Raw genomic sequence first — 115,343 nt, 5'->3', positions numbered from 1 at the left:
GCACCACGACCCGGGCTTCGCGGTCGGGGACGAACTGGTCATAGCCGACTTCGCGTGGTTCTCGGAGAACAAGGGCGACGTGTGGCTCAACTTGGTGAGGCCGAGCGTCGACACCTCGTCCGCTCCGAAGCCAAATTGCACCCACGACTCGTTCGGCGATGACCCCGCCAACCACCAGTGGTGCTGCAAGCCCCATGAGGCTTCCGAGGCCGAGTTGTCCGATATTTTCGCTGGACGTCGCGCTCGCGGCGAATTGAACCCGCAGGTGTGGCCACCGGTGGTCGACTTCGACGGCTTTGACGTCAACGCGGCCGACGAGACCCTTCCCGACCCGGCCGACCGTCCCGCGGAGCAGCCGCCCGGGGACCTGACGATGGACGATTTGGAGTGACCATGACGCTCCTGTTCGTACCCCCGTCCGTCGTCGCAACCGACGCCTACCACCACTCTCGAGCAGCTTCCCAGAACGAGGCTTCCGCCAAGTTCGCAAAGGGTCAATTGCTCGACGCGCTCAACGGCAGTTCCGACGTCCAGCGCATCCTGCTGAAGGCCGCCGCCGGTGCAGGCAAATCGTTCCTGCTGCGCGGCCTAGTCAGCGACGCCATCGCACAGCCACAGTGCCTGCGAGTCGCGGTGACTGCCTTCCAGAACCGCCAATTGTGGCCGCTTGCCGCATCGCTGGGCGACGAGCTCGGCAAGGCCAGCGTCTACCTGTGGGCATCCAAGCGCGTCTTTCCCGACGTGCCGGAGTGGGTCAAGAGCTCGGCGACGGTCGTCGACTCGGTGAAGTCGATCCCGCAGGACGTGCCCGTCGTGCTGACGACGACCCACATGTTTGGGATGGCCCGGCGGCATGTAGCTAACCACTTCGGATCTGCCTTTCACGGCGACCACCGATTCGACGTCCTGTTTGTCGACGAGGCCTGGCAACTCCCGCACCACCTCTTCGACAAGATCACCTACACCGCGCCGATCCACGTCGGCGTCGGTGACGTCGGCCAGTTGCCGCCGCTGGAGATCGCGGAGAACCCGTGGCGCGGCGACCCGGGCTTCAACCCGTACCGTGCTTGGCCGACCGCGTACGAAGGTGACGACGCGAGGACCTGGGCGACCGAGTTACCTGCGGTGTGGCGCCCGACTGGTGAGCAGCTCGGCCTCTGGCGAGCCTTCTACCCCGAGTGGGACTCGCTCAACTGCGTCGCCGCCCCCGGCGACCGCGCGATCGAGCTCGGCAATCTCTCCGGCCTCGCCAAGTCAGTCTGGGAGTCCGTGGCGACCGGCATCCCCACGCTCCTCGAAGTGGACGGGCTGCCTGACGCCGAAGCCGCCGACGTCGACGTCCCGCTCGTCGAGTTTGTGGAGGGCCTTCTCGACGAACTGTTCACGGCCGGCTTCACGCTGTCCGAGCAGGTTTACAACGCGGACGGGACGCCGAGCGGAAAGACGAACGTCGATCGGCCCGGCTCTGACCCCGACAACCCGCTCGTCGCCATCCTTGCCACTCGTAACCAAGCGGTTGAAGACGCCGCCGACGCCGTCGCTCGCCTGAGCATCACCCACGGCCTGACGGAGTCCGACATGGTCGCGTCGACCGTTGACTCCTGGCAGGGCCAGACGAACGGCATCACCATCGCCATCCATCCGCTGACTGGCGCCTCGGAACTGGACGAGTTCAACTCGGCGTTCGGGCGCCTAGCGGTCACTTGCACCCGCGCAACCCATGGGCTGCTTATGGTGTCGCGTCCCGGCCTGGACAAGCTGTTGCAGCAAGCGCCTGCACGGCCCGGCACACCGTTCGGCGAGCCAGGAAACCGCCACCTGCCACGCCAGACTCACCAGCGCATCCTCGCAGCCTTTGCTCGGGGGGCGGTCACCGTCACCCACACGCCACAAGCAGGACTCGACACGTGTCACGAATGATCGACCTCATCCGCCAGATCGCCAACAAGGACCCGCAGCTGGCGAAGGACCTTCAGCGCGAAACTGACGCGCTTGCGGACCGTCGCGCGTTCGGACTGAACTTCGAGCGGCACACACCTGAGGCTGTGGAACTCCTGGGACGCCCAGTGCGCAAGAATGACAAGGTTCGCATCCTCCCGGACCGAGGCGGCCGAGAATCTTAAGAAGGAGAACGAGCGCCTCTTCAGGGTGACCAAGCTCAGCAAGGTCGGCGATGTGATGAAGAAACTGAACCTCAAGGACGTCGCCGTGCGCGCTGGAATCATGGCAGGCACTCAGACGGTCGACTGGTTCTATAACTCCGACCTCGCCATCAACTACTACGCCGAGGAGACGGTGGAAGCTGATGTCCCACTTGAGTGCCACTAACTTGCCCTTAGAGAAGGTCTTCTCCAAGGAGTACGTGTTCACGATTCCCCGTTATCAACGGCCGTACGCATGGGAGGTCGAGCACGCACTTCAGCTGCTGGACGATCTGACGGACGCGCTCGCACGGACCGACGAAGAGGCGTACTTCCTCGGCTCGATCGTCCTCGTGAAGCCGGATCCGCACAAACCTGACGCCGACGTGATCGACGGGCAACAGCGACTGACCACACTCACGATTCTTCTTGCTGTGCTTCGCGACCTTGCCAAGGATGAACTGCTCGCCAAGGACCTTCACGAGCTGATCACCGAAGAGAAGAAGGCGTGGTCGAATGTTCTGGGCACGCGTCCACGGCTCACGCCACGGCCGCAGGACATCACCTTCTTCCGTGAGCACGTCCAGGAGCAGGGCGCCACCACGGGCCTCGCTACGCTGACGGACGCCGTCGCTGACACCGACCCCCGTCGAGCCGTACGTAACAACGGTAAGGCTCTGTACGCCGCGCTGGCTAAGCGGTCCGATGTCGAACGGCTGGCGCTGTTGAAGCTGCTGCTGAGCGACACCGAACTGGTGGTCGTGACGACGCCGAACGAGTCGAGCGCGCATCGGATCTTCGGTGTGATGAACGCGCGTGGCCTGGAACTATCGCCAACCGACATATTCAAGTCGGCGGTGATCGGCAGCCTCAGCGCTGCCGACGAGGACTTGTACGCAGATAAGTGGGACTCTGCCGAGGATGCGGTAGGCCGGGAGAACTTCGCAGACCTGTTCCGCGACATCCGGTTCGTGTTTACAGCCGAGCGGGCTCGCGTCGAACTGCTCAAGGAGTTCCCAAAGCAAGTTCTTGACGACTACGTCGAGTCCGGGCGTGCCGCCGAGTTCGTCGACGACGTCCTCGACAAGTACGCGACGGCATTCACTCGGACGGTGACGCCGTATTTCGGACCGGCCGACGAGTGGCGGGCCGTGAACCGCTGGCTGAGTTGGCTCGAACAGGTCGACAACAAGGATTGGCGTCCGCTTGCACTGTGGGCACTCGGAGAGAGGCCCGACGACCCGGCGTTCTTGGATGCTTTCCTCGGCAGGCTCGAACGACTAGCGGCCTCGCTCATGATCCGCGGCATCAACACCACCGATCGCTTGCAGCGCTACACGGACCTCTTGAGGAGACTGAAGGTTGCCGACCACCCGCTGACGGTCTCCGAGCTCGACCTGACGGAGGAGGAGAAGTCGGCGTCTCGCGACCGACTGGGAGGGCCGCTCTACCAGACGTTCCAGTCGAAGCGCCTTCGCTACATCCTTACCCGCCTAGACGCGATTCTTGCCAACGGTCCTGGGGTTGCCTACACCCACTCCCTGATCAGCGTTGAGCACGTGTTGCCTCAGACGCCGAAGGACGACAGCCGTTGGAAACAGCTCTTCGACGACGAGCAGCGTGAGAAGTGGACACACCGACTGGGCAACCTGCTCCTCCTCAACAAGCGGAAGAACAGTGAGGCGAACCGCAAGGAGTTCGCTGAGAAGAAGTCGACGTACTTCCTCAGCTCCAGCGGCACGGTGACGTTCGCGCTGACGTCGCAGGCCCTATCGGAGCCGGACTGGACCGTCGCGGTCGTCGAGAGTCGCCAGGCCAAACTCTTGAAGCTGCTCGTACGCGAGTGGTCCCTCGAAGCGGCGGCCGCTGGCGACGGCGGATCGGCCACGGAGACGAGCGCATTAATGCTGCCTGCAGTCGAGGTGCCCGCTCCGGCACCGGAGTCCACCTCTACGGACGGCGCCCCGGACGCGCCTAAGTCATTCGACATGGCGATGCGGGACGTGTATGTGAAGGCGAAGAAGGAAGCCGGCTACAACGCTACGTACTTCTTCGAGATGCTTCACCAGCACGGAGGTTTGGAGACGGCCCGCCGGTTGCTCGCGAGCGGAGGTGTCTCTGTCGGCTTCACTTCTTTGTGGGAGAGGCAGCGTCTGGACCTCACCGTCGAGAGCGTCGTTCTCCAGCCGGAGTTCCAGGCGCTGTTCAGCGACGACGAACTCGACACTGCCCGGCGTCGCCTCCAGGACCATGGCTTCGAGCCGGGGACTTGACGTCTCGTGCGTGGGCAGACCGGCGTCGTCTGGACGATTGGTACGAGGTGTCTGGGTCTGGCGTCGCTCTAGCTCTCGTCGGAGACGGTGCCGCTCGCCGCGAAGACGGCCGTTCTCGAGGAATAGCGCTTGGACCTCCGACTGATGCCGCTGATCGCCGCGCGACCATCTTCGATCTGTGCGCGGAGTTCCTCTTCTACCAGCGCACATCGAGCCTGGCCTGCGCTCACGCCTCAAGCCGCGGACAGTCGCAAACGGTGTCAACGACTTCCTGACCTGTGCCCACAGCCGGCTTAGGCCGAGTCGGGGCTAGATAACTCGGGGTGAGCGACTGCACGCGGTGATCCCGGACGTCACAGCGCAGCACTGGTCGGTCACATCCCAAGTACTTGGTTCGCGCGACCACGCTGGACTACCTCGTCGGGCTCGACACGCTGACCCCGCACGCAGCCGCTTTCCTACATGCATCGGTCCGCGTCGGCCTCAACGTGCTCGTCTCCGGCGGCACCCAGGCGGGCAACCGGACAAGTTGCGAAAGCACCGCCACACATGGATGACGCAGGGCAACTCGGGCACGATCCGAGGCGGCGCGGCCTCCCTGACGGCGGTCGCCGACGCCTCTTGAGGCTACGCGCGGTACAGCAAATTCCGTGGGCGGTGGCGTCTGAGGGCGCGGAAGTTGCGGCCCCGCCCGATCGCCGATGGCTCACAACTCTGCGTCTGGGTCGAGTTCGGCGAGTCGAGATGCGAACCTGGCGCGCAGTCGGCTGGATTCCTCGTGGTCTCCGCGGGCGTCTGCGGCATCGATGGCGTCTCGTTGCAGGAGGGTCGAGAGGGGTTCGGCTAGTAGGCCGTGCGTGGCGACTTGGATCGCCTCGGCGTACCGCCCGGCCTCGTGGTGGATACGGGCGAGGAGGTGGGCGGTGTCTGCGATGGCGCTGACCATCACCTGGATGTCGTTCTCGGCCCAGCCGTAGTGTGCGTCGTCGATCCCGAGGAAGGGGCGGCCACGCACGAGCTCCATCGCTGCGGTGAGATTTTCCAGTCGTTCGTCGTCGGTTGCCAGTGCTGCGGCAGTCAGTTCTTGGAAGATGGCCCAGTCCGTTAGGACATCGTCGGTCACCCGCAGGGGTTCACCGCGGCGGATGGTCGGCAACGCGTCGTCGCCGACGAGTTGGCGCGTGCGGTAGACGAAGGTGTTGCGGGTGCCTGTGACATCGCGTTTGCCCGGCCAGAAGACTTCGTCGAGCTCGTGTCCTGTCGCGGTACGGCGCAGCGCCAGGTAGACGAGCAGCTCGGTGGCCCGCGGCGGTGGTGTCGACTCTGGTTTGGCGAGTCCGTCGATCTGGATGGGTCCCAGGAGGTTGACGCGGATCCTTCCTTCTAGTCGCTGTGTGGCCATCGCGTGGGCGCTGGACGCCTCCCGCATGGCCTGAACGGTGTCCCGGGCGTCGGGCGAGTATGTGCCGCGGCCTTCCGGTCGCTGGGATGTGCCGAGGCCGGCGACGACGGGAGGTTGTGCGGTCAGGAGCAGGGACGTCACGTGCTTGAGGTCGGCTGCGCTGAGGCGCTGTGCGTACAGCGTGATGCTCAGGGGGTCGAGGACCGCTGTGCCGTCGGAGTGGACGGTGAGCGTCCAGCCGTCGGTGGGTGCGCGTGTGACCAGGACGGACCCGGTCCATGGCTCGTTCGTCAGCAACGGGCTCGGTGTCTGTTCCAGGTAGATGACGGGTAGCCAGGTGTCTTCGAGGATCCGGTCCGAGCGAGCTTCGAGGGTGTCGGCGAGGCCGCTGTGGTCCAGGGCAGCCGCGATGGCCTCGGCGCGGGCTCGTCGTGTTCGGGTGTGGTCGGGCGTGCTGTGCATGCGCGCGGGTTCGAACGCCCCTGCCAGCTCGGCGAGGGACTCGTCGGTGACCAGTGCGATGCGCCCGGTCAGGTCGCTCGTGATGATCTCGACGGCGAGTGCTCGCAGGACATCGTCTGCCGCCTGGTTGTCGCCGATGATGCTCAGGGTCCCCGCGGCTTCGAGGTTGAGGAGCACCGTCGCGTCATCGGTGTGACCGAGAGGGACGAGCGCGGGGTAAGGCTCGGAGCGGTGAGCGTCCTCGATCGGCGGATCGTCAACGATCTCACTGGTCGCGGCGGTCCACCGGCTGCCGGCGGCGCTGAACGGTGGGACGGGCTCGGGGTCGTCGCCTTGCAGGTGGAGTGTCATGGTGTGCTCGTCGAGGCTGATCGCGGTGATCCGGGGCAGGTCACGCTCGGCGGTGTAGCAGCGGGTGTCGATGTTCTGCAGAGCCACTTTGAGCTGGACCAGGGTGACTGGGGTGCTCGCATGGCGCAGGGTCTGCTCCACGGCTGCCGGCTCGCTGTCGGTCGGGGGCATGGGGATGGATTCGCCGACGCGTCGCGCGCGGTGCTGCAGGTGGCGTCGACGGCTGAGCTCGCCGACGACGCCCGCGGCGGCCAGCGCGGTCAGGCCGACAAACAGCGGCGCCCGGCTGCTGGCGTCGATTGAGTCACCGCTCGGCCGTTCGCCGGTGTCCGTGACGGACTTAGGCGCAGCTGTTGGCGTGGGGCTCGCCGTTGGCGACAGGGCCTTCGCGGCAGGCGCGGTCGGTGGGGCTGCGCTCGGTGTGCGGCGTTCCGCAGTGGGCGCCTCGACTGGGTCGGCCGCTGGCGGCGCGCCGGCGGGGTTTGATGTGTCGTCGACTGGGAGGTCGAGTAGCCAGCCGGGCTCGATCAGGTTCGGGTGGGTCAGGGCGCCGCCATCCGGTTGGGGCTTGCCGGCGTTGGCGGCGTAGATCTCGGTGTAGCGATCGCCGTTGCCGAGGTGCTCTTCGGCGAGCTTCCAGAGGCTGTCGCCGGTTTCGACGACGACCTCGCTCGGCGTCGGCTGGATCGGTGCGGCGGGTTCGACGGGTGGTGACGGGTTCAGCCCTTCCGCGTCTGCCGGGAGCAGGAGTGTCCAGCCGGGGTAGATCCAGTGCGAGTCGCTCAGGGCGGCGCCATCGGCCTGGGGGCGGCCGAGGTTCAGGTCCTGGATCTCGGTGAACCGGGCGCCGTCGCCGAGGTGCCTTTCGGCGATGTCCCACAAGGTGTCCCCGCGCTGGACGATGACGGTCGGAAGGCCCCCGCCACGGTTCGGTTGCTCGGCCGGGGCGGGTGCGGGCTCCGCACCGTGCAGGGGTGCTGGAGTTGGTGGGTCGAGCGTTGGCCGGTCATCGACGGCCCGGGGAGCGGTGACTGTTGCGGCGGACGCGAGGGTCGGACTGGTGACGGTCGACGTGAGCGCGAGCAGGACGGCGGCGGAGGCGACCAGCCGGGATGCTGCCCATTGCGCTGATCCGAGCAGGGGGATCGAGGGTGTTGCGACTCGTCGCAGGCCGGCGAGGATCTCGGCGGCGACGCTGACCGCGAAGGCTGCCCACGCCACCCATCCGATCAACGCCAGGACCGCGAAGAGAAGGGTGCCGTCGTCGGGGGAGGTTAGTGCGTGGCCGAGCTGGGCGAGAGTCGGAACCGTCTGCGGCAGGTAGATGGGTGCGAGCGCGATCAGCGCGATCGGAGCTCCGACGAGGAACAACAGGAGCAGCGCCGTCGCGCCAAGGGCGCGCAGGATTTCGGGACCGCGGTGGGTAGGGGTGAGGGTCGCGGTCATGTGCCACCTCCGGTGATGCCGTCGACGAGTGAGGCTTCGGCGTGCCCGGTCACGGTCAGGGTGCTGATGCCGATGAGGTTGAGGAACGCGGTGGGGGCCGTGTCGGTGACGGTGACGAGCAGGCGGGTGCGGTCGTCGCTGACCGTGACGGTGCCGTCGTGTCCTGCCTGGTGCAGGTAGGTGGTCGCGGCGGCGACGGCGATGCTTCGGTCCACGCGTGTGCCGGATCCGGAGATGGCGTTGGGGATGTCGAGGGCCTGTCCGCCGGCGCGAGCTGCTTCGGCCGCGGTGGCGTCGGCGCGTTGGGTCGCGCGCAGTTTCGCGCCGCCGTCGGCGACCAGGCCGAGCAGCAGGAGGAGCCCGAGCATGCTGATGGCCACGAACACGGTGACTGAGCCGGCCTCGTGGTCGGGTCCGGTTGCGGCGTGCAGGCGGCGAGCGAGGGTCGTCATCGGGTGCGGTACCTGTCGAGGGGCGAGGTCGCTTGCGCGGTCATCGTGCGTGCGCCGGGCAGGCCGGGGACAGCGAGGTCGGCGACGCTCACGGTGCAACTGACCGTCGCGGTCACGACGGCGTCCTGACCGATGCGCGTAGCGAACCCGGAGGTGTCCACGGCGACAGCAGTGGCCACGCACGACGTGCTGGCGAGCTCGCGGGCGGCCGCGGCTGTCGCGGCTGCGCGGGCGCCGTCCTGGGTTCGGGCCAGGGAGGCGTCCCGGGCGGCGGATCGGGCTGCTTGCTCGATCGCGCTGGCGGTGGTCTCGACGCGGCCGAGTAGCACGAGGGCGCCGAGGAGCAGGATCAGGGCGGGGGTCAGGATCGCGAGTTCGACGCTGATCGAGCCGTTCTCGCGGTCGCGGGAGTGCGGGTGGTTCATGGTGTGTTCGCCGTGGTGAAGCGTTCGACGGGGCCGTCGGCGGACTGGTTGATCTCGATCCCCGGTGTGCCAGGGATCACCGAGAGTGATCGTCCGGTCACGGCGACCTGCACGTGCCCGGGCCCGGGTGTGGAGGCGATCGCGGTGGCGTCGGTGAGGGTGTCCGCACCGTGGTCGCGCACAAATTCGAGGGCTGTGTCTCGCCCGGCCTGCGGCGTCGAGCCGTAGGTGCGGGCGATGGCAACGCCTTCCTGGGCGGCAGCCAGTGCCAGCGAGCGGGCGTGGAACCAGAGGGCGTACTGGATCATCGCGGTCACCAGGAGCAGCAGGGCGGGGAACAGGATGACCAGCTCGATGCTGGCCGACCCGGTGTCCCGACGGTCGCGCATGGTCAGGTGATCTGGTTGACGCGGCGCTGTACTGCGGCAGTGATGGCCACGACGAGCGTGCCGGCTACGGCGATCAATCCCAGGATGATGATGACGAGCTCCAGGGTGGATGCGCCGGTGTCGTCGCCGGCGCGGTCGCGGATCCGGTGCCGGGCAGCGGACACGTAGCCGTTGAGGAAGATCAGCATCACGAGCGTGTCCATGTCGTTCTCCGTTCGTTCCAGGGTGTGGTTCAGCTCAGGAGGATGCGCACGAAGGCGGGGTAGCCGAGCAGGGCCATGAAGCACAGGCCGAGCAAGGAGACGGGCACGACCATGTGCTCGGAGGCGGCGTTGGCCTTCGCGGTCGCGGTGGTGAGCAGCTGGGTCCGTAGTGAGGCGGCACGGGCGCGCAGGGTTGCGTAGATGGCGGCGCCGTCCTGGCCGGCGATGCGCATGATGTCGGCCACGTCGCCGAGTTCGGTGACACCGGTGCTCTCTGCGAGGTGAGTCAGCCCGGTCCAGGACGGATCGCCCGCCAGTTCGGCACGGAGCAGTGCGTCGCGGATGCGGGCGAACTCGACGGAGCCGCCGATGGCCGCGGCCCGGTCGAGAGCTTCGGTGGGTCCGGCGTCGGCGATCCGCTCCATCGCCACCAGCTCGAGGAACACACATGTCGCTGCCCGCATGGAAGCCCGGGCCTTGGCCGCTTCGGTGCGAAGCGTGACGTCCGGCAGCATGAAGAACACGCCACCCAGTGCCAGGCCCGTGACGGCAGGGACGATGAATGGCAGGTCGACGCCGGTGGCGCGCATGAGGGTGGACATCAGGGCGGGGAAGAGCAGGCCGATGAGTCCGTACCCGATCTTGCGGGAGGCGAGGTCCTCGGGCTGCTGGTTGAGCATGTGCAGGTCGGCGGCGTAGCGGCGCAGCCCGAAGGTCTGGACTGCCTGCGGCAGGACCACCCGCCGCACCGAGCCGAGCGGTCCAGGCGTTCCGATCGGGGATACCGCGGTGACGTGACCGCGTGCTGGTAAGAGGCGTTCGACGGCGGTCACGAGGTCGGGTCGGGCAGGGGAGAGGCCCGCCACGGTGACGACGATTCCGCCGCCGACCAGGGCACCGGCGAGGAGCACGATCCACAGCGTCATGACCCACCCCTGGTGTCGTGCCCGGTCAGGAAGCGCGGTTCGGGTGGGGTCAGGGTCAGTGCCCGGATCCACAGCAGGCACCCGGCGAAGGCGGCAGCGATCGCGGCCAGCACGAGCTGTCCCAACCCGTCGCTGTAGGGCTGCAGGTAGGTGCCGTTGAGCATCAGGAGCCCCGCGACACCGAGGGTGATCAGGGTGACGAGCCGCGCGGTGGAGCGGGGCCGAGCGCGTTCAGCTTCGACCCTGCGCCGCACTGCCACTTCGTCCGAAACGGACCCGGCCACCGCGGTGAGCACTCCCGACAGGCCGGGCCCTCGGCGCCTGGAGGCCAGCAGGAGCGAGGCGACGACGAAGTCGCCGGCGGCGTCGTTCAGATCGTCGGCGAACGCTCGCAACGCCTGATCGGTCGGCCACCGTGCGGAGATCCGCGCCACCAGTGCGCCCACGTCGCGGGACAGAGGCGGCGGGGCGGTCGTGGCGGACGCGAGAATCCCCTGCTCGAGACCGACCCCCGTGGCCAGCACATCGGCCAGGCGGCGGGTCCATTCCTCGATGGCCTCAACACGATCGATCGCACGGGCGGCCACCTTCGCCGACCCGAGCAGGTACGGCAGCCCGATCACGGCCGCCATGACGATGAGAGCGGCGACAGGCCAGCGGGTGATGGCCCATGCCAGGAGTCCGGCTCCGGCCGCCATGGCCCACCGCCAGCGAGCCCACCAGCCGTCCGCGGGGCGCCGGGTCGGGCGGCGTCGCGGTCGCGCCGGCGCGGGTTCGGTGCGTCGCAGCCCGATCGCAGCGAGCTGTGCCCCTGCCACGAGAACGGCACCGCTGAGAGCGGCGAGCAGAGGTGTCATGACCGTCCTCCACCAAGGGGATTCGTCCACGTGCCATTGCGTTGGTCGAGCACGGACGGGTCGAACCCGACGCGCACGAGGTCAGCCAGGCACTGCGGGCGGTGCAGCGGGACGGCGCGACCGTCGGCGCCCGGTCCAAAGACGGTGGTCGTGGCCGGGCGGTTCGTCTCGCCGAGGCCGACGATCTCGACCACCTGCGACACGAACCGGTGTCGGCGACCCCCGGTCGCGGTGTCATCCAGGAGCTCGATGTGCACGAACAGGTCGACCGACCCAGCCAGGAGCCGGTAAGCGAAGGTGTCCGTCATCGAGACCCCCGCGGACAGGCACAGGGTCACGATCCGGTCGACCGCGTGCTGCGCGGACCGGGAGTGCAGCGTGCACAAGGACCCGTCGCCGGTGGACATCGCCTCGAGCATCGGCAGCACCTCGGGGCCGCGGACCTCACCGACGATGATCCGGCGCAGATTCAGCCGCAGCGCATCGACCACCAGGTCGGACAGCGTGATCTCCCCGGCCCGTCGACCACTCCCGTCCTTCTCGGCGGAGCCCTCCCGAGCCTCCAAGGCCACGACCCGGGGATGACGATGGGGCAAGTCGTGCAGGTGGAGCTCGTACTCCTTCTCGATCGTGGCGAACCGCTCCATCGGAGCGAACTCGTTGGCCAACGCCCGGATCAAGGTCGTCTTGCCCGCGTTCTGCAACCCCGTGACCACGATGTTCTTGCCCGCCCGCACGGCCGCCCGCAAGAACTGCGCCAGCACGGTGTCCAGAGTGCCGAGACGGATCAGGTCGTCGAGGTCGACATCACGCACCCGGTGCCGGCGGATCACGACATGCGGCTTCGGTGTCGTCCAGGCCACCGCTGCAAGCCGTGAGCCATCCTCTAGACGCAGGTGCAAGGCGGGATGAGCTGAGGAGAAGGTCCGCTCGGCGTTGCCCGTGCGCGCAGCGAGCAGCTGCAGGATCTCGATGAGCTCGGCATCGGAGTCCGCGATCGGCGGGACGCGCTCATCTCGTCCATCGGCGTAGGACACCCACACGGTGTCGTGCCCGTCGACCTCGATGTTCTCCACCGCCGGGTCCTCGATCAGCGGCTGCAGCCGACCCAACCCGAACAACGCCGCCATCACCGCACGTGAGGTCGCCATCTCCAGATCGATCGGCCACGAGTCCTCGCCACGTCGCACCCGTTCGCGACCACGCTCGGACAGCTCGGCCGCGACCAAGGAGCGGGCGAGCTCACGGCGGGCACCAGGGGACTCGACGTGCTGGGTCTGCAGCCGCTCGGCCAACCGATCCGCCACGGCTCGGCGCACCTCACGCACGACCGACATGTCCGGGGCCGGCAGGACCGGGCCGGCCGCGGTCGCCAGGTGAGTGGCTGTCGGGCCGAACCCGTTCGAGGGCGGTCCGGGTCGGGTGGTCTCGTCCAGCCCGGTCACGACGACACCGCCAGGGACGGGGCCAGATCGGCGACCCGCTCGACGACGCCGCGGGCCGACCGGAGCAACGGCGACCGCTCGAACCGCCAACCCTGCGCACTCCCAGTGGCTAACGCGGTCGCCGCCCACGCATCTCGCGCGACCACCACAGCCTTGCCGGTGCCCAGAGCGGTGCCGATCTCCGAGGGGGAGTAGCCCTCGCCAATCACCAGCGCCAGCGGGGCGACGCGGCCGGCTCGTGCCTCCTGCAGCGTCCGGACGGCCGCGGCGGACGGGACCACGGAGGCCACCTCTGGTCGCACGATGATCGCGACGACATCCGCGCCGTCCAGCAGCGGCGTGGGCTCGTACCGGTGACCCAACCGACCGACGTCGACCACCACGTCGACCCCGACCGAGCCCAGGTCGCGCGCCGCACCGATGAGCGCACTCCACGTCGCACCGAGCAGGCGGGCCTGCCGGGGATCGGTGACACCGGCCAAGACCATGCGCATGGAGTCCTCATCGATAGCTACCGCGCACTCGACGACCTGTTCGACCGACAGCGGACCGCGGGTCGCCGCCAGCGCCAGGACACCAGCCATGTCAGGTAGCTCCGCCTGAAGGAACCCCGTCAGGAGGCCGGAGCCAGCCGAGTCAGCGTCCACCAGCAGAACACGGCGGTCCGGATGCATGAGCGGCCACACCCACGTCAGCGCGAGCGCCGTCGTCGTCACCCCGGGGGCGCCGTGCGCGGAGCACACGGCCACGACGCTCACTTCGCACCCTGCACTGGGAGCACCACAAGCGCGAAGCGGCCCGTCGCCGCCCGCATGGCCAACGCCGGCCCGTCCTGCGCGTCCGTGACCACGTCGGCGATCACCAGACCGTTGATGTCCGGTGCCCCGACCCGAACGACCGTCGCCGAGAAGGAGATCGGTTCACCTGGCACCGCGTCGGCGCCCTGCGGGGGCGCATCGACGACCAGGATGTCCTCGCCGGCCGCGAGGCCGCCGGCGGGCACCTTCTCGACCGTCAACGGCAGCGGCACGAGCACCTGATCGGGTGCCACCACCCCCGACACAGTCACCTCGGACGGGGCGAGCAGCGATCCCTTCGCCAGCGACGTTGCGGCGACCTGCCCGACGATCTGGTTGACGTCCTTGGCGGGGACGGTCGCGACAGTCGCATCGACCGAGACGGCGGCTGTCGTCAGGTCGTCGCGACTGATGGTCGCCCCGTACGGCACGTCCCGGGCCAGGACGAGCACGTCGACCCGCTGCCCCGAACTCGACACCAACCACACCGCGGCCAGCGCCCCGATCACGATCATCGCGACGCCCGCGACCACGAACACCGGTCTGCGGCGCCCTCGCGGGGCTACGACGCTCGGTGCGCGAACGGTGACACCGCCCGGCGTCCCGTTCAGCGTGGTCTTCTCACTCGTTGCCGTCATAGCAACCTCCCCTGCAGGCGGGCGTGCCGCCGGTGGCTACTCCTGGGTGATGAGCACCTGCATCTCACCGATGCGCACGCTCGCCGTGGACTGCCGCGTGACCGTCAGCGCGCCTGACGCGCCACCACCGGTCCACGTCACGTCCCACGTCGTCGTCGCGGTGACCGGGAACGCCTCGTTGGCCTGCCCGGCGGAGGACTGCTCGTAGATGTGCTGGCACGTCGGCGACGTGACACCACCGGTGTAGTACGGCGTGCCCGGGTTCTTGCACGTCTCGGAGCGCCCATCGCCCATCTCCCAGACGACCTGGCGAGCTTGCGCCGTGGCCGTGACGGAAAGCCCCGGGACCGCAGCGGTTGCCGAGTTCGGACCCCACGTCGTCGGGCCCACCTCGGTCCACAGCCACACCGGAAGTCCGACCAAGCCGTGCTCGTCGCCCTCGATCGTCATTCGGATCGCGGGGCCAGTGAGTGCTAATTGCGCCAGAGCTTGCTGCGCCAACTGTGCGGGCGTCACGCCCGTCCCGCCGTAGCCGGGAGGGTCTGCAGCGGCCCAGACCCAGCCGTCGACGCCATTGGGATGCGTTGCTGCGCACGAGACCGAGTAGACCGCCCCAGCGGGATGGTGACCTTGCCAGATCGAGTCGGTAGCCGGTGGAGGAGGTTCGACTCGCCGCCAGTAGCAGTCGTCGCCATCGTTGAACCAGCCGAAGTGGTCGCTCGAGCACGGGACGCTCACACCGGTCGAGGACACGACACACGTGCGAGGTCCGGCTCCGACGTCGCCGGGTTGGCTCGGCTGACCAGGGTTGCCAGGCTGCTCGACCTCAATCAGGCAGAACTGCTTCCCGGGGTCGCACGTCACGCCGCCCGCGGTTGCGATGCCCGTGAGAAGGCCGCTCGCAGCGAGCGCCACCAGAACGGCGGTCAGCATGGCGTGTTCCGATCGACAACGGACGTGCGGATCGTCCATCGCCCGTCGTAGAAGTACGCCGATGAGTTCGTGAGCACTCTGGGGTTCTGGCTCGGCGCGAGGGCCGACTCGCCAGTGGCGGTGAATATCGGCGTCCACGTCGAGACATCGACGCAGTCCACAATCGCCGCCGTCCCTGCTTCGCCCGGAACGACGTCGGAGACGTGCGGATCGAGGATCGGGGTCCCAGTGACTGCGATTCCGTCCTGTCGAAACTGCAGAACCGATGTCTGCACGTCAGTGAGCGCGGTATCGACTGCATAGGTCAGGAGCTCAGGCCCTGGGTCTCGCATCGGGTCAGCCCAAGCGGCAACCTTCGCCGCCCAGTAGCCCTGGTACGCCTCGAGGATCGCGGCCTCGGCTTGCGCAACCGTCGGGTCCACCGATGGTGTCGGGCTGGGCGTGGGTGTCGGAGCGGGGGGCGAGATCACCGGTGTGGGCGAAGGGGTGGGCTCGGAATCGGGATCCGTGCACGCGCCGAGTAGAGCCGCGACGACGATCAGCGCTGTGGCGGTCGCGGCCCCCTTGGTGATCTGTCGATTTCTCATCGGCAAACACCCGCCCCTGTACGGCGCCCGCTCGCACGGAAGCCGCTCGACGACAGCGTCGAAGCGCCCATTCCATACCCAAACGGGTGAAGTGCGCGAGTCGGAACGGTCAGTCGACACGTGACTGGATGCGTCTCCATGCCGATAGGTGTGCCACAGATTGCGCAACACGCGAGCCGCGCGCCTGGAATCCGTGGACGGGGCTCAGCTCGCACGGCGCTGTGGAAGAGCGTCGACCAGTGCTTCCTCGGCGCGACGCGCTGCCAGGACCGGGGATCGGTCGGAGTGTCGTCGGGTCGCCATCAGAGCCGTGCGGACGATGGGTGACTCGACCACGGCGGGCCCCTCGGCGACGATCCGCGCCAGCACCCCGGGCCAGTCACTCGTGCCGCGCAGGGCGATCATGAGGCGACGGGCCTGCCAGGCCGGAATGCCCAGGGTGGTCGCCATGGCTCGCCAGCCCGGGAACTGGGTGCGGTCGTCGACTCGGGTCGTCGGCGCATCGAGCACGGTCGCGAGGATCGACCTCGCCTGCTGTTCACTCCACCCGACGAGCATGAGCGCGCGCTGTGCCGCGTCGGTCAGCCCCGCCGCTTCCAGTGGGTCGCGGTCGCCCACATCTGGGTCGTCGGTGGCCGGCTCCCAGCCGGCCTCGAGCAGGAGGTCGAGGCTCACGGCTGGGCCGACGGCGCCGTCACGGGATGCGACCTCCAGCTTCCAGGCGCGGCGGTCGTTCGTCGCGAACCGCGCGGCGACGATCTCGCCGAGCAGCTGCCGCCGCGCGACCTGCCCGAGGATGCCCCACGGCGAGGTGGCGCGCCGCAGCGCCGGCTTGGTGAGCTCCACCCACAGCGCCTGCCACGCCGTGGACTCGGCCTGGGACGCGGCGGCGCCTCGCAGGCCGACGCTGATCGCCAAGGGCCGGACGACACGCTCGCGCAGGTAGTTCAGCAGGGTTGTCCCGGTGGGGCCGTCCCAACCCTCGTCGTCGATCGCGTCAAGCATCCGCAGGAGCGATGCGCGGTCGCGAATCACTGCGCCGTCGTGCTCAGGTGCGGGATGCGGTGTCGTCGTCATGCTCGCCTCCGGTGTCGTGGGTGAACGGCACCGAGGTTTCTCAGAGGCGATAGACAGATCGATCACGGCGTTAGTGATCGTGCGATGTGATCCGTTTGTCTATCGATGACGCCGATGGATCACACGGCGCAGCTGCGTCGATCACATGCCGATTGACCTGCGACGTCGCAAACGCCGGGCGCGGGGCTGGACATGTGACTCAACTACTCCATGTCACCGCCGAGATCCGGACGAAATCCTCGCGGCCACGGGCATCGAGGTCGCGCACGTTGACCGCGCGGCTCGTCCACCCGACCGCAAGACCTTCAACCTCGAGGTTTTGCCCCTTGCCGTGGACGATCCAGGCGCGAACCGGGAGCGGACGGACGGCGCGGAGGACGGCTACGGCGCCGATCGATGCCGGCAGATCTCGAGCGGCGTCCCGGAGCGGGACTCGCTCAGTCGGTACAGGACTACGATTCGAACGTGCGTTCTAGTCGCGGCATCGAACGGGTGCCAACCCACGAGCAGCCCGTCGATGCGCCCGCCGAGGCTCGCACCGGCGAACGCATGGTGCAGCCCGAGACGCCGCTGCCGGTCGTCGTGTGGGTGACGAGCGGGCGCGGCAAGTCGTTCGCGGCAGACGGGCACGCCGTCGCCTGGACAACGTCTCAAGTGCGGGTGCGCTACCTCGACCCGGGCGGGCGCGAAGGGTTCGCGTGGGTGTGGGCATCGGCCGGGGCGAGGCGGTTCACTTACTGAGTGTGTCCCTAATCGGGCTCACACGGGCTCCCCTTGACCTGACACCCGCGAGGCGGGCGGTGCTTGGTCGCCACCCGGCGCCCAGCCGTGGCTGGACTGGTGCCGGTTCCGACCCAGGGCCCCGGGAACTGCACCCGCTGCACTAAACCTCCGGCACGCCAGGGACGTCGCGACCCCGCGTCCAGGTCAAGCGCTGGTAGACAGTCAGTGGGAGCGGGCGACCAGCGGACCTGGTTCCGCAGCTCATCCGATCTGAGGGTGTAGGTGGCGTCTCTGAGAAGTCCCGCTGCACCTCCTACCAGCTTCGAGATGAGAGACCGCCATGGACATCAGTAAGCAGATTGACGAGTTCGGGATGGGCTCGCGGCACGCAGCCGCACTTCGTGCCGTGCTCGAGCAGTACACACCCCTCGTCGACGTCAAACCCGGGTACATCAGCGTGCGCCCGGAAGGTCGGCGTATCGCCGCGTATTTCAACAAGACGTTCACCGACGTCGTTGTTGACCCGCTGCAGGTGGACACCGTCGCGGTGCAGAACCCCGGCACAAACGCGCAGCCGAAGCGGACCTCCACAACCGCCTATCTCCGTGTGCCTGGGTCGGCCGTGTCGAGCACTCGTCTCGTGGAGTTGGTCCTGACCGCACTGGCACGGCAGGAGGCGGGGACGCGCTGGGGAGGCGAGTCGAGTCGCTCCGAAGTGGCCGCCGATCTCGCAGGACAGCAGTGCCAGACATGCTGGACCGAGCTCTCGGTCAGCGGTGCGTGCTTGTGTGACGACTGAAGTCGCCTGGACCCGCACCGCACCGCCGTCATAAGCCACCTGGCAAAGGTCCGGACCGGGCCGCCGACCATGCTTCCCGGGCCGGCTCAGGACGGGCTCGAGCAGCGACCACTGCTCGTCGGCCAGGTCACTCGAGTACGCCACGACCTGCGAGATCGGCGTGACCAGCGCAGACGTTCGGATTCCGCCCGGCGAATAGGGACACATCCTGTTAGTCCGCTGCCGCGGGCCGCGGCCGATGGGCCGACGGAACCGCTCAACCCGAGATACGAGTCGGGCTGATGTGATCGGTCGGTCTACCGATGCCGCGGATCGTCTTGGAGGTCACGCGCTATCGGCTGCCGTCCTGTAGCGGCCGCATCACGACGACGAAGGGAGCCGCGACATGTCCCTTGACCAGAGCACCCTGACACCCGAAGAGGTTGCACAGATGCTCGGAGCCTCCCCTTGGTGGGTGCGCGAGCAGGCTCGGCGCGGCCGAGTCCCACATCTTCGACTGGGTCGCGGCAGGATCCGCTTTCTGCCCGAGCATTTCGATGCGCTGGTGAAGATGGTGACGGTCCAGGTGAACGGAATAGCGAACGAGCCGCCAGCCTCACAGCCCGTCGACCTTCGGGCACTTGGGGCGACCTCAAAGTCCATCCGCGCGCATCAGAATCGACCGCATGTGCAGGGCGACGTGCGTTGAGACTCGGCGGTCCTTCGGGGTGGCCGCTGGAGCCGTGCCGATCGAGTCGGTACCTCCCCGCGGCAAGCACCTCCGGGCGGACGACCAGCCGCGCTCCCCGCCCGCCCGGCATCCCCTGGCGAGTGGGTGGCTCGACTCACCGACGACGCTCGACCGGTGCGTCGGTCACTCGGGTCCGGGTACCGGCGATGGACCGGACGCAGCAGGAGGCGATCGCGGACCTGTTCGGACTGGCCGCACGTCCCGCACCGGGCACCTCTTTCCGGCTCGCCGACGTCAACCTGGCGGTACGCGAGCTCACCGGGCGCCCCCTCGAGGTCGTGCTCGTGGAGCTGTTCGGGCCGATCGGTGACGCGCGAGCGGCCCGCGCGTCGGCGGCCGACGAACGCGCTGCGCTGTGGGCGTGGTTCTCGGCGCATCCCGTGGTGCGCGCCCGAGAACTCGAGGACTGGATCGCTGACGTGCGCGCCGCTGGTATCCGCGGATCCGCCGAGGCCACGCTACGAGAAGACCTCGTCGCATCTCAACGGGGATCCGCCGGTCCGCCGGGGTCGGCTCTGGCCGACGGCTTGTCGGGAGGTCTCTAGAGGTCCGAGCCCCGCTGAACCGCGACTGGCATCTGGCGACGTCCGATGCTTGCGAGAGCGAGCGCAATCGAGCCGAGCCTTCAGCTGCTCCGGCTTGGGTCAGGCACGATGGCTGAGCCCCCAAGCATCTGCGGGTCTCGGTGCCCCTGCCCGGGCGACCGAGGCTCGCTGGTCCGTCGCCCGCATCGAACCTGTGTGCACTGACGGGATCCCCGTTCACGAGCAGGCCATAGGCGCTCGCTCAATGGCCCCCGAGCACGTGAAAGCCACGGCGGCGAAGGACTTCAGCGAGCCACCGCTCTGCGTAGAGCGATACCGCGCCAAAGAGGGGCGGGAAGTCTGGCACGAGGTCGGGCCGTAGGCCGCCAATCACTAGACCGGGTCTGTTGAGGGCAGCTGCGCGCATGTCGCCGTCGATGTGCTTCTGCCGACGGACGGGGGGTTGGTGCCAACTTTCGCCCACGTACACGGCGTTCGCGAGTCCTGGTCCGGTGACGTCAAAGACGTAAACCTGGCGCAGACTTTCGGAACGGGCACAAGCGAGTCCCGTGTCCAGGTCGCGGCGAGTCGCAAGAAGGATGTCCGACGCCGGCAGTCGGATCGGTCCATGCGCGGCGCACAGGACGAACGCTGTGTGGCGGCGTGCAACGGCGTCGGCATGCTGCCAGTCAAACCACTCGAGCGGGCGATTGCACTGCGGGCAAGCCGCCCCGAGTTCTCCGCCCTTTACCCAACCGCTCTCTTGAGCGCTGGCCCATGTAGGCGTGACCGACGCGTCGACCCCGTTGTGCCCAAGCACCTCGGCCAGGCGGCGGCCGCCGACTATCGAACCGTCCGGTTTGCGCTCGGGCAGACCGCTGCGGTCCGACGTCATAACTTCGACGCCACGCGTTGTCGACATCCACGAGGCACCGAGATTCTCGTTGTGCACGGCCGCCCAGGCGCTCTTGCGAGTCATACCGAGTACCGCAATCGCCGCGAACGTCGACCCGTTGATTGCTAGGCGGGCCTCAGTTGTGAGGCTGCCATCCGCGAGTTCGGCGAGGAGTGAGTCGCTGAGTCCCTGCCGCTCCACAAAAACTGCATCCCGCGGCAATACCGTCGTGCGTTGTCCAAGATCGGCCTGGTTGACCCACGTGCGCGACTGACGCACCTCGACGCGGGCACCATCGAGGGCCAGTCGTTCGGGCATGGTGAGAGGTGCGGGAGGAGGGTTGCGCTTCGGCATGGCGGGCCTTTCGTCTTGGCAGTCTGATCGGCGGCACCAGCTTCGGTCTTGAGATGGTGAGGCCGTGCTGGGCTGGGCAGACGCCTCGCTTAACGCGACGTACGGTCGTTGTGCGGCCGATGAATCTATGGATCGGTAGAGCTGACTCCTCGGTGTCACACGACGAGGAACGCTCCGATGGCCGTGGGTCTCCCGCGGCGGCGTCTGGCGGCCCGTCGACAGTGGGGAGTCAGATTCCCCACACGCACGACGAAGCACCCCCCACTCGCTGGGCGGCCTGGCTCTGCGCGAGTCCCAACGTTCCGCCTGCGTCGAGCAGCTCCGCCGGGATGGTCGCCCGGCGGAGCCACACGGGAGTGCTCGGTTTGGTCAGCGCTCGGAGGACGGATCGGTGGCACTTCCATCGATCTCCCCGCCCTGTTTCCGGCCCGCGTACCTGGACTTGCGGGCGTGGTCGGCGTTGAGGCGTTTGCTCGTGTACTGGGCTCCGCGGCGGTCGAGCGTGTCGCGGGTGGTGCCGAGCCAGGTCAGCTCGTCGAGCTCACGGTCGGACAGGGACTCGGGCGGCGCGTCGGCAAACGCACCCATCGCGTCGTCGAGCATGGTCCGGGCACTGGCCAGGTCACCGCGGTTGAGCGCCTCCTCGGCGTCCTTCTTCGCGCGCTGCGTGGCCAGGAACAACTTCTCCCGTTCGACGACCGGTGCGGGCACGCGTCCCTTGGCGACGTCCGCGGGAACCACGTTCACCGAGATCGGGATGGTGACGGTGTGCTCCTCGAGGGTCGGGATCTCCACCCAGGTGAGCGTGACGGTGGCGACCTGCGCGAGGCCGAGCGCCGCCATCGCCGGGACGGCGAAGGTCAGGACGACCCGGCGGGTCTCGGCGGCGTAGAAGTCGCCCAGCTCGACCAGGACACCGTCCTCGACCGCGGTCGAGGGCAGGTCGTTCAGCACGGTGACGGACCGGACGTCCGCGGTGGGGGCGACGTGCAGGCTCGCGGCCTGCGCGGTCTTGGACAGCAGGCCGTCGATCTCGGCGGCGACTGCGGCGGCGGCGGAGTCGGCGTGCTCGGCGAAGGCGTGGTTGCCCGACCCGCCGCGGGCGACGGCGGCGAGCAGCCGCTGGTCGTAGCCCAGGCCGATGCCGATGGTCGAGGTGGTGATGGCCTGCTGGGCCGCCTTGCGCGCGACCCCGCCCAGTGCGTCAGGGTCGGTGACGCCGGCGTTGGCGTGGCCGTCGGAGAGCAGCACGATCGTGGCGCCCGTCTCGGTGCACACGCGTCGGGCCTCCTGCAGGCCGCGCAGGTAGCCCGACGACAGGTCGGTCGAGCCTCCGGTGTCGAGGGCGGTGATGCGGTGGCGGATCTCGTCGCGCCCGGCGGCGCTGACGGTCCCGGCCGGCACCACGACCTGCGCCTGGTCGTCGAACGCGACCAGGCCGAACCGGTCGGTGTCGGCGAGCCGGTCCACGAGACGCAGCAGCGCGCCCTGGGCGTGCTCGAGGCGGCCGCCGCCCATGGAGCCGGAGCGGTCCAGGACGACGACGACGGTGTGCTCGGCGCGGGCGGCGTCGGTCGCGGGGGCCGGTGCGACGAGCTCGAGCAGGACGGTGACGGTGTCGTCGGCCTCGAGGGCGACGACATCCACATCGAGATGGGCGGACAGATGCATGGGTGCTCCTGGGGAGTGCGAGGTGGCTGGGGATGACGTGCGTGGCGCGGGGCGTGCGGGGCGGGGCCTGTCAGCCGGGGACCACGTCCGACGCGAGCGCGGCCGGTGCACGGTCGACCAGCCAGTCGACGAAGTCCGGGTTGAACAGCGCGTACGCCGAGCGGTGCTCGCGGACCAGGCGGATCGCGTCGTGCGCGGTGCGGCCGGAGAGCATCAGGACGAGGACCGTGACCAGTCCGGAGCGGTTGAGACCGGCCTGGCACCGGATCAGGACGCGGTCTCCCGCCGACCAGCGCTCGTGCGCCCACCGGGCTGCGGCGACGACCCGGGTCATGTCGGCCAGGTCGGGGTGGGCGTCGGGGAAGCCGTAGCGCAGCTCCTCGACTCCCCAGCTGCACGGCAGCGCCCAGGCGAACAGCGTGACGACGGCGTCGAAATCGCTCGTGTCGTCGCGGTCGCGCCGTGTGGTCGCCGCGCCGAGCCAGGCGTCGTCGGCGGTGCCGCCCTGGTAGAGACCCGGGGCGATCATCGTGACGAGCTCGGTGGGCAGCAGGCTCTTGTCCACCCAGGACGGGGCGTAGAGCGCGGTGTCGGTCATGTCGTTCTCCTCTCGCGGGCGACCGTTCGGTCGCTCACATGGAGTTCGACGTGGCCGGGGCCAAACCATGAACACCGCTGCGAAACTGGTGTGATGGTCGGGCACAGAACAATTTACCGGCGACCACTGACACGACCGGGCATGGGAGTCTGCCGCCGTGACCAGACCCGACGACGCCATGCTGCGCGAGGCCGCAACGATCGCGACCCGCGTCGCTGGGCGCTACCTGATGACCGATCGGCGCGGGGAGGCGGTGACGCCGGACGACGTCGCGCAGGACGTGATGATCGTCTTCCTGCGCCAGGACATCGACTCCCTGGAGAACTGGCGAGCCTGGGTGAACCGCGCGGCACGCAACCGGTCGATCGACGTCGTCCGAGCGGGCTGGGACGCGAGAGGACTGCCCGACGACGGGACCTCCGCGCCACCGGTGGGGATGCGCGACGTCGGCCCCAGTGCCGTCGGCATCTGGGACTCGGTCGAGCGGACGCTCCTGGCGACGCTCTCCGACCGGGATCGACAGCTGCTGCTCGCGCACGTCGACGGCGCCTCCCACGCCGAGCTCGCGCGCGACTTCGGGCTGGCCGACGCCGCGTCCGTCGCGACGACGCTCACCAGGATCCGGCGAAAGGTGCGAGACGCCTTCCCCGACCGGGCGGGCGTCCTCGAGCTGCTGGGGCCTCCGCCGCGGGTCTACGACGTCGACAACCGTGGGCGCCGCGAGTAGCACGCTCGTGTCGGTGCTCGGCCGTAGCGTCGCGACTGCGATCCACGACGGACGGAGCAGGGCGCCATGATGCAGTGCACGCACCTCGACATCGCCTACGAGAAGTCCGAGCGTATCGCTCGGCCCTACCGATTCAGCCTCCACACGTTCCGCTGCGCGGTCTGTGACGTCGAAGCGGCCGTCGTGGATCGAGAGAAGATTCCCGCCCAGGCCCGCCGACGGGCGCCCGAGAGCTGAGACGCCTACGCGCGACTCGACAGCAGCTCGTCGGCCGCATCGCGAAGTAACGGCTGGGGGCCGACCCGGGCAAGGCCGCCTCGATGTCGGCCCACGCGCGGGCACGGGCAACCCCGCGGTACGCGGCGCCGGGCAGCGTCGCGACGGCCGCCGTCCGGGAAACGGCGATTACATGTCCATGTAGACCTTGCGCGCTTGAGCGTGATCTGGCGTGGACACGTATGCCTGCCCGACGCCGAGCTGCTCAAGTGCTTGCGAGATGTCTTGACCACCGCGAGCACGAAGAAGGCCGGCAACCTGCCGGGAGTCTGGAAAATTTGTTCGGAAGACAACCTTGGTTCCGGCCGTGCCCAAGACATCACTGTGAAAATCAGCGATGCCTTGGCTGGCAACGATGACGCCGATGCCGTACTTTCGCCCTTCCTTCATGAGCTTGGGTAACGTGACGTCCTTCGCGACGCGGTGTGCTTCGTCCAGGACTATCGCGAGGCGCATACGGTCGGCCTGTCCCCAACGGAACATGTCTCGGTAAACCTTGCGCAGGATGAACGCACTGGCTGCGAGCTGTACTTCTTCGAGACCAAGGTTGTGCAGGTCTACGACCAGACCACCATGCAGGTGGTCATCGAGGCGCCATCCTGCTTCCGGGCGGAAGAGAGCGAAGTCGGTCAAGGGCCGAAGCCGGGCGACAGTGTTGCGGGCTCTGCCAGCTTGCTCGCGGGCGTCCGCAGCGGCGGCGAACTCCTCAATCGTGGGTAGGCGTACGGGCCCCGTTTCGCTTCCAAAGCCCTGTGCTTGGTAGGCGTCATTGAGTGCTTCGTATACAAGGTTCCTCTGGATGTCCCCGAGTCGGCATACGTAGCCGATGACCTCGGACAACTCCCACGCGGACTGCTTGTAACGCGCGTGATCGTCAAGGGTTGGCTCCAACGGCGAGAACGGGAGGCCCAGGGCAGCGTCGAGGACCTGCGATCCCGGAGGCGGGCTCGCAGCCATGTCGCCGTGAAAGTCGAGGACGAGGCTTGGCAATTCCTGTTCGGAGAAGGTTCGGAGAATCCGGCGAGTCGTGACGGACTTGCCCTGCCCGGGGATTCCGAGAATGAACAGATGCGGGCTGCCCTTCGTGCTGACCCTCCAGGTCACGGCGCCGCCTGATCCGTCCTGACCCAGGGCGACGACGATTTCGGTAGCGGCCGGCTTTCCGTTGGCTTCGGGGGGAGCCGCAGCGAGCTGCTTCTCGGTGGGCTCTGTCGGGTCTGGAGGCCGCTCGTCACCCCGCTCGACCGGTTGGATTGCCTTGGTGGTGGCGACCACCGGCTCGATCTTGGTGGCCGCAGCGCGACTCATCACGGCCGGTGTGTGTGTGGGCGACCTGGCTGGTTCGGTGGCCGGTGCCGCCAGGTTTTCGTCGATGGGTAACGGCAGGGCGTCGCTACCGTCGGTCGCCGGGCGAAGTGAGAGTGTCCGCGTCTCGATCTCGTGCACCGTCGTGAAGCCGGCTGCACCCAGATCTGCCGCCGTAAGTACGGCCATCGGCACGCCTCGGTGATTGTCGGGGAACCCTTCGTTGCCATCGAGGGCGATGACGTATCCCTGGCGCGTGATCTCGACGTTGACTTTGCCGTCCTCGAGTTCGGCTCGGTCCTCGAGTCGGTCCAGGTAGCGCTCAATCTCCGTGAGGCGCTCGGCGTCTATCAGACCGTTGAGCGCAGACCTCTGCGCGTAGTAGCTGAGGACGCCCGCAAGTCGTGCGCGCTGGAGCGTGGCATCCAGACGTGGAGGGTCTGTGCGGAAGAACCGGTCGACAAGGAGGTCTCTGGTTGCGTCCAGCTGTTCGACAATTCGATCGGCTAGGGCGTCGGGCAGCGCCGCGTCACGCCTGGACTTAACCTCGACGCACTCGATCTTCAGTGACTTATTGGTGACTCGCACGAGGAGCAGATCGCATCGTCGGGCGGATGCATCGCCAGTTCGGGCAGCGACCCCGAAGATCTCAGGATGTGCGTCGACAGGCACGATGATGACGTTCTCGAGTTTTCCTCGGCGACGGAGGTGCGCGACAAGTGCCGCGAGGCTGACGGCTTCGCGAGCTAGTGAGGTGTTGCCAAGTAGTCGAAGGGCGAGTCGCCCGGAGACGATGGCGAGGTGGTGGAGGATGTCGCCGACCGACTGCTCGACCGCTGCGAGCCCGAGGTTGGCCATGGCGTCGGCGAGAATGCGGGCGACCTCGTCGCGATGCTGGGTCGTGACCGTCACGTGGTGCGACAGTCCCTCTAGAAGACCCGGGGCGTAATCGAGGACGTACCGATCGGCGCCAAGACCCGAGCCGCTGGGGTCGTCGTACAGGTCGATACCCATGAAGCGGTCCAGCGTGACTACCCAGTCCGATCTCTGGTGGACGGCCCTGATCAGTGCGAGATCGTCCGGCTCGAGGTCAGTGCGGACGGCCATGTGCGTGCCGGAACCGCCGAGAAGCCCAGCAGTTGCCTCTTGGTGCGCACGGTGAGCGTCGACGACATCGGCGGCGTTGCCCTTGCCTCTCGACTGCAAAGCTGGTTGCGTCCACCAAGTGGCACGTACGCCGTCGTGAGTCCTCACCGTGTTCGTGGGTGTGAGCAGATTCCCGAAGGCAGTTTGACGGCTCGTTTCTGTACGGGACGTAACGATGGAACCACTGGAGACGTCGCTGAGGAACGCAAGGTGATGCGACTCGAGGTCGTCGCGGATCCGGATGGTGGGCCGTGCGATTACGCGTAGTGGCGGTGTCAGATGCGACTGCCTGCCAGGAACTTGTAGAGCCACGATCCGCTGCTGGACGGCACGCAAGGCAGGAAGCGGATCGGTGAACGACGGTTGAAGACTATAGGCGGTGACCTCGACGCGAGGGGGGATCTCGTGACGGTCCGGCCCGTCCGCCTCTGCTTCGTTGGGGATCGTCACGCGTTCCACGGCTTCAGCGATGAGTTCGCCGGAGCCTGGGTTCAGGGCGAGAAGACGGAGCGCCCCGAGTCCCGGGTGTGCGTCTCGGTATGCCTGCAGACGCTCGACGAGGAGGTGGGCTGAGGTCTCCCATGTTGTACCGGCCCAATCGGCGCCGAGCACCGAGAGCAGCGTGTCAGCGGCCGCGGCCGGTTCGGGCTCGGTGGCGTCGATGAACAAGCCCGTGCCAAAAGACACCTCCTGGCAGTAGACGTACGGGCGGTCGTCGGCATCGATCGCGGTGTACGGCATGTTGGCCGGCGTGACCCTTCGCGCGAGGTCGATGTCGAGGAGCTCGCGCCTCTGAGCCTTCGGAGTTGCCTCAGCGACGATGTCCGATGCCCAGGCTCCGAATCCCTGTGCATGACTAGCAAGCCATCCCAGGCGAAGCGGATGAAAGGGCAAGACGACCACGCCGGCCACTGGTCCAGTTGCAGTCGTTGCGGTCAACGCCACGGTGTCCATCGTGAGCAGAGCCCGCCGGGCAGCGGACTCGGTGGTCGCGTCCAGTGCTCGGCGGTAGCTCTGTACGTAGCCGATTGCGTCGCTGATGAGCTGGTCGTCCCACTCGAGGGACTCAACGGCGTCGCGGGGCGCACGTTGTGATAGCGCTTCGAGCAGCTTGCGTCGACGCTCGAGCAGCGCCGCGACTGGTACGGCGGCGGTGATGTCGACCCGCGCGATGTCCTCAAGTGCTGCGGGTTGCCCACGCCGTCCAGTGAGAGAGAAAGCGAATGCACGGCTGGGCTCGTTCTGGGCTATCCGTTGGGTGGCAAGCAGGACCCTGCTGATCCTGACCTGGACGTTTCGCTTAGCGCCGAGCCGCACGGAGTAGGTCTGGCTGCTTGCGTCCCAGCTGGGCACGTCTTCGGTCAGGTCATTGAATCCATCCAAGGCAGCCTGGAGGCGGGCGAGGGGTAGTGAGGGCGCCATGCGACGCCTCCCCTTTTCTTGGACTGTGGCGTCTGAGAACCGGACTTCAAACTGCTGGCTCTCCGCAGCCGCGTCCTCACCTCCGCGCAGCAAGAGCGGGTTGCCGTCGGAGTCGAGGGGTGTGACTCGAACGACGAAGAGGGCGCTAGCCTCGACATCGTCTTCTGCGATGTCCAGGTGCACGGTCGCGCGCCTTCGCGTGCCGCTGACTCGAGCGGTGGCAATGGCGGTATCGTCGGGCGAGCGAAGGTCGTCGGGCGCAACTACTTCAACCAGCCAGCGGTCGACGGATTCCGAAGCACTGGGACGCGTTTTCCAAGTAACAACGACGTCACCCGGGTCGTCTTCCATGACCAGTGCGAAGGGCAGATCGCCGGGCCGGTCTTGGCGGAGCTTTGTCGCCTTGATCAGCACGCCGTCGGGGCGGACGAACGGGTCGACATTGACGTCTTCGAGCTCCGCTTCTTGGCTTTCGATCAACGGCCATTGTTCGAAGGAAACCTGGCCCGCGTAGGGCGGCTCGCTGATCTTCTTCGCCCAGGCGGGAACGTCGGCGAGGAGCGCGGCTTCGACGTCGAAGAAACGTACGAGGTCCCGGTGGGTTCCGCCGACCTGGATTTTTCGGGTGCCGAGCCGATCGCTAATCGTGGCCGTCGGTCGTGCTGGTCGGGCTAGCGCTGAGACGCATGCTGCGTTCTCGGCGAGCCGGTCGACGAAGGTCGCGCCGTGCAGATCGGGGATCAGGCCGACTTGCCATAGATCAGCCCCGGCGGTCTCAAGGGTTGGTGTTGCGGCTACAGTCGCTACGTAGCGGGCCCAACCATCGGCTGACCGGCCGGCGCCGAGCCGCCGCCGCACGGCCGCCACGGCATTTCGCACGAGGACGGGCTCGATCTCGTTCTCGATTCGGTCCGTCGCTTCGCTGAGCAGATGAAGTCCGGGGATTGGCTCGAACGAGTTGTCAAGTGAGCTGGCCGCGTGCCCTGCTCCGGAGGGTACGAGGAGTACGAGCGCGCACTCTTTGCGGTTGCGGATTTCGATCGCCCGTTCAGCGGGTACCTCAAGTCCAGCATCCGCGACGCTGTCGACGAGAACGTGCACCTCGACTGCGCGCCCACTGAGATCCGCGCGAAGGGTTGTTGCGATCGATCGGGAGTCCTCAAAAGTGAGCTCGTCGATCCGAACGCAGTGACCAGCCGGGCGTTGAGCGACCTGCGACAGGATGAGATCGGCAATCCTGGATCGGATGAGCTCAGGCAGCGGCGTCACAGCGAACGCTCCAGCGGGTGTCGGACGGACTGGGCGGAGAAGTCATCGGAGAGGCTGTCGAAACAGCCAAGCAGCTGAAGCCGCCGTTTGAACGCCTCGAGGTTCGACGTGGCGGCAGCGCGAGTGTCGGCGCCGTCGAGGTACGTCGGCGGGCGTGCGATCAGGATGCCGAACCTCTCCTCGAGGCCGGCCAGGACGTCCGCGAGTGGCATCGTGCTTCGGTGGCGTAGGCCGTCGCCGTCCACGAATAGCACGAGCAGGAGCGCGGTCAGCAGCTCATCTGAGAGGACGTATCGCCAGGACCGGCGACTCTTGAGAGTGCCATCGAGAATCCCGTACGTCTTCTGTATCCCGCCGGTACTCCAGAACCACTTGACCTGGTTCTCGATGCCTCGGCTTCGCAGCGACTCAACTAATGCCGCTGTTGCCTGTTCTAGGTAGCTTGCGCCTGATGCACGGCCATGCTCGATGAAGTCTCGATCGCCCTCCGACGCCCGGTCGGCCGCCTGCGTCTCGTTCTCAATCTGCGTAAGGACGATTCCGGCGAACATCTGGACCTGCGGGTCACTGCGCTTTGCGACCATCTCCTCGAACATGAGCGGCGCCGGCCTCTTTTTGAGTGCAACGCCTTCGGGCCCGGCGACATCGAGGGACCGCTCCAAGAGGAGGAGCTGGAGGCGATCCGGAAATGAGGCTCGAAGGCGTTCGAGATCGCGTTCTACGCACCGCCGCGCGAGTGTGTCGCTTCCCCCGTTGCGCTCTCGGGTGAAGTCGACGTACAGCTCCGTCGGCGCTGAAGTTGGCCCCGTGGTCATATCCGGCGGGAGCACTCCGGATTTCAACAGCTCGTGGGTCGCGATAGTGAGTCGCAGGGTGTAGCTGAAAAGGTGAAAGGAGAGCATTGCCGACAGGTAGCGGGTGAAGGCCGTGGCGGGCATCTTGCCGCCATAGGCTCGAAGATAGTCGATGAGGTCGCGGCCGATCGCGGTCGTCACGGCTGGGATCGGACTGTCGACCGGTTCCCACTTGGTGTCCTTGGCGCTCGATTGCTCGAAGCCATCCAAGAAGTAGAGACTGAGCAGGCCCGTGATATCAATCGCGGTCGCACCGTCGTAGTGCGCGTCCCACATGGGGGCGCTGCCTTCGACGACGCCGTGGCCGACAGCACGCTTGACAAGATCGCGCAGGTCGCTCTGTGGGTTCGTTGAACCCTTGAGCTCCAGGGCAGCGAGCATGAGGCGGTAGGCGAGTTCGTCCACCCCACGATGACGAGCGCGTGTCTTCGGAAGACCCGCACGATAGGCCGCCAGCGTCAGGGGAGCGACGTATTGCATTTGCTCTTCGCGGCGAGCTAGGCCACGGCGTCCGATCTTTACAACTGAGCTTGTCAACCAGTTGTCGACGACCCGGCGACCCTCGTCGTCATCGAAGCCGTGTACTTGGGGATGCGCAACGAGCCGGTCTCGGTATCTCTCGTATGCCTGGGCATCGGTCAGGGAACGTGAGCTTCTTCCGCCCTTTACCGTGAACTCGAACAGGTGCGGCATGAGCCGGTCGATATCGACGTCGTTAAACTCGACGAGCGTAAGCCGACGGTAGACGAGCTTTCGGTAGTCGGGGGGAACGATGATGGTCATTTGCTCTCCCGGACGATTCGGGCGCCGTCGCGCACCACGCGTGTGGAGCGCCCAGTTGTATCGACAATTCGAACCGCGGTCGACGGGGACAAGAGGAGGTCATTGCCGAACCCGAATATCTCCTGTTGAACGCCCGCGGATGCGGAGTCACCGAGAATTTCGCCGTCGGCAACACGAAACAGGAGCTCGGCTGTGTCGAGCGTGATGGCGAGGGCCGATCCGCTTGTGTGCTTCAGCTGGAGTGCATCTGGGAATGACTCCACGTAAGGGATCTCGCTGCCGATTGGGCGGAGCTCGAATTCGTTGGCGGGGAGTTCCTTGACCACCGCGCTCCCCGTGGATATCCGTTCATCGAATGCTCGGTCGCGGACTGCGAGACCCGTGCCTACGTACCCAGGCATTCCCAGCACCCGGCTTAGGCCGAGCAGGAGGTGGCCCAGGCTTTGCTCGTCGGCGTCGCGCAGGGCCGATGAATATTCGGCTAGGTAGCGATACGTTCTGACGTCTGACCGCGTCACGTCAGGAGTCGACCATCCACCAAAGAACAGTCTTCGTTGCAGCTCTGCGACGGCCTTGCCGTCGAACAGCCCGAGGTCAGGCACTAGGTCCTGTCGCGTACGTGCTTCACGCTCGACCGATGGCGCTGCCACGATGGCGGGATCGATCTCGGTCCACTCGCGCACGAGGTAGTCGTCGGCGGCCATGTCGAAAGCGAGGTCGTGGAGCACCCGTCCGTTCCCCTCGCGCGGGTCAAGGCCCGCCTCGCGCTCGACGTGTACGTCCTGGCAGCTTCGGTCACCAGTGATGAGCCAGGCCAGCGCGGATCGAACGTCGCGGACCGTTGCGCGCCGCCGCCGCCGCAGGTGACTTATGAGCACGAGTTCGTTGACGGCTTCGCGAGCTGGTTGCTCGCGAAGCGCCTCGGCGTTGCTACGCATCGGGCACACCGTGTACGAGGCGCAGCCTTCGCAGGCAGACCATCGGTCCTGGCCGACGAGTAGCTCAAGGATGCGCCCGCCGAGCCCGTCCGGCTGGGCCATCTGCGGCGACGCAAGGCTGCGACGTTTCAGGTCGACGATGCCAATTCGCGGGTTCTTGGGCGGCCGACCATCTCTTTGACGTCGCAACTCCGCCCAGACCTCGCCGTAGAGATCCTGGTTGTCCTCGAAGAACTGCATCAAGCGGCCGTCGTTCGCGGCAATGAGGATGGTTCGCAGGGCCGGATCGTCGCCCTCGCCGATATCCAGGGCACGGCGAAGCAGGCCATCGGCACTCAGACTCCCGTGCGATTCACTCGCGTCGTAGACGGCGGCGTAGGTTCGCCCGTCCTGCCTCTTGCGCCATCCAGCCGCGTCCGTCTCGAGAGTTTCGGCGCCTGCGCGGTCAAGCGCGTCTCCGACTTGGGCGAGGAAGGAAGTCTTGCCGTCGCCCGGATTGCCTGTGAGCACTACTAGATCTAGGGCGCCGGCGACGACGGCCGGTAGAAGAGCGCTGTCGAGTTGCGTGGACGCGTAGGTCTCGCGGGCAAAGGCGTCGTCAAGGCCACGATTTCCGGCGTTACCAATCGTGCTGGCGCGGTAGAGGCTGCGCACCATGTCGACGGTGGGGTTGATCTTCGCTTCGCCCGACGGTTCGGAGACCTCGGCCACCACGCGGGTCAGGTCGTCGCGCATCGAGCGAGCACTGCCGGGACGCTCCGAAGCGTCGTAGTGGACCGCATTAAAGAGCACATCAAGAAACGGTCTACCCCACGCGTCGGCCTCGTCCGGTGTAGGTGGAACGATGACCCGCTTGTTGAGCTGCCCCCCAGCGGAGACCTGATAGGGAAGTCGCCCGAGAATCGAGCGTATGAGCGAGACGCCGAGGCTGTATATGTCGGCTGTGTATGACCACCGGCCACTCTGATCGACCTCAGGCGCCGTATACGCAGGGGTGCCTACGCGGGTTCGGGCCATCGCGTTCGGGGTGACGAGGCCGAAGTCGATGAGGACGCCACGGTCGTTGTCTCTCTTGACCAAGATATTCGATGGGCTCAGGTCTCGGTGCAGGAGTGCGAGATCGTGGGCTGCGGCGAGGCCATCGAGGACGTCGATGGCGACAGTGCGGAAGTCTTGCATTGTGTGGTTGGGTTCGCGGCCGTAGTCGGCGAGGTCTCGCCCGTCGATGTACTCCACGAGCAACCGGCCCGGTTTAGGATTTGGCCAGTACTGATACACCCGTGCGCAACGCGCATTCACTAAGGCATCCTGAGCGTCAAATTCTCGGCGGATATCCTCGGCGCTGAGGACGCCTTCCTTGAACTGCTTGAGGCAGAAGTGGCGGTCGAGTTCCTTGTCGTGCACTAGCAACGAGATCGCCGTCGCGCCCTCTCCGAGTTGTCGCACCGTGGTATATCGCTCGTCGGGCTCAACATTTTGCATTGTCCCAACAATATTTCGGGGAGCGGGGCGCTCCGGCGCTGTCCTCTGAGCGGCCTGGGACGGCGACGGTCTCCTGAGTGCGTCAGGATCTAGGCACTCGGCGAGAACCGGGCCGAGGGTTGGGTAGCCCGCGATGCGAGCTCGGATCCCGTCATGGTCGGGCTCCCGGCTCGCCTCTCCGAGAAGCCAGCACGACAACGCAAGTGCGAGGGAGTACGTATCTGACGCTTCCATCGCCGTGGCGATGCTCTCCCGGCACTCAGGTGCGCGGAACGGCGCACCCAGGTCGGGGCTGGGCTCGGCAAGGGCGGGCGCGATGGTCTGGCCCTCAACGATCCGGGCAAGGAAGAAATCTCGAAAGCGGACTCGATAGTCGGTCGTGAACTCAACCCGGTCCGGATGAAGCCCGCGGTGCAGCAAGCCTGTGGCGTGCACCTCAGCGAGTGCCGCGAACGCATCTGAGACCAGTGCCTCTGCCGCAGCTTCTGCGACTCGGCCGTCAGGCGTCCGGGCTGGGAGAGCCTTCCGGATGGACATCGTCAAACTGGACGTCGGGGCAGGGATTATCGGCACGACGATCGTGTCGTCGTTCCAGGTGAAGTAGGGATCGACCCGCCAGACACGCCCGGAGTCAGCCAGGCGCCTTAGAGCGTCGTATTCGCGGAGGATTGCACGGCGCGCCGAGTCCGGGTCGGCCCAGCCCGTGGTCGGTGAGCATCGGAGCACGACGAGTTCGTTGCCGCCTTCATGTCGGGCGGCATAGGTGGTCGCGATGCCCGCGCGGCCCATGGATTGGAGGATCTTGTACGGGCCGATCTGGCTGGGAATCCCCTCCCGCTTGCTCAGCCCGAGGAGGTAGGCCAGGACGTTCTCGCGCATCGGCGCGAGGACCTCGGGCAGTTCGGCGTCCGCGGCGATCAGCTCGTGGGGAGCGTCGAAGAGGCGGACGACCGCGCCGTCCGGTAGCCACTCGCCTCCGCTCAGGCGCAGGGACTCGTGGGACAGCAAGACCTTCTCGGAGACTATGTGTATGTTCCGACGCCCTTCGCGCCGGGCATCGGCGAATCCGGGTATCCGCTTGTCAAGGGTGCTGGCCAGGACGCGCGCGACGTGCGCCACTCGACTGAGTGGATTGGGCCGTCGTTCTCCGTTGACGGACCAGTAGACGTCGTCGAGATCCACTTGGGGACCCCAGGCCTTCTCTTCGCATAGGTACAGGCCTCGTTCGCCCACGACAAGAAGGTCCATGTCGTCGTGGCCGCGTGGCGTGATGAGTTGGCGGCCAACGATGACATGCCATTGTGCGGGGAGCTCGGCGGCTAGGTACTCGGCGGACCGCTGTTCTCCTGGGCCGTGGTAATCGCCGAGTAGGTGAATGTGTGCCATGAGTCGTCTCACACCTCATAGTCGTCGGGCCATGTCCATCGGTGGACTGCGTCGCCTGCCGCCTCAAGGCGTTCAAGGAAGGGGTTGTGCCTCGTGTAGGTGATCAGCAGCTGATCCTGGGCCCGCGTCATCCCGACGAATGCGACGCGAGCGCGCCGGTGCTGGGCTTCGTCCTCGACATGGGAGTCTGGGAGGGCCTCGAGGCCAAACAAGATGACCACGGGAAATTCGTGCCCCTTGGCGGAGTGAACGGTGACGATCTTGACCGTCGCCGTCGTTGGGTCGAACGAATCGGAGTTGGTCCTGTCGATCACTTCGAACGGAATTGCCTGGGCGTTAAGCGCATCGGATAGGCGCCGCACGGTGCCGGCGATCTGCGTGACGAGGATCGCGATGTGGCCTGGCCGGCGTTTGCCTGTATCGATCATCTGACGGATCTCCCAGGCCGCACACCGGGCCTGCTCGTTCCAGCTGGCCGCCCAGACGAGGTCGACAGGCTCCCCGTCGGGCGCGGTCCCGGCGCCCTCGACTGCGAACCGTGAGTCGAGGGACCCCACTGCGGCCAGCATTTGCGAAGTGCTCCGGTATGGCCGGTCAAGTGCGAGCATGCTCACTTGTCGCCCACGCATGATGCGGGCCGTGTCCGCGTCGCGGTAGAGGGCCTGTGCTGCATCGCCCGTGAGCACCGCGCCACCACGGCCCGGGCGCACCGTGCGCAGCGCAAAGTCGAGCCAGGCTGGCATGAAGTCCTGATATTCGTCGATAAGCAGGGCGTCGGTGACGTGTGGGATGCCCTTGCGGATGGCGGAGTCGAGCTCTCGGTCAGCTGCGCCCTCATCGGAGAGGGAGACTCGGTGGCCGAGCGCAGCCGTGAATTTCCCAAAGGTTGATACGTCAATGGCCGGATGTGTGACGACAAGGGATCGCAGGTACGGCACGAGTGCCTTGTTGTAGCAGAGGATCTGGATACGCCAGTCAGGGTTGTTCTTCGCGAGCCACTTGGCGCGGGCTGCGAGAACGAGCGTCTTGCCGCTCCCCGCTGGCCCGGTCACGACGAGGACCTCGTCCACGGGCACGAGAGCTGCGTTGGTCTGCGCCGCGTCGAGGCGGATGCGGGATGTGTGACGCTCGTCGGCGCCGTCGTCCGTCGCACCAGTTCGTCGTGGCGCGAACACAAGAGAGGGGGCGAGGCGGTCGACGAGGCTGTCCCACGCTTCATCGGTCACGAGGTTGTCAGCGGTGTCTACGGCGGTGAGAAATCGCCCGGTGTCGACGTCGCTGGTGCTGATGACTCTCCGCCGCTCAGCGCCCGGCGTTCCGAGGAGCGCTTCGGTCATCTCGGGGTATGCAACGAATCCCGTGACAGGTACATCTCCAGCACCGTTGGCGGCGTCGTTCAGCTCGTCAAGCTTCCGGTTGAGGGCGACTGAAGGCGTTCGGTCTGCGGTAATGGGTCCGAACGCAACGTCGAAACCGAGCAGACCGTAATCACGATCGATGACCATGAGCTGCGGCAGCGAGGTCCCCGGGTTTGGCACGACGAGCGCTCGGTCTCCGCGCAACTCGCGGATTCGGGCGGCGAGTGCGGTGATATGCACTGACAGATCCCTGGTCGCCGGATCCTCGGCATCCCGGCCCGTCACGCCTGTGTTGTCTCGATCAGCGGCCCAGGCACATGCAGCTCCCTTGTGGTCCTTGTCATCGCACCGTCAACCTACGCCTGGGGCCGTCTCGTAGTCGCCCCGACAGTCAACCTAGCTCTCACGATTTCGGCACGGGATGGGCAGCCGCCGGTTCATTCCCAGCACTTCCAGCGCTCGGCAGACCTGCGCACCCGCGGAGCAACTCGCAAGTCCCTGAGGCTCCTGTTTGACGACCTCACCTAGACCTGGTCCTCGAAGAGCTGGCATCAGCGGGTTCGACGCGATGGTCTACGCCGCAACTCCAACGAAGACTGGCTCACTCGGTCGATCCGAGCCCCTTCGCTGGCCGCTGCTGCTGAAGTCCTCCGGACGCGTCACTTCACAGGATCATTGGGAAGGAGTGCGACCCCGGCTGACGGCCTCGATGGCTGACGGAACCGTTTCAGTCGGAATGCCCGCCTGACCCGCGCCGATCAAAGACGAACCGCTTCGGCGCCAAGTTGCTCCGGTCGCGACTGCCGTGGGAGCGACCTTCGGTGCGCGGTGGCCGGAGTCAAACAGGTGTGGCGAGGTGCTTCTGGCGGTGGTCTGGCCCCGACCGGTTCACCCGCCCCAAGGCAAAGGTTGCTGCCTGTGCCCGGTGACCGCGCCCTACGATCGATGCGGCAGGCAATCGACCCATGGGGGAGCTCAACGGTGCCTACTACAGAGACAAGGCGAGAGCTCGCCCGCGGATCGGCGGTGGTCGTCCGGGATGAGGTGGGTCGCGCCCGATCGACCGACGAGGCTGCCGGCCGAGGGCGAGCAGGTCCAGGAGCTGCTGCGCCAACAACTGCTCGTGTGACTTGCTGCGGCGGGGCGCGTGACAAGCCTGTCTCGCCACCGCACGGGACAGCCTGGTACCAGGCGTGCGTCGAGGCTTGAGACAACACCGGACGGTTATCGTCCGGCATCACGAGAGGAAACCTTCTCCCGATGTTTGAGGATGACCTTCGCTATTGGCCAATTTCGGAGCGCCTCGAATTCGACGTCCGCGATGAGCTGCTTACCGTTCTCGTCCTAGGAGAACCCAACGAATCGCAGCGGTCCCAACTCGAAAGTCTCGCGGCCGAAGTCCGCGAGTCGGCACTGACGCTTGAAGACCAGTCGCTCCACGACGGCTGCTACTCCGTCTACCGTCGAGGGCGATGGCACGGTCTCGTAGTGATCGGCGCCCAGCCCGCGCAGGAGGCGGTCAGCGCGCGCCATCGATTTACCGATGACGGGTCCCGGCTTCACCTGGCTCTCGCGCGCCTCGCGCTTGCAGAAGGCTGGGATGGTGCCCGCCCGCTACTGGGGACGTCGTCGTTTGCCGTGGACGACATGGTGCGGATCATCGGAACAGAAACGCCGGGTCGCGTCCGAAGGGTGTCTGCGACTCCAGGGGGCCATCGCATCGAAGTCGCGGTCGACGGTGAGATCCGCTACTTCGGAGAAGCCTCTCTCCAGAAGATCGACGGAGATCCGAGGGACGCGAGATTCTGGCTGCAACAAGGGCCAGCGTCGGCTGATGACATCGCCTTGACGCTGACATGGACGAAGTTGCGCACGCCATTGAGCAACGTGCTTTACTCGTTCCAGGCATCGAAAACGATCTTTCGAGCCTACCAGTTCATTCCCGCCCTTAAGATGCTCACGTCGCCGACCGGCCGTCTTCTCATCGCGGACGAGGTTGGTTTGGGAAAGACGATCGAAGCCGGAATCGTGTGGTGCGAGCTTGAACAGCGATCGCCGCTTCGACGGACGCTTGTCGTTGTCCCATCGTCGCTCACCCTCAAGTGGCAACGCGAGATGCGGCGCCGATTCGATCGACAACTCGACGTCATCAAGCCACGAGAGCTCGACAGGCTTGCGGACCAACTGCTCGACGGCGGCGACCCCGAATTCCATGCCATCGTTTCGCTTGAGTCGCTTCGGACTGCGACCGACACTCTCGAGCGGCTCACAAAGGTGCCCCCTCGCTTTGACCTTGTTATCGTAGACGAAGCGCACGCCCTTGGGAATATCGGGACGAGATCGAATCTTCTTGGCGGCCTGTTGTCCGATTGGGCCGACAACCTGCTCTTTCTTTCTGCGACTCCCATCAACCTGCGGTCCGACGACCTCTACAATCTCCTCACGCTCCTCGACGACGGGATGTTTCCGGACGTCGATGTGTTCCGCCAACAGCTCGAACCGAACCAGCACCTCAATGCGATATCCCGCTTTATCGCGCAGCGTGGAGAGGTCGCGTCCGCACGCGCGCAACTTGATGCGGTTGCGCGGACCCGATTCGGGAGGACCATCGCGTCACGGCCCGACTTTGCGAGGCTGAAGGCCTTGCTGAACGGGAGCGATGACCTTGACGACGTCGAGCGGAGCGAGGTCAAGGGGCTCGTCTCCGAGCTCAACACGCTCAGCGGCGTGCTGTCTCGGACGCGGAAAGTCGACGTCCCCGATGCCAAAGCAGTTCGGGAAGTCCACGACGTTCGTGTCGCCTGGTCCGGGTCAGAGAAGGACTACTACGACTCAGTGGTGGGCTACTACATGTCCAGGGCGACGTCCTCCGGAACGCCTCCAGGCTTCGCGATGCAGATGCCACTTCGTCAGGCGGCGAGCTGTTTGCACGCGAGCCAGGAGACGCTCCGAAGTCGAGACGCCAGCCTGTTCCGTGCGTCTATCGATGACGCGGACGAGGATCCAGAAGTAATCACGGTCGATGACCTGGCGCAAATGCCAGTCCTGGCCCGCCCTCTCGGCTCCGACTCGAAGTACGAGGCGCTGCATTCGAAGCTCCACGACCTTCGTCGCCAAGGCGTACGGCAGGCCATGATCTTCTCGACGTTCCGCGGGACAATCTCATACCTGACCGCGCGGCTTAGCACAGACTTCACGGTGCGCGCGATGCACGGCGGAGTGAAGATGGAGGAAAGACAGCCGATCATCGATGATTTTCGCGCCGGCGCCTTCGAGATTCTCGTCGTTAGCGAAGTTGGATCCGAAGGACTCGACTTCGAGTTCTGCAATGTGTTGGTTAACTACGACCTCCCCTGGAATCCGATGCGTGTCGAGCAGCGCATTGGTCGGCTCGACCGTTTCGGGCAGGAGCACGAAAAGATCCTGATCATCAACATGCACGTGCCCGGCACGATCGAGTCAGACATCATTGCCCGACTGTATACGCGGATCGGAATCTTCAAGGACTCTATCGGGGACCTTGAACCAATTCTCCGGGACGAATTTCGCGACGCAGCTACCCGTCTGCTGGACCCGAAGCTCACGTCGGAGCAACGAGCTCGCCGCGCGGACGAGATCGCGCTGGCAATCGAAACGCGAAGTTCCCAGATCAAGCGGCTCGAGACGGAGCGCGCGACTCTCACCACGATCGACCAGCTCAAAGTCGACGGCATGACCGACTCTGGGCCTGCCGACGGCCGCTACGTGGGGGCTAGCGAGATTCGCGCGATCATGGAGCGCCTCGTCACGTCGACGGGAGCGACGCTGGGGCCGGCACGGCGAAAGGGCGTGCACGTCCTTCGAGGAAACGCTGATCTCGCCGAGCGCTTCTTCCAAGTACGTCGACGCGAGCGCAAAGCGGACCGAGGAAGCAAGTACCCCGTCGCGACGCTCGAGGCGAAGCTTCGAGCCGGCGAGCCCCTCGAGGTGACGTTTGACGCCGAAATCGCTAGTCGACACGATGTCGAACTCCTTTCCGCTCGTCACCCACTGGTCGACGTGGCATTGGCGTCGATTGAGACCGATGACCTGCACTTGCGCCGATACGGCCAGGTTTCGGTGCCCGGCCTGAGTTCGGGGCGGCAATTCGCTGTTCGCATCGATCTCGTTGCGACGACTGGCATACGGCCCTCTCGCGAACTCGTGGCGACGGCGCTGGACCTGGCGACCGGCGAGGTGGCAGATGATGTCGGCTCGGCAGTGCTGACTGCGCTCGCTGGGGGCGCCCTCACGGACGCTCCGCCGGGCATGCGACCAGGTGTTAGGGATGTCTATCAGCAACTTGAGAACGCTGCCTGGTCACGGCTGGCTCCAGAAGAGGATCGGCGTCGCCTCGACAACGAGGCGTTGGTCGCCGGACGAGCACAATCTCGGAGCGAATCTCTGCGGATCAAGGAATCGAAGGCAATCCGCAGCCTCGACAAAGTCCGCGAAGACGACCGGGACCCGCGAGTCATTCGAATGCATGAAGGTCGCCTTCGAAATATTCGCGCCGAGATCGACGCGCTGAGGTCAACTGTGGCGGCGGACCGCGAGATGTCCATGTCCGTGCAGACCGTCGCGCTGCTTGACGTCGTCGGTGTCTAGGTCTATTTGGTGTCCCAGGATCGGCGATTATCTGGAACCCAGCGCGACTCTTCGACCCTGACCGAGAGCTTTCCGTGACCCGAGCGCAACGCCGGCCACCGCTCGATTCGGAGCTTCTGGTCGTGCCCGCGACCATCGACGAACGTCATGGTTCCATCGGGTGCCAGCGTGAACCGCGGCTGGTTGAAACCGAAATTGATGCGGAGTCCATCGGTCTCAACGTCGTTCGCGCCTCGCATGGCGACGACCGATCCGTCGAGCGCGACGACCCGGAGCGTGGCAAAACCCGCTTCGGGTAGCTCACGCACGGCCGATGGTTCGTGCGCTGTGTTGCCGTCGGGCCACGTGTAGGAGAGCTGATGCCTGCTCTGCGCTTCCCACCACCGGTAGAAGGGCGTGTGGGCCCGATAGAGCGTCACGGGAGCCCGACCGGGAATGTCAAGCACGAAGTCGAAGCCCGGGAGGTGGAGGTTGACCTGTTCATACGAAACCGGCTCCGCGAGCCCGGCGGCGATTGCCTCCTGCGGTGCGTCCCCGCTGAAGACATGGACGCGGGCCGACGGAAGGCGCTCCATGAGGAAATGAGCTACTCCGGGGAGGCGGGACATTCCTCCGACGAGGACGGCGTGATCAACCGTCTCAATTAGCTCCTCAACCGGTAGCCTCCTGAGGCCATCCGTCGTCCGAAGGTCCTTACGTGCGAACCGGCGTTCGTGGGTGAGCATCGCCGCGCGAAGCGTTGACTCGACTAGGTTCCAGGCGCGATCCATCTGCGGTCGCAGACAGTCGTTCAACTGGCCGACCGTGTACACCAGGTCAGGAAGCTGTGCGTCACGGTAACCGAAGTGAACGTCCGTAGAGTCTGTGCTCGTCAGCGCGATCTTTGCCTCCGTCGCTGCCCGCCCGACATATGCGCGGATCAGCGCAACATTTGGAAGCGCCGAGAGATCGACTCCTTGGTCATTCAGGAGTCGCTCGAGGTCTTGGGCGACCTCCTCATCAAGTCGATCACCGGCTTCGTCGACGCCATTGGAAGCAAGCACGTAGATCTCGGGGTCGCGCCCCGGTCCGGTCGTGACGTCGAGAATCGCGACGTCGAGTGTGCCACCGCCCATGTCGAAGATCAGCACCCGGTCGTTGTCGAGGAAGCTGCGCTGCCGCTGCATCTCGTTGATCCACATCAGGCCGGCGGCGATGGGTTCATCGATCAGCGTCGAGGCGCCGACCGCAAAGCCTGCGGCTTGGGCGAGCGACAGGAGCTTGTGCCGCCGATCTGCATCCCACATGGCCGGACAGCCGAGTCGCACGGCGCCATCGGCACCGATGTCGAGCCCGTTGTCACGCGCCCGACGCGCCAACTCGAGGAGGATCGCGCTGACAACGTCGTCGGTCTTCGCGGTAACTGTGCCATCCGGACTCGAGACGTAGTCGTGGCCCCGCGTGATCGCACGCTTGACCGAGCGAATCACGCTCCCAGGGCTGAATGCCTCGGCCGCCTCACCAACGACGAGGTCGGTGTCCGGGCCGGCTGTCGCAATCGACGCGAGCCAAGGCTGGGTCCAGCCGATTGGTACCACCGTGGCGCTTCCTACGGCGTGGCCCTCCGCGATGAGCGTGGTGCTCGTCCCGAAGTCCATGCCAATGCTGTACGACGGTGATGCCATGACCGATCTCCTTAGCTCGCCCGTTCAACCTGCGCGCGGGCGAGCACGATCTCGCCGTCGGGTCCAGCCCATGTGTAGCCGGAGTGTCTGACAACGACGTCGATACCGGCTGGCGCTGCTGGTCCGACTAGGTCGTGCTTGTCCGGTTCGTAGGATGCGGTCGTGCCGATTTCACCCAGGGGCGTAAGTCCCTGTCGCGATGCCATCGCTCGGACGCGTGCCGCGACGCGATCGGCAGGTTGTACCCCGACCGACTTCTCTACGTACCCCGCAAGCGCTGCAAGGCTTCGCATGGCATCAATTTGAGCTTGTCGCAGGTGGGAGTCGCGAATCTTGTCGGTCGCGGCTCCGGCAGTGCTGAGTCGCTCCTCCAGGAGGTGTACGCGCTCGTCGGAGCGCTGTGCGCGCTCGTGAGCAACCTGGACTTCGTGCACAGCGCGATCCCGCTCAGTCCGTGCGGCCGAGGCGTCCTGCTCGAGCGCATGGCGTCCTTGTTCATCGCGGATCTCAGCCATCCACGTTCGGAGGATGTCATCACCGGCAGACGCGGCCGCCAGCGCACGCCCGACGATCGCGTTCGAGGCAGTGCGCGCGACGACGACCGGAGCTCCGAGAAGCTGCATCACGCGTCGGCGAGTCGTTGCAGCTTCGAGCGCCGCGACATACGCCGGGCGTGTGATCGACGCCTCGATGTTGGGTTCAGCGAGGAGGGTTCCCATTGTGCCCACCGCCGCAGCCATCAGGTCATCGATCGTCGCGCCTAGCCACCAGGAGCCGTCTTCTAAACTTGCGCGGTCTACTGAGTTGAGCGCGACCAGAAATCGAGCACGTGGCCCGGCCACCGTGAGTGGGACGTCGGCTACGCGCCGCGCAAGTGAGGATCGGTCCGACGCCGAGAGGCGTCGCCAGCCTTCAACCCCCGCGTACTGAACCATCTGCGCGAAGGCCGAAACGACGGCCTCGAGTCGAGCGTCGTCCATGGGGATCACATCGGAAGTGGTCGCTCGGATGAGCGCGCCGAGATCCAAGTGGCGAACGTTTGGGCTTCGGACGATGCGGTCGAGCAACCATCCAGAGGCGCGGAGGTCATCCTTGAGGTTCGCCCGTTTCGCCTTCCGCGCCTCGTTCGAGCCGCGCTCAAGTAAGGCCGCCGCTCCCTCGGGACCGAGCAGGTCAACGATGTCCATGTTGTCGATCAGCTTGTTCTTGCGCGGAGTCCCAAGGACGAAGGCGCTGTCTGGACCGGCGAGACGCGGCCATGCCGCGATCAGGACCTCGTCCGAAAGCTTTGCGATCGTGGCGCCGCTTGCCAGGACGCGAAGACTTGCGGCCGCGGCCGGCCGCGTGACATCGCCATCAGTGAACACGGCGAAGAGAGCCTGAATGGCCGGTGACTGGCCCAGAAGTGCAGAGCGCAACTCAGCGGGTTCGGCGTCCAGCGATTGGCCGCGAGCAAGCTGCAGCAGGTCAGCGGCCAAGTTGCGCGGTTCTGGCCGCACATCCTCAGGCGGGGTGGCATCGTCAGGATCGGATCGTTCGATGATCACTGCATCCGATTCTGGATCGGACTGCTGGAGTTCTAGGTCGGACTCGTCTGCAAGTGGTCCAACCTTCTCCGTGGTTGACTCCGCCACCGCGTCATCCCCGGTAGCCGATGAATCGGGTGCCAGCCATCGGAACGTGCGGCGAGAACCCTCGCCCACGACGTTCACATCGACGCGAGACTCCAACGAAGGGCGGGCCTTGGACCAGGCGGCCCTCACCGCACCGGCTTCGAACTGATTTCCGATCAGTGCGTCGATGAGCTGCCGCGATGACATCGGCCGGTCTTGGCGCTGCAACACCAGGACGAAGACCTCGGGAGGATCGGTATCCAGCATGCGCTCGATTCCGGCGCGATCCAGGAGGAGTCGGTGCTGGAGGCCGTTCGCAACCATGCCCATGTATCGGCCGCCCTTGGCGGCAGCTGATCCAAGGCGCACCGACTCTTGGGTTCCGTCGGGCCACTCAACCAGCCAAAGGGCGCCGGTCTCGCCGACGACTCGGCCCTCCCGCCGCAGCACCTGGTCCGGGCCTAGCTCGACCATGACACGCTCGCGATTCACAGCCGGACTCTACCGAGTCGGGTCAGCCCGTCCGCGCGAGGGTCGTCGTCGACAGCGCTGACTTGGTGCCGATGCGCAGCCGGTACTCGGACGAGTTGCTCTGCCAGGGCGGCGTGCGCAGACATGGTCCGGTTGGAGCGTGACCGGGAAGCATGCGCGGACACCCGCAAGGATGCGGGTGTCCACGACCGGCGTGAGGTGAGCGCTACGCGGCGGCAGGCATCGAGCCGTCGTCGGGGCGTCGCCAGTTGCTGAAGTCCGCAACGTCTGCCTCGGCGCCCAGATTCACGGCGACGTCGTCCCAGGTCTGGACAGCGGGACCGCAGAAGACGTGGGCCCCCTTGATGACGCTCGCTCCGAGCGCTGCGTTGCCGCCGGCACCAAGGACAGCGCCAATACCGGCCGGGAGTGCCTTTCCGAGCACGAGAATGCCTTGGCGGGTTCCGTAGCGAGTCACGAAGTTCCGGCCGAGGACCTTGTTGATGGCGCGGATGGTCTCCAGGGGAATCGCCTTGGCCGCCTTGGCGCCCAGGTGCGTGCCCGTCCTCTTGGTCGCCTCGCGGATCACGTCATGGGCGCCCTTTCCGACGAGGGCGGCGAGTGCGAGCGTCCGGAGGCGTTCCTGGTCGTCGAGCGGGTCGCCGGCGAGCGCTGCTTCGATCAGGACGAGTCGAACGCTCAGCCCGATGAAGCCGATCGCGTCGAGAACCGCCGCGCCGACGCCCGCCGCGACGGGCGCGATTGCGATCGCTCCTGCGGCAGCGCCGCTGGTTGTCACGGTCGCCATGTAGCGCCGCTCAACCAGCCTGCGCACGTCGTCGGGCGACAGGTTCGGGTGCCGGTCGTGCAGTGACGCGCAGACCTCGACTGCGTGCGTCCCGCCCGTCGTGAGGGCCGTGTCCACCGCTCGCATGAGCTGTGCCTGAATCTTCTCGGATGCACCTTGTGCCATCATTGTCCTGATCCTGTCCTGTGAGCGATTAACGTTGTCCAAACTGCGTCTTGGACAGGACCTTTGCGCTCGTTGGACACGGTTGTCAAGCCGCGTGCCGGGAGATCACCCGCTCATGGGTGCGCATGGTACTGTCCAACCATGTCAGGACAGAATTCAGACAACTCGGCCTTGTCCAGGGCGCGCTATCGGGAGCTTGGCGCACTCGTCTCAGAGCGCCGTGCCGTGAACTTCCCGACGGTGGCCGAGTTCGTCGAGATGCTCAAGCTGTACGGCGTGGACTACACCGAGGCGATGGTCAGGAAGATCGAGCACGGCGACCGGCCGATCAACCCGAAGCATGTGGGTGTGTTCGCCCAGCTGCTGTTCGGCCCGAAGCTCAAGGACAGCGGCCAACGCAGGCTGGAACAGGCTGACGCGATGGGTCGCGACCGGAAGTCCGCGCCCGCGTTCGTTGCAGCTGGCTCGGTAATGCGCTCAAACGCCGAGCGGCTGAAGAAGGTCAACGAGCAGAACAAGGCACTGGAAGAGCTCCTTCGTGGTGCGCTGAGCAAGATGGAAAGCAACGCCAAGCGCGGCGCAGCGCTGATGGACTCGATCACCACCGAGATCGCCAAGGGCAACGGGCTCGGTGCGGCACGGGCGCTCGACGAGATCGCGCGAGAAAAGGACCGTGCACCGGCATCGTCGGAGGCCGAGGCCGCGTTGCGCGGCTATCGGTCTGGGCTCGCGAAGGACTTGTCGGGGTTGCTGGGCGGTCTGGGCGCGGGGGGAGTCGGCGGCGCTGTCGCCGGTGGCGGTGTCGCGGCCCTAACGTTCGCGTCAGTCTCTGCCCTTGCGACGGCGTCGACTGGGGCGGCGATCTCTACCCTGTCGGGTGCCGCGGCGACGTCCGCAACGCTCGCATGGCTTGGGGGCGGCACCCTTGCAGGTGGCGCAGCGGGCATGGCCGGCGGTATCGCGGTGCTCACGGGCATCGTGGGAATCGTGGCGGCCGCTGGAGTCGCAGTGGTCCTGGTCGGGACGGGGCCGCGGATGCTGAGCAAGCAACGAGAACAGGCCGCCGAACTCGAACGCATCGAGCGCAACCACACCAGGAACGCCGACGTGATCGCTCGCTTCGTGAATCGCGCCTCGATCGTCGACGGCATCGTCACTGTCGGCGAGATCCGGGTCGACACCATCAAGAACCTCGATGGTGACTCGAAGTACGAAGCGCTGGCCAAGATCCTCGTTGCCCTCGCCACGGTGATGGCACTTCCGCTGACGCCGATCAAGAACCCTGATGCCGAGGGCGAGCTGTTTGACGGAAAGCCGGCGGACGCACAGTTTGTCGACCTCGCACTGAGTCAAGCTCGGCGGGAAATTTCGCTCGCGCGGCCCTGATCAACGCGTACGGGTGCCTGAACCGGCGTCGCGGCGAGCCTCTCCCGTGGGGCGTTGTCGCTGCCGCGCGTGCGAGCGCTCCTTAGTCGGGCCCGGAGCGGCGGGTCTGGCAGTGCGCGTCCGCTGTGCTCGCGAGCTCGTTCCTGCAGGCTCGAACTACACCCAGAGCCGCGACACGCGGGCAGGAGAACGCAGTCACCTCCGTCGGCGTCGAGCGGGTGGGCTCATGCACCTTCGGTTGGCACTCCAAGAACGGCACCTATTCCCGCGGGTAGAGCCGCTGGAGCCAACCCACCTGCTGCGCGACGGCATTCGGCTCTGCGGTCCGCGACTCGGCGCCTCCGATGGTGGTGGTGAAGTTGACGTCCTGCGCGTGAGACGTACGGCTCGCCCTGCGACGGTGTGAGCCGCCGCTCGCTGATGAGTACCGGGAGGCGGCGTGATCGGATCGGCGCCCCCGCGTGAGCGCTGCAGCGTGGCGGCGCCAGGGCTCAGCGGCACGGTCTCGGCTGGCAGTGTCGCGCGTACCTGGTCGTCAGTGGTGCTCAAGCCAACGGCAGGTGTCTTCGAGGCTCGCGGCGATCTCTTCCCAGGGTTGGTTGAGATTGAGGGTCCGGGCACCGATGCGGTTGCCGTGTACGACGACGTCGAGGTCTGGCTGCGGGGCGGCGTCGCCGGTGTGCGCGTAGAGGAGCAGACCGCTGACGGAGCCGTCGTGGTTCCGGTCTGCGTTCGTGACGTAGGCGAGCACCTGGTAGAGGTTCCCGGAGATGACGGTGTCCTTGGAGCCCCACCAACTGGCCTGCATGTTCTGTCCGTAGTACTTCGCGTCGATGATGAGGGTCCGGTCGCCCTGGCGGAGCGTGACGTCACTGCGCATCGCGGGAAGCTGGTCACGTCGGGGGCTGCGCTCAATGTCGAGGTTCCACTCGATTGCTGACGCCTTCGGCGCAAGCTCGGGGTGGTGGGCGGCGAAGTACTCACGCAGGAATCGTTCGTACAGGGCGCTCATCTGGTCGTCGGGGAGCCAGGTCGCGAGCCGGGTGTCGCCGGTCTTCTCGGTGGGGAGAAGTCCGCGGACGATGAGTTCGCAGACGCCGAGGATGAGTCGGTAGGACGCGGTGGAGCGATGGTAGGTGAGCGTGTCCCAGCGGATCGCGGCGGGGGCGATCGGTGTGACGGCGTCGAGGTAAGGCAGCAGGCGCCGCAGTGCGGCCTTGCGTTCGGCGGTTACGTCGCCGTGCCGGATGAGGAGCGTGATGACCGCTTTGACGGCGCGGTTGTGGGGCGTGTCGGTCACGTACTCGTCGAAGTCGCAGATCAGGCGTCCGCGGGTCATCGTTTGCGCGGCGATGGTGCGGGTGATGTCGATGCGTCCGCGCACCGTGGCGAGCGCGTCGCTCTCGGTCAGGTAGTCGTGATGGAGGCCGCGCTTGACCTGGGCGCCGACGCCGCGCACGAGGATCTCGGCGAGGAGATCGTGGAGATGGTCGAACTGCTCGGCGGCGACGCGGTCCGTGCCGGTGGCCCTGATCGCTCGAAACGCGTACGCGAGCATCGTGTACACGTTGCGGATGATGATCGTGCGGTCGATCACCCGAGAGCGCCCCGCAGCTTGCCAGCCCACTGTGCGGCGGTATCCGGTTCGTCGAACCAGTACTCGTCGAGGAGGGGGATGAGTTCGTCCTCGACGACGGAGTGCAGCCAGATGTCATCGATGTCACCGCCCGGCGGCCTGCACAGGAAGCTGTGGCCGATGGCGAAGCCGGCGCCGAGCGCCGGATCGCCACTGATGGCCGTGTTGAGTTCGACGACGACGGCGACGAGGGCGTCAAGGCTGGGGCTGTCGGCGGCCTGGAGCCAACTTGTGAAGCCCGTCGAGTCGAAGCCGGGCGGCATCTCGAAGAACCCGAAGCGGCGGCGAAGTGCGTAGTCGAGGACCGCGAGGCTCCGGTCGGCCGTGTTCATCATGCCGATGAGGTGGACGTTGGCGGGGACGGTGAACGTCTCGTTCTTGTAGAGGAGTCGGAGTTCCTGGCCGCGCTTGTCGGCCTCGATGAGCATGAGTAGTTCGCCGAAGATCTTCGAGATGTTGCCTCGGTTGATCTCGTCGATGATGAAGAAGTACGGCCTGTCCGCGTCGTCCTTCCGTGCCTCCTCGCAGAATCGGTAGAAGGGTCCCTCGACGAGGGAGAACCCGCCGGACTCGGTGGGCCGGTAGCCCATCAGGAAGTCCTCGTAGGAGTAGCTCTGGTGGAACTGGACCATGGCCACTCGCGTGCGGTCTTTCGCGCCCATGATCGAGTAGGCGAGACGCTTGGCCGCGAACGTCTTGCCGACGCCGGGAGGGCCGGCGAGGATGACGTTCTTCTTCCGCCGGGTGAGGGCGCGTAGCCGTTCGTATCGCTCCTCAGGCAGGTACACCTCGTCGAGGAACTGTTCGCGCGTGTACGGGGGTGCGGGGGCGACCAGGTCTGGGGCGACGTCGACGTCGTCTCGGTCGGCGTCATCGCCGCCGAAGGTGGCTTCGAGCTGTGCGACGTAGTCGTGATACCGGGTGATGTCGGTGAGCGTCTTCGTTGCCGCGTTCCCGGGGTGCATCCAGCTGCCGTCGTGGGTCCACCTGACTTCCCGGACGTGCTGGTACTCGGCCCGGTCCGGCCGGTATTGCGGTTCACCAACGATCTCCCCGCGGCCGACGAGCTCGGACCGACCCCGCTTCGCGTAGACGACGTCGCCGACAGCGATCTCGTGCTGGAACTCCCACAGGCATAGCACCGTGTTCTTCAGCGACGAACCAGAGTCGTCGTGTTCGGCCAGCGCGACCCGGAGTGCTTCACGGTTCGGGTAGTCGGCAAGGTCACCGAGCTCGTCCCAGGAGATCGCCATGATGCCGTCTGCGGAGAACTCGGCCCACTCCGACGCCTGGGGACCCGGCGAGAACAGCCAGTAGTGGCGGGCTCGCGGTTCAGCGAGAGCCTCCGCGTCGCGTGCCGGGGAGTCCGCAGCGGCCTGGGTCCCGGGGACGTCCCACTGCTCGCGGATGCCCGGGGACCAGAAGTGGAACGCCTCGGGCAGCTCATCCGCAAGGACCCCTCGGATCGCGAGCAGGTCCCGGTCGATCGCCTGAGGTCCGTCGCCACTTGGGCCGCCAATGCGGCCCGCGAGACCGTCCCGAATCTGCGCCTTCATCGAGGCCGACGAGATCGGCTCGAAGGCTTCGGGTCGCGCGAGGAACTGGAGCGCATTTCGGATGTCGGAGCGGTCCGCGCCCGAGTCGAGCATGGCGCTCTGGAGCAGCCACGGATCGCTGCGGGCGACGCTGCGCTTGTCCTCGGGCAGAGCGTGCCACTCACGCACGAAGGTCGCGCACCAGATGAGGTGCCTCCACAGTGCCCCGTTGAACCACGAGCCCGGCTCGAAGCCGGCCGTCCCCGCCGGTCGGGACAGGCACACCTCCAACCACTCTGGAATCACCGCGGGCTCATCGCAGAGGGCCAGCACGCGGGTGACGTGTGCCCGTCGGGTCTCCGGCAGCGCGCTCCGAATCGGATGCTCACGAAGGAAGACAAGCTCGGCAGCGAGCAGCACGACGGGGCGGGGGGCGTCGGCGAGCTGCTGGTCGAGCTTTGTCCACTGGGTCTGATCACCCCCGAAGATCGGGTTGTCCTCGATCCGGCGCCTCAGCTCCTCGGCAACATCGACCGTCCAGACCTTCACGGTTGGATCGATGACCGACATGCCGTCGCCGAGCATGTGCTCGAAGATCGCTGCAACCGACAGCGCAGCCTCCACGTCAGGGGCGGGCCGAGACGCCCACAGCTTCTCGTCGTCGTTCCGGGCCATCTCATCCATCCCGCGCTCCAGTACTGGTTGCCTTCGCGAAGCGATCGTCGTTGGTGTCCGGTTCGATGCTCTCAGCAAGCTCGCGCTTCCCCCAGCGGTCGGATTTAGGGCGTGTGAATCGCCCTGGGTTGCTTGGAGCCTCCATCAGACCCAAGGCGATTCACTCGGCCAGAAGCGCGGCCGTCTGGGACCTGCCGCGCAGGTCGCGGCTTTGCTCGGGTCAGAGCTGGCCCTTCAGGTAGGTGACGACATCGGGCCAGGTCTCGTGTTCGCCGTGTTCGCCGAACCAAAGGACCTCTCCCTGGAATCGGTCGGCGCCGTTGTGCGTGGGGCGGTCGTCGACGAGGAAGTCGCCGCGGTTGAGGTTCTTGTGGTGGGACAGGATCAGCCGCTTGTACGCCGGTGTGCCCTTGTCCAGGCCGAGGTGGAGCTGCACCCACTCGACCTTGTGCTGCCATGCGGACGGGTTGCCCCAGGGCGCGGTCGACAGGATGTAGGTGTCGAACAGAGTGTGGAGCTCGCGATACGCCTCGATCGCGCCGTCCATCGGCGGCATCAGCGCGAAGACGCCGGGGAGCTCGTCGACGCGTCCCTCGAAGCGCTTCAGCAGATCCGGGTCGACTCCTTTCAGCTTGGCGGAGAAGTCCACCAAGGTGTTGTCCATGTCGATGTAGAGGATCTTCTTGTCCGTCATCAGCAAGGCCCTTCTCTGTCGAGTTGCGGTCAGTCCAGTGTGGGGACGACCCGAAACGCCACCGCGCCGCGGATCTGCTCGGTGGCTGCCGGGTCGCCTCCGATGTGGAGGGTCTCGGTCGTGCCGTCGGCGTATCGGACCTCGACGAGTTCGACCTGTGTCCAGTCGACCGAGAGGAACTCCACGAGACCGCGGGCAAGGTTTTGGTAGTGGGTCCACTCGTTGCGGTCGTCGGTCTCGGTGGTCGCTTGGGTGAGGAGTTGGTAGGCGCGCTGGACGGCCCGCCGGCATTGGATGGAGGTCATCGGGTAGAGGTCGGCCTCGAGCAGCGCCTCGCGCGCAGCCTCGAACGCGGGCCCCGGCCCGTCACCCGAGCGGTGGACGTAGTCATCGAGGCGAGGCAGGAGCACCATCTGGCCGTCGAGCCAGCCGAAGCGAGCAGCGAGCCGTTGGGCGAGCGTCGAACCGAAGTCGGCCAGGCACGTGAAGTTCGTGCCACCCGCCGCCAGCACGTCGGCCCTCGCTGCCGATTCGATGGCGTCCACCACTGACAGAACCGCCCCGTCGTGCGCCGCGAGGAAGTCGCCGACCGTGGTCGGCTCGCCGTCTATGACGATCTTCGTGGTCAGCCCCAGCCCGCCGCTCCACTCGAACGTCGCCCTGTCCTGGCTCACCGTGTGCCGCGGGAGCGGTGCGCCGGCCAGGGGTGCGGGCGAGATCCCGTCGGGTGGTGTCTCGAACGGCCCGGACCAGTCGCCGCCCTTGATCCAGCTGTCGGTCACGTGATGGCCGGAGTCAACGCTGCGGTCGACCCACCGCCCGTTCGCTCGGTCGTAGCGTTGCACCCCTTCGGGACCGATGTAGATGCAGACGTCTCTGTCGTCGTGGACCCAGTAGTTCCGTGCAACTTGCTCTGCCATGCCGTCCTTCCACTGGTCGGCGCCCTACGCCGACGTGGACCAACCCTCATGCCCACAAGACCCATAATCTCGCGAGGGTCTGACATTGCGTGCTGTGGTGCGATTATCGGTGCGTGGACGACGGTTCCGAACTCGTCGCCAGTCCCAGGCGCGACTTGGTGCTCTTCCTCGAGCGGGTCGCGGCGCACGGGGGGGGAGCCCTCCGTCGCGAGATCACGGTCGATGGCCGACCCGGCGCCGGCACCGACGCAGATGTCGTTCTCACACCCTTCACGCAAGTGTGTCTGCGCTCAACCAACCGTTCGTAAGCCGATCGCGGCCATCGCCGATCGGTAGGTGGCGAGCTCACGAGACGAGAACGACCTCACCGTCTGGCAGCGCCACATGAGTTGCTTGATGGTTTGCTGAGACGGTGAACTGGCGGATCCCGGGCGACCGCTTCTGGGTGTGGATCTGGCCGTTGTGGCCGCGATGCTCGACTCAAACCCGCCAACCACCAAGCAATGCGACCCTTGCGATTGGACGGAACTGGCGTGAGTGGCGAAGAACTCATCCTTCTTGCCGAGGAGCGAAATTACATCCTTTGGCTTGCTCCTGACGTCGACGGTGGCCTGCGCATCTCGGGAAGGATTTCCCATCTCGGTTCGTATGACCCGGCGACGCATGACTTTGCGACGCATGACTTTGCGGTGACGGTTTCGGCGAAGCGCGTCAGCGAGCTGCTGGCAGCGGCCGGTGCGCAGCCGACGGAAGCGCCTGCGGCCGCGCTACGTCGCGTCGCGCCGCTGCTACTTGCCGTGGGACCTGATAGGTGGTTGAGGCACGCAGGCATCGAGCATTCGTTCGAGGCCTACGGCGCTGGTGACGGTCTAGATGTGCGGTGGGACCTTCCCCCGACCGACCCGGCCGCGGTCATTGTGCGCTTGAACGAGGACGGCAAGCAGGAACCGGGCGTCGTCGCGTCCGCTCCGGGTGAGTCGGGGCGGCAGTTCTGGGTGCTCACCGGTGATGTGTGGACTGCGAGCAGCTGGCAGGAGGTGGCGTTGCTGCTGCACGACGAGTGGCGCCTGGCCGAGGTGGCGGCCATCGACCCTCGTGAGGTGGCTCTGCGGGGCTGGGTCTCGACCACTGCGCACCTCGGCCTGCCGGAGCCGATGGCTCTGCCGTTCGGGCCGCGGGCGTCGTACGCCACCGAACGCGCCTGGCGCGATCGGGAGGCAGCTGCGGCCGACCGCCCGGCAACGCCGAAAACGGAGACCCTTCTCGAGGCCGGCGCGGTGCAGGTCCGTGCCACCTTGACTCTGGAGGGCGAGCTCACGATCACCGGTAGAGACTTGTCGGCGGAAGTGCAGTACGAGTACTCCGTCGGCGTCGAGGCGGCTGACGTACTGGCGCTCGCTTCGGCGCTGGACGTGGAACCCGGGTACAAGTTGATGTGGGCTCTGCGGAGCCGCGGCGAGGAGATCGTCGGCACCGGCGAGCGGGCGTGGCTTGCTGGTCTGGGCGTGCCGAGCACTCTCTCGACTAGGGGGGTGCCGCCCACACTGCAGCGCCTCGTGCCAGAGGTTCACGAGGACTTCCTGGTGCACTGGAACGCCGACGGCTGGCCGGTCACTATCGGAGCGTACGGCCGGGTCACCTGGGGCCCGAAGGGTGCGCCGATGTTCGGGCGCTACTACTCGTGGGACATACACAGAGGCGGAGGCTGGTCCCCATGCGCGGCTGTCGAAGCCGAGACATGTCGCGTAGATGACTGCATCTCGGTTTCCTCCCGAGCGGGGCTGAAGGGGCATGGCCTCAGCGTCGCGGGGCATGTGCCGATGCCAGCCGCCGACGCCTCGGAACTGTCTCGATTGGCAGAAGCGATCGCGACATGGGCTCACCGAGGCCGGACGGACACATCTGGGCTCGACTACATCGAGCATCCCCGTGCCCTGGCGAATGCCTTCGATCCCGTCACAGACTCCGAAGCGCACTGCACTGCGTGGCTGCACGCCGTCCTCGAGGGCCCCTCCATCTCGACGAACGCCCTGCTGGAAGCCGGCATCCCCTTCTCCGTGGTGAGTGCCGTGCAGACTCTGACCAGCAGGACGACCTTTCCGCCGGAGGCGTACGACTCGAACATCCAAGCGAACCCGATCGCGCGAGCAGTGAAGCTTGCCGACCGCACGCACACGGACCCAATCCGACCTTCCGACGGGTCCTGACACAGCACGTCCGGGCCGGAGCGTGCTGCCTTGCGCCCCGCATTGTCGACCCTTGTCCATCGCAACGGCTACCTGAGTACCGTCGGGCTGCGCGGCCCAATTGCCTCAAGGCATAGCCGCTCGTGCCCGCACCCTCGCTACACGTCAAGGCCTAAGGCGCTGGTGATCGAGGAACGGCCGGCAACCTCACGAGATGGGGCCTCGGCGTTGGTGGCGACGCGAACCTCGAGCTGGCCCTCCGAATGTCACCCAGCAGAAAGCAGTGCCTCCGGGAGACCCCGGTTTCGCCCCCACGAGGCTCGAGGGTCATCTGTCGACTCGAGCTCGCGGAGCCTGCCACCACGGTTCGGAACTTGGCAGGCGAGCGCGGCGTCCGTCAACTGACGCTGCGCCAGCGATCGCCGCGGACAAGATGCATCCGGCGACGTCGGATGCTCGACGACCTATGCTGGAACCAGCGAGCCCCGCGAACGACCTAAGAGGAACCTCCCGCAGGCGGGACCGGATCACTACTCCGGGATTTCGTGCAGCGGCTCGGCGTCGGAGCGGGTTGTAGAAGCCTTCGATCCATTCGAAGATCGCCGAGGCGATCTCCTCGCGGTTGGCCCAGGAGCGCCGGTCCAGGAGCTCGCGCTGCATGGTCGACTAGAGCGACTGTGATGCCGACGTCGCGGACGGCCAGGCGATACGAACACCAATTGCTGGACTATGCCGACGTAACGCCCAAGTACGACTCGGTTGGCGAGCTGGTGTTCTCCAGACGTCGGGGAACAGTCGCTCGACGGGCTTGCACCCCCTGCGCCCTGCGCGGCGCGCCAGCAGGCCCGCGGCTGCCACCGGCGTCGGGCGAGCGCTGGGCGGGTCTCTCCTGGCGTTCGTGAGCGGTGTCCGGCAGAGTCGGCCGCGGCAGCAGAGCGTGCATCCGCACCGTTCGCAGGCCCGACGCCGGAGGAGGAGCGCGATGACCGTGATGGACCGCTTCAGCCTGGAGGGCCGGACGGCGGTGGTGACAGGCTCCACTCGCGGCCTGGGAAGGGCGTTCGCCCGGGCGCTGGCCGAGGCGGGCGCGAACGTCGCGATCGTCGGGCGCGACGGTGCCGCGGCAGCCGAGGTGGAGCGGGAGCTGGCGGCCGTCGGCGGCCGCTCCGTCACCGTCCTCGGCGACGTCACGGTCCGGACGGACGTGGAGCGGGTGCTCGACCGCACCGCCGAGGCCTTCGGGCGGGTAGACGTGCTCATCAACAACGCTGGGACGTGCATCCACAAGCCCGCCCTCGACGTCACCGACGAGGAGTGGCGCGAGGTGATGAGCGTCAACCTCGACGGGCTGTGGATCGCTAGCCAGGTCTTCGGGCGCCACATGATCGAGTCCGGCGGCGGTTCGATCGTCAACGTGGGCTCGATGTCGGCGTCGATCGTCAACCGGCCCCAATGGCAGCCCGCCTACAACGCGTCGAAGGCGGCGGTGCACCACCTCACGCGCAGCCTGGCAGCCGAGTGGGCGCCGGCGAACGTGCGCGTCAACGCGATCGCCCCGGGCTACATGCACACCGACATGGCGCCGGTGGACCAGCCGCAGTTCCGGCGGTACTGGATCGAGGACGCGCCTCAGCAGCGCGCCGGCGAGCCGAACGAGCTCGGGCCGGCCATCGTCTTCCTGGCGAGCGACGCGTCGAGCTTCATGACAGGCTCTGTGCTCACCATCGACGGCGGGTACAGCGTGTTCTGAAGGTCGTGACGGCCAAGACCACCCCCAGCCGTCGGGTTCGCGGCAACGAAGAGCCGCGGACTGTATGGTCAATTTCGTTCAGAGTGTATTGACGCGGGCTACACTTTGAGCATGGTTCAGGTGGATAGGCGGGAGGACGGCCGACACGACAAGACCCGCCTCGCTGTGCGCCCGATGCGGACTGTCAGACCGGCCGATCTCGAGCAGCACTACGTCAATCCACGGGCCGTCTTGCGCGACCGTGCCGCGAAGGGTGAGGTCCACAAGATTGCCTACGGCACGTACGTCGCTGTGCCAGACGATGCGCCCGACCAAGCGAGGTGGCGGCCAGGGCTGGAGGCTGCGGCTGCCGCGGTGGCCACGGCAATCTTCGGCGACCGCGTCGCGGTTCTGATGGGAATGACCGCTGCCCGACTTCTCGGGGCCGCACCCCGTGCGCGTGGCCATGCCACGGTTGCCGCGCCACGGCGCCACCGCGATGTGCCGCTTACCGACCGGCGCGACGCGGTCATCCATTTTGTCCACCGTGACATGGACGCCGTCGACACCCAGCCTGTCGCGACGGAGCTCGGGGTCACGCTGATCACGACGCCGGAGCAGACCCTCGTCGATCTCGCGCGCGACCGCACGCTCAACAAGGCCGACCAGCACGCAGCGATGCTGGCGCTCGCGCGGAACGTCGACTGGGACCGGGTCGCGGCGCTGGCAGCGAAGCAGCGGGGACGAACCGTGGCGGAGCCGGTGCTCGCGCGCGTTCGGCGTGAGGTCCAGCAATGACCGAGTCGGCGATCTACGACGTCGCCGACCGTTTCGGCGTCGACTTGGAGCAGGTACGGCGTGACCACGTGATCTCGCACGTTCTTGGGTCGATATCGCGACGAGCCCAGGACCGCTTCATCTTCTACGGCGGCACCGCTCTGTCGCGTACATGGCTGCCGCGGCATCCCGAGTGCGGCCCGCAGGTCAAGTCAACGGCGGCGATGGAAGTTTCGGGGGAGCGCCGTGGAGAACCAGGACTCGACGTGGTTGATTGCCTCCGCACAACTACAGAGCGGACGGCCGTGCAACCTGGCGACGCCGGGGAGCATTGGACCGCGAACCTTCGCGCCAGCCGGGATGTGTGCGCAACTCGGATCGAGGTGCACCACCTCAGATCGGCTCTCACCGACTCGCCGCGCGGTCACGGTCGTCGGGGCCAGATAGGCCGCTGGCGGAACGTATGTCACATCGGTCGATCGACCTGGCGCGGCTCCCGCTTGAGCAGTTCGTCCAACGTCTGCGGAGTTGAGAGGAGACTTGAGGCTCTGCAACGGGCGTAGGAGCTCTGCCAGCTGGCAGGCCAATCTGGCGCAACCCAGCGCGGGGTCAAGCTCAAAAGCGGAGGCTCGATCCAGACTGACACCATGGGCCGCAGGCGCCATTGCGATTGTGGTGTGGGGCGCGCGGCGCTAAGCGCGCATAGATGCATCGCTCAGTCCCACGAGGTCGGTGTCGATTGGAGCCGATGTGTGTCGGTGCGAGCCGATGCGGGGACCGGCCGGGTATAGACGCGGCCATCGGGCACCGAAGATCAGCGAGGTCGGGAGCATGGGAGTCGGCATGAGCGGACGAGAGCGGTACGAAGTTGCGCTGGACGACGTCGACGTCGATGGGTCGTTGGCGACGCTCGCTGTCGACCACGCCCGGGCAATGCCGCCGACGTCGCCCAGGAGCGCTGGTGCGCCGTACTTCAACGGGCCTTTCGGCCACGCCGTGATGCGCGCCTGGGACTGCGGTCATCATGCTGCATGCCTTGAACTGGTCGCCCGCACGTGCGCCATGCTCGAAGCTCGACTGGCGGTGTCTCCTACATCGGCTGCGACCATCGTGGGGATGCTCGGCGAGGTCCTGCCGACGCACGCGACCGAACGCTCCTCGCTGATCGAGCGCCTGATGAGCGAATTGCAACCGGCCCTGGACCGAACGCGAAACGCCGCCGACGTGCTCCGGAGCCATCAGGGAAGGGAAACACTGAATCTCGGCCGCGAGCGGACTGACTTTGAAGTGGCGATGCGGCGACGAGCCGTACACCAAAAGATCTCTGAGCACAATTCACGACCTCGCTTCCGCCTTGATGACGCAGACATTTACCGATGGGAGCCGGACGGAGACGCGGAGCACCGTCGCTATTGGATGGACCGAGTCCGTGAGGACCAACTCAAGCGCCTGCTGGGGGCACAAGAGGGGCGGGCATTCCGTAGACCGCAGGCGATTGCCGACCTGGCATCCGTCTACATCGCCCTGGCAAGGGCGGAGTCCCCGGACGTCGCAGTGGACGTCGCCGTAAGCATTCTTAGTGTCCGTCGACTGCAGGACCAGCGACATGTACTCGTCGAGGAACTACGAGGTGCACTTGCCGATGCTTCGGAACGCGAGCTCGTCACTGAGGTCGCCGAGTCCGTCGGGCGGTTCGAACAAGCCTTCGAGGCGAGAGCCCTGAGTGACGCGGCGGCGAGGGAGGTTCGGAAGGAGCAGAGTCGGGAGCTTCGGCGAGCCGCTGCGGAAGACAAGCGTGCCGCGGCGAAGGCCTCGGTGGAACGTAAGCGCGCTGTTGCGAGCGCCTTGGCGGAACGCAACCGTCGTCGTGTCGCGGAAGCGGAAGGAGCGAAGGAACGGGCCCGCGAGGAGGCTCGCGTCCGACTGGCCTCGCTCAACCCGAGACCAATCTCGTCAAAGTACTGACGATGCGAGGGGTCGTTCACCGACGGCACCGTACGAGGGCGCGCCGGGGTGGGCGACGGTGACCGCGTGCATGCGCGCTCGACAGTTATCGGGTGGAGTACCGAGCGCTTCTCAGGGTTAAATCCAGATCAGTTCGTCGGGCGATCGCACGCGCCGCACTGACAGAGGGAACTTGCCGGCGCAGGTGCCCAGTCACACTGCGCTGACCTGCGAGAACAGGCTGCCAACTTGCCGAAAGACCGGAGCCACGGGTGCCCCCGCTACGCAGACGAAGGCCCGGACCCGATGGCCCGGGCCTCCGGCGTTCGCGCGGTCACAGCGCTACCGGGCTGAGGCGGCCGGCCCTGCGAAACCCATCTCGGCAGTGGTACGCCCGTCGATCTCGCGCACTATCCGGCGAGGTCGGCTTCGATCGCGGAGTGGTCCGACAGGCCCTGTTCCCTCCAATCGTGGAGATACCGGCACGCAGTCGCGGTCAACGCGCTCGAAGCGAAGATGTGGTCATAGCGCCGGCCCCACTGCCTGCCGCGACGGAGCGCGACCCAACTGGCCTCGGCCGCCGAATACCCGTTGAGGGCACGATAAACGTCGGGGAGGTCGTGCTCCGCGAGCCCGAGCATCACGCTGCGCTCGGCGGCGTCCCAGCGTTCGCGGTGGGCCGGGTGGCTCGCGCCCCAGAACTCGACCGTGCCGTCCTCACGTTCAGCCCGCGGCGTGTTGAGGTCGCCGCAGAGAATCCGCGGCCGCTCGCAGAACGTGGCCAGCAGGCTGTGTATGGCCTCGAACATCTCGACCTTCACCAACCCCCGCGACGCCCCGGGAGGCAGGTGCACGTCGTGCAACTCGAACGGGAAGCGGTCGCGGTCGACCTGTGCCGCCAGGTAGCGCTCAGGAAACTCCAACCGGAGCTGAGCGAGCCGGCGCAGCGGCCAGCGCGACGCGATGAGGTTGAAGTAGGTCCGCCGGTACTCGCGTCCGTTCGCAGCAGCGACGGCGAGCTGGTCGGAACTGTCGAGCAGGTGCGGCAGGCCCGCCGCCGCCAAGCCGTCAACCCACGCAGGCAGATTCTCGGCACAGAGTTCCTGTAGCGCGATGATGTCCGGTCCACGCCCGCCCAGCGCGGCGATCTGTGCCAAGAGCGTCGCGCCCCGACGGCCGTTCACGTTCCAGGAGATCAGTCGCATCGAGAACACACCAGAGGGCGCCGCGCATCGAACGCTGGTCCGGCGGTCGCTACGACTCCCACGGATCGCGAGCGTACGCCCCGAGATGCCGGCGCGTACGCTTGACGACCGTGGCGGCCTTCACACCGGCCTTGTGCTTGGCGAAAGCGCGCCTCCGGCGTCGTCGCCGTCTCGCCGACGTACATAGCGCACCGACCTCTCCCAGCCCGTCCGGGTCGAGCTCGATGACGTAAGACCCAGAACCGCTTGGGACTCCGTGCCAGCCTCAGGTCTCTCGACGCGCAAGCTTCGCAGGTGCTGCCTCGCGGGATGCGACGAGTCGTGATGTGACCAGCGCACCATCGGGAACAGCGTTGAGAGTGACCAAGTTTGGGGGTTGTCCTCATTCCGGGAGTTGCCTACCACCGCGGGGGTTCCGATCCACTTTGTGCCCACTGATCCTCGGTGGGCAAGTGTGGGTGCAGACCCGCTCGAGTCGGCGTGAACCCTGGCGCCTCAGGGGGTGTTCATCCAGGCTGGACGCGTCGTGTAGAGCTTCCCGTTGGGAAGCGGCTGGTTGGCATTGTTCTCTGACCTGCACTGGTACCACTTCGGCTGCGGCCCGCGACGGTCGGGCTGGAAGGCGACGCGGGCGGCGACGACAGCGAGAGAACCCCCGGCAATCGGCATAGCGCTCGCACGAGCCATTCCCGCGAGGCCGCCGAGGCTTACGCCGACGGCTTTACTCCCACCTGGTCGTGTGACCGCGTCGTCGAACAACTTTCGTAGAGCGAGGGCTCCTGGCTTGGCTTTGCCGTGCTTGCCGCCAATGGAATCGCTCGCGCGTTCGAGCATCCCCGCCATCTTCGCCTGAATCTTCTCGAATTCGGCGGGATCGCACTTGTGCGCGAGCCCGAAAAAAGCGCCCTCGCTGGAATCGGGGTCGGCCCACCTTCCGAACCCCGCGGTGTCTTGCTGGTATCCCCAGACCGCGCTGTAGACATCGCGCAGTTGTGACATGGTCCAATACTCTGCGAGGAAAGTCAGCGCGCTAGCCGTCTCTTCTAGCTGCCGCCGCCAGAAGTCGAGGATTGATTCGACCAGCTGTGGCGCGTCGGGCGCGCTCCTGATCATCACAGACCCCTTCTTGCGCGCATCCTCAAGCGCGCGTTCCGGTTCGAGCAGCGGAACCCACCGATCGGAGTAGGGCCCGAGTTCGGCCGCCATCGCCATCGGCACCGCGACGCTATACACGAGCGTGAGTGCCGCATCCGAACCAACGTGGGGTGTGCCATCCGCCCCGTCCCCGAACGCGACTGGCTTCGGAGCCCGGCTCGGGTGGGGCAGTAGCTCGCTCGGGACGGGCTGCAACAGCCCCTCCAGGAGCTTCGTTGCGTCAGCGCGCGGAGTGGTGCTCTCGAGCGCCGTTCTCGCCCACCCGCCGGCGGCGGTCTGGAGTGCGACGAGCGTCGATCGTCCGGCGACATCACGAACCGACACAGGCACCACGAGGACGTCTGTTCTCATGATGCGAGCATAGTGCCTCGCCCATGGAGAAGCCATCTACGTGTGGTGCACTTGTAGATCCCAACACCATGTGCGTAGTATCGGCGACACGGCGGCACGCGCCCACTCGAAGAGGAGACACGATGTTCCAGGTAGTAGCGATGCAGGTTCTCAAGATCGCGATGGATCCGGCGGTGCAACGGGCGGCGATCGACCTCGCCGTGAAGGTCAAGGCCGCCTGGTGAGTCCGGGCTTCGCCTGACGGCGAACGGTGCGACAGGGTGACCACCTTCGGGGCGATCGCCTCTGTCGTGTCTCCAGAGCACGGGCTGCGGCGAGTCAGGGACGACCACCTCGACGACCGACCGCCCAACCGCATCCACGAGTACCGGCACGTGATTCCCATGACGCAGGGCAGGCGTACGACGCGGTTCCGACGCGACACCGCGCTCGTGCGCTGTCGTCGTCACGTAGGAGTTCACGCAGAGCGACCGCCCGGGGGTGACCAGCTCGGTCAGTGCGGGCGGGACGCCGCGGCGCAGCGACTCGATGAGCGCGCTCATGAGTTGCCTGCCGCGGTTCCGGTCGGGTTCGCGGTAGGCGCTGATCATGCGTTGGTAGATGCCCCGGTCGCCTCGACCTGGACGCTCGTCGACGCCAAACAGGTCGCTCAGGCGCTGGTGCTGGCGCTCGGTGAGCAGGTCCGCGCCGGTGTGCAGAGCCCTGCGGGCGCGGTAGAGCGGGTCGGCGAGACGGCACCCGCCAGGTGGCACCGGTGTTTGAGGTGAGCCCGATGTCGTCCCGAGGCAGGTCGAGGGCGGCCTCAGGGCACGCCCAACCGGTCTGTTTGCGCGCGCCGTTCCTCTTGGGGTCGGGTCTTGCGGACGAGGGTGCTCATGGTGCTCCCAATGGGTGGGCGCGCCCGATCCCGACCTGCACGGTCACGCGGAACTTCGCGAAGAGCTCGAGACCGACCGTCGGAGCCGCTATCGGCACGACAAGGTGCTGGGAGTTCGCAGTCTTGTTGGGCGCACACGTGTGGGTCGCTCCCCATGCTTCGCCCGGCGGCGCAGGTGGGCCATTGACGAACTTCAAGGGAACACGGTGCAAGTTCGATAGTCCCCGGTCTGGCAACATGTCGGCTGCTACCGTTCCCACATGTACGGGCAGGCGCTCGAGTTGGAGCTCAAGAGGGTCAATACCCGGCTCGCTCGGAACCGAATGAAGTGGGTTGGCATCTGGGTGTTGACGGCCAGTTCCGGCCTGCCCCTTCTTGGCGACGGAGGCCAGGACTCCTGGTACATGTGGGTGTTCTTAGTTCTCGTCATTTTGGCGATCGCTGCGACCTTCGGCCTTCAGCGCGCCTACTTTCGGGACTTGCGTAGGAAGCAAGTTCTCATCGCCGAGGCGCTGCGCTATCGAGGCGGCGCGTGAGCAGAAGCTTCCGGGAGTTTGACTTCCGAAGAAATGTAGCGAACTGATCCCGCGTAGCCGACCGAAAGGAACGAACAGATGGCATACGAGCCCAGCGACGCCGAATTGGACGCCTATGAGGCGGCCCGATCCGCCACCATGATCCCCGTCCTTTTGGCCCAAGGTCCGTTGCCAGACAGCAGGCGCACGGCAATCACTGGCGCCTGGCGGGGCGTCATGTTCTGGTTCAGGCTTCAGGGCGTGCCGACAATCCTCGTAGAGGAGGACGAGGCTGTTGTCCTCGAGATCACGCAAAAGCGTGTGGCTTCAGCGCGTCTGAAGACGAAAGCGTTCGAACCTGATGCGTGGGTCGAGATGTACGCAAAGAAGGACGTCGACGACGGAGAGCGTGAATGCATCCTGATTTGTGGTCCTAAGCGAGACTTGAAAAGCGCGTTTGCGTTCATTGGCCACACCTTGTCTTGACGAAGAAGCCAGTCGGTGCACTGGTGGCCGTCCGAGGCGAGCGCAGCTCGAAGCTGACGTGGTGGTCGACATGCCGCAGCCCACCGGGCCGAACTGCCTGCACGGTCTCCTCACGCGGGCCCAAGCGCATTCGCGACAGAGATCGGTGATGTCACGTCGATCGCCATCGAGTTGAACGCTTTCAGGCTGGGTGGGGTGCCGGTTCAGGAGCGGGCGATGGCGAGCCTGCGGGGTAGGCGGGCTGGGTAGTAGAGGCGTCGTCCGCGCACGTGGACGGACAGGACGCGGGTCGGCCCCGTCGCCGCCGGGCTCGCGTTGGGTGAGGTCTCTGCGGGCAGTGGCTCGACGGATTCGCCGCCGTAAACGCAGCCGCCGAGGGTCCACCGAAGTATTCCTTCCGTGCATTCCTGAACAGGCGTGGCTTCCACTCTGGCGCCTACGTGTGCGCCGACGTCGATGAGCGTGTCGGGCGTTGCGCGCCGTCCATGCCGCCGACTTGGCCGAGACCTACGCTCATCCGGTCCGGAGCTCGCGATTCTGATGCGGCGGAGTCGTCCACCGGCTAACCCACTCCCGACCACCAGACGAAACTGCGCGTCGCGGCTGCTGACGCCCTCCGTGTGGCGCGAGACCCTTGGACTACCCTGACTGAGTGACCGAGCGTGAGACCGTGCGGTGCATGCCGGACTATCTTGAGAACCAAGGCGCCTAGTCGCCTCCTCCGGCAAGAGAGTTCGTAGGCGGGACCGGATCACTACTCCGGGATTTCGTGCAGTCCCTCTCGGCGATCGAAATTCGTCGGCTGAGAGGCTTGTTGGAAGCCCCGACGGGGCGGCTCAAGGCAGTGTTGACCCTGTCAACGGACGAGCCCGAAACTCCAAGAATCGGTCGACGCGGTCCAGAGCAAACCTGCAGGTGGCAGCGCCGGACCAACGGTTTCCGACGGCTCCTAACGCTTTCGATTCCCGCCACCTCCACAGCACTGACCTCGTTCGGGCCCGACCGGACAAGCGCCCGCCGACTGGGTCTTCGACCACGTCCCGGACGAAGTGACCTGGCGGCGATCACTCGGCCATCAAACGACTGCGCGTCAACGCCGCCGAGGCGCTCGCTTCGGTACGCACCGCATGTCACTTGCGAGATATCTGAGCATGTTGTCGCGACGGCGTCTGTGCGTCCGGACCGTTGGTTCGACGCAGGCATCGCCAATTCAGTCCACCACGGACGGAACCGTTGTCCGGGGAGCTCGCGACAGTCCATAGTGGGGAGATCGGCCGGTCCTCCGATGAGTCGGCCAGTCCAATCGCAGACCCCGAACCGAACTCCGCTGTGTCGGGGGAGATCTCCCCTTCGGGGTTTCCTGGTGCTGCCGGAGGTGACGGTCCCGATGGCTGCTCGCCAGGTCCTCGTCGTCGGTGCCGGGATTGGTGGCCTTGCCCTGGCCGCGGGTCTCACGAGCGACGCGCGGGTCTCGGTGCTGGAGAAGGCGGGCGGCCTGCGGGAGAGCGGCGGTGCTCTCACCCTCTTCCCGAACGGGGTCGCGGCGCTGGATGCGTTCGGGATCGATGTCGCGGGTACTGGTGTCCCCGTGAGCGCGATGCGGATGCACCGTCACGACGGAACTCCGCTGATGACGATCGACTTCGCCGAGATGGCGCGCAGGACGGGCTACCCGGTCCGCAACATCCTTCGCCGGGACCTCCTGCGCGTACTTGCGGACCACGTCCCGGCCAGCGTGGTCGAGTTCGATGCCGGGGTCACCGGGGTGATGGCAACCGAGGGGTCCGCGACTGCGGTCCTGTCCGACGGCACGTCCCGGGAGGCCGACCTCGTCGTCGGCGCGGACGGCACCTCGTCGGTGGTGCGCCGGTCCATGGTCTCGGCGCAGCCCGCCCGCACGAGCGGATGGATGACCGTGCAGTCCGTGATCACCGGGTTGCGTCAGGGCATCGTCTCCGACCGGTCGGGCGCCTCCTTCGTCGGGCATGCCGGGTTCTGCGGAATCATGCCGCTGGGCCCGAACGAGACGATGGTCTGGTTCGACGTCCGGGTCCCGCCGCAGGGCTGGAGGACGGTCGATCCGTGGTGGCTCCGCGAGATGTTCGGGGATTACGCCAGCTCCGTCCGCGACATCCTGGAGCGGGTCGAGACGGTCGACCACTTCGAGCACCGCACCCACGACGTGCCTGACCGGTGGGGGCGAGGGCCGACGACGCTCCTGGGCGATGCCGCCCACGCGGTGCCGCCGACGGCGGGGCAGGGCGCCAACCAGGCGCTCGACGACGCCTGGACGATGCGCGAGGCACTGCGCGGAGACGGGGACGTCGTCCGCGCGGTTCGACGCTACGAGAGCCATCGCGTGCCTCGGGTGCGCCGGATGTCCCAGGTTGCCGGCGCCGAGCGGCCGAACCAGGTGCCTGGCCGCGCGACTGGGTTCGTGATGAGACACGTCCCTGCTCGCGCGGCGGGCGCCGGGCACACGGCCCTGGTGCGCAAGTGGAGCAGCGTGTTGTCGGGTTCGTTGCCCTGATGGGGTCATGCCAGCACGCCACCGAGGGCCATGACCCTGTCGGGGTCGTATGTGCGGATCGCCCTCGGTCACCGCTCGGATCGACACCTCGCTCGCGCTCGTCACCGCGCCCCGGCCGCACCGCCGCCTGCTGGCAACCTGAGTGGAGCCAGTTTCGGGGCCGCGGCTCAGGGCTGACCGGATCATCTGGACGCGGCGCCTGCGGAGAGCCCCGAGGAACGGGCGAGCAGCTCGAGCACTGTGTCGGCGACGACCCGCGGCTGACGGAACGGCACGAAGTGGTCGCAGTCGAGCATGCGCACGTCGAGGGCTGGCTGCGTGCGCATCCAGGTCAGGTCCGACTCGGTGAGGAAGTAGTCGGTGTGCCCCATCAGCACGACCGCCGGGATGGCGCGCCAGGCGGAGCCCACCTGTCGGTTCGCCATGGCGTGCGGCGAGATGGGGCGCCGGGGATGGTCACGAAGTACTTCGCGTAGCTCGGGAGGGAAGGTCGTTCCGGCCTCGTCGTCCAGCCACCATCGATTGTCGAGCGCGTACGTGCCGTCGGGAAACCAGATCAGGTGCTCGTTGCCGTTCAGCCAGTCGTCGTCCTGGACGAAGCCCTCATCGCGAGGGACCGAACTGACGTAGACCAGGCCGGCGACATCGGGCTCAGCGTCGGCGGCCGCCGTGATGACGTCGCCACCGTAGGACCAGCCGACGACGACGACGGGAGGGTCGCAGGCGCGGATCGCTGCGCGGACCGCCTCGCTGTCGTCCTTGAGCCCGGCTGTCGCTGACTGATGGGATGGCAGGTCCGGTGCCACGACGTGGATGCCCCCTGCCTCGAGCGGCCGCCGGACCCAGAGCCAGTCGGACGGGTTGCCCCATGCGCCGTGGACCAACACGGCTGTCCCATGAGCCGCCACGCCCGAGGGGAGTGCCGACGGCTGTGCAGAAGGTGCTGCGGGCACGGGTCCGATCCGACTGTCGAGGCGGCGATGGGGCTGCGCTGATGTCGTCCTACCGGCGGGTGGGCTGCAGGATGTGGTTCACGGTCCAGTTCGCGATCTTCTCCCCGTGGTGGGTGCCGACTTCCACCGCGTCGCGGAAGTGGAAGCCGACGTAGATGCGTGAGACGGCGTTCTCCTGTGCCGCCTGGGAGAAGCTGCTGAAGCTACGCAGCGTCGGCGCCGGGTCCGCGCACGTCTGCCCGCTGGGCAGCGTGTAGCTGCAGTTCGTGAACGAGATGCGGTCGGTGTGGAAGAACCGCTTCAGGACTTGCGCAGCGGCTCCGCCTTCGACCGCGTGTCCGGAGTCGTAGTCGGGGATCGGCGGCGTGGGCAGCAGCGGCGTCCAGGTCGGGTCGGCGATGGTGGCGGGGTTGCCGTCGGTGTCGGCCAGCTGGATCGCGGTGACCGGGCGCCAGAAGAGGTAGTGGTACTTGGCCTCGAAGGTGCCGATGTAGCCGTCGGTCAGCGCCGTGTTGAGCAGGGCGAACAGCCGGGCGCTCTGCCAGAGGTCGAGCCCCTGGCTCGTCGCGACGGTCCTGGCGATGCGGCTCCACGCGAGCGGTGAGCTCTCGGCCCAGAAGTGCGCGATCTGCGTCTGGTCGGCCGTGCGGTCGCTCGGGGTCGTCACGTCGTCGCCACCGAGGCGCTGGATCTCGTTGACGTCGGCTGCGTACTTCGGGCTCGTCACCGACAGCGGACCGCGCGGCCGGAACTGGGTGCCGTCCCTGAGTGAGAAGGGGAGCAGGTCCTCGCCGAGGTGCGGGTAGAAGGCGAACGGCGTGCCCGGGTTGTAGCGATACTCGCCGGGCTCCGTGCCTTCCTGGAAGTTCGGGTCGGTCAGGGGCGTGTCGTAGCCGTCGTCGGCCCTCAGGGTGAGGACCGCGGACGCGGCTTGGTGCCCGAGCGCGATGCCCTGCGTCTTGGCGGCACCATCCGGAACGCCCGCCAGGGCGGCCGCGTAGTCGGCCTCCACGCTGGCCACGCCGGCGTTCAGGCAGTCGGCCGGGAGGAAGAGGGAGAAGGAGCCGAGGGTGGGGACGAGCACGTCACGTGCGGCCGTCGCCACGGCAGCGTCCGTGGACGTCTCTGGTGGGGCGTGCAGGTCGGCGGCGTACGGCCGCGATTGGCGGTCGATGGCATTCACGGCGTCGTGGATGGCGATGTGCATCATGGCGTACATCCGGGCTTCCTGGGGCCCGTTGCCGCCGATGAAGCACGCGGCGACCGAGGCCGCGCCGGCATGCGCGTTCCAGGCGATCACCGCGTTGGGGGAGCCGGCTGGGGTGCTGGGCGAGGGGTGGCGTGCGTGGACCTGATGCGCGCTCGGCGAGGGCGCGACCGCCACCGCGGCGGTTGCCGGTGCTGCCAGCACGGCCGCCGCGACGGCAGCGGCCACGAGCCCCGTCGAGAGCCTCCGGGGATGGCGAGTGAGCGAGGCGAGCCAGGTACGGCTGAGTGGGCGCATGAGGCCTCCAACGGAGACTGTCCGCGACAAGAGGCTGGATGCCCGGATCTACCTTCGGGTGGCGAGGACAGCGGCCGCGGTCCACTCCTACGCCCGACGCGGCAGCACGTCAAGGCACTACGGGAGACCCCCACGGGGGCATCTTGACGTGAGTCGCTCAGATCCGTCGATCCGGCGCGACGGGAGTTGCCGGCCCATGCTCCGAACCGTGCGACCTGGCCAGGCGAGAACGAGCTCTGACCTGGTGCTCACCTCCAACACCGACCTCGCGACGATGCCTGGCAACGTGTTCCTCCCGGCCGCGGTCACGGGACTACCGCGCGACTCGGTAGCGGACGTCGCCGCCGTGGTCACGCTGAACAAGACCGATCTCGCCGAGCAGACCGGGCATGCACCGCTCGCGCTGATGCGGGAGATCGACCGCGGGCTGAGAGGTTCACTCGATCTCTAGTGGGGCGGCGGCCGCGTCGACCGGCGTGGGCCACCCGCCCGTTTGACCATGTCGACGGATCGGCTCGATGACCATCAGAAGCGGCGCATTCCGGATCGCGAGCTTGCAGATCAGGCGTTCTTGTACAGCCGGCGTGCATCAGCCCAGGCGGGTCATCTGCTCCTGCTGCAGGGCGATGAGGCGGCGGCCGATCTCGAAGAACGCCACGGTGCCCGGAGGCCCCGCAGCCGTCCAGAGCACACGTCCGTCAGTGATGTCGACCGCCGTGAGGATCGGCTCCTGGTCGTCGTACCCGGTCGGAAATATGACGACGTGACCATCGGTGAGTACGGGACGGTCGACCTGCGGATCATCCGCAGCGGTCCACAGGCGTCTGCCGGTGCGAGTGTCCAGCACGTCGTCGGTGAGCAGTTGTGGGAGGTCGGCTTCGGCGAGGAGGGTCCGACGGCGCGGTGAGGGCTCGCCGTCAGCCCAAGACGACGGGCACAGTCGCGACGCCGAAGACGAGTGAGAGCTGCCGGTACTCCAGGTCAGCCTCGGGGACAGCGAGGCGCAGGTCTGGGAAGCGGCGGGACAGGCGGCAGTACGCCGAGCGCAGCTCCATCCGGGCAAGCTCGGCGCCGACGCAGCGGTGGACGCCGTAGCCAAAGGCGAGGTGCGGGGGTAGGTGACGATGCGGATCGACGCTGTCGAGCGACGACGAGCCTGCTGTCCGGGGGTCGCGGTCGGCCAGGGACAGCGAGACGAGCACGACGTCCCCGGCCCGGATGCGACGCTCGCCGACCATCACGTCGGCGACGGCGAAGCGGGGGAATGCGACCTGGACCACCGTGAGATAGCGGAGCAGCTCCTCGACGGTCGCCGCACAGACGGTGTCCGAATCGCCCACCCCGCGGTACATCGACGGGTCGCGCAGCAGGACCACGGTGCCCAGCGCGAGCATCGCGGCCGACGTCTCCAGGCCCCCGGTGAGCACCCCGTCGCACAGGCCGGCGAGTTCGACGTCGGTCAGGTCGGATCCGCGGACCAGCCGGCCGAGCAGGCCCGGCCCGGGGTCCGAGCGGTGCCGCTGGACGACGCCGACCAGTGCGTCCACCGACGTCGAGACCGCGCCGAGGGCCCCGCCGGCGCCGGCCGTCGCGTCGAACCGGGCCGCACTCAGCGCGGCGAGCGCGGTGTGCTCGGAGGCGTCGACGCCCAGGAGCTCGGTGATCACCCGCGTCGGGACGGGCCATGCGAAGTGCTCGGCCAGGTCGGCGACGCCATCGACGTCGGCGGCGGCGGCCATCAGGTCGAGCTGCTCGTCGACGATCTCGTCGATCCGGGACTGGAGGCGGGCGAGGCGGTGACCCGTGAACTCCGGGGTCAGGAGCCGGCGCAAACGCGTGTGGTGGGGGGCATCGGCCATGCCCAGGCCGCCGGGGTCACGCGTGGGGGACGCACCGACGGTGCCGACGACGTGCGAGTAGTCGTTGCTGAACGAGGTCGTGTCCGACAGAACGGCGCGGGCCTCGTCGTACCCCGAGACCAGCCACCCCCGCAGACCCAGCGGGAGTCGCAGCAGGCTCACCGGGGACCGGTCCCGCAGCGCGCCGAGCGACGGCAGCGGGTCGAGGCCGTCGCGGCGCAGGGGAGTCAGCGTTGCCTCCGGCAGGGAGGCGAGCAGCGAGCCGTTGCCGCCGCGGACGCGGACGGCAAGACCCAGCAGCCACTTTCGCGTGGGGCCCGAGACGTGCTGGAGCATGCGCTCACCGTCGCACACGGGTGCTCCAAAAGGGGCCAAAGCGGGACGAAGCGTTCCCAATCGCATCCCACTCGCGCCATCATGGCGACGTGAGCGTGGGTGCCGATCTGGTCGTGGCCAACCTCAGCGTGGAGTACCGGACCAGCGGTGACGTGGTCCGGCCGTTCGAGCGCGTGGACCTGCGGGCGCGATACGGCGAGCTGGTCGCCCTGCGCGGCCCGAGTGGGTGCGGCAAGACGACCGTTCTCTCGGTCCTCGCCGGACAGCTGACCCCAGCGACCGGCACGGTCACGCTCGACGGACGCCCCATCGAGGGTCACCGAACGGTGGGGATCGTGTTCCAGGCTTTCAACCTGATCCCCAGCCTGACCGCGGCCGAGAACGTGATGGCGCCGCTCGTGCTGACGGGAGTGTCGCGGCGAGCAGCACGGGCGACGGCGACACGTCTTCTCGACGAGCTCGGGCTGGTCGCCCGGGCCGACCACCGGCCCGGCACCCTCTCCGGCGGGGAGAAGCAGCGGGTCGCTTTCGCCCGTGCGCTCGTGCACGACCCGCCCCTGCTCCTGGCCGACGAGCCGACCGCGCACCTCGACGCCGATCATGTGGGCGTCGTCCTCGACCTGCTGCGCGGACTGGCGAGCGGCGGGCGGCTCGTCGTCGTCGCGACCCATGACGACCGGGTGAGCGCGCTCGCGGACTCCGTCACCCAGCTCGACCCTTCCGTCGTGGCTGCGTGATGATCGCGCGCGGCACACCGGCGTGGTTGGCACTGCTCTGGGTCGCCGCCGCGCTCGCCCGCCGGACCGCGGTCCGCGTCCCGGCGTTCGTCGTCGCCGGCGCGTGCACGCTCTTCTTCCGGGACCCGCACCGTCGCGGTGACGATCCAGCGGCGCCCTTTCTGTGCGCGGCAGATGGGCGCGTGACCCGCGTCGAGGAACGCGACGGCCGGTGGCTCGTCTCGACGTACCTGGACCTGCGCGACGTGCACGTGACCCGCAGCCCGTGCGTGGCCACCGTCCGGGTCCGGCACCATCGCGACGGCGCGCACGCCCCCGCGTTCCGGCCGGACGCGCATGAGAACGAGGCGGTGCACTGGGACTTGGACTCGCCTCACGGGCCTGTCGTGCTGACCCAGCTCGCCGGCGTGCTCGCCCGGCGGATCGTGCCGTACGTGGGAGCCGGCGCGGAGGTCGGCAGGGGGGAACGGATCGGGCTGATCCGGTTCGGGTCGCGGGTGGACGTGCTCCTGCCGGCCGGCATCAGGCCCGCGGTGCGCGTCGGCCAACGGGTGACCGGCGGCCGCACGACGCTGGCGACGGCCTGACGTGATCGGCATCGTGCGTCCGAGCGCCGCCGACCTGCTGACCTTGGGCAACGCACTGTGCGGCGCAGCGGCGATCGTGCTCGTCGCGACGACAGACGCGGCGACCCTGAGCACCGAGCATCTCCTGCAGGTCGTGGCCGTGCTCCTGGTCTGTGCGACGGTCCTCGACACGGTCGACGGCCCGGTGGCGCGGCGGTGGGGCGGGTCGGCGCTCGGTGCGCCGCTCGACAACCTCGCGGACTGCGTCACGTTCGGGGTCGCGCCTGCGGTGGCGCTGTCGGTGCTCGTCGGCCGCGACGGTGGCGGCAACCCGGCTCTCGTCGGTGGAGCGCTGGTGTACACGGCCGGCGCGCTGCTCCGGCTGGCGGACTTCGCCGCCGTACGCCACGAGCAAGCCGACTTCACCGGCCTGCCGTCCCCGCTCGCCGCCACCTGCGCCATCGTGCTCGGATTCCTCTCTCCGACCGCCTGGGTCGCGGCGTTCGCGCTCGCGGCCCTGGGGCTGTTGATGATCAGCAGCGTTCGCTATCCGGCCCAGCGCGGCGCCGCTCTCGCGCTGTCGTCGGCGGGCTGGGTCGTCTGGCTCGGGGGTTCGCTCGGCCTCTACCCGATGCCCGCTCCCGCTATCGCCGGGCTCGTCGTGGTGCTTCTCGTGGTGCCGATCGCGCACAACGTGCGGCTCCAGACGACTGCACTGCCGGCGCAGGTTGACCCGTGATCTGGCTGACGGTGCGCGACCTGCGCTGGCGGGCACGGCGGGCGGTGCTCGGCGTCCTGGCCACTGCCTCGGTGTTGGCGATGACGCTGCTGCTCGGTGCGGTGCACGACGCTTTCCTCGCCGAGACGACCCGGACGGTCGAGTTCTTCGCCGGCGATGCGTGGGTGGTGCCGGCCGGAGCAGCGGGGCCGTTCACGACGAACTCGCCGGTACCCGTTCACGCGGGACCGGCGGACGGGACGCCCGTCGCGATCTTTCGGCACGTCGTCGATCGGGCCGGTGCGCCGACCGATGTGAACGTGATCGCCTACCGCCCCGGTGGCGTGGTCGACCCGCGCACGGTCCAGGGCAGGGCGCCCGTGCGGGCCGGTGAGGCCGCCGTCGACGAGACCCTCGGTGCTCGGGTCGGGGACTCGTTCACGCTCGGAGGGCACCCGATGGTCGTCGTCGGGAGGCTGCGCGGCCTGACCTACAACGGGGGCACCCCGACCGTCGTGGTGACCCTCGAGCAAGGGCAGCAGATCGCGTTCGGCGGGCGCGACCTAGCCGGTGCTTTCGTCGTGCGCGGGACGCCCGCGATCACCGACGGCCTGACCGCCATGACGCCCACCGAGGTCCGCGACGACATGCGCCGCCCCCTGGCCGTCGCGACCCGGACCCTGGCCATCCTGTCCGCCCTGCTCTGGCTGGTCGCTGCGGGGATCGTCGCGTTCGTCTGCTACGTGTCCGGTCTCGACCGGCGACGAGACGTCGCGGTCCTCAAGTCGATCGGCGTGCCCACGTGGCGCCTCGTCGGCGGGGTCGCGCTCGAAGGTGTGCTCCTCGCGGGTCTTGCCGCCGTGGTCGCAGTCGTCGCCGCAGTCCTGTTGGTCCCCGCCTTCCCGCTGCCGGTCAGCGTGACGGTTGCGCAGTGCGTGACCGCGCTGGGTGTCGGCATCGTGATCGGTCTCGTTGCCGCGGCGGCGAGTCTGCACCAGGTCGTCGTGACAGACCCTGCGCTGGCGTTCGCGAACGCCTGAACGTCAGCGGGGGCCCGGGGAGGCGACGAGCGTCTCGTCGACGTCCGAGCGGCCTAGTGCGCGCCACCGGTGAGCACTCCAGCCCGACGGCCGCATGAACCGGAGTGACGATCATGACGAATGCCAAGGCAACCAGTCATCTGGCCGTCATCGGCCCGCTGCGCTGTGGGAGCGCGTCGGTGCTGCAGCACGTCCTCACGCAGTGGAGGACCTGCACATGCGATCGAGTTTCGTCCACACAAGGGCGACAAGAGGCGCAAAGTTCATTGCACTCACGATCTGCTGAGGCGCAGCCTCGAACATCACGTCAGCGCGGACAGGCCCGCGGCGACGGCGAATCCCAGGACGGCTGCCAGGCCGGCCTTGTCCCGGGCCTTTTCCGTGGCCTCGGGGATCATCGAGCCCACGAGCATGACGAGCAGGGCGCCTGCGGCGAAGCCGTCGACCGCGGCCTCGAACCGCTCTGCGGTGACCCGCGCGATCGCGTAGCCGCCGACCGTCGCCAGCGTGCAGGCGATAGCCACCAGCGCCCACAACCGCATGATGCGACCGGGGGCCTGGCCGGCCGCTCTCATGTCGCTGGACGAGCCGATCGCCTCGGGCAGGTTCGACACGAAGATCGAGACCAGCAGCGCGACGCCGATGCCTTCACCTTCAGCCAGCCCCAGCCCGAGCACCGCTTGCTCGGGGATGCCGTCGAGCAGGGCCCCGAGAGCGAGGGGGACGCCGGCGAGACCGGCAGCTGACCGGGTGCCCAGTCGCTGCACGAGGCGATCGGCGACGTAGAACGCCACGGCGCCGACGGCGAGGCCAGTCGCCAGCGCAAGTCCGCCGCCCTTGACGTAGCCCTCCTGGACCAGCTCGAACGAGACGCTCGAGATGAGGGCCCCGGCACCGAATCCGAGGACGACCCCGATCAGTCCGCGAGGCCATCGTCGTGCGATACCCAACGCGGCGCCGATGACGAGCGACGATGCAGCAACACCGCCCCAGCCCAGTGCTTCCCACATCGTTGGTCCCTCCGCCCCCAGAAGCCTCCGGCGGGCTGTCTGAGCTCCGAAACTCCCATCCCCAGGGCAACGACGTCCACGGGCCGGAGACCAGGCACCTAGTGATCTGCCGCGAGCCATGCCAGTTCGGCGCGAGGGCGAACCCGCAGGTAACAGCCGCCGACCAACGGTTTCCGTCGGCTCCTCACGCTGTCGATTGCCGCCAACTCCACCTTATGCGTGCTCCGAGCTGCACGAATGCGCGATTTGCCGGGCCTCTTGTTGACGCCTCGCAGGAAATGAGATCACAGCGCGATATGCGGACACTAATCTCAACCCGGCTCAGTCCAGACGCTCATGGCCCTCGGAGGCCCGAGGGCTCGTCGCCCGGGCGATCGGGTGAAGCGACTACTCGTGGGATGCACGCGTGCCGATGATTGTGGTGCACGCACGGCTCGCTGCGCCGTCAGCCGGACGGCCCGCGTGGTCTCGATCGAGGAGTCGTCATGGGCAGCACCCCACGGACCAGGTTCGGGCGCCTCAACTTCGGCGCGAAGGTGGGCGTCGGCATGGCGGTCGCCGCCGGAGCGCTGGGTGTGGCGGCTGCCGTCCCGGCGGTTGCCGACGGCGCGGCGGACGGCGGGGACCAGGTGGTCGTCGCCCCCACGTCGGAACCGACGACAGAGCCGACGACAGAACCGACGACGGAACCGACGACGGAACCGACTGGCGAACCCTCCGAGGACGCCAGTGCCGAGCCGACAAACGAGCCCTCGGATGATTCTGACGACGATTCGGAGGATGCGGCGGACGTCGCGGACGCCGGCGAGGCCGACCACGGGCCCAAGGCCGACAACTTCGGTGCGTGGGTCTCGGCGCAGGCGCGCAACGGCGGCGTGGACGGACAAGCGATCTCCGAGGCTGCGCACGAGCGCAATGACGCGCGCCGCGCTGCCAAGGCCGCCGCGGCACCGAAGCAGGACAAGGCGCCGAAGCAGGACAAGGCTCCGAAGCAGGACAAGGCCCCGAAGCACGACAAGTAGGCACGGCGACGGTCGGCCTTGAGTCGGACCCAGCCGCGCGTGAGGCGACCGTCGCGTCAGCGACCAGCATCGCCCTCGCGATCATCGAGCTCGCCGACCGTGTGACAGGTCGCCCGTGGGTCATTGCCCTACGCCCGCCCGGGCGAGCAGGCCGTAGCCGACGGCACCAGCGGCCACGTCGCGCCCGGAGCGCCGCGGTCTCCCAAGGGCCGAGGCAGCCGACCGTTAACCTCGGTGGCGTGGATGCGGCAGCGGAACATGGTGAGACGGACGTGCTCGCCGACCTCCGTCGCTATCCCGATCTCGAGGCGCCGAACCTGCACGCGGTCGACGCGAGCGACCGGCTGATCCTCGACGAGGCAGCGCCGACGCTGGAAGCCACGGCCGGCTCGGACGTCGTCGTGATCGGTGACCACCACGGCGCGCTCACGCTCGGCGCGATCGCGCGGCACGGGCTCTCAGGCGTCCGCACGCACCAGGACCGCCTGCTCGGCGAGCGGGCACTGCACGCGAACGCCGTGCGGCTCGGCCTTGACGGGTTCACGAGTCACGGGTTGGCGCCGGAGCTCGTCGCGGGTGCCCGGGTGGTGCTGCTGCAGCTCCCGCGGTCGCTCGACGCGCTCGACGAGATCGCGGGTCTGATCGCCGAGCATGCCAACCCCGAGGTGGTCGTCGTGGCGGGCGGTCGGGTCAAGCACATGACGACGGCGATGAACGACGTCCTCGGCCGCCACTTCGCCACCGTGCAGGCGCATCTGGCCCGCCAGAAGTCGCGCGTGCTCGTGGCATCACAGCCCCGGCCGGCGGCCGAGCGGCCGGCACCGCGCTGGCCAGAGCAGAAGGAGCACCCGGACCTCGGCATCACGGTGTGCGCGCACGGCGGCGCGTTCGCCGGGACGGGGATCGACATCGGCACGCGCGCGCTGCTCGCGCACCTCGACGCGATGCCGGCGGACGCCGCGTCGGCCGTCGACCTCGGCTGTGGCACGGGCGTGCTGGCCGTCCTGCTCGCACGAGCTCACGACGGGCTGACCGTCACGGCAACCGACGAGTCCGCCGCCGCGGTGGCCTCCGCTCGGGCGACGGTCGCGGCGAATGGTCTGGAGGGGCGGGTCGTGGTCGTGCGCGCGGACGGTGCGGACCCGGTAGAAGACGCGAGTGTCGATCTCGTGCTGCTCAACCCGCCGTTCCACCTGGGCGCCGCGGTGCACTCCGGGGTGGCGCGGACGCTGTTCGAGGATGCCGCGCGGGTGCTGCGTCCGGGCGGCGAGCTGTGGGCGGTGTGGAACTCGCACCTGCGCTACCGGCCGACGCTGGAGCGCGTCGTCGGGCCGACCCGGCAGGTCAGCCGCGACCCGAAGTTCACCGTCACGGTCTCCACCCGCTGAGCCGAAGCAGTCCGGACGAACCGGACGTACTCTCGACCGAATGATGCGTCCCACTGCCGCAACTGTCGGCGAGCTCCGCGCTTCCGGGCATGTCCACACGTCGGTGCGCGAAGAGATCCGCACGAATCTCCTCGCGGCCCTCACAGATGGCCGCGACCCTTGGCCGGGCATCCACGGCTTCGACGACACGGTCGTCCCGCAGCTCGAACGGGCCCTGATCGCCGGTCACGACATCGTGCTGCTCGGCGAGCGTGGCCAGGGCAAGACGCGGATCCTGCGCACGCTGGTCGGCCTGCTCGACGAGTGGGCGCCGGTGATCGAGGGGTCCGAGCTGGGGGAGCACCCGTACGAGCCGATCACGGCCGCCAGCAAGCGGAGAGCGACCGAGCAGGGCGACGATCTCCCGATCGCGTGGCGCCACCGGGACGAGCGGTACGTCGAGAAGCTCGCGACCCCGGACACGAGCGTCGCCGACCTCATCGGCGACGTGGACCCCATGAAGGTCGCCGAAGGGCGCGCACTCGGTGACCCCGAGACCATCCACTTCGGGCTCGTCCCGCGCGGTCACCGCGGCATCGTCGCCATCAACGAGCTCCCCGACCTCGCCGAGCGGATCCAGGTCGCGATGCTGAACGTGATGGAGGAGCGGGACATCCAGATCCGCGGCTACGTCCTGCGGCTCCCGCTCGACGTGCTGGTGGTGGCCACCGCTAACCCGGAGGACTACACCAACCGCGGGCGGATCATCACGCCGCTGAAGGACCGGTTCGGGGCCGAGATCCGGACGCACTACCCGACGGAGCTGGCCGACGAGGTCGCGGTCATCCGGCAGGAGGCCCATCTCCAGGCGGACGTGCCGGACCACATCGTCGAGATCCTGGCCCGCTTCACCAAGGCATTGCGGGAGTCGAGCGCGGTCGACCAGCGCAGCGGGGTGAGTGCCCGGTTCGCCATCGCGGGTGCGGAGACCGTCGCCGCTTCCGCCCTGCACCGGGCCGCACGGCAGGGCGAGGACCACGCGGTGGCGCGGCCTGTGGATCTGGAGACCGCGGTGGACGTGCTCGCGGGGAAGATCGAGTTCGAGTCCGGCGAGGAGGGGCGCGAGGACGAGATCCTCGACCACCTGCTGCGCACGGCGACGGCGGAGACCGTCCGCGCTCACCTGCGCGGGATCGACTTCGGCCTCCTGGTGGACGCGATCCAGGGTGGAGTCATGGTGACCACCGGCGAGCAGGTCACGGCACGCGACGTCCTGTCGGGCCTGCCGTCGCTCGGCGAGTCCGAGCTGTACGACGAGGTCTGCGCGCGCCTCGGAGCCACCAACGACGGTGAGCGGGCCGCCGCCATCGAGCTCGCGCTGGAGGGCCTCTACCTGTCGCGCCGGATCAGCAAGGAGTCGGGGGGCGGCGAGACGATCTATGGCTAGGCCCAACCGCCGGCTGGCCCGCTACACCCCGTACGTCGACGGGCCGGACCCGCTTGCGCCGCCCGTCGACCTGGCTGAGGCGCTGGACGCGATCGGCGAGGACGTCATGGCGGGCTCCTCGCCCGAGCGGGCGATGCGCGAGTTCCTGCGACGCGGCGGCCGGGACCGGGCCGGGCTGGACGAGCTGGCGCGGCGGGTCGCCCAGAGACGAAACGAGCTGACCCAGAGGAACAACCTCGACGGCACGCTGCAGCAGGTCAAGGAGCTGCTCGACCGGGCGGTGCTGGCCGAGCGCAAGCAACTGGCGCGCGACGTCGACATGGACGAGGGCGACCGGGCCCTGGCGCAGCTGCAGCTCGACAACCTGCCGTCCTCGCCGGCGGCCGCCGTGAACGAACTGAACGGCTATGACTGGCGCAGCAGTGAAGCGCGGCAGGAGTTCGACAAGATCAAGGACCTGCTCGGCCGGGAGGTCCTCGACCAGCGGTTCGCGGGCATGAAGCAGGCGCTGGAGAACGCGACCGACGCCGACCGGGCCGCCCTCAGCGAGATGCTGGCCGATCTCAACGGGCTGCTCGACGCGCGGAAGCACAACCAGGACACCCAGGAGCAGTTCGACGACTTCATGGCCAAGCACGGTGAGTACTTCCCGGAGCAGCCCGTCACGCTCGACGAGCTTCTTGATGCGCTCGCACAGAGGGCCGCCGCGGCGCAGCGCATGCGGAACTCGATGACGCGCGAGCAGCGCGAGGAGCTCGACGCGCTCGCCCAGCAGGCGTTCGGCTCGTCGGACCTCATGGACGAGCTGGGCCAGCTAGACGACAACCTCAGAGCCCTGCGACCCGGCGAGGACTGGGGCGGCTCAGAAAGCATGGACGGCGAGAACGGGCTCGGGCTCGGCGACGGCACCGGCGTGTTCCAGGACCTCGCCGACCTGGACGCGCTCGCGGAGCAGCTCGCGCAGTCGTACCAGGGGTCCCAGCTGGACGATGTCGACCTCGAGAAGCTGGCGCGCCAGCTCGGGTCCGATGCCGCGGTGGACGCTCGCACCCTGCAGCGGCTGGAGAAGGCGCTGCGCGAGTCCGGGACGATGCGGCGCGGCTCCGACGGCCAGCTGTCGCTGACGCCGAAGGCCATGCGTCAGCTCGGCAAGGCGCTCCTGCGCGCGGTCGCGGACTCGGTGTCCGGTCGGACGGGAGGCCACGACGTCCGCCGCTCCGGTGCCGCCGGCGAGCCGTCCGGAGCCGCCCGCCAGTGGGCCTTCGGTGACACCGAACCGTGGGACGTGAGCCGGACGATCACCAACGCGCTGGCCCGCGGGGGCGGGCAGGGTTCCGTCAAGATCACAGTCGACGACGTCGAGATCCAGGAGACCGAGGCGCGCACCCAGGCGTGCGTGGCGTTGCTGGTGGACACGTCGTTCTCGATGGCGATGGAGGGGCGCTGGGTGCCGATGAAGCGCACCGCACTGGCGCTGCACACGCTTGTCACGACCCGGTTCCGCGGGGACGACCTGCAGCTGATCGGCTTCGGGCGTGCCGCCAAGGTGATGCAGATCGAGGAGCTCGTCGCGCTCGACGAAAAGTGGGAGAAGGGCACCAACCTGCACCACGCGCTCCTGCTGGCAAACCGCCACTTCCGCAAGCACCCGAACGCGCAACCCGTGCTCCTCATCGTCACCGACGGCGAGCCGACGTCCCACCTGGAGTCCGACGGCGAGGTCTTCTTCGACTACCCACCGAACCCGCTCACGATCGCGCTCGCGGTGCGCGAGCTCGACGGCTCCGCTCGCCTGGGCGCGCGCACGACCTTCTTTCGCCTCGGCGACGACCCGGGCCTCGCGCGGTTCGTCGACGCCATGGCCAAGCGGGCGGGCGGCACGGTCGTCACGCCCGAGTCCGACGACCTGGGCGCCGCCGTCATCGACTCCTACCTGAGCTCGCGTCGCAGCGGCGCCTTCGGGGGGTGGGGTCGCGACGACGAGTGGTGACCTGGACCGATATCGTTATCGAACCCCCTGGAGGAGATGACGATGTCGCCTGACCAGCTCACGTTCGACAACCCTGTCGAGCGCCACTCCCACATCAAGCCGCACGCCTCGTGGCAGCCGGTGCCGGGCCTCGACGCGGAGCTCGACCCCAAGGCCGACCACGGCGAGACCACCTACCGCGGCACGGGTCGCCTGCCCGGTCGGAAGGCGCTCATCACCGGCGGTGACTCGGGCATCGGCGCGGCGGTGGCCATCGCGTTCGCCCGCGAGGGTGCGGACGTGGCCCTCAGCTACCTCCCGGAGGAGCAGGTGGACGCCGAGGCCATCGCGGAGCACGTGCGTGCAGCGGGCCGGACGGCGGTCCTGCTCCCGGGCGACATCCGGGACCGCGAGTTCTGCCGCACCCTGGTCGCCGACGCGGTCGAGGGTCTCGGCGGGCTGGACATCCTGGTGAACAACGCGGCGCACCAGGTGTACCACCAGAGCTTCGACGAGCTGGACGAGGCCGACCTGGACCGCACCATCCAGACCAACCTGTACGCGATGTTCTGGATCACGCGCGACGCCCTGCCGCACCTCGGCCCGGGGTCGACGATCATCAACAGCACGTCGGTCCAGGGGTACAACCCGTCGCCGATGATCATCAACTACGCGTCGACCAAGTTCGGCATCATCGGCTTCACCAAGGCGCTCGCCGCCGACCTGGCGCCCCGCGGCATCCGCGTGAACGCCGTCGCACCCGGGCCGGTGTGGACGCCGCTGCAGGTCTCCGACGGGCAGCCCACGGAGAAGCTGGACGGCTTCGGCGACTCGTCCTGGCTCGGTCGGACGAGCCAGCCGGTCGAGCAAGCGCCCGCCTACGTATTCCTCGCCTCGCCGGAGTCCAGCTTCGTCGTGGGCGAGGTCATCAACGTCAACGGCGGGGCGAACGTGCCCTGATCACTTGATCGCCCCCTGCGTCACGCCGGACATCACCCAGCGCTGCGTGAACAGGTACACGATGATCGCGGGCGCCATGGCCATGAGGTACGACGCGAACGCGACGTTGTAGTTGCTGCTGAACTGGGTCTGGAAGACGCTCTGCAGCACAGGCAGGGTCTGCAGCGTGGAGTCGGCGGTGATGAGCGACGGCATCATGAAGTCGTTCCACGACGCGAGGAACGCGAAGATCGCGACGGTCGCGCTCATCGGCGCCATCATCGGGAACACGATGCGTCGGAACACGACCCAGGTGGTGGCGCCGTCGAGCCGTGCGCTCTCCTCGAGCTCCTCGGGGAGGCCGCGGATGAACGCGGTGAACAGCAGGACGCTGAACGACAGCTGGAACATCACGTGCAGGAGCGCCACGCCGACGGGGTTGGCGAGCCCGACCATCCCCGTGAGCTTGACCTGGGAGAGCGCCAGAACGGGGAACGGCAGGAACATCGCGGCCAGCAGGTAGAAGAACGACCACCGGAAGAACCGGTGGTCCCAGTTGCGGGCGATCGCGTACGCCGCGAAGGACGCGAGGAGGACGGTGCCGACGACCGTCACCGCAGTGACGAACACCGAGATGGCGAATCCGCGCGGGAAGTTGGTGAGCTCCCAGGCCTGGACGAACCCGTCGACGCTGAACGGGGACGGCAGGGAGAACACCTGCCCGTCGACCGACTGGGTGGTGGTCTTGAACGCCATCGTGAGCGTCGCGTAGAGCGGCAGGAAGACCGCGAGCGTGCACACGACGAGCGTGAGGGTGGTTCCCCAGCTGGGGCGATCCTCGCCCCCTCGGCCGAGGAAGCGGCGCCGCCGCCGGACCGGGACCTGGGCAGGGGTGGCGGTGACCAATGTCTGGGCAGTCATCAGAACGCGTTCCTTCCGCGGGTGAGACGAAGCTGGACGACGGCGAGGACCACCGCGATGAGGAAGAAGATCGTGGCGTTGGCCATCTGATAGGCGTAGTCGCCGCCGGTGAAGCCGGTGAAGATCGTCATGGCGACGCTGCGGGTCGCCGTGCCGGGACCGCCGTTGGTCAGGCCGACGATGATGTCGTAGGCGTTCAGGAAGTTCTTGAAGCCGATGACCAGGTTGATGACGACGTACCCCGCGACGAGCGGCAGGGTGATGGCGAACAGTCGCCGACGCGCCGAGGCGCCGTCCATCGCCGCGGCCTCGTAGACCTCGCCCGGGATGGACAGGATGCCCGCGATGTAGATGAGCAGGGCGCTGGGGATCGCCTGCCACGCCGTGACGATCACGATCGTCAGCCACGCCAGGTCGGGGTTCGCCAGCAGGCTCTGCTCGAGCGCCGTGATGCCCACGGCCTGCCCGAGCTGCGGGACCGAGTTGGAGAACAGGAAGTTGAAGACGTAGGCGATGACGATGCCCGAGATGACCATGGGCAAGACGAACACCGCCCGCAGCGCGACCTTCGCCCGGATCTTGGCGGTCAGGCCGACGGCGAGAAGGAACGCGACGACGTTGACCAGCAGCACGGTGACGAGCGCGAACCCGATCGTGAACAGGTACGAGCTGCGGATCGCCGGGTCCGAGAACAGCGCCACGTAGTTGGTGAGACCGGTGAACTGGAACTCTCCGAAGCCGGCCGAGTCCGTGAAGCTGAGCGTGATGCCCATGATGGCCGGCAGGGTGATGGAGAGCGTGAAGAGGACGAGCGTGGGCAGCAGGAACAGGTAGAACGTCCGGGAGATCCGTGGGCGGTCGGTCCTCGTCTGCAGCGGTGCCGCGACGTCACGGCCCGCGGGGCGGGTGGGGGCTGCTGTGACCATGAGGTGTCTCCGTTCGTGGGGTGTGAGGCGAAGGCCCGTCAGGAACGGAAGGCCAGGCGCCGCCAGTCGGCGTCGAGCGTCCGCAGGATCGACTCGGGGTCGGCACCTGAGGTGAGGGACTGCGTGTAGTTCTGCAGCGGGATCGACTGCGGGACCAGCTGGGAGGCGCCCAGGTAGAACGCGGCCCGGTCGTAGTACTCCTTCAGCTCGACCAGCGTCTCGTTGGTCACCGGTGCGGCGTCCTCCGTCACGCCGAAGCCCAGGGCGTGCGCGTTGTAGGCGTCGATGACGTCGGGCTGCATGAGGAACGACAGGAACTCCCGGGCAGCCTCCTTCTTCGTGGAGCCCTCCGGGATCCACAGCGCGAGGTCGATGTTGACCCGCACCCTGCGGTCAGCCGGGTCGTCCGTCGCCGGCAGAGGAAACGCACCGACATCGAGATCCGGGTTCGTCTTCGCGATCTCCCCGATCGCCCACGGACCCTGCAGGTACATGGCGGCCTCGCCGTTGGCGAACGCGACGTTCCCGTCTCCGTATCCCCGGCTCGCGGCGTTGTCGTTGGAGTAGGAGACGAGCTCCTGCATCCGGTGGACCGGATCGAGGAACTGCTGCTCGAACGACACAGGGGAGTCGGAGTCGACGTCGGTGCCCTGGCTCTTGAGCTGGTTGAAGAAGTCCGTGGTGTCGATCATGCCGCCGACCGAGTAGTCGAAGTGGCCCTGCGCGATCGTCCACGGGTCCTTGAACGTGCTGTACAGCGGCGTGATCCCCGCAGCCGCGAGCGCGTCGCACACGGCGACGAACTCGTCCCAGGTGGTCGGGACCGTCAGATCCTGCTGCGCGAAGATCTCCCGGTTGTAGAGCACGGCTGCCGCCATGAGCGAGTACGGGATCACGCTGGTCCGGTCCTCGTAGGAGGCCGTGACGTCGATGAGGGGCTGGAGGTCGCCCAGGATCCGCCGCGCCTCGGGCATGTCGCCGAGATCGCTGAGCGCGCCGCGCTCGACGTAGCGCGAGATCTCGAAGTTGTAGTTGAGACAGCCGATGTCGGGGGGCGACTCCCGCACGAACGTGCCGGCCAGGTTCGACGTGGCATCGTGGCGCACCCGCACGCGCGACTGGGTCTGGTGGAACTGGTCGATGAGCTCGTCGAAGTAGCCGATCACCTCGGGCTTCGACTGGTAGAAGACGATCTCGGTGGGCCCGGAGCCGCCGGAGCTGGGGGCGCAGGACGCGACGGCGAGTCCGGCGCCCGCGACCCCGATGCCGCGAAGAAACCCTCGTCGGCTCAGCTCCGTCGACATCAGGGGTGTGTGGGATGTCATGCCTTCGCCTCCATTGGTCGAAGTCACCTGACGGCAGGGTCGCCGCCGTCCGGACATGTGCCGGGGCACCTACCGGCGTCGTCAGAGGGGAGCTGGCCGGTCCTGCTGCAGCCAGACGGTGGTCTCCGCGGGCACTGTGTGCCCGTCGATCGGCGAGCTCGACACGATCACCGTGCCGGCCGGCATCGGCACCGGCGTGCTCCCGAAGTTCGTGAAGGACGTCCAGCCGCCGGGCCGCGTGAACGCGACCACCGCCGGAGACGTCGGCGTGAGCCACTCCAGCGACTCACCGGTCTGCAGCAGCCGCCGTTCGGCGAGCGCCCGCCGGTAGAAGCTCAAGGTCGAGTCCTCGTCGGAGGCCTGGCTCTCGACGGCGAAGCGGACGAAGTCAGCCGGGACCGGGAGGTGCGCGAGCCGGTCGCCGAAGCCGAGCGTGGGGCCTTGCACGGCCCACGGCAGCGGCACCCGGCAGCCGTCGCGGCCCTTCTGCTCGCCGCGGGAACGGAGGAACGTCGGGTCCTGGAGGGCGTCGGTCGGCAGGTCCGCCACCTCCGGCAGGCCAAGCTCTTCGCCCTGGTAGAGGTACGCGGAGCCGGGGAGGGCGAGGATGAGGAGCGTCGCCGCACGCGCCCGGCGACGGCCGCGCTCCTCGTCGGGGTGCGGCTCGGCGCCGTCGTGCAGGAGCCACGCGTTGAGGTCGGTGCCGTCGGGCAGCGCGTAGCGGGTGGCGTGCCGGACCACGTCGTGGTTGGAGAGCACCCAGGTGGACGAGGCGCCGGACTCGCGGGCGAGCTCGAGGTTCTTGTCGATGATCGAGGAGAACGCCGTCGCATTCCACCCCGCCTCGAGCAGGTCGAAGTTGAAGGCCTGCCCGAGCCCCTCGGGGGAGGCGTAGCGAGAGCGTCTGTGCGCGGGGACCCACGCCTCCGCAACGGCGGTGCGCGGCGGGTCGTACTCGTTGAACAGCCGGCGCCACTCGCGGTAGATGTCGTGGACCTCGTCGCGGTCCTGGAGCGGGTGGGCACCGCTGCAGACGTCGGCATCGAGCTCAGCCTGACTTGCGAGCGGCTCGGTCAGGTCCTTGGCCAGCGCGTGCGCGACATCGATGCGGAAGCCGTCGACTCCTCGGTCGGCCCAGAACCTGAGCGTGGTGAGGAAGTCCTGGCGCACCTCGTCGTCGGCCCAGTTGAGGTCGGGCTGCTCCGGGGCGAACAGGTGCAGGTACCACTCGCCGTCGCCGACGGGCTCCCATGCCGGGCCACCGAAGGTGGAGGTCCAGTCGCTCGGTGGGAGCTCTCCCCGCTCGCCACGGCCCGGCCGGAAGATGTAGCGCTCACGCGCCCGCGAGCCGGGCGGGGACGCGAGCGCCTCCCGGAACCACGCGTGCCGGTTCGAGGTGTGGTTGGGGACGATGTCGACGACGAGCCGGATGTCGGCACCGTGCAGGGCGGCGCGGAGCTCGTCGAACTCCACGAGCGTCCCGATCCGCGGGTCGACGGCACGGTAGTCGTCGACGTCGTAGCCGCCGTCGGCCAGTGCCGAGGGGTAGAACGGGCTCAACCACACCGCGTCGACGCCCAGCTCGCGGAGGTAGCCGACCTTGCCCGTGATGCCGCGCAGGTCGCCGATGCCGTCCGCGTTGGAGTCGGCGAAGCTTCGCGGGTAGATCTGGTAGACAACAGCCTGCCGCCACCAGGTCGCGTCCCGCTGCTGGGGGCCGGCTGCCGTGCGGCCGGTCGCTGCGAGGGTCGTCACTCGTCCTCCAATTGATGTACGTCCTAAATTTAAGACCTGCCACTAAAGTGGCACCATCGATCGAGGAGGTCAAGTGGTCGTCCGAAATCCGGTGGCGTCGCGGCACCTGCGCGACGCCAGCGCGCGGCTGGTGCTCGACCATCTCTGGGACGTGGACGAGGTCACCGGATCCGCGTTGATCGAGGCCACCGGACTCTCGAGGGCGACCGTGCACGGCGTGTGCGACGAGCTCATCGAGCACGGCTGGGTCACGGAGCTGGAGAGCCAGCGCACCGGGACCGAGCACCGCGGACGGCCCGCCCGCCGCTACGCGTTCGACGCCCGCGCCGGAGTGGTCATCGGCGTCGACGCAGGTCAGCACCGCATCAGCGCCACCGTGACGGACCTGCGGGGCAGCTCGCTCTCCCGCGTCGTGTTCCCGGTGGCGCCGCAGGACGGCACCGCGTCCCGGCGGCTCGGGCTGCTCGAGGAGGCCGTGGTCGCCGCCCTCGCGGACGCGGGTGCACCTGCGCGGAGCGTCCTGGCCGTGGCGGTGGGCGTGCCCGCCCCTGTGGACCGTGACGGGCGCACGTCCTTCCAGGACAACCCGTTCTGGGACCGGATGAACCCCGACATCGCCCGCCACCTGCACGACCGGCACGGATGGACGACCCTCGTCGACAACGACGCGAACCTGGCAGCGATCGCCGAGCACTGGCGCGGCCACGGCCGGGACGCGCGCACCCACGTCACGTTGCTCGCCGGCGAGCGGTTCGGTGCGGGAGTCATCGACGACGATCGCCTGCTGCGCGGTGCCCACGGCGGCGTGGGGGAGATGCGCTACCTGGACTTCGTCGAGGGCGTGGGCTCAGCCGACGGCATCGCCGCCCTGGTCCGCGACGATGCCCGTGCGCAGCTGCAGCGTCTGGACGGGCGCGCTGGGTCGTCGTCCCTGCAGGACCTGGACCCCGGGGCGCTGGACGCCGCGAGCGTCTTCGCGGCGGCCGCGGACGACGACCCGCTCGCGGTCAGCGTCATCGAGCACGTGGCCGCGCTCCTCGCCCGGGTGGTCGCGACGTTCGCGAGCATCTACGACCCGGAGCGCGTCATCATCGCCGGCGCCGTCGCGGAGTCCTGCGGGCCGCTGCTCGAGCTCGTCCGGCGCGACGTCGAAAGGTACGTCGACCCACCGGGTATCGAGGTCCTCGCGTCCGAGCTGGGCCGCGACATCGTGACCGTCGGCGCGGTCAAGCGGGCTCTGGACCACGTGCGCGAGCACGCTCTCGAGATCGCGCCTGCCGGGCTGCGCTGACGACCGCCACCGGTCGGGGCGCACCGCCTTTTCGCTGCTCAGAAGAAGGGCCATGGGAACGCGGGCATGTCGCCCGACGGGCCGGGGAAGACGCCGTTGCGCACCAACCGGTCGCAGCGGTCGGCCAGTGCGGCCAGCTCGTCGTCGGTGAGAAGCTCGGACAGGCGCTGACCGAGGTCGCCGTCCAGGCACTTGTGCACCCGTTCGACGCCCGCCACCTCGTCGGGGTCCAGCGACTCGCCGCGCCAGCCCCACAGGACCGTCCGCAGCTTGTGCTCGACGTGGAAGCTGACGCCGTGGTCGACGCCGTAGCGGTGGCCCTGCTGCGTCGGGAGGATGTGGCCGCCCTTGCGGTCGGCGTTGTTCACGACGACGTCGAAGACAGCCATACGGCGCAGCGCGGGGGAGTCCTCGTGGATCAGGGTCAGCGGCTGGTCGTCGTCGTCGATGCCCTGGAAGACCGCGCACCAGCCCTGCGGCGGTACGGCCTGCGCCGGGACGACGTCGACCGGGTCCTGCGCGGCGTCCGGCTGCTGCCAGAGCTGCACCATGCCCGGGCCCAGCGGACCGTCGCGCAGGCAGGTGCGCGGCACGACGTCCCAGCCGAACGCCTCGGAGACCAGGAAGGCGGCTGCCTCCCGGTTGGCCAGCGTCCCGTCCGGGAAGTCCCACAGGGGCCGCTCCCCGGCGACCGGCTTGTAGACCACGCTGACCTGGCCGATCGTCGCGAGGAAGGTCGCGTTCGAGGCGACCGTGATGCGCCCGACGACCTCGAGCTCGCCGCCGACGAGGTCGACCTCGTCGCTGGTCACGAAGCGGGCGCGCCGCACACGTGGCCGTCGTCGTCGACCGGCCCGCCGCAGATCGGACACGCGGGCCGGCCCGACCGGACCACCAGCCGGGTGCGGTCGACGAACGCGCGGGCGGTCCCCACGGGCATCCGGACGACGAGCGCCTCGCTCGGCTCTGCGGGCTCCGCCTCCTCCTCAGCCGCCTCCTCCAGCGGGAACGCCTCGACGATGACCTGCGCGGTCGTCGGATCCCACCCCAGGCGCATCAGCCCCGCGCGGAACTGCTCCTCGACGGGCTGGTCCAGCGGGTCGTCGTCGACGAGCTCGGCGGGGGTGGCGGCGGGGACGCTGAACCGGTTCCCCTCGTCGGCCATGAGCGCGTCCAGGATCTCGTCGATCTTCTCGGCGAGCACCGCGGACTGTTCCTTCTCCAGTCCCACGCTCGTGCTCCGAGCGCCGTCGCGCACCTGCAGGTAGAAGGATCGGGAACCCGGGGGACCGACAGTGCCGACGACGACGCGGTCGGGCCAGTCGAACTGGTGGACAAGGGCCGGCATGTCGCTCATTTTAGGCGGGTGGAGCCGATGCGGGCCCGGCACCGCCGCCGACCTGCGCGTCGCCCACCGGACCCGCAGCGCGCAGCCAGGAGAGGTCGCCCGAGTCCGTGTTGGTGGCGACCACCTCGGGGCGAGTCGTCCCGTACCGGATGATCGAGACCGATCCGGGGTTGACGGTGAGGCGCTGGAACAGGTTGAGACCCATGCCCAGCGCGTCCGCGAGGACGGACTTGACGATGTCGCCGTGGGTCACGGCCACCCACGCCGCTCCGGCGCCGTGCTCCGCCTCCAGTGCCGCGTCCCGCCGACGGATCGCCGCCACCGACCGTTCCTGCATGGCTACCAGCGACTCGCCGCCCGGGAACACGGCCGCGGACGGCTGGTTCTGCACCACCGACCACAGCGGTTCCTGGGCGAGCTCCTTGAGGGGGCGTCCCTGCCACTGCCCGTAGTCGCACTCGACGATGCCCGGCTCGAGGTGCGTGGCCAGGCCATCTCCCTGGTGCTCCGCGATGACCCGCGCCGTCTGCCGGCACCGCGCCAGCGGGCTCGAGACCACCGCGACCAGCGGCACCGCGGCGAGCCGTGCGGCTGTGCGGCTCGCCTGGTCGCGCCCGACCGCGTCGAGATCGACGCCGGAGGCCCGCCCGCTCAGGATCCCCGCGACGTTCGCCGTGCTGCGGCCGTGCCGGACGAGGATGACGGTGGGCATGCCTGGAGCCTAGGCAGCGGCCGTGCTCAGTGCTGGCCGCGCACCTTCAGCCACGCCGGACGTCCGTCGGGATCCACGACGGCGTTGTACACCGGAGCCGCGAGCAGGCGTTGCCAGCGCGTCATGTGCACGGCCGGGTGCGCCCGGAGCCGACCGGGCGGACGCGGGCCAGAGCGCCCGCCGTCGTGCCACGCATCGAGCGCGACGGCGCTCGCACGGACGGCCTCGATCGCGTCGGTGGGGTCGAGCAGCCCGTCGTCGTCGTCGCGATCGAGGTGCTCGCGCCACAGCTCGAGCCGGAGCTCGCGAGCGAAGCGTCGGGCACCGTCACCCAGGCCCCCGGGGTCGCGAGGCTCCCGTTCGTCCCGACGCTGGTCGAGGATCGCCGCGGTGAGCTCGGAGTCGTGCGTCCACGACCGACGGTTGAAGTTGTCGCTGCCCACGGTGGCCCACACGTCGTCGATCACGCAGACCTTGGCGTGCACGTAGACGGGATTGCCGGCATGGTTCTCGACGTCGAGAACCTGGACGCGGTCGCCACCCGCGGCGCGCACGATCTGCAGTGCTCGCGCGTGGCCGAGCCGCACGGGCATCCGGGCCAGCGTGCCGTCCTGGTCCGGATACCGGGGAACGACCGCGATGAGGTGCAGTCCCGGCTCGCGGCGCAGCGCGGCGGCGAAGACCCGCGCGACGTCGGCCGACCACAGGTACTGGTCCTCGACGTAGACGAGGCGCCGCGCGCGCCGCAGCGCCTTGGCGTACCCGCGGGCGGCGCTGCGCTCCCCGGCGGGCGCGTACGGGTACCCGGGACGGCGCTGGGGATAGGTGCGCAGGAGCTGGACCGCGCAGGTGCCGGCCTCGGGCGGGTCCGCCATCGGTGGCGGGAGCCCGTCGGCCCGTCGGTCCTCCCCGCGCAGGATGTCGGGGATCGCCTGCCACGGCAGCCGGGACAGCGCAGCCGGATCCTCCCATCGCTCCCGGAACACGTCCTCGACGTCGCGGACGGCCGGACCGCGGATCTCGACATGGACGTCGTGCCACGGCGGGCGCGTGCCGTACTGATGAGCGAACGGGACGGACTGGGGGTCGCCGCGGTGGTCGGCATCGTCCCGCCGGCCGTGCGCCAGGTCGATCCCGCCGAGCATGACGACGTCGTCGGCCGGGCGCTCCGGGTGGCGGACGACCACGAACTTCTGGTGGTGGCTGCCCGCTGCGCGCACCCGCTGGTCCAGCAGCACCTCGCCGCCGACGTCGTTGACGTCCTCGGAGAGGTTGCGGTTCTCCTCGTTCGAGAACCGCAGCCGGTCGAGGTGCGAGCGCCAGATCAGTCCCTTGACGATCGCACCGCGGTGCACGGCCCTCGAGAGCGCCTGGACGACGGTCTCGCCGTCCTCCGTCAGCTGTTCGTCGGGATCTCCGCGCCAGTCGCTGAAGAACACGAGGTCGCCCTCACCCGCACGCGCGAGCGCCTCGGCGAGCACGGCGAAGTACGTGGAGCCGTGCACGAGCGGGCGCACCGCGTTGCCCTCGGTCCACGGCCGGATCCGCGTCGCGTCGTTGCCTCGCTGCTCCTGGGTGAGGAACCAGCCGAGCTCGGTCCGGCCTCCTGCGATCGCGGGCAGGCTCACCCCGGACCGGGGCGACGGGCGCTCGTGGCGGTGCACGGAACCAAACTGGCACAGGTGGCTGGTCGCGGCCACGCGCGAGCCCGTCACGCGGGGGCGAGGAGCCAGTCGAGCACATGGTCGGCGGACCAGCCGTCCGGGTGCAGCTCGGCCAGCCGGCTCGCGCCGGTCAGGTCGGCTCCGAGGGTGACCAGGCCCTCCTCGGAGCGGCCGTCCGGCCGGGTCTGGCCGAGGCCGACGTCCGCCGACAGCGCGTTGCACAGGCACGCCCGACCGGCGGCATCGTCGGGCGACCCGCCCTTGCGGACGAACATAGCGACCGGCTCGGCCGGGCACCGGTACCCCACGCGACCGTCGTCCTTGCGATAGGGCGACCGCAGGTACCCCAGGTCGCACAGGCGCGGCCGCGCCTCGCGCACGGCGGGGTCCGAGAGCGTGCCCTCGAGCTGGGCGACCTTGAACGGGAAGCCGGTCGGCGAGGCGTCCCCGTCGGTGAGGACCTCGAGCTCCCCGGCCCGCAGCCCGGTCAGGAGCCTCGCGCGCAGCACCGGGGTCAGCCCGGAGTCGGTGCTCAGTGCGAAGACGGTCCCCACCTGGACACCTCTCGCGCCGGCCGCCACCGCGGCCCGCACGCCCTCGGGTGTGCCGAGCGAGCCGGCCAGCCAGAAGGGCAGACCCGTCGCGGCGACCTTGCCGATGTCCGCCTGGTCCCGGGAGCCGAACACCGGCTGGCCCCGGTCGTCCCGCACCGGTCGGCCGCGCGGCGGCGCGTTGTGGCCCCCGGCCCGTGGGCCCTCGATGACGAGGCCGTCGGGACGGATCGCGGGGTCGCGCGCCAGGTACGCGGCGAGGACCTCGCTGGACACGATGGCCAGGAACCTTGGCCGGTCCAGCGGCGGCAGACCGGGGCCGAGCAGGTCGGGCGGGTCGATCTCCACGCCGTGGTCGCCGCCCGGGTCGCCGGCGACGTCCACGGGCAGCCGGGTCGGGCGGTGGACCGCGAGGTCATCGAGCAGGTGCGGCAGGTGGCGGGGGATCCCCGCGCCGACGAGCACGGCGTCGACCCCGGCGAGCATCGCGCCGTACGCCGCGGCGGGCAGCGCCATCTGGATCTTCTCCAGGTAGTTGATGCCGACGGGGCCGCTGTGGCCCGCTCTGGCCAGCCACACCTCGACGAAGTTGCCGAGCACGGTCAGCTCCTGGACGGCCCGGCCGGGGCGGATGCTGAGCCGCGGCACCGGGGTGTATGCCACGCCGGGTGCCCGTCCGCCGGGTCGCAGGTACCGCGCGAGCACGCGCTCGGCGATCGCCCGCACCGGGAACGCCGCCATGGCGCGACGGACCGAGCCGTCGAGGTCACCGTCCTCGAGGCGGCGCGCGAGCACGAGGTCCAGCGCGGTACCGGACACCACGCCGAGCTGGCCGCGCCGGGCGACGGCGGACGCCAGGCGCCAGGACGAGACTGCCACCCCCATCCCGCCCTGGATGATCGTCGGGAGCGCGCGCCTCGGCGACGTCACGGGCGGGGGTGTCGACATCGAGCTCTCCAGACCTGGTGGGACGTCGGTTGCGCCGAGCCGGGCGCTACAGCCCCATCGCGTGCACCCCGCCGTCGACGTGCACGATCTCGCCCGTCGTGGCCGGGAACCAGTCCGAGAGCAGCGCGACGACGGCCCGTGCGGTCGGGTCGGCGTCGTGGACGTCCCATCCGAGCGGTGCCCGCTGGTCCCAACCGCCCTCGATCGACTCGAAGCCGGGGATGGACTTGGCCGCGGTCGACCGGACCGGGCCGGCGGCGACCAGGTTGACGCGGATCCCGTCGGGACCCAGGTCCCGGGCCAGGTAGCGCGAGGTCGACTCCAGCGCGGCCTTGGCCACGCCCATCCAGTCGTAGACCGGCCAGGCGACGGTCGCGTCGAACGTCAGACCGACCAGCGATCCGCCCCGGCGCATCAGCGGCCGCGCAGCCACCGCCAGTGCCTTGAGCGAGTAGGCCGAGACCTCCAGCGCGGTCGCGACGTCGGGCCACCGGCCGTCCAGGAACTGCCCGCCGAGCACGGCCTGGGGAGCGAAGCCGATCGAGTGGACCACCCCGTCGACGCGGTCCGCGTGCTCACCGACGGCCCCTGCCAGGGCCGCCAGGTCCGCGGCGGACGTGACGTCGAGCTGGACCACCGGCGCCCGGGTGGGCAACCGCCGGGCGATCGCCTCAGTCAGCCGCTGCTGGCGGCCGAACGACGTGAGGACCACCTGCGCGCCCTGCTCCTGGGCGAGCCGGGCGACGTGGAAGGCGATCGAGCCCTCCGTGAGCACCCCGGTCACCAGGATCGTCCTGCCGTCGAGCAGCGCCACCGGCGTCTCCTGTCGTATCGGTGCCGTCCCTTGGTTTCGCCCGGCTCCACGACGCTAGTCGGCCACAGCCGCGGCACCAGGGCCGTTCGGCACCTTGACAGGCGGGCCCTGCCGGTCGGTCATCGCTCTCGTGTGCGCTGCGCCGCGGCCGGCCGGCCTGCACCGTCCTGCGCCGGACACCGGGTGGGAGCATCGTGACGTGCCCGCGTTCAACCTCGTCCCCGAGCTCCCGTGAGGCGTATCGATGGACTACCCCCCGTCGCATCCCGACAGCCCAGCTCTGTCGGCATCCGAGGTGCTGGACATGCTGCAGGACCACGCGTCGGCCGACGCGCGCGCCCTGCTGGGTCCGCGGTACGGCATCCACGTCGACCGGGCTCTCGGGGTGTCGATGGCGGACATGAAGCTCGTCGCTCGTCGGGTCGGCCGCGATCACCGGCTCGCCGCCGACCTGTGGGCGACCGGCGTCTACGAGGCGCGGGTCCTGGCGGGGCTCGTCGACGATCCGTCGGCTGTGACGATCGAGCAGATGGACGCTTGGTGCGCGGACTTCGACAGCTGGGCTCTCTGCGACACCGTGTGCTTCACGCTCTTCGACCGTGCACCGGGCGCCTGGACCCGGCTCGAGCCGTGGGCCGCCGACGACGCGGAGTTCGTGCGGCGTGCAGCGTTCGCGTTGCTGTGGAGCCTCGCGCTGCACGACGCCGGTGCGCCGGACGAGAGCTTCGTCGCCGCGCTGGGCCTCGTCGAGGAGCACGCGGGGGACGAGCGACCGTTGGTGGGCAAGTCGATCTCGATGTCGTTGCGCGCCGTCGGCCGGCGCAACGGTGACCTGAAGCTGGCCGTGCTGACGACGGCGGAACGCCTTGTCGATTCCGACAGCATCCCGGCCCGACGAGTGGGCCGGACGCCTTTGCGTGACGTCCGGTAGGTCCGCACCGTCACGAGCGATTCCGGCCCTCGGGTTGTCGGCGGTCGGCACTAACGTCCGGGCCAGCGTTCACAAGGACGTGGCTGAGGAGGTTTCGTTCATGACGCAGTGCGCGCACATCTACATCGCTTACGAGAAGGCTGAGCGCATCTACCGGCCATACCGGTGGAGCATCCACACGTTCCGCTGCACGAGCTGCGGCATCGAGGCGGTCGTGGTGGATCGGGAGCGAATCAAGGCTCGCACCCGTCCGAGCGCGTCCGAGGGCTGAGTCGTCCCGGCGGGCGAGTGCACGTGCGCGGGATCGGCCAGCTGACCGACGGCCAGCCGCAGCAGCCTGGGATCCGTGACATCCAGGGGTATACCGGGCGCGCGACTTCGTCCGTAGGCTCCGAAGGTCGGGCGCCACCCTGACGCCCCCGCTCGAAAGGGACTCACCCAATGTTCCCAGCCCAACAGTCACGACGAGCATCGACGGTCCTGGCCACTGCCGGCCTCGCCTTCGCGTCGGTGCTCGTACCCGCAGCCGCAGCCACTGCGGCGCCCGCGGCCACGGCGTGCGACAGTCGCACCAACAACACCTACGACAAGGTGCTCGGATGCGTCACCGTCGACGGCGTCCTCGAGCACGAGGAGGCCTTCCAGGCCATCGCGGATGCCAACGGAGGCAACCGCGCCGCAGGCACGACGGGCTACACCGCCAGCGTCGACTACGTCGTCGAGACGCTTGAGGCCGCAGGATGGAGTGTCGAGCTCGACGAGTTCCCCTTCACATTCGTTCCGCCGCCGCTGCTCGAACAGCTGATGCCGACCCAGGCGACCTACAGCACCGGGGTGTTCACCGGCACCGGCTACGGCGAGGTGACCGGCAACGTCATCCCGGTCGACATCGTGCTCGCCCCGCCACGTGATCCGGTCACCAGCGGGTGCGAGGCCTCCGACTTCGTCGGTCTTGATTTCAGCGGCACGGCCGACATCGCGCTGATCCAGCGAGGGACCTGCGAGTTCGGCGTCAAGGCGATCAACGCCCAGACGGCGGGCGCCGAGGCCGTCATCATCTTCAACCAGGGCAACACCGAGCTGCGCTCGGGCCTCGTCACCGGCACGCTCTTCGGCATCAACCAGACGCCGTTGAGCATCCCCGTGGTCGGCGCGAGCTTCGCGGACGGCGAGGCGCTCGCCGCAGCCGGGTCGACCGCACGAGTCCGGGTCGACCTGCCGGAGTCGAGGCCGCAGGTGAACGTCATCGCCGAGCTGGCCGGCCGGACCGACGGCAACGTCGTCATGGCGGGCGCGCACCTCGACTCGGTCCAGGCCGGGCCGGGGATCAACGACAACGGCAGCGGTTCCTCCGCACTCCTGGAGGTCGCCCAGCAGATCGCCAAGGTCAAGCCGGAGAACACCCTGCGGTTCGCGTGGTGGGGGGCCGAGGAGAGCGGGCTGCTGGGGTCGCGCGCCTACGTCGCCGGACTGGACCAGGCCGGTCTCGACGAGATCGCGCTGTACCTGAACTTCGACATGGTCGCGTCGCCGAACTACATCTTCATGGTGTACGACGGCGACGAGTCGGGCTTCCCGGCGCCCGTCGTGGTGCCCGAGGGATCCGTCCAGATCGAGGACTTCTTCGAGTCGTTCTACACGTCGCGGGGAATCCCGTACGACGACGCCGAGTTCAGCGGACGCAGCGACTACCAGGCGTTCATCCAGAACGGGATCCCGGCCGGTGGCCTGTTCACCGGCGCCGAGGTTGTGAAGTCCCCGGAGCAGGCTGCGATCTGGGGTGGGACGGCGGGCCAGCAGTACGACCCGTGCTACCACCTCGCGTGCGACACGATCGACAACATCTCGCTCGAGGCGCTCGACGTGAACACCGACGCGATCGCGGCGGCCGTCCTCACGTACGCGTACTCGACCGAGACGGTGAACGGTGTCGTCGGGCAGCAGGTACCGGGGAACTTCGTGCTCCCGGCACCGGCCGGTCCGCAGGGGACCACCGGCAGCGGCGGGGGTGACGAGGTCGACGGGGTCGAATGACGACCCGCTGACGCCGGCACGTCAGCCGGCAGATGCGTCCCGAGGGGTCCGGAACCGCTGGTTCCGGGCCCCTCGGGGCGACGGCTCGGCCGCGAGCCGGTGCCACGCATGTATCCGATGGGCCGCACGCGTGTCCTGACCTCATCAGGTGCGCACGGCAGGCACGCGGGACGTAGGGGGCTTCACGATGTCGAACGCGACGGATACCCGGGATCTCACCAGGAACGAGCACCCGGTCAAGCCCATGGCGGCGGACGGGCAGATCTACCTGCCCGCACCGAGAACGGCATCGGGTCTGGGACGAGCCAGGGGTGCGCCGGCATCGCCGCCGCCCACGTTCCTGGGACTCGCCTCTTGGCAGGCACAGCCGGAGGCGCGCCGTCGCGAGCTGCTGCGGCAGATCGAGGAGCTCAAGGGCAGCATGCCGCAGGAGGTCGTCGACATGCTCCGCAGCGACCTGGTCGACGTCGACCGGATGCTGATCGGACGCGGCAACCAGGAGAGCCACCGGCACGCGCAGGGGCTGCGGGAGTGGCTGACCGGCGCCCGGATCGAGGCGGTCTGGCAGACGCTGCACGGGGTGGAGCGGGCCCTGGTCATGTACCGGTCGGGCAAGGACCTCAAGGGCGGCCTCGACGGGATGGTCGCGGACGCGAAGCGGTACCTGCCGAAGCACGACCAGTCGGTGGGACAGGCGGCCCGATGGACACGGGTGCCACCCAAGGACCTCGGGGAGTTCCGCAGCGGCGTGCGCGACCTGCTCGAGCGGTCCCACGACGCATCCAACGAGTTCCACGAGGCCGCCCGTCGCCTGCGCAACGGCATGCTCGGCATCACGATCCTGACCGTGGCGTCCATCGTCGCGCTGCTCGTCGTGCAGTGGCTGGTGCCGAGCATCTGGTTGGTCCCGCCGCCGACGGAGTTCACCGGGGCGCCGTGGATGCTCCTCGCGTTCGTCATGGTCGCGGGGTCGCTCGGCGCATTCATCACCGCGATCCCGACGACGATCCGAGCGCGGTCGGCCGGGCTGCCGTACCGCCTGCCGATCCAACAGGGGCTCCTGAAGCTGGCGCTCGGCCCGCTCGTCTCGGTGGTCGGGGTGATGTTCGTGGCCGGCGGTCTCGTCGCGGCGACGACGGCGGAGGGGGTGCCTCAGCTGCTCGCGCTCGCGGTCCTGTTCGGCTCTGCCCAGCAGGCGCTCACGGCCTTCGCCGACAAGAGCGCGGGGGACCTGTTGGCCTCGAAGGACCCGACGTAGGTCATCAGCTCCCCGTCGGTTCGTCAGGTGTGCTCGACACCCACGCGGAACGTCGCACTGAATCCCGTCCCTCCGACATGGAACAGGCGCTGCCCGGGGTGGTCGGGATCGGTGACCGCAGACTGGACCTCGGACCTCGTGCCGGTTTGAGCGATCGCACGGATGGCGTCCTGGTCCGCGGGCTCCTTCGTGCCGAGGAACTTCTCGCCGGTGTGGACGTACAGCTCCCACGGGTCGCCCGGGAACACCTGCACGTAGTACTGCTTGCGGAACACGACGTTGTCCGAGAAGCCGATCCCGAACGTGTCCCGTTCGCCGACGTACACGTCGATGCGGAACACCATGCCGTGCGCACTCGTCGGCGCGGAGGACAGGTCGATCCAGCCCTCCCACACCAGACGGTCCGGCCCCGCCCAGCCCGTCGTCCGGTCACCGAACGCGGCGAGCGGTTTGCTCAGCTCGGTCACCAGGTCGGGGAGAGGGTCGCCAAGGTCGGCCTGGTGGAACGGCCCGTAGCAGTTCTCAGCCTCGGCGCTCTGGTGGACCAGCTCGAAGTCCACGAACCGGGGCTTGATCGACACTCCGAAGTAGAACTCGCTGCGCCCGAACGTGTCGTGGCCGCGGCTGACCTCCGCCTGGTCCAGCCAGAGCGACACCTTGTGGGAGCCGTGGAAGAACCGCATGGCGATCTCGTAGGCCTCCCGGGACGTCACGAGCGAGTCCGGACCTCCGTGGCACTTGTGGACGAAGGTGCGCGGCGCACCCGGGAGCTGCGCGGACGCCTGCTTGACCAGCCCGTCGCTGCGGTTCGTGGCGAGCGTGCCTTCGTCGAAGAGGCTGCTCAGCCGGTTGCCGAACGAAGCGACGGCCGGCCCGTAGGTGCGGTAGTTCGTGCCGACGACCGTCAGCACGCGTCCCACGTCGAAGTGCTCCGCCCAGTCGTCGAACTTGGTGCTGGTCGGGTCGAACGACGACAGCTCCCGTCCGGCCTCCTCGATGAGCGGCAACATCCGCAGCAGCCAGCTCGGTGCTCGTTGGAAGGCGATCCCCCGGTGCGGTGTGCCCAGGGTGACCACCCGGTTCACGAGCGTGCGGGCCGAACCCGAGGAGACCTCGTCCATGCGCGCGAGCCCTTCGCGGACCACGAGACCGCCCATGCTGTGCGCGACGATGTCGACGCCGGTGAAATCCTCACCGTGGCGCTTTGCCGAGCGCTCGATGAGCTCGACGAGTCGTCGAAGGCCCTCGCCGTACCGTTCGAGCGCACGCGGCCGCAGGTCGTAGTACCGGTAGACCCAGATCGTGTTGGCCACGCCGTCACGCAGGACGCGCTGCTCGGTCTGCGGATCGAGGACCACGCTGCCCGTGACGTCGTCGTCGTCGAGGTGATGTGGCTCGATCGGGGAGGGGAGGTCCTCCGAGTAGAACCCGACGACGTTCGTGGCATCCCGGTACGGATAGGACTCCGACTTCAGGGCGCGCAGGACGAAGCCCTCGTAGATGTAGTTGTCACCGCGTCGGCTCGGGTAGACGGAGCCGTCGTTGAAGCCCTGATAGGGGCTGCCCTGCTCGTCGGACACGTCCGGACCACCGAAGCCCCGAACCAGCACGAGCGGTCGCAGTGCGTCATCCATGGTTGCCCCCCACTACCGCAGCCACCCCTGTGTGGCACAGTCGGACACAACGACGCTACTCGTGCACCCGCACGGCCCGAAAGGGCGCAGGTGCGGCTGTGTCCGGGCACATCGGTCCTGACGGTGGACGCCCGTCAGCGCGGCTCCCGCAGACCGCTCGCTCGGCGGACCGGCCGTTCGACGGCGGCACGGATGGCGTCCTCCGTCCCGATGACCCGGACGTGCTCGCGGGCGCGCGTGACCGCCGTGTACAGGAGCTCGCGGGTGAGCAGCGGCGAGGTGTCCGGCGGCAGCAGGAGCGTCACGCGGTGGAACTGGCTGCCCTGGCCGCGGTGGACCGTCATGGCGTGCACGGGCTGGACGGCCGGCAGCCGGTACGGGCGGACCAGGCGCGGGTCCTCGGGTTCGCCGAACGCGACCACGACGCCGCCGAGCCGGTCGGAGATCACGACGCCGGTGTCGCCGTTGTAGAGCCCGCTGGCGCGGTCGTTCTCTGTCACCAGCAGCGGTCGACCCAGGGGCCAGACGCCAGGGCCGGAGCCGATCCACGCCTCCGCGGTCGCGGCCCAGTGGGCGACGCCGAACGGACCCTCGCGGTGGGCGAGCAGGAGCCGGTGCGTGCCCAGCGCCCGGAGCGCGCTCGCCGCATCGCCGTCGCGAGCGGCAGCCGCGAGCGCGTGGCCGCTGGTCTCGAGGTCCGACCGCAGGCCGGCGACGTCCTGTGCGGAGAGGCGTTCGTCGGCGGGTTCGATCAGCTCACGGTGCTCGTCGCCCGACCGCAGGAGCGCGAGGGTGGTCTCGGCGTCGCCTGCCCGGATCGCCTCGGCGAGGGCCGCGAGCGCCGGGCCGTAGCGGTGCGCCTGGGTGAGACGGACGACGCCGCGGGGGAGGGCGGCCACGAGGTCGCTGAGGATCGCGCCGGCCTCGACGCTGGCCAGCTGGTCCGGGTCGCCGACGAGCACGAGCCGGGCGGTCGGTCGCAGCGCCTCGACCAGCCGCGCCATCAGGGACAGGGAGACCATCGACGACTCGTCGACAATGACGACGTCGTGCGGGAGCCGACGCAGGCGGTCGTGCCGGAACCGGGTCGTCGTGCCGGGGCGCCAGCCCAGCAGGCGGTGGACCGTCGTGGCCCGGACGCGGCCGACATCCTCGGCACCGAGCAGCGCGACCTCCGCGTTGACCGACTCCTGCAGGCGGGCGGCCGCCTTGCCGGTGGGGGCTGCGAGCGCGACGCGCAGGTGCGGTCCGGCGGCGGCCTGGAGGGCCGCGACCAGGCGGGCGACCGTCGTCGTCTTGCCGGTGCCGGGTCCGCCGGTCAGGACCATGAGGTGCGACGTCGCGGCGGTGCGCAGCGCCTCGCGCTGGGCGGCGTCGGTGGCCGACGGGTAGAGACGGTCGACGGCGGCGTCGAGCGCGTCGGCATCGGCGGTGGCCGGCCGCGAGAGGCGGTCGTGCATCGCGGCTCGGACGGTCTGCTCGTCGCGCCAGTAACGGTCGAGGTAGACGCGACCGTCCACCCAGCGCAGCGGGCGGTCGGCCTGGCCGTCGGGGCCGTCGGCGACGAGCGGGCTGCGGCGGATCGCTTCGTGCCACCCTTCCACGGCGGGCCAGGTGCCGTCGTCGAGGACCACGCACACCGACCCGCTGCGCAGCGCCTGGACCGCGAGCGCGGCGGCGAGCAGGACGCGTTCGTCGTCCTCGCCGCCGATCGCGCCGAGGCGTCGGGCGACGTGCACGTCGGCAGCCGTGAGCACGTCTCCCATCGACGCGAGAAGTCCGGTCACGTCCCGCGGGATGGTCGCGCCGTACGGGTCGTCCGTGGTCGTCATGAGCCGGCCAGCAGGTCGGAGAGGGCGACCACGAGCGCGGCGGGCGGACGCCACGACACGACGCCGAACGGCACGCCGCCGACCGCGGGAGTCGACGGGCCGGCCATCCCGCGCAGGAACAGGTAGAGGCCGCCACCCAGGTGCGACGCCGGGTCGTAGGCCGGGAGCCGCCAGCGCAGGTAGCGGTGCAGCGCCGCGGAGTACAGCAGGAGCTGGAGCGGGTAGTGGGCGTCCATCATCGCGGCGAGCGTCGACGCCGGGCGGTAGTGCCAGAGCGTCAGGGGCTCGTCGAACGTGCCGAGGCGGTTCGTCTTGTAGTCGACGACGAGGTAGCGGTGACCGCCCGGCACGTCGGCCGGTACGCGCAGGACCGCGTCGATGGAGCCGGTGAGGTAGCCGCGCAGGCGGGCGGTGGACAGCGACTCGTCGTCCAGCCGGTCGGCGTAGGGGGCGAACGGGTCGTCGTCGGGCAGGTGCGAGCGCAGGAGGCCGGCCACGTCGCGGATCGACTTCGCGCCGCGGCGTGGACCGGTGTCGCCGCCGGCCAGCGGCAGCTCGAACTCGAGCTCGGCGAGGCGGTCGCGTGGGCCGATCGCCGCGAGCGACAGTCCGCCGGCCAGCGGGCCGAGCGTGGTGTGGAGCGACGGGAGCAGGGCCGCCGCCGTCGTCGCGGGGTCGGCGGCCAGAAGGGTGCCCGTCCCGGCCTCGGCACAGCGAGCGGCGAGCTCGGCGGCCAGGTCCGGCGCGCTCGTGTCGACGAGCTCCAGCACCCGGTGGGCGAACGTGCCGAAGGTCGTGCCGGACGGGAGGTCCGCCATCGGGGAGGGGAGGTCGCGCCCGGGTGCCTGGTCGGCGACCGCCGCGGGGAGCACGTCAGGCTCGTCCTGCACGCCTGGCGACTCGGGCTCGGACCCGACGCGCTCGCCCCCGCTCGCCGCATCGTGCGCGGCCGCCGTGAGCGCCGAGTAGGAGGTTCGGCGCCAGGCGACGTCGGGTCGCCGGCCGAGCGTCGCGGCGCGCAGGTCCGCGGCCGGCGACGCGGGCGGGGCCCAGGGGCGCAGAGCCGATGCCGACGTCACGACCTCGAGCTCGAGCGCGTCGACGGTGAGGGCGCGCAGCGTGTCCGTCGTCCGGGCGTCGGTGGTCGACCGCACCAGCGGGGCCGGGTTCCCGTCGGTGTCGCGGGTGCTGAGCAGGAGCCGGGTGAGCGCGCCGCGGACCGAGTTGGCCGACGGCGCCCACCACGCGACGACCTGGCTGGTGGCACGCGTCAGGGCCACGTACGCCAGCCGCAGACCCTCGCCGTCGTCGGCTGCGGCACCGGCCGTGCGCGCCTCGTCGTACCCCGGGGTGCCCCTGCCGCCCACGTGCAGCAGCCGGACGTCGTCCCGGTCGTATCCGATGGTCGCCGGGGTGGGCGGCGTGTACTTGTCCCAGAGGAACGGCACGAGGACCACGGGGAACTGCAGCCCCTTGCTCGCGTGCACGGTGATGACCTGCACGGCCGCCGTGTCGGTCTCCAGGCGCCGGCTGCGCTCCTCGGTGTAGTCCTGCCCGGCCTCGTCGACGCGGGCGCGCAGCCACTCGAGGAGCGCGGCCGCGCCGAGCCCGTCGTCCGTCGCGGCAGCGTGCAGTGCCTCGCCGACGTGCCGGACATCGGTCAGGCGACGCTCGCCGTCGGGAAGCCGGACCAGCCGCGCGCGCAGGCCCGCCGCGGCGGTGGCCTCGAGCAGGGAGGCGACGCCGTGGTCGTCGAGCACGCGCGACCACGTCCGCAGCAGGTCGGCCAGCTGGTCACGACGCTCGTCGGACGCCTCGGCGAGGTCGTTCGCGCTCCAGCCGACGAACGGGGTGAGCGCGGCCGCGGACACGAAGCCGCCGACGCCGGGGCGCGCGAGCGCCGAGAGGAGGATCAGCCAGTCGCGCGCGGACGGCGTCCCGAACACGCTGGACAACATCGAGATCACCGCCGGCACGCCGGCGGACGCCAGCGCGCGCTGCACGGCGACGGCGTCGCGGTTGACCCGCGTGAGCACCGCGATGTCGCCCGGCTCGACAGGCCGCCAGCCGCCGTCGTCGGCGATCTGCTCCTCGCTCAGCGTCCGCAGCACCTGGGCGGCGACGTCGCCGTAGACGAAGTCGCGGACCGTGCCGACCGGCGGGTTGGTGGCGTCGTCGGGCGCCTGCAGGGCCGTGCGGGTCACCTGACGGAGCCGGACCGCGGGGCCCCCGCGCAGCCGCCGGCCCGTCCGTGCGGGCTCGATCGGGTGGACGACGATGCGGGGGTCGCCGAGTGCCGTCCCCGACAGGATCGGGGCGAGCCCGTCGAGCACGGCGGGGTCGGCGCGCCAGTTGCGGTGCAGGGTCTGCGTCGTCGCGACGGCGCGGGCGCGCAGGTAGGTGGCGACGTCCGCGCCGCGGAACCGGTAGATCGCCTGCTTCGGGTCCCCGATCAGCACGAGGGTGCGGTGCCCGTGGAACGCCTCCCGCAGGATGTCCCACTGCACCGGGTCGGTGTCCTGGAACTCGTCGACCATGACGATGCGGTAGCGGGAGCGGACCCGTTCCGCGGCGGCGGTGCCCGTCTGCGGGTCGGTGAGCGCGTCGCGCAGGAGCACCAGCAGGTCGTCGTAGTCGAGCACGCGCAGGGCGCGCTTCCGGCGGACCAGCTCGTTGCGGGAGGCCGCGGCGAGGCCGTAGGAGTCGCGTGCCCTCGCCTCGGTCGCGTCTGCCGGTTCCAGCGTCGCGGCGGAGTCGCTGATCGCCTCGTGCGCGATCTTCCGGGCGTCCGTCACCGACAGCGTCGGCTTGTCCGTGAACGCGTACTTGCGCAGGTAGAGGTCGTCGACCACCTCCGCCTCCAGCGACGCGATGTCCGGGACCAGCCGCGCGTCGGGCTCGACGTCCCCCAGAGTGCCCAGCGAGGTGAGCATCTGCTGGCAGAAGCCGTGCGTCGTGGTGATGGTCGCGGCGTCGAACTCGGCCAGCGCTGTGGTCAGCCGTCCGGCTCGGGCGTCGCGGTCGGTGCCGGCCAGGAGGGCGACGACCGGGTCGGTGGCCTCGTGCTCCGTGTCCCGCAGCGCTCGTTCGACCTCGACGAGGCGCTCGCGGACGCGCTCACGCAGCTCGGAGGTGGCCAGGCGGCCGAACGTGACGAGCATGAGCTCGGGCAGACGGGCGACGCCCTCGGCGACGTACCGGACGGCCAGCGACGCTATCGTCGTGGTCTTGCCCGTGCCCGCGCTGGCCTCGAGCACGACGGTTCCCTGGGGCAGGGGGCCGCAGACGTCGAAGGGCTCGTGCGGCACCGTCATCCGACCTCCTCGTGCGCGATGAGGTCCGACCAGAGGCCCATCGACAGCGCGCCGAACCGGGTCGACTCGGAGCCGGTGGCCTTCTCGACGAGCAACCGGTCGAACGTGACCGGGTCGCCGAACGCGAGCAGGTGGTAGTCGTCGGCAGCCTCGAAGCCGCCGCGCCCGTTCGCCGCGTCGTCCGCGTGGCCGAGCTCCTTGCGGGCGCTGGCCAGCGCGTCGGCCTCGTCGCCACCGCCGGTGCGCGGGTGCGCGTAGGCGAGCCCGGTGGCCAGCGGCAGGGGGAGCGGGCCGCACATCGCCTCGTCGTGGATCGCGACCAGTCGGTGCAGGATCTCCAGCGGGTGCTCCGGCGCCGTGAGCCGCGCGATCCGCGACGCGCTGACCTGGCCGCGGCCGATCGTCACCGCCGTGAACGTGCGGTCGGGGAACGCGGTGGCGAGCGCCAGCAGCTGGACCCAGGCGCGCAGGCGGTGCTTGGCGCCGAGCCGCGAGAACACCGTGCGGACCAGGACGTCGCCGCGCACCCCGTTCACCGTGCCGGTGAGCGTGCGTCCGTCGTCGAGCGCGATGGTGACGTCGATGCTCTCGGCCGGCTCCTGCAGGTAGCTGTGCGACGCCGCGAGCAGCGGCTCCACCTGCGCGGTGATCTGGTGCAGCGTGGCGCTGCCGAGGGTCGCCGGCGGCATGTGTCCCCGGCGTCGCTCGGCCGCCGCGGCGGCGTCGAGGTCGATGCCGTCGAGCGCCGCCTGCAGCAGACGGTCGCCGATGGCCCACCGGTCGAGTCCGTCCAGCTCGAGGGGGAGGCGGTCCTCGAGCTGCGGCTCGTCGCCGGGGAGGGTCGCGCCCAGCCGCTGCCGGACGAACGCGCGGACGGGGTGCTCGAGGGTCGACGCCAGGTCGTCCAGGTCGAGCTGGTCGGTCTCCGGGGGCGCGAGCGGTTCCGTGTCGTCGGGCGCGTGCGCCCCGCGTCTCGTGAGTGCCGCGGCGAGGTCGAGCACGTCGAAGCTGAACGGCTCACTCCGGCCGAGTCCTCCCGGCACGAAGTTGCGCTCATCGACGGTCTGCAGCGGGTGGTGGACGACCTGGTCGCGAGCATTCTCCTCGTCGGGCCAGGTCACGGCGGCGTCGAGGGCGTCGAGCAGCTCGCCGACCGGCACGGCAGGCGGTCGGGCCGCGCCCGTGCGCTCGTCGGCACCCGAGTAGACGACGACGAGGTGCTGCTGGGCGCTGGTCACCGCGTCGAGGAAGAGCTGGCGGTCCTCCTGCCGGGCGTCCCGCTCCCCGACGAGCGGGTCGCGCGCCAGGATGTCGTCGCCGTCGCGGCCCGACCCGCGGGGGAACGCGCCGTCGTCCATCCCGAGCAGCGCGACCACCCGGTGCGGCACGGCCCGCATGGGCGCGAGCGAGCACACGGTCAGCGCGCCGGTGCGGAAGCCCGAGCGCGTCGGGCGGCCTGCGAGGTGCGGCTCGAGCAGCGCGACGACGTCCGCGAGCCGCAGCGTGGCGCCCTCCGACGTCCGCACGGCGTCGAGGGCCCGGGCAGCCTCGGCCTGCTGCCAGCGGTCCGCGGGCCGGACGTCCGTGAGCAGTCGGACGGCTCGGTCGAGCGTGTCGAACCAGCCCTGTGCGGGCCGCGCTCCGTCGAGCTCGCGCAGGGTCGCCGACAGGCGCTCGACGAACTCCGCGAGCCGCCCGACCAGGTCCACGTCGGTCGAGCCGACGTCGTCGACGGGCAGGACCGTGCCGACGAAGCGCTGGTCCTCCTCGGCCATCGCCACGCCGAGCAGCAGCCGGTCCAGCGCGGTCGCCCAGGTGCCCTGTGCGAGGGAGCCCAGCTGGTAGCGCTCACGCCGCGACACGTCCTCGCCCCACCGCACCCCCGACTCGAGCGCCCACGCCCGTACGCGGTCGAGCTCCTCGTCGTCGAAGCCGAACCGCCTGCGCACCGGCGCCTGTCCCGCGAGGTCGACCACCGCCGACGCCCCGACGCGCGAGTCGGCGAGCTCCAGCAGGGTCGCGACGACCGCGAGGACCGGGTTGGCGATCCGTGGTGCACGGTCGGCGATCCGGACCCGCAGCGTGCGACCGGGATGCTCCGGGGCTCCGTCGTCGACCCCCGCCGTCGGGCCGAACGCGGCCTCGACCAGCGGCGCGAACGCCTCGACGTCCGGGCACATGACGATGACGTCGCGGGGCTCGAGGGTGTCGTCGTCGGCGAGCAGGCCGACCACGACCTCGCGCAGCACCTCGACCTGGCGCGAGCGGCCGTGGCAGGAATGGACCTGGAGGGAGCGGTCGTGCCGTGCTGCCTCGTGCGTCGGACCGTCGCTGCGGTCGTCGGCGATCCGGTCCTGGAGGGCGCCGAGCGCGGTGCTCGGGCGTGGCTGGGAGGGGAGGACGGTCGTGGTCGGGTCGAGCTGGAGGACGCGGGTGGCCAGCTCGGTCGCGTCGCCGGCCATGCTCGCCAGCAGCGGGTGCCGTGCGTCCCTTCGGGCCTGCGACCTGCGGGTCGATCCGCCGGGAGTCACGCGGTCCCAGAGCGCGAGCGACGGCTGGGGCAGCCAGAGGTGGACCTCGCGGTGCTCCGCGAGCGCGTCGAGGACGCGCAGGTGGCCGTCGGGGAGCGCCGTGGCGCCGAAGACTGAGAGTCGCCCCGGCAGGTCCACCGACGACGGGTCGGCTCGGAGCCGCGCGACCGCCTCCTCCAGCCGCTCCGCGGGCGCCGGCATCCCGACCGCGTCGCGCACCTCCCGCCACAGGTGCGGCTGCCAGCGCAGGTCGTCCGGGAGGAGGGCTCCCAGGCCGTCGTCGTCGCGTCCTTGTGCCCAGGCGCGCAGCATCGCCGGGCGCTGGACGTCGTACGCGCGGAACAGCCGGGCCACCCGCTGCGCCACGCGGAATCGGCGGCTGCGGCGGACCTCGTCGGACTCGTCCGCGCCGAGGTAACGGCTCACCGTGCGGAGCCAGTCCGCGCCGAGGTGCGCGTCGATCGTCGCCAGCACGCGCCACGGCAGCTGCTCAGGACTCCACGGGTCGTCGGCGGCCGCGCTCGCCAGCGCATCGCTCACCAGGCGGCGCGGGGACGGGAAGAGGACGTTCGCGCAGATGCCGTCCGCTCCCGGCCCCGTACCGAGCCGATGGGAGAGGCGCTGGGCGACCCAGCGCTCCACGCCGCGTGTGGGGACCGCGACGACGTCCGGGGTGAACGGGTCGGCCGGGGCGGCGGTGAGGACGTCCGCCAGTGCGCCGACCAGGACATCCGTGCGCTCGGCGACGTGGACGCGCAGGCCCGAGGCGGTCGTCGTCGACGCGGCCAGGGTCACCCTGGGCACTCTAGCGATGACGCCAAGGTCGGCAGAGGGCGCCGCCGCTCGTTGTGGACAACACCTCTCCAGCGCCGTTCACGGTCGAGGAACGCCGCTCGATCATGGACTGCGGCGTTCCTCGACCTCTGGTTCGCGGCTCGCCCCTCACGTCCTCGGGTTGGGGTGCGTCTCCTCGGTCACGACGTCGGGTGCGACCCGGCTCGCGGGGCGGTTCTCCTCGGTCACCACGTCTGGTCCGACGCGGCTCGCGGGGTGCGTCTCCTCGGTCACGACGTCGGGTCCGACGCGGCTCGCGCCGCGGTTCTCCTCGGTCACCACGTCGGGTCCGACTCGGCTCCCGGGGTGCGTCTCCTCGGCGACCGCATCGGGTCCGACGCGGCTCGCGGCGCGGTTCTCCTCGACGACCACGTCGGGGTCGATGCGGTCCGCGGCCCTGAGCCGCTCGTCCAGCTCGGACCGTGCGCCGCTCGCCTCGGCGCTGCGCACCTGTGCCTCGGTCTGCAGCGCCGCCGCGTCGGCCGCCCGGGTGTCCGCCTCGGCCTGGGCGAGGCGTGCCTGAGCGTCCAGCCGGGCGGCTTCTGCCTCCCGGCGCTGGAGCTCGATCTGGTCGGCGGCGGCCTTCTCGCGGATCTCCCGCGCACGTGCGCGTTCGGCGTCGGCTCGGCGTTCTCCGCTGCGTCTGCTCATGACGACGGCCGCGATGATCAGCAGCACGACGACGATGGCGACGATGATCCAGACGGTCGTGTCCATGGTTCTTCCTCCTCGGAAGCTCGGCCCCCCTGCGTTGATTGGACTGCCGTCCGGGAAGGGCCGCAACCGGTGGAGTGGCTGCCACGTGCACATCGAGGAGGAGCGGGGCGCGTACAGGTCAGCGATAGACCACCCGCGGGCCACCGATCGGGTCCAGCCTCTCCGCCGTCCGCCGCAGGGTGGCTGCGACGGACGGGCGCACGATGCCGCGGCGCCGTCGCCGCGCCGCCTCCGGCAGCAACGGTGCATCCGGCATCGCCGAGTGCGCCAGATTCCAGGTAGCCCTCAGTCCGGTGAATGCCAGTCCGTCGATCATGATGACCTCCGCTACTAGTGAACTGCGTTATACCGGTAGCGTACGCCCCGTGCTACCATCGAAACAAGATATGGCGGTAGCGGAAGAGGTGTCTTGTGGTGGAGCAGCAGGTGGTTCCCGAGCTCGTCGGCGGGGCGCTGTGCCTCGACGTCGCCAACTCGGTGGACGGACGGGTTCTCGACGTCCCGCTGGACTACCTGACGACCTACGCCGACCTCGTCGACTGGGCCCTGCGTGCCGGAGGTCTGTCCTCCGCGGAGGCCGAGGCGCTCCGGGCCCGCGCGGACGCCGACCCCGATGCGGCGAGCGAGGAGCTGGTCCGCGTCCGGGGTCTTCGTGAGGCCGTGTTCGCCATGTTCTACGGGCACGCCACCGACGGCGTCGCGGGCGCCGATCACCTCACAGCGGTCCAGGAGTCATACACCGATGCCCTCCGCCACGGTCGCCTCGAACCGGGCGCGGCCGGCCTGCGCTGGACGTGGGAGCCCGACCTGCGGCTCCCGCGCTGGCTGGTGGCGCAGTCGGCGATCGAGCTGGCGACGAGCGGCTCGCTCGACCGGGTCAAGGCGTGCGCGTCGCAGGACGGCTGTCAGTACCTGTTCGTCGACACGTCGAAGAACGGCAGCCGCCGGTGGTGCAGCATGACGGACTGCGGCAACCAGGCGAAGTCGAAGCGCCTCACCGCGCGGCGCCGCGCGGTGCGCACCGGAGCCCGATGAGCCGCTCAGTCGCGTGAGATCAGAAGTGCCTCGCCCTGCCCGCCTCCGCCGCACAGGGCGACCGCCGCGCGACCCTGCCCCCGCCGAGCCAGCTCCATCGCGGCGTGACCCGCGAGCCGCGCCCCCGACGCGCCGATCGGGTGCCCGAGCGCGATCGCACCGCCATGGATGTTCGTCTGCTCCAGCGGGTACGCCAGGTCGTCCAGGGACTGCACGACGACGGAGCCGAACGCCTCGTTGATCTCCAGGAAGTCCACCGTCGACAGGTCCCACCCGGCCCGCGAGAGCGCAGCGGCGATCGCTGCGGACGGCTGCGAGTGCAGCGAGTTGTCCGGCCCGGCCACCTGCCCCGACGCCCCGACGGACGCGAGCCAGGGCAGTCCGTGCGCCTCGGCGAACTCTCGGGCCGCCACGACGACTGCCGCGGCTCCGTCGGTCAGGGGGGAGGCGTTGCCCGCGGTGATGCTCCCGTCGGCGGAGAACGCCGGCCGCAGCGACGCCAACGAGTCGAGGGTCGTCTCGGGCCGGATCCCCTCGTCGAGGGAGACGACGACCGGGGCACCCCGCCGCTGGGGCACCTCGACAGGCACGATCTCCGCAGCGAACACGCCGGACCCGACGGCTTCGGCAGCCCGCCGGTGGCTCTCGACGGCGACCTGGTCCTGCGCCTCGCGGGGGATCGACAGGGTCTTGTTCCCCCGCTCGGTCGACGAGCCCATCGACTCGCGGTCGAACGCGTCGGTGAGACCGTCGAACGCCAGGGAGTCGACCGCCTGGATATCGCCGTAGGTCCAGCCGCGTCGCGAGCCGGGCAGCAGGTGGGGTGCCTGGCTCATCGACTCCTGCCCACCAGCGACCACGACGGAGGCCTCACCCAGCCGGATCATGCGGGCGGCGTCGATGATCGCGGTGAGGCCGCTGAGGCACACCTTGTTGATGGTCGTCGCCGGCACGGTCCACGGGATGTCGGCCTGGACGGCGGCCTGCCGCGCGGGGTTCTGGCCGGCGCCGGCCTGCACGACCTGGCCCATGAGGACCTGGTCGACCTCGGACGGGTCCACGCCCGCCCGGGCGAGCGCGCCGCGGATCGCCACGGCGCCGAGCGACGCGGCTGACAGCGACGACAGCCCGCCGTTCAGGCGCGCCATCGGCGTCCGCGCGAACGACAGGATCACGACCTCACGATCGGGGCTCATGAGAGCACCACCTCCTCGTCCACCAGCAACGGCACCAGGGGCGTGGCCGCCACCACCTCCGCGACCGACACCCCCGGCGCGCACTCCCGCAGCACGAGCCCGTCGGCGCCGACGTCCAGCACCGCCAGGTCCGTGATGATCCGATCCACCACACCCACCCCGGTGAGCGGAAGCGTGCACGCGGGCAGGATCTTGGCGGACCCGTCGCGCGCGACGTGCTCCATCAGCACGATGATCCGCCGCGCCCCGTGCACGAGGTCCATCGCGCCGCCCATGCCCTTGACCATCTTCCCGGGGATCATCCAGTTGGCGATGTCTCCGGACGACGAGACCTGCATCGCCCCGAGGATCGCGACGTCGACCTTCCCGCCGCGGATCATCGCGAAGGACGTCGCCGAGTCGAAGTACGACGCCCCCGGAGCGACCGTGATCGTCTCCTTGCCGGCGTTGATGAGATCGGGGTCGACGGACGAGTCCGCGGGGTACGGCCCGACGCCCAACACCCCATTCTCCGACTGCAGCACCAGCTCGACACCCGGCGGGACGTAGTTCGGCACCAGCGTCGGCAGCCCGATCCCGAGGTTCACGTAGGACCCGTCGGCCAGCTCCAGGGCGGCCCGTGCCGCCATCTGCTCGCGCGTCAGACTCATGAGACCGTCCTCCGCTCGATGCGCTTGTCCGCAGCCTGCTCGGGTGAAAGTGCGACGACCCGGTCCACGAAGATCCCCGGCAGGTGGATCGCGTCGGGGTCCAGCGACCCCACAGGGACGAGCTCCTCGACCTCGGCGATCGTGACGGCACCGGCCGCTGCGCACAACGGGTTGAAGTTGCGCGCCGACGCGTGGAACACGAGGTTCCCGAGGCGGTCGCCGCGCAGAGCCCGGACCAGTGCGAAGTCCGCCGTGATCGCCTCCTCCCGCACGAACTCGGACGGGACCCCCCGCACGGAGAACGTCTCGACGGGCTTCGGAGGCGACGACACCAGCACCGACCCGTCGGGGGAGTACCGCCACGGCAGTCCTCCGTTCGCCACCAGCGTCCCCACGCCGGTCCGCGTGTAGAACGCGGCGATCCCGCTCCCACCTGCACGAAGACGCTCGGCCAGCGTCCCCTGCGGGGTCAGCTCCACCTCGAGCTCCCCGGCCAGGTACTGCCGCGCGAACTCCTTGTTCTCGCCCACGTACGAGGCGATGATGCGCCGGATGCGACCGGCCTGCAGCAGCAGGCCGAGCCCCCAGTCGTCGACGCCGCAGTTGTTGCTCACGACCTCCAGGTCCTGGGCGCCGGAGTCGAGCAGAGCGTGGATCAGCACGCTCGGGATACCGCACAAGCCGAACCCACCGACCGCGAGGGTCGCCCCGTCGGGGATGTCGGCTACCGCCTCGACGGCGGACTGGACGACCTTGTCCATGACTGCCTCCTGTCGACGACGTCATTGTGCGCCGACAGATCGACACTCGCGCTAGGGCATGGGCACAAAGACCCTTGCGGACTTACCCTGGCGGGACATCAGGCAATGGGGCCTAGCTTCACGAGAGCGACGGTTCCGCCACCAGACGGAGCGAAACATGTTGCGTGCAGATGTGTCACCCGGCCGTGCCCTGCCCACCCATCAGCAGGCGGAAGCGCTGCAGCTGGTGACCCCCGACGGCGTCCGTCGGAACGACCCCGTGTACGACCCGGTGGTCTCCGACGTCGACGACGACCGTCTCCTGAGCCTGTACGAGGACATGGTCGTGGCGCGCCGCTTCGACACCGAGGCCGTCGCGCTGCAGCGGCAGGGCCAGCTCGGGCTGTGGCCGCCGCTGCTGGGCCAGGAGGCCGCGCAGATCGGCTCCGCCCGCGCGCTGCGCAGCGACGACTTCGTCTTCAGCAGCTACCGCGAGAACGGTGTCGCGTACTGCCGCGGCGCCCAGCCGACGGACCTCGTGCGCGTCTGGCGGGGGACCGCCCTCGCGGGCTGGGACCCCCGGGCGATCGGGATGGCGACGCCGCAGGTGATGATCGGCTCGCAGACGCTGCACGCCACCGGGTACGCGCTCGGCTGCGTCAAGGACGGCGTCGACTCGGTGGCCGTCGCGTACTTCGGCGACGGCGCCACCAGCAAGGGCGACGTGCACGAGGCGATGGTCTTCGCGGCGACGTTCGCGGCCCCGGTGATCTTCTTCTGCCAGAACAACCAGTGGGCGATCTCCGAACCGGTCGGCCTGCAGGCGCAGCGACCGATCGCGGACCGCGCGGCCGGCTACGGCATCCCCGCCATCCGGGTCGACGGCAACGACGTGCTCGCGGTGCTCGCCGCGACGCGGGTCGCCCTCGACCGGGCACGACGCGGGGACGGCCCCACGTTCATCGAGGCCGTGACCTACCGGATGGGTCCGCACACCACGTCCGACGACCCCTCCCGCTACGTCGACCCGTCGGACAAGGCGCAGTGGGCGGCGAAGGACCCGATCGCGAGGATCGGACGGCTGCTGACGGCCAGGGGCGCACTCTCCGACGAGCGGGCCGCCGCCATCACGCGGAAGGCCGACACGTTCGCGGCCCGGATGCGCCAGGGCTGCTACGGCCTGCCCGACCCCGAGCCGCTGAGCGTCTTCGAGGATGTCTTCGTCGAGCCGACGCCCGCGCTCGAACGGCAGCGCAGCCAGTACGCCGCCTACCTCGCGATGTTCGACGAGGAGGCGTGATGGCCACGATGACCCTGGCCGCGGCGCTCAACTCCGGCCTGCGGCACGCGCTCGACGACGACCCCACGGTGGTGCTGCTCGGCGAGGACATCGGCACTCTCGGAGGAGTGTTCCGGGTGACCGACGGGCTCCAGCGCGACTTCGGCACCGACCGCGTCATGGACACGCCGCTGGCCGAGGCAGGGATCCTCGGTGTCGCCGTCGGCCTGGCCTACCGCGGGTACCGGCCGGTGGTGGAGATCCAGTTCGACGGGTTCGTCTACCCGGCGGTCGACCAGCTGATCACGCAGGTGGCACGCATCCACTACCGGACCCGCGGGTCCGTGCGGATGCCGATCACCGTGCGCATCCCGTACGGCGGCGGCATCGGGGCGGTCGAGCACCACTCGGAGTCGCCCGAGGCGTTCTTCGCCCACGCGCCCGGCCTGCGCGTGGTCACCTGCGCCAGCCCGCAGGACGCCCACACGATGATCCGGCAGGCGATCGCGTGCGACGACCCCGTCGTGTTCTTCGAGCCGAAGCGGCGGTACTGGGTCAAGGGCGAGGTGGACGAGTCCCTGCACGGCGCGCCGCTGCTCGACCGCGCACGCGTGGTCGTCGAGGGCACGGACGTCACGCTCGCCGCCTATGGGCCTCTCGTCATCACCGCGCGCGACGCGGCGCTCGCCGCCCAGGACGAGGGTCTGTCGGTCGAGGTGGTGGACCTGCGCTCGCTGTCGCCGGTCGACCTCGACACGCTCGAGGCGTCCGTGCGCAAGACCGGTCGGCTCGTCGTCACCCACGAGGCGCAGGGCAACGGTGGCCTCGGCGCGGAGATCGTCGCCGGCATCACCGACCGCTGCTTCGACATCCTCAAGGCAGCACCCGCGCGGGTGACCGGCTTCGACACCCCGTACCCGGCGGCGAAGGTGGAGGAGCACTTCCTGCCCAACCTGGACCGGATCCTCGACGCCGTCGACCGCGTGATGGGCAGACAGCACTCCCTGACCGGATGGAGGGCGTCATGACGACGATGAAGACCGTGACGCTGCCGGACCTCGGCGAGGGACTGACCGAGTCCGACCTGGTGGAGTGGGTCGTGGCGGTCGGCGACACCGTCGAGCTCAACCAGGTGGTCGCCGAGGTGGAGACCGCGAAAGCGCTGGTCCAGCTGCCGTCGCCGTACGCCGGGGTGGTCGCCGAGCTGCTGGTCGAGCCGGGCGTGACCGTGCCCGTCGGGGCGGCGCTCCTGCGCATCGCGGTCGAGGAGCCCGCGCTCGCCGACGACGCCGCGCCGACCCCGGCTGAGCCGCCGGACCGGGTCGCGAGCCCGACCTCGGATGACGACTCGGCTGCCGCCGACCGGCCCACCCCCGCGGCGGGTGCCGCGCCCGAACGGACGTCCGTGCTCGTCGGGTACGGACCGTTGGTCGAGGGATCGTCGCGACCGCGGCGTCGGTCCAGGTCGGCGGACTGGGCCGCGGCGCACGCCGTCGCCCACGACGTCGGTCTCGCGCTCGCGGGCGGTCGGACCGGCCCGAAGGTCCTGCCCCCGGTCCGCAAGCTCGCGCACGACCTGGGCGTGGACCTGAACAAGATGGTCGGCTCCGGCACGGACGGGATGATCACGCGGGAGGACGTCCT

The 115,343-nt window shown here is 68.9% G+C and carries 91 protein-coding genes (2 of these 91 running past the window's edge); 39 read left to right on the top strand and 52 right to left on the bottom strand.

Annotated features, from left to right (window positions below; genetic code table 11):
- The 4 genes from ASG23_RS06885 to ASG23_RS06870 form a co-directional block, all read left to right on the top strand.
- Nucleotides 1-391 carry the end of a hypothetical protein gene (locus ASG23_RS06885; protein WP_056022748.1) on the top strand. 2,159 nt of this gene lie to the left of the window's left edge, so the window shows 391 of its 2,550 coding nt (coding positions 2,160-2,550); the start codon falls outside the window, past its left edge; the stop codon is at nt 389-391.
- A 2-nt stretch (nt 392-393) separates the two neighbouring features.
- A complete protein-coding gene (locus ASG23_RS06880) occupies nt 394-1,920 on the top strand; it encodes a hypothetical protein (RefSeq protein WP_056022745.1) in 1,527 nt (508 codons plus the stop codon).
- 156 nt (nt 1,921-2,076) lie between these two features.
- On the top strand, nt 2,077-2,328 hold the full coding sequence (locus tag ASG23_RS20250) for a hypothetical protein (RefSeq protein ID WP_200941528.1): 252 nt from the start codon (nt 2,077-2,079) through the stop codon (nt 2,326-2,328).
- 1 nt (nt 2,329) lies between these two features.
- Nucleotides 2,330-4,414: a DUF262 domain-containing protein gene (locus ASG23_RS06870; protein ID WP_200941527.1), complete on the top strand. Its 2,085-nt coding sequence runs from the start codon at nt 2,330-2,332 to the stop codon at nt 4,412-4,414.
- A 706-nt stretch (nt 4,415-5,120) separates the two neighbouring features.
- Here the strand turns inward: ASG23_RS06870 and ASG23_RS06865 are convergent.
- The 13 genes from ASG23_RS06865 to ASG23_RS06805 all read right to left on the bottom strand — a co-directional run bounded on the left by ASG23_RS06865 (nt 5,121) and on the right by ASG23_RS06805 (nt 16,804).
- A complete protein-coding gene (locus ASG23_RS06865; protein ID WP_162242669.1) occupies nt 5,121-7,511 on the bottom strand; it encodes a LysM peptidoglycan-binding domain-containing protein in 2,391 nt (796 codons plus the stop codon).
- Nucleotides 7,512-8,071: 560 nt separating this feature from the next.
- Nucleotides 8,072-8,527, bottom strand: coding sequence for a pilus assembly protein TadG-related protein (locus ASG23_RS06860; protein ID WP_056022066.1), 456 nt, complete (start codon nt 8,525-8,527; stop codon nt 8,072-8,074).
- Nucleotides 8,524-8,952 (bottom strand): TadE/TadG family type IV pilus assembly protein, encoded by a 429-nt coding sequence (locus tag ASG23_RS06855; RefSeq protein WP_056022063.1) that lies wholly within the window; start codon nt 8,950-8,952, stop codon nt 8,524-8,526. Before ASG23_RS06855 ends, ASG23_RS06860 begins: the two co-directional genes overlap by 4 nt.
- Entirely contained in the window at nt 8,949-9,341 is a 393-nt protein-coding gene (locus tag ASG23_RS06850; RefSeq protein ID WP_200941526.1) for a TadE/TadG family type IV pilus assembly protein, read from the bottom strand. The genes ASG23_RS06855 and ASG23_RS06850 overlap by 4 nt, the downstream gene beginning before the upstream one ends.
- 2 nt (nt 9,342-9,343) lie before the next feature.
- Nucleotides 9,344-9,544, bottom strand: a complete 201-nt coding sequence (locus ASG23_RS06845; RefSeq protein ID WP_056022060.1) for a hypothetical protein — start codon at nt 9,542-9,544, stop codon at nt 9,344-9,346.
- 29 nt (nt 9,545-9,573) lie between these two features.
- Nucleotides 9,574-10,470 (bottom strand): type II secretion system F family protein, encoded by an 897-nt coding sequence (locus ASG23_RS06840; RefSeq protein ID WP_056022056.1) that lies wholly within the window; start codon nt 10,468-10,470, stop codon nt 9,574-9,576.
- Nucleotides 10,467-11,168 (bottom strand): type II secretion system F family protein, encoded by a 702-nt coding sequence (locus tag ASG23_RS06835; RefSeq protein WP_200941525.1) that lies wholly within the window; start codon nt 11,166-11,168, stop codon nt 10,467-10,469. The genes ASG23_RS06840 and ASG23_RS06835 overlap by 4 nt, the downstream gene beginning before the upstream one ends.
- A 155-nt stretch (nt 11,169-11,323) precedes the next feature.
- Entirely contained in the window at nt 11,324-12,772 is a 1,449-nt protein-coding gene (locus ASG23_RS06830; RefSeq protein WP_200941524.1) for a CpaF family protein, read from the bottom strand.
- Nucleotides 12,769-13,530, bottom strand: a complete 762-nt coding sequence (locus ASG23_RS06825; RefSeq protein WP_056022050.1) for a hypothetical protein — start codon at nt 13,528-13,530, stop codon at nt 12,769-12,771. The genes ASG23_RS06830 and ASG23_RS06825 overlap by 4 nt, the downstream gene beginning before the upstream one ends.
- The gene (locus tag ASG23_RS06820) at nt 13,527-14,207 is read right to left on the bottom strand and encodes an SAF domain-containing protein (protein WP_082515921.1); all 681 of its coding nucleotides are present in this window, start codon (nt 14,205-14,207) and stop codon (nt 13,527-13,529) included. Before ASG23_RS06820 ends, ASG23_RS06825 begins: the two co-directional genes overlap by 4 nt.
- A 36-nt stretch (nt 14,208-14,243) precedes the next feature.
- A complete protein-coding gene (locus ASG23_RS19800) occupies nt 14,244-15,179 on the bottom strand; it encodes a hypothetical protein (RefSeq protein ID WP_157465561.1) in 936 nt (311 codons plus the stop codon).
- Entirely contained in the window at nt 15,134-15,727 is a 594-nt protein-coding gene (locus tag ASG23_RS06810) for a hypothetical protein (protein WP_157465560.1), read from the bottom strand. The genes ASG23_RS19800 and ASG23_RS06810 overlap by 46 nt, the downstream gene beginning before the upstream one ends.
- A gap of 204 nt (nt 15,728-15,931) precedes the next feature.
- A complete protein-coding gene (locus tag ASG23_RS06805; protein ID WP_157465559.1) occupies nt 15,932-16,804 on the bottom strand; it encodes a hypothetical protein in 873 nt (290 codons plus the stop codon).
- A 465-nt stretch (nt 16,805-17,269) separates the two neighbouring features.
- On the opposite strand from ASG23_RS06805, the gene ASG23_RS06800 reads away from it, so the two are divergent.
- The 4 genes from ASG23_RS06800 to ASG23_RS06790 all read left to right on the top strand — a co-directional run bounded on the left by ASG23_RS06800 (nt 17,270) and on the right by ASG23_RS06790 (nt 19,601).
- Nucleotides 17,270-17,545 (top strand): hypothetical protein, encoded by a 276-nt coding sequence (locus ASG23_RS06800; protein ID WP_157465558.1) that lies wholly within the window; start codon nt 17,270-17,272, stop codon nt 17,543-17,545.
- Nucleotides 17,546-17,867: 322 nt separating this feature from the next.
- A complete protein-coding gene (locus tag ASG23_RS06795; protein ID WP_056022033.1) occupies nt 17,868-18,326 on the top strand; it encodes a hypothetical protein in 459 nt (152 codons plus the stop codon).
- A gap of 385 nt (nt 18,327-18,711) precedes the next feature.
- Nucleotides 18,712-19,014, top strand: a complete 303-nt coding sequence (locus ASG23_RS19460) for a helix-turn-helix domain-containing protein (RefSeq protein ID WP_082515919.1) — start codon at nt 18,712-18,714, stop codon at nt 19,012-19,014.
- Between the two features lie 122 nt (nt 19,015-19,136).
- Nucleotides 19,137-19,601, top strand: coding sequence for a TIGR02679 domain-containing protein (locus ASG23_RS06790; protein WP_268760884.1), 465 nt, complete (start codon nt 19,137-19,139; stop codon nt 19,599-19,601).
- 241 nt (nt 19,602-19,842) lie between these two features.
- Here the strand turns inward: ASG23_RS06790 and ASG23_RS19795 are convergent, their stop codons facing one another.
- The 3 genes from ASG23_RS19795 to ASG23_RS06780 all read right to left on the bottom strand — a co-directional run bounded on the left by ASG23_RS19795 (nt 19,843) and on the right by ASG23_RS06780 (nt 23,098).
- The gene (locus ASG23_RS19795) at nt 19,843-20,793 is read right to left on the bottom strand and encodes a hypothetical protein (protein WP_157465557.1); all 951 of its coding nucleotides are present in this window, start codon (nt 20,791-20,793) and stop codon (nt 19,843-19,845) included.
- A 405-nt stretch (nt 20,794-21,198) separates the two neighbouring features.
- The gene (locus ASG23_RS06785; protein WP_082515917.1) at nt 21,199-22,500 is read right to left on the bottom strand and encodes a vWA domain-containing protein; all 1,302 of its coding nucleotides are present in this window, start codon (nt 22,498-22,500) and stop codon (nt 21,199-21,201) included.
- Nucleotides 22,501-22,570: 70 nt separating this feature from the next.
- Nucleotides 22,571-23,098 (bottom strand): protein-tyrosine phosphatase family protein, encoded by a 528-nt coding sequence (locus ASG23_RS06780; protein ID WP_056022022.1) that lies wholly within the window; start codon nt 23,096-23,098, stop codon nt 22,571-22,573.
- Between the two features lie 157 nt (nt 23,099-23,255).
- On the opposite strand from ASG23_RS06780, the gene ASG23_RS06775 reads away from it, so the two are divergent.
- The gene (locus ASG23_RS06775; RefSeq protein WP_056022019.1) at nt 23,256-23,825 is read left to right on the top strand and encodes an RNA polymerase sigma factor; all 570 of its coding nucleotides are present in this window, start codon (nt 23,256-23,258) and stop codon (nt 23,823-23,825) included.
- Between the two features lie 405 nt (nt 23,826-24,230).
- On the opposite strand, the gene ASG23_RS06770 is transcribed toward ASG23_RS06775, so the two are convergent.
- Genes ASG23_RS06770 through ASG23_RS06755 form a run of 4 tightly spaced genes read right to left on the bottom strand, consistent with a single transcriptional unit; the run spans nt 24,231 to nt 36,284 of the window.
- Nucleotides 24,231-29,243, bottom strand: coding sequence for a helicase HerA domain-containing protein (locus ASG23_RS06770; RefSeq protein WP_056022014.1), 5,013 nt, complete (start codon nt 29,241-29,243; stop codon nt 24,231-24,233).
- Nucleotides 29,240-30,880, bottom strand: coding sequence for a methylation-associated defense system protein MAD7 (mads7, locus tag ASG23_RS06765; RefSeq protein ID WP_056022011.1), 1,641 nt, complete (start codon nt 30,878-30,880; stop codon nt 29,240-29,242). Before mads7 ends, ASG23_RS06770 begins: the two co-directional genes overlap by 4 nt.
- Nucleotides 30,877-34,686: an NERD domain-containing protein kinase family protein gene (locus tag ASG23_RS06760; protein ID WP_082515911.1), complete on the bottom strand. Its 3,810-nt coding sequence runs from the start codon at nt 34,684-34,686 to the stop codon at nt 30,877-30,879. Before ASG23_RS06760 ends, mads7 begins: the two co-directional genes overlap by 4 nt.
- An 8-nt stretch (nt 34,687-34,694) precedes the next feature.
- Nucleotides 34,695-36,284: a 3'-5' exonuclease gene (locus ASG23_RS06755; RefSeq protein ID WP_162242668.1), complete on the bottom strand. Its 1,590-nt coding sequence runs from the start codon at nt 36,282-36,284 to the stop codon at nt 34,695-34,697.
- A 1,020-nt stretch (nt 36,285-37,304) separates the two neighbouring features.
- On the opposite strand from ASG23_RS06755, the gene ASG23_RS06750 reads away from it, so the two are divergent.
- A complete protein-coding gene (locus ASG23_RS06750; protein ID WP_056022002.1) occupies nt 37,305-40,670 on the top strand; it encodes a DEAD/DEAH box helicase in 3,366 nt (1,121 codons plus the stop codon).
- A 2-nt stretch (nt 40,671-40,672) separates the two neighbouring features.
- On the opposite strand, the gene ASG23_RS06745 is transcribed toward ASG23_RS06750, so the two are convergent.
- The 3 genes from ASG23_RS06745 to ASG23_RS06735 form a co-directional block, all read right to left on the bottom strand.
- Complete coding sequence (locus tag ASG23_RS06745) at nt 40,673-42,334, bottom strand: Hsp70 family protein (RefSeq protein WP_082515909.1); 1,662 nt, start codon at nt 42,332-42,334, stop codon at nt 40,673-40,675.
- A gap of 11 nt (nt 42,335-42,345) precedes the next feature.
- A complete protein-coding gene (locus ASG23_RS06740) occupies nt 42,346-44,439 on the bottom strand; it encodes a hypothetical protein (RefSeq protein WP_157465556.1) in 2,094 nt (697 codons plus the stop codon).
- Nucleotides 44,440-44,644: 205 nt separating this feature from the next.
- Nucleotides 44,645-45,343, bottom strand: coding sequence for a hypothetical protein (locus ASG23_RS06735; RefSeq protein WP_157465555.1), 699 nt, complete (start codon nt 45,341-45,343; stop codon nt 44,645-44,647).
- Between the two features lie 189 nt (nt 45,344-45,532).
- Here ASG23_RS06735 and ASG23_RS06730 point away from each other — a divergent pair, with 189 nt between their 5' ends.
- Nucleotides 45,533-46,777 carry a hypothetical protein gene (locus ASG23_RS06730; RefSeq protein ID WP_157465554.1) on the top strand — a complete coding sequence of 415 codons (1,245 nt, stop codon included), beginning with the start codon at nt 45,533-45,535 and terminating at the stop codon, nt 46,775-46,777.
- A 535-nt stretch (nt 46,778-47,312) separates the two neighbouring features.
- Here the strand turns inward: ASG23_RS06730 and mcrC are convergent.
- From mcrC to ASG23_RS06710, 4 genes are all read right to left on the bottom strand, one after another.
- A complete protein-coding gene (mcrC, locus tag ASG23_RS06725; protein ID WP_056022735.1) occupies nt 47,313-48,374 on the bottom strand; it encodes a 5-methylcytosine-specific restriction endonuclease system specificity protein McrC in 1,062 nt (353 codons plus the stop codon).
- On the bottom strand, nt 48,371-50,632 hold the full coding sequence (locus ASG23_RS19455) for an AAA family ATPase (protein ID WP_082515907.1): 2,262 nt from the start codon (nt 50,630-50,632) through the stop codon (nt 48,371-48,373). Before ASG23_RS19455 ends, mcrC begins: the two co-directional genes overlap by 4 nt.
- Before the next feature lie 211 nt (nt 50,633-50,843).
- Entirely contained in the window at nt 50,844-51,317 is a 474-nt protein-coding gene (locus ASG23_RS06715) for a 5' nucleotidase, NT5C type (RefSeq protein WP_056021988.1), read from the bottom strand.
- A gap of 29 nt (nt 51,318-51,346) precedes the next feature.
- Nucleotides 51,347-52,099, bottom strand: a complete 753-nt coding sequence (locus ASG23_RS06710) for a hypothetical protein (RefSeq protein ID WP_157465553.1) — start codon at nt 52,097-52,099, stop codon at nt 51,347-51,349.
- A 671-nt stretch (nt 52,100-52,770) separates the two neighbouring features.
- Here ASG23_RS06710 and ASG23_RS06705 point away from each other — a divergent pair.
- The 4 genes from ASG23_RS06705 (at nt 52,771) to ASG23_RS19790 (ending at nt 58,894) form a co-directional block, all read left to right on the top strand.
- Nucleotides 52,771-54,444, top strand: a complete 1,674-nt coding sequence (locus tag ASG23_RS06705; protein WP_157465552.1) for a hypothetical protein — start codon at nt 52,771-52,773, stop codon at nt 54,442-54,444.
- A gap of 961 nt (nt 54,445-55,405) precedes the next feature.
- On the top strand, nt 55,406-56,173 hold the full coding sequence (locus tag ASG23_RS06700) for an SDR family NAD(P)-dependent oxidoreductase (RefSeq protein WP_056021978.1): 768 nt from the start codon (nt 55,406-55,408) through the stop codon (nt 56,171-56,173).
- A gap of 111 nt (nt 56,174-56,284) precedes the next feature.
- Nucleotides 56,285-56,950: a type IV toxin-antitoxin system AbiEi family antitoxin gene (locus ASG23_RS19450; RefSeq protein WP_082515901.1), complete on the top strand. Its 666-nt coding sequence runs from the start codon at nt 56,285-56,287 to the stop codon at nt 56,948-56,950.
- Nucleotides 56,951-57,772: 822 nt separating this feature from the next.
- Entirely contained in the window at nt 57,773-58,894 is a 1,122-nt protein-coding gene (locus ASG23_RS19790) for a hypothetical protein (RefSeq protein ID WP_157465551.1), read from the top strand.
- 389 nt (nt 58,895-59,283) lie between these two features.
- Here the strand turns inward: ASG23_RS19790 and ASG23_RS06685 are convergent, their stop codons facing one another.
- Both ASG23_RS06685 and ASG23_RS06680 read right to left on the bottom strand, forming a co-directional pair.
- Nucleotides 59,284-60,078, bottom strand: a complete 795-nt coding sequence (locus ASG23_RS06685) for an endonuclease/exonuclease/phosphatase family protein (protein WP_157465550.1) — start codon at nt 60,076-60,078, stop codon at nt 59,284-59,286.
- Between the two features lie 495 nt (nt 60,079-60,573).
- Nucleotides 60,574-61,584, bottom strand: coding sequence for a hypothetical protein (locus tag ASG23_RS06680; protein ID WP_157465549.1), 1,011 nt, complete (start codon nt 61,582-61,584; stop codon nt 60,574-60,576).
- 260 nt (nt 61,585-61,844) lie between these two features.
- On the opposite strand from ASG23_RS06680, the gene ASG23_RS06675 reads away from it, so the two are divergent.
- The 4 genes from ASG23_RS06675 to ASG23_RS06660 all read left to right on the top strand — a co-directional run bounded on the left by ASG23_RS06675 (nt 61,845) and on the right by ASG23_RS06660 (nt 65,992).
- Nucleotides 61,845-62,351 (top strand): hypothetical protein, encoded by a 507-nt coding sequence (locus ASG23_RS06675; protein WP_056021965.1) that lies wholly within the window; start codon nt 61,845-61,847, stop codon nt 62,349-62,351.
- A gap of 370 nt (nt 62,352-62,721) precedes the next feature.
- The gene (locus tag ASG23_RS06670; RefSeq protein ID WP_056021961.1) at nt 62,722-62,997 is read left to right on the top strand and encodes a hypothetical protein; all 276 of its coding nucleotides are present in this window, start codon (nt 62,722-62,724) and stop codon (nt 62,995-62,997) included.
- A 78-nt stretch (nt 62,998-63,075) separates the two neighbouring features.
- On the top strand, nt 63,076-63,462 hold the full coding sequence (locus ASG23_RS06665; RefSeq protein WP_056021957.1) for a hypothetical protein: 387 nt from the start codon (nt 63,076-63,078) through the stop codon (nt 63,460-63,462).
- Between the two features lie 1,387 nt (nt 63,463-64,849).
- Nucleotides 64,850-65,992, top strand: coding sequence for an FAD-dependent oxidoreductase (locus ASG23_RS06660; protein WP_162242667.1), 1,143 nt, complete (start codon nt 64,850-64,852; stop codon nt 65,990-65,992).
- Nucleotides 65,993-66,174: 182 nt separating this feature from the next.
- Here ASG23_RS06660 and ASG23_RS06655 read toward each other — a convergent pair whose 3' ends face one another.
- Nucleotides 66,175-66,879: an alpha/beta fold hydrolase gene (locus tag ASG23_RS06655; protein ID WP_056021951.1), complete on the bottom strand. Its 705-nt coding sequence runs from the start codon at nt 66,877-66,879 to the stop codon at nt 66,175-66,177.
- 115 nt (nt 66,880-66,994) lie between these two features.
- Nucleotides 66,995-68,449: a vanadium-dependent haloperoxidase gene (locus ASG23_RS06650; protein WP_082515896.1), complete on the bottom strand. Its 1,455-nt coding sequence runs from the start codon at nt 68,447-68,449 to the stop codon at nt 66,995-66,997.
- Between the two features lie 244 nt (nt 68,450-68,693).
- Here ASG23_RS06650 and ASG23_RS06645 point away from each other — a divergent pair, with 244 nt between their 5' ends.
- A complete protein-coding gene (locus ASG23_RS06645) occupies nt 68,694-68,900 on the top strand; it encodes a type II toxin-antitoxin system PemK/MazF family toxin (protein WP_056021947.1) in 207 nt (68 codons plus the stop codon).
- Nucleotides 68,901-68,948: 48 nt separating this feature from the next.
- Nucleotides 68,949-69,356: a hypothetical protein gene (locus ASG23_RS19785; protein ID WP_157465547.1), complete on the top strand. Its 408-nt coding sequence runs from the start codon at nt 68,949-68,951 to the stop codon at nt 69,354-69,356.
- A gap of 10 nt (nt 69,357-69,366) precedes the next feature.
- On the opposite strand, the gene ASG23_RS06640 is transcribed toward ASG23_RS19785, so the two are convergent.
- Nucleotides 69,367-70,644 (bottom strand): cytochrome P450, encoded by a 1,278-nt coding sequence (locus ASG23_RS06640; RefSeq protein WP_056021945.1) that lies wholly within the window; start codon nt 70,642-70,644, stop codon nt 69,367-69,369.
- 89 nt (nt 70,645-70,733) lie between these two features.
- On the opposite strand from ASG23_RS06640, the gene ASG23_RS06635 reads away from it, so the two are divergent.
- Genes ASG23_RS06635 through ASG23_RS06620 form a run of 4 tightly spaced genes read left to right on the top strand, consistent with a single transcriptional unit; the run spans nt 70,734 to nt 73,705 of the window.
- Complete coding sequence (locus ASG23_RS06635; RefSeq protein WP_162242666.1) at nt 70,734-71,381, top strand: ABC transporter ATP-binding protein; 648 nt, start codon at nt 70,734-70,736, stop codon at nt 71,379-71,381.
- Nucleotides 71,381-71,968 carry a phosphatidylserine decarboxylase gene (locus ASG23_RS06630; protein WP_056021941.1) on the top strand — a complete coding sequence of 196 codons (588 nt, stop codon included), beginning with the start codon at nt 71,381-71,383 and terminating at the stop codon, nt 71,966-71,968. The genes ASG23_RS06635 and ASG23_RS06630 overlap by 1 nt, the downstream gene beginning before the upstream one ends.
- 1 nt (nt 71,969) lies before the next feature.
- Entirely contained in the window at nt 71,970-72,686 is a 717-nt protein-coding gene (locus ASG23_RS06625) for a CDP-alcohol phosphatidyltransferase family protein (protein ID WP_056021937.1), read from the top strand.
- Nucleotides 72,683-73,705, top strand: coding sequence for an FtsX-like permease family protein (locus tag ASG23_RS06620; RefSeq protein WP_056021934.1), 1,023 nt, complete (start codon nt 72,683-72,685; stop codon nt 73,703-73,705). The genes ASG23_RS06625 and ASG23_RS06620 overlap by 4 nt, the downstream gene beginning before the upstream one ends.
- A 302-nt stretch (nt 73,706-74,007) precedes the next feature.
- Here the strand turns inward: ASG23_RS06620 and ASG23_RS06615 are convergent, their stop codons facing one another.
- On the bottom strand, nt 74,008-74,715 hold the full coding sequence (locus tag ASG23_RS06615) for a ZIP family metal transporter (RefSeq protein WP_056021931.1): 708 nt from the start codon (nt 74,713-74,715) through the stop codon (nt 74,008-74,010).
- Nucleotides 74,716-75,263: 548 nt separating this feature from the next.
- On the opposite strand from ASG23_RS06615, the gene ASG23_RS06610 reads away from it, so the two are divergent.
- The 5 genes from ASG23_RS06610 to ASG23_RS06590 all read left to right on the top strand — a co-directional run bounded on the left by ASG23_RS06610 (nt 75,264) and on the right by ASG23_RS06590 (nt 81,480).
- Nucleotides 75,264-75,737, top strand: a complete 474-nt coding sequence (locus ASG23_RS06610; protein WP_157465546.1) for a hypothetical protein — start codon at nt 75,264-75,266, stop codon at nt 75,735-75,737.
- Nucleotides 75,738-76,009: 272 nt separating this feature from the next.
- Nucleotides 76,010-77,125 carry a methyltransferase gene (locus ASG23_RS06605; RefSeq protein WP_200941522.1) on the top strand — a complete coding sequence of 372 codons (1,116 nt, stop codon included), beginning with the start codon at nt 76,010-76,012 and terminating at the stop codon, nt 77,123-77,125.
- A gap of 40 nt (nt 77,126-77,165) precedes the next feature.
- On the top strand, nt 77,166-78,551 hold the full coding sequence (locus ASG23_RS06600; protein ID WP_056021920.1) for an ATP-binding protein: 1,386 nt from the start codon (nt 77,166-77,168) through the stop codon (nt 78,549-78,551).
- Nucleotides 78,544-80,541, top strand: a complete 1,998-nt coding sequence (locus tag ASG23_RS06595) for a vWA domain-containing protein (protein WP_056021918.1) — start codon at nt 78,544-78,546, stop codon at nt 80,539-80,541. The genes ASG23_RS06600 and ASG23_RS06595 overlap by 8 nt, the downstream gene beginning before the upstream one ends.
- A 42-nt stretch (nt 80,542-80,583) precedes the next feature.
- Nucleotides 80,584-81,480, top strand: a complete 897-nt coding sequence (locus ASG23_RS06590; protein ID WP_056022729.1) for an SDR family oxidoreductase — start codon at nt 80,584-80,586, stop codon at nt 81,478-81,480.
- On the opposite strand, the gene ASG23_RS06585 is transcribed toward ASG23_RS06590, so the two are convergent.
- The 4 genes from ASG23_RS06585 to ASG23_RS06570 all read right to left on the bottom strand — a co-directional run bounded on the left by ASG23_RS06585 (nt 81,481) and on the right by ASG23_RS06570 (nt 86,386).
- A complete protein-coding gene (locus ASG23_RS06585; protein ID WP_056021916.1) occupies nt 81,481-82,380 on the bottom strand; it encodes a carbohydrate ABC transporter permease in 900 nt (299 codons plus the stop codon).
- Nucleotides 82,380-83,306, bottom strand: coding sequence for a carbohydrate ABC transporter permease (locus tag ASG23_RS06580; protein ID WP_082515892.1), 927 nt, complete (start codon nt 83,304-83,306; stop codon nt 82,380-82,382). The genes ASG23_RS06585 and ASG23_RS06580 overlap by 1 nt, the downstream gene beginning before the upstream one ends.
- Nucleotides 83,307-83,344: 38 nt before the next feature.
- Nucleotides 83,345-84,631 carry an ABC transporter substrate-binding protein gene (locus ASG23_RS06575; RefSeq protein WP_056021913.1) on the bottom strand — a complete coding sequence of 429 codons (1,287 nt, stop codon included), beginning with the start codon at nt 84,629-84,631 and terminating at the stop codon, nt 83,345-83,347.
- Between the two features lie 81 nt (nt 84,632-84,712).
- A complete protein-coding gene (locus ASG23_RS06570; RefSeq protein ID WP_056021910.1) occupies nt 84,713-86,386 on the bottom strand; it encodes a glycoside hydrolase family 13 protein in 1,674 nt (557 codons plus the stop codon).
- Between the two features lie 73 nt (nt 86,387-86,459).
- Here ASG23_RS06570 and ASG23_RS06565 point away from each other — a divergent pair, with 73 nt between their 5' ends.
- Nucleotides 86,460-87,677: an ROK family transcriptional regulator gene (locus tag ASG23_RS06565; protein WP_082515890.1), complete on the top strand. Its 1,218-nt coding sequence runs from the start codon at nt 86,460-86,462 to the stop codon at nt 87,675-87,677.
- Nucleotides 87,678-87,715: 38 nt separating this feature from the next.
- Here the strand turns inward: ASG23_RS06565 and ASG23_RS06560 are convergent, their stop codons facing one another.
- The 6 genes from ASG23_RS06560 to fabI are packed head-to-tail and all read right to left on the bottom strand — an operon-like array spanning nt 87,716 to nt 93,714.
- A complete protein-coding gene (locus ASG23_RS06560) occupies nt 87,716-88,489 on the bottom strand; it encodes an SCO1664 family protein (protein ID WP_056022723.1) in 774 nt (257 codons plus the stop codon).
- Entirely contained in the window at nt 88,486-89,025 is a 540-nt protein-coding gene (locus ASG23_RS06555) for a DUF3090 domain-containing protein (RefSeq protein ID WP_056021904.1), read from the bottom strand. Before ASG23_RS06555 ends, ASG23_RS06560 begins: the two co-directional genes overlap by 4 nt.
- 10 nt (nt 89,026-89,035) lie before the next feature.
- Nucleotides 89,036-89,737: an MSMEG_4193 family putative phosphomutase gene (locus ASG23_RS06550; protein ID WP_056021901.1), complete on the bottom strand. Its 702-nt coding sequence runs from the start codon at nt 89,735-89,737 to the stop codon at nt 89,036-89,038.
- 26 nt (nt 89,738-89,763) lie between these two features.
- The gene (locus tag ASG23_RS06545; RefSeq protein ID WP_235520919.1) at nt 89,764-91,437 is read right to left on the bottom strand and encodes a phospholipase D family protein; all 1,674 of its coding nucleotides are present in this window, start codon (nt 91,435-91,437) and stop codon (nt 89,764-89,766) included.
- Nucleotides 91,438-91,448: 11 nt separating this feature from the next.
- Entirely contained in the window at nt 91,449-92,900 is a 1,452-nt protein-coding gene (locus ASG23_RS06540; protein ID WP_056021898.1) for a nitronate monooxygenase, read from the bottom strand.
- A gap of 46 nt (nt 92,901-92,946) precedes the next feature.
- Entirely contained in the window at nt 92,947-93,714 is a 768-nt protein-coding gene (gene fabI / locus ASG23_RS06535) for an enoyl-ACP reductase FabI (RefSeq protein WP_056021894.1), read from the bottom strand.
- A 304-nt stretch (nt 93,715-94,018) separates the two neighbouring features.
- Between fabI and ASG23_RS06530 the strand changes: the two genes are divergently transcribed.
- The 4 genes from ASG23_RS06530 (at nt 94,019) to ASG23_RS06515 (ending at nt 97,937) form a co-directional block, all read left to right on the top strand.
- Complete coding sequence (locus ASG23_RS06530) at nt 94,019-94,645, top strand: DNA alkylation repair protein (protein WP_056022717.1); 627 nt, start codon at nt 94,019-94,021, stop codon at nt 94,643-94,645.
- Nucleotides 94,646-94,724: 79 nt separating this feature from the next.
- Nucleotides 94,725-94,916, top strand: a complete 192-nt coding sequence (locus ASG23_RS06525) for a hypothetical protein (protein WP_162242665.1) — start codon at nt 94,725-94,727, stop codon at nt 94,914-94,916.
- Nucleotides 94,917-95,086: 170 nt separating this feature from the next.
- The gene (locus ASG23_RS06520; RefSeq protein ID WP_056021887.1) at nt 95,087-96,679 is read left to right on the top strand and encodes a M28 family metallopeptidase; all 1,593 of its coding nucleotides are present in this window, start codon (nt 95,087-95,089) and stop codon (nt 96,677-96,679) included.
- A gap of 187 nt (nt 96,680-96,866) precedes the next feature.
- A complete protein-coding gene (locus ASG23_RS06515) occupies nt 96,867-97,937 on the top strand; it encodes a hypothetical protein (protein ID WP_157465543.1) in 1,071 nt (356 codons plus the stop codon).
- A gap of 23 nt (nt 97,938-97,960) precedes the next feature.
- Here the strand turns inward: ASG23_RS06515 and ASG23_RS06510 are convergent, their stop codons facing one another.
- The 6 genes from ASG23_RS06510 to ASG23_RS19780 form a co-directional block, all read right to left on the bottom strand.
- Nucleotides 97,961-99,571 (bottom strand): lipase family alpha/beta hydrolase, encoded by a 1,611-nt coding sequence (locus tag ASG23_RS06510; RefSeq protein ID WP_056021880.1) that lies wholly within the window; start codon nt 99,569-99,571, stop codon nt 97,961-97,963.
- A gap of 134 nt (nt 99,572-99,705) precedes the next feature.
- Nucleotides 99,706-101,403 carry an exodeoxyribonuclease V subunit alpha gene (recD, locus tag ASG23_RS06505; RefSeq protein ID WP_056021877.1) on the bottom strand — a complete coding sequence of 566 codons (1,698 nt, stop codon included), beginning with the start codon at nt 101,401-101,403 and terminating at the stop codon, nt 99,706-99,708.
- Nucleotides 101,400-104,717 (bottom strand): UvrD-helicase domain-containing protein, encoded by a 3,318-nt coding sequence (locus tag ASG23_RS06500; protein ID WP_056021873.1) that lies wholly within the window; start codon nt 104,715-104,717, stop codon nt 101,400-101,402. The genes recD and ASG23_RS06500 overlap by 4 nt, the downstream gene beginning before the upstream one ends.
- Nucleotides 104,714-108,043: an exodeoxyribonuclease V subunit gamma gene (gene recC, locus ASG23_RS06495; RefSeq protein WP_235520918.1), complete on the bottom strand. Its 3,330-nt coding sequence runs from the start codon at nt 108,041-108,043 to the stop codon at nt 104,714-104,716. Before recC ends, ASG23_RS06500 begins: the two co-directional genes overlap by 4 nt.
- A gap of 147 nt (nt 108,044-108,190) precedes the next feature.
- On the bottom strand, nt 108,191-108,799 hold the full coding sequence (locus ASG23_RS06490) for a hypothetical protein (RefSeq protein WP_056021871.1): 609 nt from the start codon (nt 108,797-108,799) through the stop codon (nt 108,191-108,193).
- Between the two features lie 118 nt (nt 108,800-108,917).
- On the bottom strand, nt 108,918-109,115 hold the full coding sequence (locus tag ASG23_RS19780; protein WP_157465542.1) for a hypothetical protein: 198 nt from the start codon (nt 109,113-109,115) through the stop codon (nt 108,918-108,920).
- A gap of 98 nt (nt 109,116-109,213) precedes the next feature.
- Between ASG23_RS19780 and ASG23_RS06485 the strand changes: the two genes are divergently transcribed.
- Nucleotides 109,214-109,834 carry a CGNR zinc finger domain-containing protein gene (locus tag ASG23_RS06485; protein WP_162242664.1) on the top strand — a complete coding sequence of 207 codons (621 nt, stop codon included), beginning with the start codon at nt 109,214-109,216 and terminating at the stop codon, nt 109,832-109,834.
- Between the two features lie 5 nt (nt 109,835-109,839).
- Here the strand turns inward: ASG23_RS06485 and ASG23_RS06480 are convergent, their stop codons facing one another.
- From ASG23_RS06480 to ASG23_RS06470, 3 genes are read right to left on the bottom strand one after another with little or no spacing between them, the layout of a single operon-like run.
- Entirely contained in the window at nt 109,840-111,030 is a 1,191-nt protein-coding gene (locus tag ASG23_RS06480; protein WP_056021864.1) for an acetyl-CoA C-acetyltransferase, read from the bottom strand.
- Nucleotides 111,027-111,680: a CoA transferase subunit B gene (locus ASG23_RS06475; protein WP_056021861.1), complete on the bottom strand. Its 654-nt coding sequence runs from the start codon at nt 111,678-111,680 to the stop codon at nt 111,027-111,029. Before ASG23_RS06475 ends, ASG23_RS06480 begins: the two co-directional genes overlap by 4 nt.
- Nucleotides 111,677-112,441, bottom strand: a complete 765-nt coding sequence (locus ASG23_RS06470; RefSeq protein WP_056021858.1) for a CoA transferase subunit A — start codon at nt 112,439-112,441, stop codon at nt 111,677-111,679. Before ASG23_RS06470 ends, ASG23_RS06475 begins: the two co-directional genes overlap by 4 nt.
- Before the next feature lie 157 nt (nt 112,442-112,598).
- Between ASG23_RS06470 and pdhA the strand changes: the two genes are divergently transcribed.
- The 3 genes in view from pdhA to ASG23_RS06455 are tightly spaced (each overlapping or abutting the next) and all read left to right on the top strand, a layout consistent with a single transcriptional unit that may run on beyond the window.
- Nucleotides 112,599-113,720 carry a pyruvate dehydrogenase (acetyl-transferring) E1 component subunit alpha gene (gene pdhA / locus ASG23_RS06465; RefSeq protein ID WP_056021854.1) on the top strand — a complete coding sequence of 374 codons (1,122 nt, stop codon included), beginning with the start codon at nt 112,599-112,601 and terminating at the stop codon, nt 113,718-113,720.
- Nucleotides 113,720-114,727, top strand: a complete 1,008-nt coding sequence (locus ASG23_RS06460; protein ID WP_056021851.1) for an alpha-ketoacid dehydrogenase subunit beta — start codon at nt 113,720-113,722, stop codon at nt 114,725-114,727. Before pdhA ends, ASG23_RS06460 begins: the two co-directional genes overlap by 1 nt.
- Nucleotides 114,724-115,343 carry the 5' end (the start) of a dihydrolipoamide acetyltransferase family protein gene (locus tag ASG23_RS06455; protein ID WP_056022711.1) on the top strand. 850 nt of this gene lie beyond the right edge of the window, so 620 of the gene's 1,470 nt are visible here — the first part of the coding sequence; its start codon is at nt 114,724-114,726; its stop codon lies beyond the right edge, outside the window. The genes ASG23_RS06460 and ASG23_RS06455 overlap by 4 nt, the downstream gene beginning before the upstream one ends.

It is taken from the genome of Cellulomonas sp. Leaf395 (assembly GCF_001424125.1).
Lineage (GTDB): Bacteria > Actinomycetota > Actinomycetes > Actinomycetales > Cellulomonadaceae > Cellulomonas.
This window is presented reverse-complemented; position numbering and strand designations above follow the sequence as displayed.

Excerpts from the sequence above, each read along its gene's own strand:
- ASG23_RS06880 (WP_056022745.1), top strand. The coding sequence starts at position 394 with ATGACGCTCCTGTTCGTACCCCCGTCCGTCGTCGCAACCGACGCCTAC.
- ASG23_RS20250 (WP_200941528.1), top strand. The coding sequence starts at position 2,077 with ATGACAAGGTTCGCATCCTCCCGGACCGAGGCGGCCGAGAATCTTAAG.
- ASG23_RS06860 (WP_056022066.1), bottom strand. The coding sequence starts at position 8,527 with ATGACGACCCTCGCTCGCCGCCTGCACGCCGCAACCGGACCCGACCAC.
- ASG23_RS06855 (WP_056022063.1), bottom strand. The coding sequence starts at position 8,952 with ATGAACCACCCGCACTCCCGCGACCGCGAGAACGGCTCGATCAGCGTC.
- ASG23_RS06850 (WP_200941526.1), bottom strand. The coding sequence starts at position 9,341 with ATGCGCGACCGTCGGGACACCGGGTCGGCCAGCATCGAGCTGGTCATC.
- ASG23_RS06845 (WP_056022060.1), bottom strand. The coding sequence starts at position 9,544 with ATGGACACGCTCGTGATGCTGATCTTCCTCAACGGCTACGTGTCCGCT.
- ASG23_RS06840 (WP_056022056.1), bottom strand. The coding sequence starts at position 10,470 with ATGACGCTGTGGATCGTGCTCCTCGCCGGTGCCCTGGTCGGCGGCGGA.
- ASG23_RS06835 (WP_200941525.1), bottom strand. The coding sequence starts at position 11,168 with ATGGCGGCCGGAGCCGGACTCCTGGCATGGGCCATCACCCGCTGGCCT.
- ASG23_RS06820 (WP_082515921.1), bottom strand. The coding sequence starts at position 14,207 with ATGACGGCAACGAGTGAGAAGACCACGCTGAACGGGACGCCGGGCGGT.
- ASG23_RS19800 (WP_157465561.1), bottom strand. The coding sequence starts at position 15,179 with ATGGACGATCCGCACGTCCGTTGTCGATCGGAACACGCCATGCTGACC.
- ASG23_RS06810 (WP_157465560.1), bottom strand. The coding sequence starts at position 15,727 with ATGAGAAATCGACAGATCACCAAGGGGGCCGCGACCGCCACAGCGCTG.
- ASG23_RS06805 (WP_157465559.1), bottom strand. The coding sequence starts at position 16,804 with ATGACGACGACACCGCATCCCGCACCTGAGCACGACGGCGCAGTGATT.
- ASG23_RS06795 (WP_056022033.1), top strand. The coding sequence starts at position 17,868 with ATGGACATCAGTAAGCAGATTGACGAGTTCGGGATGGGCTCGCGGCAC.
- ASG23_RS19460 (WP_082515919.1), top strand. The coding sequence starts at position 18,712 with ATGTCCCTTGACCAGAGCACCCTGACACCCGAAGAGGTTGCACAGATG.
- ASG23_RS19795 (WP_157465557.1), bottom strand. The coding sequence starts at position 20,793 with ATGCCCGAACGACTGGCCCTCGATGGTGCCCGCGTCGAGGTGCGTCAG.
- ASG23_RS06785 (WP_082515917.1), bottom strand. The coding sequence starts at position 22,500 with ATGCATCTGTCCGCCCATCTCGATGTGGATGTCGTCGCCCTCGAGGCC.
- ASG23_RS06780 (WP_056022022.1), bottom strand. The coding sequence starts at position 23,098 with ATGACCGACACCGCGCTCTACGCCCCGTCCTGGGTGGACAAGAGCCTG.
- mads7 (WP_056022011.1), bottom strand. The coding sequence starts at position 30,880 with ATGACCATCATCGTTCCCCCCGACTACCGAAAGCTCGTCTACCGTCGG.
- ASG23_RS06760 (WP_082515911.1), bottom strand. The coding sequence starts at position 34,686 with ATGGCACACATTCACCTACTCGGCGATTACCACGGCCCAGGAGAACAG.
- ASG23_RS06750 (WP_056022002.1), top strand. The coding sequence starts at position 37,305 with ATGTTTGAGGATGACCTTCGCTATTGGCCAATTTCGGAGCGCCTCGAA.
- ASG23_RS06745 (WP_082515909.1), bottom strand. The coding sequence starts at position 42,334 with ATGGCATCACCGTCGTACAGCATTGGCATGGACTTCGGGACGAGCACC.
- ASG23_RS06730 (WP_157465554.1), top strand. The coding sequence starts at position 45,533 with ATGTCAGGACAGAATTCAGACAACTCGGCCTTGTCCAGGGCGCGCTAT.
- ASG23_RS19455 (WP_082515907.1), bottom strand. The coding sequence starts at position 50,632 with ATGGATGAGATGGCCCGGAACGACGACGAGAAGCTGTGGGCGTCTCGG.
- ASG23_RS06715 (WP_056021988.1), bottom strand. The coding sequence starts at position 51,317 with ATGACGGACAAGAAGATCCTCTACATCGACATGGACAACACCTTGGTG.
- ASG23_RS06700 (WP_056021978.1), top strand. The coding sequence starts at position 55,406 with ATGACCGTGATGGACCGCTTCAGCCTGGAGGGCCGGACGGCGGTGGTG.
- ASG23_RS19450 (WP_082515901.1), top strand. The coding sequence starts at position 56,285 with ATGGTTCAGGTGGATAGGCGGGAGGACGGCCGACACGACAAGACCCGC.
- ASG23_RS19790 (WP_157465551.1), top strand. The coding sequence starts at position 57,773 with ATGAGCGGACGAGAGCGGTACGAAGTTGCGCTGGACGACGTCGACGTC.
- ASG23_RS06685 (WP_157465550.1), bottom strand. The coding sequence starts at position 60,078 with ATGCGACTGATCTCCTGGAACGTGAACGGCCGTCGGGGCGCGACGCTC.
- ASG23_RS06680 (WP_157465549.1), bottom strand. The coding sequence starts at position 61,584 with ATGAGAACAGACGTCCTCGTGGTGCCTGTGTCGGTTCGTGATGTCGCC.
- ASG23_RS06670 (WP_056021961.1), top strand. The coding sequence starts at position 62,722 with ATGTACGGGCAGGCGCTCGAGTTGGAGCTCAAGAGGGTCAATACCCGG.
- ASG23_RS06665 (WP_056021957.1), top strand. The coding sequence starts at position 63,076 with ATGGCATACGAGCCCAGCGACGCCGAATTGGACGCCTATGAGGCGGCC.
- ASG23_RS06660 (WP_162242667.1), top strand. The coding sequence starts at position 64,850 with ATGGCTGCTCGCCAGGTCCTCGTCGTCGGTGCCGGGATTGGTGGCCTT.
- ASG23_RS06650 (WP_082515896.1), bottom strand. The coding sequence starts at position 68,449 with ATGCGCCCACTCAGCCGTACCTGGCTCGCCTCGCTCACTCGCCATCCC.
- ASG23_RS19785 (WP_157465547.1), top strand. The coding sequence starts at position 68,949 with ATGTCGACGGATCGGCTCGATGACCATCAGAAGCGGCGCATTCCGGAT.
- ASG23_RS06640 (WP_056021945.1), bottom strand. The coding sequence starts at position 70,644 with ATGCTCCAGCACGTCTCGGGCCCCACGCGAAAGTGGCTGCTGGGTCTT.
- ASG23_RS06630 (WP_056021941.1), top strand. The coding sequence starts at position 71,381 with ATGATCGCGCGCGGCACACCGGCGTGGTTGGCACTGCTCTGGGTCGCC.
- ASG23_RS06615 (WP_056021931.1), bottom strand. The coding sequence starts at position 74,715 with ATGTGGGAAGCACTGGGCTGGGGCGGTGTTGCTGCATCGTCGCTCGTC.
- ASG23_RS06610 (WP_157465546.1), top strand. The coding sequence starts at position 75,264 with ATGGCGGTCGCCGCCGGAGCGCTGGGTGTGGCGGCTGCCGTCCCGGCG.
- ASG23_RS06600 (WP_056021920.1), top strand. The coding sequence starts at position 77,166 with ATGATGCGTCCCACTGCCGCAACTGTCGGCGAGCTCCGCGCTTCCGGG.
- ASG23_RS06595 (WP_056021918.1), top strand. The coding sequence starts at position 78,544 with ATGGCTAGGCCCAACCGCCGGCTGGCCCGCTACACCCCGTACGTCGAC.
- ASG23_RS06590 (WP_056022729.1), top strand. The coding sequence starts at position 80,584 with ATGTCGCCTGACCAGCTCACGTTCGACAACCCTGTCGAGCGCCACTCC.
- ASG23_RS06585 (WP_056021916.1), bottom strand. The coding sequence starts at position 82,380 with ATGACTGCCCAGACATTGGTCACCGCCACCCCTGCCCAGGTCCCGGTC.
- ASG23_RS06580 (WP_082515892.1), bottom strand. The coding sequence starts at position 83,306 with ATGGTCACAGCAGCCCCCACCCGCCCCGCGGGCCGTGACGTCGCGGCA.
- ASG23_RS06575 (WP_056021913.1), bottom strand. The coding sequence starts at position 84,631 with ATGACATCCCACACACCCCTGATGTCGACGGAGCTGAGCCGACGAGGG.
- ASG23_RS06555 (WP_056021904.1), bottom strand. The coding sequence starts at position 89,025 with ATGCCGGCCCTTGTCCACCAGTTCGACTGGCCCGACCGCGTCGTCGTC.
- ASG23_RS06550 (WP_056021901.1), bottom strand. The coding sequence starts at position 89,737 with ATGCCCACCGTCATCCTCGTCCGGCACGGCCGCAGCACGGCGAACGTC.
- ASG23_RS06540 (WP_056021898.1), bottom strand. The coding sequence starts at position 92,900 with ATGTCGACACCCCCGCCCGTGACGTCGCCGAGGCGCGCGCTCCCGACG.
- ASG23_RS06530 (WP_056022717.1), top strand. The coding sequence starts at position 94,019 with ATGCTGCAGGACCACGCGTCGGCCGACGCGCGCGCCCTGCTGGGTCCG.
- ASG23_RS06520 (WP_056021887.1), top strand. The coding sequence starts at position 95,087 with ATGTTCCCAGCCCAACAGTCACGACGAGCATCGACGGTCCTGGCCACT.
- ASG23_RS06515 (WP_157465543.1), top strand. The coding sequence starts at position 96,867 with ATGTCGAACGCGACGGATACCCGGGATCTCACCAGGAACGAGCACCCG.
- ASG23_RS06510 (WP_056021880.1), bottom strand. The coding sequence starts at position 99,571 with ATGGATGACGCACTGCGACCGCTCGTGCTGGTTCGGGGCTTCGGTGGT.
- recD (WP_056021877.1), bottom strand. The coding sequence starts at position 101,403 with ATGACGACCACGGACGACCCGTACGGCGCGACCATCCCGCGGGACGTG.
- ASG23_RS06500 (WP_056021873.1), bottom strand. The coding sequence starts at position 104,717 with ATGACGGTGCCGCACGAGCCCTTCGACGTCTGCGGCCCCCTGCCCCAG.
- ASG23_RS06490 (WP_056021871.1), bottom strand. The coding sequence starts at position 108,799 with ATGGACACGACCGTCTGGATCATCGTCGCCATCGTCGTCGTGCTGCTG.
- ASG23_RS19780 (WP_157465542.1), bottom strand. The coding sequence starts at position 109,115 with ATGATCGACGGACTGGCATTCACCGGACTGAGGGCTACCTGGAATCTG.
- ASG23_RS06480 (WP_056021864.1), bottom strand. The coding sequence starts at position 111,030 with ATGAGCCCCGATCGTGAGGTCGTGATCCTGTCGTTCGCGCGGACGCCG.
- ASG23_RS06475 (WP_056021861.1), bottom strand. The coding sequence starts at position 111,680 with ATGAGTCTGACGCGCGAGCAGATGGCGGCACGGGCCGCCCTGGAGCTG.
- ASG23_RS06470 (WP_056021858.1), bottom strand. The coding sequence starts at position 112,441 with ATGGACAAGGTCGTCCAGTCCGCCGTCGAGGCGGTAGCCGACATCCCC.
- pdhA (WP_056021854.1), top strand. The coding sequence starts at position 112,599 with ATGTTGCGTGCAGATGTGTCACCCGGCCGTGCCCTGCCCACCCATCAG.
- ASG23_RS06460 (WP_056021851.1), top strand. The coding sequence starts at position 113,720 with ATGGCCACGATGACCCTGGCCGCGGCGCTCAACTCCGGCCTGCGGCAC.